General features: G+C 57.4%; 132 protein-coding genes and 1 tRNA gene (2 of these 133 cut by a window edge). 67 read left to right on the forward strand and 66 right to left on the reverse strand.

Features of this window, described 5'->3' with window-relative positions; all coding sequences use genetic code 11:
• The 3 genes from ACR0DH_RS14230 to argE form a co-directional block, all read left to right on the forward strand.
• On the forward strand, positions 1–37 hold the 3' end of the coding sequence (locus ACR0DH_RS14230) for a sensor histidine kinase (protein WP_480550092.1). 1,328 nt of this gene lie to the left of the window's left edge; only the last 37 of its 1,365 coding nucleotides appear in the window; its start codon lies off the left edge, out of view; it ends in the stop codon at positions 35–37.
• Between the two features lie 157 nt (positions 38–194).
• Positions 195–950, forward strand: a complete 756-nt coding sequence (locus tag ACR0DH_RS14235; protein ID WP_480550090.1) for a LysR substrate-binding domain-containing protein — start codon at positions 195–197, stop codon at positions 948–950.
• Positions 947–2,092, forward strand: a complete 1,146-nt coding sequence (gene argE, locus ACR0DH_RS14240) for an acetylornithine deacetylase (protein WP_480550088.1) — start codon at positions 947–949, stop codon at positions 2,090–2,092. Before ACR0DH_RS14235 ends, argE begins: the two co-directional genes overlap by 4 nt.
• Before the next feature lie 353 nt (positions 2,093–2,445).
• On the opposite strand, the gene rplT is transcribed toward argE, so the two are convergent.
• The 5 genes from rplT to pyk all read right to left on the reverse strand — a co-directional run bounded on the left by rplT (position 2,446) and on the right by pyk (position 6,896).
• Positions 2,446–2,811: a 50S ribosomal protein L20 gene (gene rplT, locus ACR0DH_RS14245; protein ID WP_152457001.1), complete on the reverse strand. Its 366-nt coding sequence runs from the start codon at positions 2,809–2,811 to the stop codon at positions 2,446–2,448.
• Between the two features lie 14 nt (positions 2,812–2,825).
• Entirely contained in the window at positions 2,826–3,026 is a 201-nt protein-coding gene (rpmI, locus tag ACR0DH_RS14250) for a 50S ribosomal protein L35 (RefSeq protein ID WP_010443552.1), read from the reverse strand.
• A gap of 184 nt (positions 3,027–3,210) precedes the next feature.
• Positions 3,211–4,761, reverse strand: coding sequence for an alanine/glycine:cation symporter family protein (locus ACR0DH_RS14255; RefSeq protein WP_480544910.1), 1,551 nt, complete (start codon positions 4,759–4,761; stop codon positions 3,211–3,213).
• A gap of 12 nt (positions 4,762–4,773) precedes the next feature.
• Positions 4,774–5,211 carry a universal stress protein gene (locus ACR0DH_RS14260; protein WP_170531537.1) on the reverse strand — a complete coding sequence of 146 codons (438 nt, stop codon included), beginning with the start codon at positions 5,209–5,211 and terminating at the stop codon, positions 4,774–4,776.
• 239 nt (positions 5,212–5,450) lie between these two features.
• On the reverse strand, positions 5,451–6,896 hold the full coding sequence (pyk, locus tag ACR0DH_RS14265; RefSeq protein ID WP_480550086.1) for a pyruvate kinase: 1,446 nt from the start codon (positions 6,894–6,896) through the stop codon (positions 5,451–5,453).
• 127 nt (positions 6,897–7,023) lie between these two features.
• On the opposite strand from pyk, the gene ACR0DH_RS14270 reads away from it, so the two are divergent.
• The 3 genes from ACR0DH_RS14270 (at position 7,024) to ACR0DH_RS14280 (ending at position 8,450) form a co-directional block, all read left to right on the forward strand.
• On the forward strand, positions 7,024–7,761 hold the full coding sequence (locus tag ACR0DH_RS14270) for an N-formylglutamate amidohydrolase (protein WP_480550084.1): 738 nt from the start codon (positions 7,024–7,026) through the stop codon (positions 7,759–7,761).
• A gap of 58 nt (positions 7,762–7,819) precedes the next feature.
• Positions 7,820–8,059: a DUF6868 family protein gene (locus ACR0DH_RS14275; RefSeq protein WP_480550082.1), complete on the forward strand. Its 240-nt coding sequence runs from the start codon at positions 7,820–7,822 to the stop codon at positions 8,057–8,059.
• A 76-nt stretch (positions 8,060–8,135) separates the two neighbouring features.
• Positions 8,136–8,450, forward strand: coding sequence for a DUF1244 domain-containing protein (locus ACR0DH_RS14280; RefSeq protein ID WP_480550080.1), 315 nt, complete (start codon positions 8,136–8,138; stop codon positions 8,448–8,450).
• Positions 8,451–8,492: 42 nt separating this feature from the next.
• Here the strand turns inward: ACR0DH_RS14280 and ACR0DH_RS14285 are convergent, their stop codons facing one another.
• From ACR0DH_RS14285 to dgcN, 3 genes are all read right to left on the reverse strand, one after another.
• Complete coding sequence (locus tag ACR0DH_RS14285; RefSeq protein WP_480550078.1) at positions 8,493–9,353, reverse strand: D-amino-acid transaminase; 861 nt, start codon at positions 9,351–9,353, stop codon at positions 8,493–8,495.
• A gap of 11 nt (positions 9,354–9,364) precedes the next feature.
• Positions 9,365–10,330, reverse strand: coding sequence for an N-acetyl-D-Glu racemase DgcA (gene dgcA, locus ACR0DH_RS14290; protein ID WP_480550076.1), 966 nt, complete (start codon positions 10,328–10,330; stop codon positions 9,365–9,367).
• Between the two features lie 71 nt (positions 10,331–10,401).
• Positions 10,402–11,403 (reverse strand): N-acetyltransferase DgcN, encoded by a 1,002-nt coding sequence (gene dgcN / locus ACR0DH_RS14295; protein WP_480544915.1) that lies wholly within the window; start codon positions 11,401–11,403, stop codon positions 10,402–10,404.
• 295 nt (positions 11,404–11,698) lie between these two features.
• On the opposite strand from dgcN, the gene ACR0DH_RS14300 reads away from it, so the two are divergent.
• Positions 11,699–12,661, forward strand: a complete 963-nt coding sequence (locus ACR0DH_RS14300; RefSeq protein WP_480550074.1) for an L-malyl-CoA/beta-methylmalyl-CoA lyase — start codon at positions 11,699–11,701, stop codon at positions 12,659–12,661.
• Positions 12,662–12,715: 54 nt separating this feature from the next.
• Here ACR0DH_RS14300 and ACR0DH_RS14305 read toward each other — a convergent pair whose 3' ends face one another.
• Both ACR0DH_RS14305 and ACR0DH_RS14310 read right to left on the reverse strand, forming a co-directional pair.
• Positions 12,716–13,294, reverse strand: a complete 579-nt coding sequence (locus tag ACR0DH_RS14305; RefSeq protein WP_480550072.1) for a PA14 domain-containing protein — start codon at positions 13,292–13,294, stop codon at positions 12,716–12,718.
• 115 nt (positions 13,295–13,409) lie between these two features.
• Positions 13,410–13,862: an Lrp/AsnC family transcriptional regulator gene (locus ACR0DH_RS14310; RefSeq protein WP_480550070.1), complete on the reverse strand. Its 453-nt coding sequence runs from the start codon at positions 13,860–13,862 to the stop codon at positions 13,410–13,412.
• 73 nt (positions 13,863–13,935) lie between these two features.
• On the opposite strand from ACR0DH_RS14310, the gene ACR0DH_RS14315 reads away from it, so the two are divergent.
• Entirely contained in the window at positions 13,936–14,532 is a 597-nt protein-coding gene (locus ACR0DH_RS14315) for a LysE family translocator (RefSeq protein ID WP_480550069.1), read from the forward strand.
• On the opposite strand, the gene ACR0DH_RS14320 is transcribed toward ACR0DH_RS14315, so the two are convergent.
• Positions 14,533–15,366: an AraC family transcriptional regulator gene (locus ACR0DH_RS14320; RefSeq protein WP_480550067.1), complete on the reverse strand. Its 834-nt coding sequence runs from the start codon at positions 15,364–15,366 to the stop codon at positions 14,533–14,535. It abuts the gene before it with no gap.
• 124 nt (positions 15,367–15,490) lie between these two features.
• Here ACR0DH_RS14320 and ACR0DH_RS14325 point away from each other — a divergent pair, with 124 nt between their 5' ends.
• Complete coding sequence (locus ACR0DH_RS14325; RefSeq protein WP_480550065.1) at positions 15,491–16,453, forward strand: acetyl-CoA carboxylase carboxyltransferase subunit alpha; 963 nt, start codon at positions 15,491–15,493, stop codon at positions 16,451–16,453.
• A gap of 4 nt (positions 16,454–16,457) precedes the next feature.
• On the opposite strand, the gene ACR0DH_RS14330 is transcribed toward ACR0DH_RS14325, so the two are convergent.
• The 3 genes from ACR0DH_RS14330 to ACR0DH_RS14340 form a co-directional block, all read right to left on the reverse strand.
• The gene (locus tag ACR0DH_RS14330; RefSeq protein ID WP_480544921.1) at positions 16,458–17,588 is read right to left on the reverse strand and encodes a lytic murein transglycosylase; all 1,131 of its coding nucleotides are present in this window, start codon (positions 17,586–17,588) and stop codon (positions 16,458–16,460) included.
• Between the two features lie 112 nt (positions 17,589–17,700).
• Positions 17,701–18,348, reverse strand: a complete 648-nt coding sequence (locus ACR0DH_RS14335) for a GntR family transcriptional regulator (RefSeq protein WP_480544922.1) — start codon at positions 18,346–18,348, stop codon at positions 17,701–17,703.
• A 30-nt stretch (positions 18,349–18,378) separates the two neighbouring features.
• Positions 18,379–19,074 (reverse strand): M48 family metallopeptidase, encoded by a 696-nt coding sequence (locus tag ACR0DH_RS14340; protein WP_480550063.1) that lies wholly within the window; start codon positions 19,072–19,074, stop codon positions 18,379–18,381.
• A 100-nt stretch (positions 19,075–19,174) separates the two neighbouring features.
• Here ACR0DH_RS14340 and ACR0DH_RS14345 point away from each other — a divergent pair, with 100 nt between their 5' ends.
• Both ACR0DH_RS14345 and ACR0DH_RS14350 read left to right on the forward strand, forming a co-directional pair.
• Positions 19,175–19,501 carry a TIGR02300 family protein gene (locus ACR0DH_RS14345; RefSeq protein WP_480550061.1) on the forward strand — a complete coding sequence of 109 codons (327 nt, stop codon included), beginning with the start codon at positions 19,175–19,177 and terminating at the stop codon, positions 19,499–19,501.
• 141 nt (positions 19,502–19,642) lie between these two features.
• Positions 19,643–19,718 (forward strand) — tRNA-Ala (locus ACR0DH_RS14350).
• A 285-nt stretch (positions 19,719–20,003) separates the two neighbouring features.
• On the opposite strand, the gene ACR0DH_RS14355 is transcribed toward ACR0DH_RS14350, so the two are convergent.
• A complete protein-coding gene (locus ACR0DH_RS14355) occupies positions 20,004–21,632 on the reverse strand; it encodes an acyl-CoA synthetase (protein WP_480550059.1) in 1,629 nt (542 codons plus the stop codon).
• 222 nt (positions 21,633–21,854) lie between these two features.
• Here ACR0DH_RS14355 and ACR0DH_RS14360 point away from each other — a divergent pair, with 222 nt between their 5' ends.
• Positions 21,855–23,246, forward strand: coding sequence for an aminotransferase family protein (locus ACR0DH_RS14360; RefSeq protein ID WP_480550057.1), 1,392 nt, complete (start codon positions 21,855–21,857; stop codon positions 23,244–23,246).
• Between the two features lie 113 nt (positions 23,247–23,359).
• Here the strand turns inward: ACR0DH_RS14360 and ACR0DH_RS14365 are convergent, their stop codons facing one another.
• Positions 23,360–23,752: a GFA family protein gene (locus tag ACR0DH_RS14365; protein ID WP_480550055.1), complete on the reverse strand. Its 393-nt coding sequence runs from the start codon at positions 23,750–23,752 to the stop codon at positions 23,360–23,362.
• A gap of 185 nt (positions 23,753–23,937) precedes the next feature.
• On the opposite strand from ACR0DH_RS14365, the gene ACR0DH_RS14370 reads away from it, so the two are divergent.
• Positions 23,938–24,396, forward strand: coding sequence for a hypothetical protein (locus ACR0DH_RS14370; protein ID WP_480550053.1), 459 nt, complete (start codon positions 23,938–23,940; stop codon positions 24,394–24,396).
• Positions 24,397–24,517: 121 nt separating this feature from the next.
• Here ACR0DH_RS14370 and maiA read toward each other — a convergent pair whose 3' ends face one another.
• The 4 genes from maiA to hmgA are packed head-to-tail and all read right to left on the reverse strand — an operon-like array spanning position 24,518 to position 28,462.
• Entirely contained in the window at positions 24,518–25,153 is a 636-nt protein-coding gene (maiA, locus tag ACR0DH_RS14375; RefSeq protein ID WP_480550051.1) for a maleylacetoacetate isomerase, read from the reverse strand.
• Between the two features lie 43 nt (positions 25,154–25,196).
• Positions 25,197–26,453, reverse strand: a complete 1,257-nt coding sequence (gene fahA, locus ACR0DH_RS14380; RefSeq protein ID WP_480550049.1) for a fumarylacetoacetase — start codon at positions 26,451–26,453, stop codon at positions 25,197–25,199.
• Between the two features lie 22 nt (positions 26,454–26,475).
• Entirely contained in the window at positions 26,476–27,099 is a 624-nt protein-coding gene (locus tag ACR0DH_RS14385) for a LysE family translocator (RefSeq protein ID WP_480544930.1), read from the reverse strand.
• Positions 27,100–27,106: 7 nt separating this feature from the next.
• Positions 27,107–28,462 (reverse strand): homogentisate 1,2-dioxygenase, encoded by a 1,356-nt coding sequence (gene hmgA / locus ACR0DH_RS14390; RefSeq protein ID WP_480550046.1) that lies wholly within the window; start codon positions 28,460–28,462, stop codon positions 27,107–27,109.
• A 56-nt stretch (positions 28,463–28,518) separates the two neighbouring features.
• On the opposite strand from hmgA, the gene ACR0DH_RS14395 reads away from it, so the two are divergent.
• The 4 genes from ACR0DH_RS14395 (at position 28,519) to ACR0DH_RS14410 (ending at position 32,275) form a co-directional block, all read left to right on the forward strand.
• Positions 28,519–28,971: a MarR family winged helix-turn-helix transcriptional regulator gene (locus tag ACR0DH_RS14395; RefSeq protein ID WP_480550044.1), complete on the forward strand. Its 453-nt coding sequence runs from the start codon at positions 28,519–28,521 to the stop codon at positions 28,969–28,971.
• Between the two features lie 60 nt (positions 28,972–29,031).
• Complete coding sequence (locus ACR0DH_RS14400; protein WP_480550042.1) at positions 29,032–30,267, forward strand: adenylate/guanylate cyclase domain-containing protein; 1,236 nt, start codon at positions 29,032–29,034, stop codon at positions 30,265–30,267.
• A gap of 146 nt (positions 30,268–30,413) precedes the next feature.
• Positions 30,414–31,625 carry a GTP-binding protein gene (locus ACR0DH_RS14405; RefSeq protein ID WP_480544934.1) on the forward strand — a complete coding sequence of 404 codons (1,212 nt, stop codon included), beginning with the start codon at positions 30,414–30,416 and terminating at the stop codon, positions 31,623–31,625.
• Positions 31,622–32,275 carry a DUF1826 domain-containing protein gene (locus ACR0DH_RS14410; RefSeq protein WP_480550040.1) on the forward strand — a complete coding sequence of 218 codons (654 nt, stop codon included), beginning with the start codon at positions 31,622–31,624 and terminating at the stop codon, positions 32,273–32,275. Before ACR0DH_RS14405 ends, ACR0DH_RS14410 begins: the two co-directional genes overlap by 4 nt.
• 29 nt (positions 32,276–32,304) lie before the next feature.
• On the opposite strand, the gene ACR0DH_RS14415 is transcribed toward ACR0DH_RS14410, so the two are convergent.
• Positions 32,305–33,114, reverse strand: a complete 810-nt coding sequence (locus ACR0DH_RS14415) for a division plane positioning ATPase MipZ (RefSeq protein WP_480550038.1) — start codon at positions 33,112–33,114, stop codon at positions 32,305–32,307.
• 218 nt (positions 33,115–33,332) lie between these two features.
• On the opposite strand from ACR0DH_RS14415, the gene ACR0DH_RS14420 reads away from it, so the two are divergent.
• On the forward strand, positions 33,333–34,220 hold the full coding sequence (locus ACR0DH_RS14420) for an AEC family transporter (protein ID WP_480550037.1): 888 nt from the start codon (positions 33,333–33,335) through the stop codon (positions 34,218–34,220).
• A gap of 446 nt (positions 34,221–34,666) precedes the next feature.
• Here ACR0DH_RS14420 and rpmE read toward each other — a convergent pair whose 3' ends face one another.
• Together rpmE and rplS are read right to left on the reverse strand one after the other, a co-directional pair.
• Positions 34,667–34,888, reverse strand: a complete 222-nt coding sequence (gene rpmE / locus ACR0DH_RS14425; RefSeq protein ID WP_267366773.1) for a 50S ribosomal protein L31 — start codon at positions 34,886–34,888, stop codon at positions 34,667–34,669.
• A gap of 11 nt (positions 34,889–34,899) precedes the next feature.
• On the reverse strand, positions 34,900–35,283 hold the full coding sequence (rplS, locus tag ACR0DH_RS14430) for a 50S ribosomal protein L19 (RefSeq protein WP_170531453.1): 384 nt from the start codon (positions 35,281–35,283) through the stop codon (positions 34,900–34,902).
• 373 nt (positions 35,284–35,656) lie between these two features.
• Here rplS and ACR0DH_RS14435 point away from each other — a divergent pair, with 373 nt between their 5' ends.
• Positions 35,657–36,460 (forward strand): glycoside hydrolase family 25 protein, encoded by an 804-nt coding sequence (locus ACR0DH_RS14435; RefSeq protein ID WP_480550035.1) that lies wholly within the window; start codon positions 35,657–35,659, stop codon positions 36,458–36,460.
• A 40-nt stretch (positions 36,461–36,500) separates the two neighbouring features.
• Here ACR0DH_RS14435 and trmD read toward each other — a convergent pair whose 3' ends face one another.
• The 12 genes from trmD to ACR0DH_RS14495 all read right to left on the reverse strand — a co-directional run bounded on the left by trmD (position 36,501) and on the right by ACR0DH_RS14495 (position 43,993).
• A complete protein-coding gene (gene trmD / locus ACR0DH_RS14440) occupies positions 36,501–37,310 on the reverse strand; it encodes a tRNA (guanosine(37)-N1)-methyltransferase TrmD (protein WP_480550033.1) in 810 nt (269 codons plus the stop codon).
• A complete protein-coding gene (locus ACR0DH_RS14445) occupies positions 37,307–38,122 on the reverse strand; it encodes a hypothetical protein (RefSeq protein ID WP_480550032.1) in 816 nt (271 codons plus the stop codon). Before ACR0DH_RS14445 ends, trmD begins: the two co-directional genes overlap by 4 nt.
• Positions 38,122–38,625, reverse strand: coding sequence for a ribosome maturation factor RimM (rimM, locus tag ACR0DH_RS14450; RefSeq protein WP_480544941.1), 504 nt, complete (start codon positions 38,623–38,625; stop codon positions 38,122–38,124). Before rimM ends, ACR0DH_RS14445 begins: the two co-directional genes overlap by 1 nt.
• Positions 38,618–38,767 (reverse strand): hypothetical protein, encoded by a 150-nt coding sequence (locus ACR0DH_RS14455; RefSeq protein ID WP_170531444.1) that lies wholly within the window; start codon positions 38,765–38,767, stop codon positions 38,618–38,620. The genes rimM and ACR0DH_RS14455 overlap by 8 nt, the downstream gene beginning before the upstream one ends.
• A gap of 3 nt (positions 38,768–38,770) precedes the next feature.
• The gene (gene bluB / locus ACR0DH_RS14460) at positions 38,771–39,406 is read right to left on the reverse strand and encodes a 5,6-dimethylbenzimidazole synthase (protein WP_480550029.1); all 636 of its coding nucleotides are present in this window, start codon (positions 39,404–39,406) and stop codon (positions 38,771–38,773) included.
• A gap of 12 nt (positions 39,407–39,418) precedes the next feature.
• Positions 39,419–39,814, reverse strand: a complete 396-nt coding sequence (rpsP, locus tag ACR0DH_RS14465; RefSeq protein WP_480550027.1) for a 30S ribosomal protein S16 — start codon at positions 39,812–39,814, stop codon at positions 39,419–39,421.
• Between the two features lie 42 nt (positions 39,815–39,856).
• Positions 39,857–40,153 carry a chorismate mutase gene (locus ACR0DH_RS14470; protein WP_074737903.1) on the reverse strand — a complete coding sequence of 99 codons (297 nt, stop codon included), beginning with the start codon at positions 40,151–40,153 and terminating at the stop codon, positions 39,857–39,859.
• Positions 40,150–40,689, reverse strand: a complete 540-nt coding sequence (locus tag ACR0DH_RS14475) for a GNAT family N-acetyltransferase (RefSeq protein WP_480550025.1) — start codon at positions 40,687–40,689, stop codon at positions 40,150–40,152. The genes ACR0DH_RS14470 and ACR0DH_RS14475 overlap by 4 nt, the downstream gene beginning before the upstream one ends.
• A complete protein-coding gene (locus ACR0DH_RS14480; protein WP_480550023.1) occupies positions 40,686–41,276 on the reverse strand; it encodes a GNAT family N-acetyltransferase in 591 nt (196 codons plus the stop codon). Before ACR0DH_RS14480 ends, ACR0DH_RS14475 begins: the two co-directional genes overlap by 4 nt.
• Entirely contained in the window at positions 41,273–41,809 is a 537-nt protein-coding gene (locus ACR0DH_RS14485; RefSeq protein ID WP_480550021.1) for a GNAT family N-acetyltransferase, read from the reverse strand. The genes ACR0DH_RS14480 and ACR0DH_RS14485 overlap by 4 nt, the downstream gene beginning before the upstream one ends.
• Before the next feature lies 1 nt (position 41,810).
• Complete coding sequence (ffh, locus tag ACR0DH_RS14490) at positions 41,811–43,313, reverse strand: signal recognition particle protein (RefSeq protein WP_480550019.1); 1,503 nt, start codon at positions 43,311–43,313, stop codon at positions 41,811–41,813.
• 161 nt (positions 43,314–43,474) lie between these two features.
• Positions 43,475–43,993, reverse strand: coding sequence for a hypothetical protein (locus tag ACR0DH_RS14495; protein WP_480550017.1), 519 nt, complete (start codon positions 43,991–43,993; stop codon positions 43,475–43,477).
• Positions 43,994–44,082: 89 nt separating this feature from the next.
• Between ACR0DH_RS14495 and ACR0DH_RS14500 the strand changes: the two genes are divergently transcribed.
• Positions 44,083–44,613: a prolyl-tRNA synthetase associated domain-containing protein gene (locus ACR0DH_RS14500; RefSeq protein WP_480550015.1), complete on the forward strand. Its 531-nt coding sequence runs from the start codon at positions 44,083–44,085 to the stop codon at positions 44,611–44,613.
• On the opposite strand, the gene ACR0DH_RS14505 is transcribed toward ACR0DH_RS14500, so the two are convergent.
• Both ACR0DH_RS14505 and ACR0DH_RS14510 read right to left on the reverse strand, forming a co-directional pair.
• Positions 44,610–45,353: an aspartate/glutamate racemase family protein gene (locus ACR0DH_RS14505; protein WP_480550255.1), complete on the reverse strand. Its 744-nt coding sequence runs from the start codon at positions 45,351–45,353 to the stop codon at positions 44,610–44,612. The two genes, ACR0DH_RS14500 and ACR0DH_RS14505, sit on opposite strands and share 4 nt — an antisense overlap.
• Before the next feature lie 69 nt (positions 45,354–45,422).
• Positions 45,423–46,004, reverse strand: a complete 582-nt coding sequence (locus ACR0DH_RS14510; RefSeq protein WP_480550013.1) for an FMN-dependent NADH-azoreductase — start codon at positions 46,002–46,004, stop codon at positions 45,423–45,425.
• A 117-nt stretch (positions 46,005–46,121) separates the two neighbouring features.
• Between ACR0DH_RS14510 and ACR0DH_RS14515 the strand changes: the two genes are divergently transcribed.
• The 4 genes from ACR0DH_RS14515 to ACR0DH_RS14530 all read left to right on the forward strand — a co-directional run bounded on the left by ACR0DH_RS14515 (position 46,122) and on the right by ACR0DH_RS14530 (position 48,748).
• Entirely contained in the window at positions 46,122–47,003 is an 882-nt protein-coding gene (locus tag ACR0DH_RS14515) for a LysR family transcriptional regulator (protein WP_353013302.1), read from the forward strand.
• Positions 46,996–47,910, forward strand: coding sequence for a DMT family transporter (locus ACR0DH_RS14520; RefSeq protein WP_480550011.1), 915 nt, complete (start codon positions 46,996–46,998; stop codon positions 47,908–47,910). Before ACR0DH_RS14515 ends, ACR0DH_RS14520 begins: the two co-directional genes overlap by 8 nt.
• A 66-nt stretch (positions 47,911–47,976) precedes the next feature.
• Positions 47,977–48,249 carry a hypothetical protein gene (locus ACR0DH_RS14525; RefSeq protein WP_480550009.1) on the forward strand — a complete coding sequence of 91 codons (273 nt, stop codon included), beginning with the start codon at positions 47,977–47,979 and terminating at the stop codon, positions 48,247–48,249.
• A gap of 85 nt (positions 48,250–48,334) precedes the next feature.
• The gene (locus ACR0DH_RS14530; RefSeq protein WP_480550007.1) at positions 48,335–48,748 is read left to right on the forward strand and encodes a universal stress protein; all 414 of its coding nucleotides are present in this window, start codon (positions 48,335–48,337) and stop codon (positions 48,746–48,748) included.
• Here the strand turns inward: ACR0DH_RS14530 and ACR0DH_RS14535 are convergent.
• Positions 48,741–49,082: an ArsR/SmtB family transcription factor gene (locus ACR0DH_RS14535; protein WP_480544959.1), complete on the reverse strand. Its 342-nt coding sequence runs from the start codon at positions 49,080–49,082 to the stop codon at positions 48,741–48,743. The genes ACR0DH_RS14530 and ACR0DH_RS14535 overlap by 8 nt on opposite strands.
• A gap of 231 nt (positions 49,083–49,313) precedes the next feature.
• Here ACR0DH_RS14535 and ACR0DH_RS14540 point away from each other — a divergent pair, with 231 nt between their 5' ends.
• The 5 genes from ACR0DH_RS14540 to ACR0DH_RS14560 all read left to right on the forward strand — a co-directional run bounded on the left by ACR0DH_RS14540 (position 49,314) and on the right by ACR0DH_RS14560 (position 51,905).
• Positions 49,314–49,646 carry an AtpZ/AtpI family protein gene (locus ACR0DH_RS14540; RefSeq protein WP_480550005.1) on the forward strand — a complete coding sequence of 111 codons (333 nt, stop codon included), beginning with the start codon at positions 49,314–49,316 and terminating at the stop codon, positions 49,644–49,646.
• A gap of 2 nt (positions 49,647–49,648) precedes the next feature.
• Complete coding sequence (locus ACR0DH_RS14545) at positions 49,649–50,407, forward strand: F0F1 ATP synthase subunit A (RefSeq protein ID WP_480550003.1); 759 nt, start codon at positions 49,649–49,651, stop codon at positions 50,405–50,407.
• Positions 50,408–50,476: 69 nt separating this feature from the next.
• Positions 50,477–50,701: a F0F1 ATP synthase subunit C gene (locus tag ACR0DH_RS14550; protein WP_005981269.1), complete on the forward strand. Its 225-nt coding sequence runs from the start codon at positions 50,477–50,479 to the stop codon at positions 50,699–50,701.
• 86 nt (positions 50,702–50,787) lie between these two features.
• Positions 50,788–51,339 (forward strand): F0F1 ATP synthase subunit B', encoded by a 552-nt coding sequence (locus tag ACR0DH_RS14555; RefSeq protein ID WP_480501553.1) that lies wholly within the window; start codon positions 50,788–50,790, stop codon positions 51,337–51,339.
• 5 nt (positions 51,340–51,344) lie between these two features.
• Positions 51,345–51,905, forward strand: a complete 561-nt coding sequence (locus ACR0DH_RS14560; RefSeq protein WP_480550001.1) for a F0F1 ATP synthase subunit B — start codon at positions 51,345–51,347, stop codon at positions 51,903–51,905.
• Between the two features lie 63 nt (positions 51,906–51,968).
• Here ACR0DH_RS14560 and ACR0DH_RS14565 read toward each other — a convergent pair whose 3' ends face one another.
• Positions 51,969–52,457, reverse strand: coding sequence for a metal-dependent hydrolase (locus ACR0DH_RS14565; RefSeq protein ID WP_480549999.1), 489 nt, complete (start codon positions 52,455–52,457; stop codon positions 51,969–51,971).
• Positions 52,457–53,227 (reverse strand): FadR/GntR family transcriptional regulator, encoded by a 771-nt coding sequence (locus ACR0DH_RS14570; RefSeq protein WP_480544965.1) that lies wholly within the window; start codon positions 53,225–53,227, stop codon positions 52,457–52,459. The genes ACR0DH_RS14565 and ACR0DH_RS14570 overlap by 1 nt, the downstream gene beginning before the upstream one ends.
• 146 nt (positions 53,228–53,373) lie before the next feature.
• Between ACR0DH_RS14570 and ACR0DH_RS14575 the strand changes: the two genes are divergently transcribed.
• From ACR0DH_RS14575 to ACR0DH_RS14595, 5 genes are all read left to right on the forward strand, one after another.
• Complete coding sequence (locus ACR0DH_RS14575; protein ID WP_480549997.1) at positions 53,374–54,567, forward strand: aminotransferase-like domain-containing protein; 1,194 nt, start codon at positions 53,374–53,376, stop codon at positions 54,565–54,567.
• 44 nt (positions 54,568–54,611) lie between these two features.
• The gene (locus tag ACR0DH_RS14580; protein ID WP_480549995.1) at positions 54,612–55,007 is read left to right on the forward strand and encodes a hypothetical protein; all 396 of its coding nucleotides are present in this window, start codon (positions 54,612–54,614) and stop codon (positions 55,005–55,007) included.
• 140 nt (positions 55,008–55,147) lie between these two features.
• Positions 55,148–58,603: a chromosome segregation SMC family protein gene (locus ACR0DH_RS14585; protein WP_480549993.1), complete on the forward strand. Its 3,456-nt coding sequence runs from the start codon at positions 55,148–55,150 to the stop codon at positions 58,601–58,603.
• 53 nt (positions 58,604–58,656) lie between these two features.
• Positions 58,657–59,007, forward strand: coding sequence for a hypothetical protein (locus ACR0DH_RS14590; protein WP_480549991.1), 351 nt, complete (start codon positions 58,657–58,659; stop codon positions 59,005–59,007).
• A 131-nt stretch (positions 59,008–59,138) separates the two neighbouring features.
• Positions 59,139–59,936: a class II glutamine amidotransferase gene (locus ACR0DH_RS14595; RefSeq protein ID WP_480549989.1), complete on the forward strand. Its 798-nt coding sequence runs from the start codon at positions 59,139–59,141 to the stop codon at positions 59,934–59,936.
• Between the two features lie 10 nt (positions 59,937–59,946).
• On the opposite strand, the gene ACR0DH_RS14600 is transcribed toward ACR0DH_RS14595, so the two are convergent.
• Genes ACR0DH_RS14600 through cobD form a run of 3 tightly spaced genes read right to left on the reverse strand, consistent with a single transcriptional unit; the run spans position 59,947 to position 62,997 of the window.
• Positions 59,947–61,110: a lytic murein transglycosylase gene (locus tag ACR0DH_RS14600; protein WP_480549987.1), complete on the reverse strand. Its 1,164-nt coding sequence runs from the start codon at positions 61,108–61,110 to the stop codon at positions 59,947–59,949.
• A gap of 10 nt (positions 61,111–61,120) precedes the next feature.
• Positions 61,121–62,041: an adenosylcobinamide-phosphate synthase CbiB gene (cbiB, locus tag ACR0DH_RS14605; protein WP_480544974.1), complete on the reverse strand. Its 921-nt coding sequence runs from the start codon at positions 62,039–62,041 to the stop codon at positions 61,121–61,123.
• Positions 62,038–62,997, reverse strand: coding sequence for a threonine-phosphate decarboxylase CobD (gene cobD, locus ACR0DH_RS14610; RefSeq protein ID WP_480549985.1), 960 nt, complete (start codon positions 62,995–62,997; stop codon positions 62,038–62,040). The genes cbiB and cobD overlap by 4 nt, the downstream gene beginning before the upstream one ends.
• A 183-nt stretch (positions 62,998–63,180) precedes the next feature.
• Between cobD and ACR0DH_RS14615 the strand changes: the two genes are divergently transcribed.
• Positions 63,181–63,543, forward strand: coding sequence for a response regulator transcription factor (locus ACR0DH_RS14615; RefSeq protein WP_353013332.1), 363 nt, complete (start codon positions 63,181–63,183; stop codon positions 63,541–63,543).
• Here the strand turns inward: ACR0DH_RS14615 and ACR0DH_RS14620 are convergent.
• Positions 63,525–64,514: a glutathione S-transferase family protein gene (locus ACR0DH_RS14620; RefSeq protein WP_480549983.1), complete on the reverse strand. Its 990-nt coding sequence runs from the start codon at positions 64,512–64,514 to the stop codon at positions 63,525–63,527. The two genes, ACR0DH_RS14615 and ACR0DH_RS14620, sit on opposite strands and share 19 nt — an antisense overlap.
• Positions 64,515–64,729: 215 nt before the next feature.
• Here ACR0DH_RS14620 and ACR0DH_RS14625 point away from each other — a divergent pair, with 215 nt between their 5' ends.
• Positions 64,730–65,083: a hypothetical protein gene (locus ACR0DH_RS14625; protein ID WP_170531387.1), complete on the forward strand. Its 354-nt coding sequence runs from the start codon at positions 64,730–64,732 to the stop codon at positions 65,081–65,083.
• 80 nt (positions 65,084–65,163) lie between these two features.
• On the opposite strand, the gene ACR0DH_RS14630 is transcribed toward ACR0DH_RS14625, so the two are convergent.
• The gene (locus ACR0DH_RS14630) at positions 65,164–66,336 is read right to left on the reverse strand and encodes a MalY/PatB family protein (protein ID WP_480549981.1); all 1,173 of its coding nucleotides are present in this window, start codon (positions 66,334–66,336) and stop codon (positions 65,164–65,166) included.
• Between the two features lie 97 nt (positions 66,337–66,433).
• Between ACR0DH_RS14630 and def (ACR0DH_RS14635) the strand changes: the two genes are divergently transcribed.
• Genes def (ACR0DH_RS14635) through ACR0DH_RS14655 form a run of 5 tightly spaced genes read left to right on the forward strand, consistent with a single transcriptional unit; the run spans position 66,434 to position 68,842 of the window.
• Complete coding sequence (gene def, locus ACR0DH_RS14635; protein WP_480549979.1) at positions 66,434–66,952, forward strand: peptide deformylase; 519 nt, start codon at positions 66,434–66,436, stop codon at positions 66,950–66,952.
• Positions 66,949–67,443 carry a peptide deformylase gene (gene def / locus ACR0DH_RS14640; protein ID WP_480549978.1) on the forward strand — a complete coding sequence of 165 codons (495 nt, stop codon included), beginning with the start codon at positions 66,949–66,951 and terminating at the stop codon, positions 67,441–67,443. Before def (ACR0DH_RS14635) ends, def (ACR0DH_RS14640) begins: the two co-directional genes overlap by 4 nt.
• A 2-nt stretch (positions 67,444–67,445) precedes the next feature.
• Positions 67,446–68,360: a methionyl-tRNA formyltransferase gene (gene fmt / locus ACR0DH_RS14645; RefSeq protein WP_480549977.1), complete on the forward strand. Its 915-nt coding sequence runs from the start codon at positions 67,446–67,448 to the stop codon at positions 68,358–68,360.
• 7 nt (positions 68,361–68,367) lie between these two features.
• Complete coding sequence (locus ACR0DH_RS14650; protein ID WP_170531378.1) at positions 68,368–68,604, forward strand: hypothetical protein; 237 nt, start codon at positions 68,368–68,370, stop codon at positions 68,602–68,604.
• A 1-nt stretch (position 68,605) separates the two neighbouring features.
• On the forward strand, positions 68,606–68,842 hold the full coding sequence (locus tag ACR0DH_RS14655; RefSeq protein ID WP_170531376.1) for a GlsB/YeaQ/YmgE family stress response membrane protein: 237 nt from the start codon (positions 68,606–68,608) through the stop codon (positions 68,840–68,842).
• A 46-nt stretch (positions 68,843–68,888) separates the two neighbouring features.
• On the opposite strand, the gene ACR0DH_RS14660 is transcribed toward ACR0DH_RS14655, so the two are convergent.
• The 7 genes from ACR0DH_RS14660 to ACR0DH_RS14690 all read right to left on the reverse strand — a co-directional run bounded on the left by ACR0DH_RS14660 (position 68,889) and on the right by ACR0DH_RS14690 (position 73,386).
• Positions 68,889–69,485, reverse strand: coding sequence for a COG3904 family protein (locus tag ACR0DH_RS14660; protein ID WP_480549975.1), 597 nt, complete (start codon positions 69,483–69,485; stop codon positions 68,889–68,891).
• Positions 69,486–69,550: 65 nt separating this feature from the next.
• Entirely contained in the window at positions 69,551–70,174 is a 624-nt protein-coding gene (locus ACR0DH_RS14665) for a trimeric intracellular cation channel family protein (protein WP_480549973.1), read from the reverse strand.
• Positions 70,171–70,638, reverse strand: coding sequence for a ribonuclease HI (gene rnhA, locus ACR0DH_RS14670; protein ID WP_480544985.1), 468 nt, complete (start codon positions 70,636–70,638; stop codon positions 70,171–70,173). The genes ACR0DH_RS14665 and rnhA overlap by 4 nt, the downstream gene beginning before the upstream one ends.
• Positions 70,631–71,224, reverse strand: a complete 594-nt coding sequence (locus ACR0DH_RS14675) for a class I SAM-dependent DNA methyltransferase (RefSeq protein ID WP_480549971.1) — start codon at positions 71,222–71,224, stop codon at positions 70,631–70,633. Before ACR0DH_RS14675 ends, rnhA begins: the two co-directional genes overlap by 8 nt.
• Entirely contained in the window at positions 71,221–71,673 is a 453-nt protein-coding gene (locus ACR0DH_RS14680) for a DUF3429 domain-containing protein (RefSeq protein WP_480549969.1), read from the reverse strand. Before ACR0DH_RS14680 ends, ACR0DH_RS14675 begins: the two co-directional genes overlap by 4 nt.
• On the reverse strand, positions 71,670–72,620 hold the full coding sequence (gene ispH / locus ACR0DH_RS14685) for a 4-hydroxy-3-methylbut-2-enyl diphosphate reductase (protein WP_480544988.1): 951 nt from the start codon (positions 72,618–72,620) through the stop codon (positions 71,670–71,672). The genes ACR0DH_RS14680 and ispH overlap by 4 nt, the downstream gene beginning before the upstream one ends.
• Before the next feature lie 190 nt (positions 72,621–72,810).
• Complete coding sequence (locus ACR0DH_RS14690) at positions 72,811–73,386, reverse strand: LabA-like NYN domain-containing protein (protein WP_480549967.1); 576 nt, start codon at positions 73,384–73,386, stop codon at positions 72,811–72,813.
• A 137-nt stretch (positions 73,387–73,523) separates the two neighbouring features.
• Here ACR0DH_RS14690 and folK point away from each other — a divergent pair, with 137 nt between their 5' ends.
• From folK to ACR0DH_RS14750, 12 genes are all read left to right on the forward strand, one after another.
• Positions 73,524–74,093 carry a 2-amino-4-hydroxy-6-hydroxymethyldihydropteridine diphosphokinase gene (gene folK / locus ACR0DH_RS14695; protein ID WP_480549965.1) on the forward strand — a complete coding sequence of 190 codons (570 nt, stop codon included), beginning with the start codon at positions 73,524–73,526 and terminating at the stop codon, positions 74,091–74,093.
• Between the two features lie 94 nt (positions 74,094–74,187).
• A complete protein-coding gene (gene rpoZ, locus ACR0DH_RS14700) occupies positions 74,188–74,541 on the forward strand; it encodes a DNA-directed RNA polymerase subunit omega (protein WP_142639234.1) in 354 nt (117 codons plus the stop codon).
• Positions 74,542–74,566: 25 nt separating this feature from the next.
• The gene (locus ACR0DH_RS14705) at positions 74,567–76,699 is read left to right on the forward strand and encodes a RelA/SpoT family protein (RefSeq protein WP_480549963.1); all 2,133 of its coding nucleotides are present in this window, start codon (positions 74,567–74,569) and stop codon (positions 76,697–76,699) included.
• A gap of 16 nt (positions 76,700–76,715) precedes the next feature.
• Complete coding sequence (locus ACR0DH_RS14710; RefSeq protein ID WP_480549961.1) at positions 76,716–77,357, forward strand: DUF2062 domain-containing protein; 642 nt, start codon at positions 76,716–76,718, stop codon at positions 77,355–77,357.
• Positions 77,358–77,406: 49 nt separating this feature from the next.
• Positions 77,407–78,153, forward strand: coding sequence for a pyridoxine 5'-phosphate synthase (locus ACR0DH_RS14715; protein ID WP_480549959.1), 747 nt, complete (start codon positions 77,407–77,409; stop codon positions 78,151–78,153).
• Positions 78,150–78,773 carry a LysE family translocator gene (locus ACR0DH_RS14720; protein ID WP_480549957.1) on the forward strand — a complete coding sequence of 208 codons (624 nt, stop codon included), beginning with the start codon at positions 78,150–78,152 and terminating at the stop codon, positions 78,771–78,773. Before ACR0DH_RS14715 ends, ACR0DH_RS14720 begins: the two co-directional genes overlap by 4 nt.
• Complete coding sequence (gene acpS, locus ACR0DH_RS14725) at positions 78,770–79,213, forward strand: holo-ACP synthase (protein WP_480549955.1); 444 nt, start codon at positions 78,770–78,772, stop codon at positions 79,211–79,213. The genes ACR0DH_RS14720 and acpS overlap by 4 nt, the downstream gene beginning before the upstream one ends.
• A gap of 31 nt (positions 79,214–79,244) precedes the next feature.
• Positions 79,245–80,072 (forward strand): signal peptidase I, encoded by an 828-nt coding sequence (gene lepB, locus ACR0DH_RS14730; RefSeq protein ID WP_480549953.1) that lies wholly within the window; start codon positions 79,245–79,247, stop codon positions 80,070–80,072.
• Positions 80,069–80,746, forward strand: coding sequence for a ribonuclease III (gene rnc / locus ACR0DH_RS14735; RefSeq protein WP_353013375.1), 678 nt, complete (start codon positions 80,069–80,071; stop codon positions 80,744–80,746). Before lepB ends, rnc begins: the two co-directional genes overlap by 4 nt.
• Positions 80,747–80,768: 22 nt before the next feature.
• On the forward strand, positions 80,769–81,287 hold the full coding sequence (locus ACR0DH_RS14740) for an N-acetyltransferase family protein (RefSeq protein ID WP_480544998.1): 519 nt from the start codon (positions 80,769–80,771) through the stop codon (positions 81,285–81,287).
• 183 nt (positions 81,288–81,470) lie between these two features.
• Positions 81,471–82,379 (forward strand): GTPase Era, encoded by a 909-nt coding sequence (era, locus tag ACR0DH_RS14745; RefSeq protein WP_480549951.1) that lies wholly within the window; start codon positions 81,471–81,473, stop codon positions 82,377–82,379.
• On the forward strand, positions 82,376–82,705 hold the full coding sequence (locus ACR0DH_RS14750; RefSeq protein WP_480549949.1) for a DUF1491 family protein: 330 nt from the start codon (positions 82,376–82,378) through the stop codon (positions 82,703–82,705). Before era ends, ACR0DH_RS14750 begins: the two co-directional genes overlap by 4 nt.
• Before the next feature lie 49 nt (positions 82,706–82,754).
• Here ACR0DH_RS14750 and ACR0DH_RS14755 read toward each other — a convergent pair whose 3' ends face one another.
• Positions 82,755–83,144, reverse strand: a complete 390-nt coding sequence (locus ACR0DH_RS14755) for a VOC family protein (RefSeq protein WP_480549947.1) — start codon at positions 83,142–83,144, stop codon at positions 82,755–82,757.
• Between the two features lie 166 nt (positions 83,145–83,310).
• Here ACR0DH_RS14755 and recO point away from each other — a divergent pair, with 166 nt between their 5' ends.
• Positions 83,311–84,036 carry a DNA repair protein RecO gene (recO, locus tag ACR0DH_RS14760; protein WP_480549945.1) on the forward strand — a complete coding sequence of 242 codons (726 nt, stop codon included), beginning with the start codon at positions 83,311–83,313 and terminating at the stop codon, positions 84,034–84,036.
• Here recO and ACR0DH_RS14765 read toward each other — a convergent pair.
• A complete protein-coding gene (locus ACR0DH_RS14765) occupies positions 84,020–84,412 on the reverse strand; it encodes an META domain-containing protein (protein WP_480549943.1) in 393 nt (130 codons plus the stop codon). The two genes, recO and ACR0DH_RS14765, sit on opposite strands and share 17 nt — an antisense overlap.
• Before the next feature lie 218 nt (positions 84,413–84,630).
• On the opposite strand from ACR0DH_RS14765, the gene ACR0DH_RS14770 reads away from it, so the two are divergent.
• Complete coding sequence (locus ACR0DH_RS14770) at positions 84,631–85,863, forward strand: hypothetical protein (protein ID WP_480549941.1); 1,233 nt, start codon at positions 84,631–84,633, stop codon at positions 85,861–85,863.
• 2 nt (positions 85,864–85,865) lie between these two features.
• On the opposite strand, the gene ACR0DH_RS14775 is transcribed toward ACR0DH_RS14770, so the two are convergent.
• Complete coding sequence (locus ACR0DH_RS14775) at positions 85,866–86,432, reverse strand: hypothetical protein (RefSeq protein ID WP_480549939.1); 567 nt, start codon at positions 86,430–86,432, stop codon at positions 85,866–85,868.
• A gap of 181 nt (positions 86,433–86,613) precedes the next feature.
• On the reverse strand, positions 86,614–88,305 hold the full coding sequence (locus ACR0DH_RS14780) for an acyl-CoA dehydrogenase family protein (protein ID WP_480549937.1): 1,692 nt from the start codon (positions 88,303–88,305) through the stop codon (positions 86,614–86,616).
• A gap of 144 nt (positions 88,306–88,449) precedes the next feature.
• Between ACR0DH_RS14780 and ACR0DH_RS14785 the strand changes: the two genes are divergently transcribed.
• The gene (locus tag ACR0DH_RS14785; RefSeq protein ID WP_480549935.1) at positions 88,450–89,214 is read left to right on the forward strand and encodes a sulfite exporter TauE/SafE family protein; all 765 of its coding nucleotides are present in this window, start codon (positions 88,450–88,452) and stop codon (positions 89,212–89,214) included.
• Positions 89,215–89,218: 4 nt separating this feature from the next.
• Here ACR0DH_RS14785 and ACR0DH_RS14790 read toward each other — a convergent pair whose 3' ends face one another.
• The 3 genes from ACR0DH_RS14790 to ACR0DH_RS14800 all read right to left on the reverse strand — a co-directional run bounded on the left by ACR0DH_RS14790 (position 89,219) and on the right by ACR0DH_RS14800 (position 92,041).
• Entirely contained in the window at positions 89,219–89,683 is a 465-nt protein-coding gene (locus ACR0DH_RS14790; RefSeq protein ID WP_480549933.1) for a hypothetical protein, read from the reverse strand.
• 111 nt (positions 89,684–89,794) lie between these two features.
• Positions 89,795–90,085 carry a hypothetical protein gene (locus ACR0DH_RS14795; protein WP_170531325.1) on the reverse strand — a complete coding sequence of 97 codons (291 nt, stop codon included), beginning with the start codon at positions 90,083–90,085 and terminating at the stop codon, positions 89,795–89,797.
• 357 nt (positions 90,086–90,442) lie between these two features.
• Positions 90,443–92,041, reverse strand: coding sequence for a phosphoenolpyruvate carboxykinase (locus ACR0DH_RS14800; protein WP_480549931.1), 1,599 nt, complete (start codon positions 92,039–92,041; stop codon positions 90,443–90,445).
• A gap of 50 nt (positions 92,042–92,091) precedes the next feature.
• On the opposite strand from ACR0DH_RS14800, the gene ACR0DH_RS14805 reads away from it, so the two are divergent.
• From ACR0DH_RS14805 to ACR0DH_RS14840, 8 genes are read left to right on the forward strand one after another with little or no spacing between them, the layout of a single operon-like run.
• Positions 92,092–92,367, forward strand: coding sequence for a hypothetical protein (locus tag ACR0DH_RS14805; protein WP_480852463.1), 276 nt, complete (start codon positions 92,092–92,094; stop codon positions 92,365–92,367).
• Positions 92,368–92,388: 21 nt separating this feature from the next.
• The gene (locus ACR0DH_RS14810) at positions 92,389–93,093 is read left to right on the forward strand and encodes a response regulator transcription factor (RefSeq protein ID WP_480549927.1); all 705 of its coding nucleotides are present in this window, start codon (positions 92,389–92,391) and stop codon (positions 93,091–93,093) included.
• A gap of 32 nt (positions 93,094–93,125) precedes the next feature.
• Positions 93,126–94,844 carry an ATP-binding protein gene (locus ACR0DH_RS14815; protein WP_480549925.1) on the forward strand — a complete coding sequence of 573 codons (1,719 nt, stop codon included), beginning with the start codon at positions 93,126–93,128 and terminating at the stop codon, positions 94,842–94,844.
• Positions 94,845–94,848: 4 nt separating this feature from the next.
• The gene (locus ACR0DH_RS14820) at positions 94,849–95,319 is read left to right on the forward strand and encodes an HPr kinase/phosphorylase (protein ID WP_480549923.1); all 471 of its coding nucleotides are present in this window, start codon (positions 94,849–94,851) and stop codon (positions 95,317–95,319) included.
• Complete coding sequence (gene rapZ / locus ACR0DH_RS14825; RefSeq protein WP_480549921.1) at positions 95,316–96,197, forward strand: RNase adapter RapZ; 882 nt, start codon at positions 95,316–95,318, stop codon at positions 96,195–96,197. The genes ACR0DH_RS14820 and rapZ overlap by 4 nt, the downstream gene beginning before the upstream one ends.
• Positions 96,194–96,586: a PTS sugar transporter subunit IIA gene (locus ACR0DH_RS14830; RefSeq protein ID WP_170531314.1), complete on the forward strand. Its 393-nt coding sequence runs from the start codon at positions 96,194–96,196 to the stop codon at positions 96,584–96,586. Before rapZ ends, ACR0DH_RS14830 begins: the two co-directional genes overlap by 4 nt.
• Positions 96,587–96,602: 16 nt before the next feature.
• On the forward strand, positions 96,603–96,872 hold the full coding sequence (locus ACR0DH_RS14835; RefSeq protein ID WP_170531313.1) for an HPr family phosphocarrier protein: 270 nt from the start codon (positions 96,603–96,605) through the stop codon (positions 96,870–96,872).
• A 39-nt stretch (positions 96,873–96,911) separates the two neighbouring features.
• The gene (locus ACR0DH_RS14840) at positions 96,912–97,811 is read left to right on the forward strand and encodes a lysophospholipid acyltransferase family protein (RefSeq protein ID WP_480549919.1); all 900 of its coding nucleotides are present in this window, start codon (positions 96,912–96,914) and stop codon (positions 97,809–97,811) included.
• Positions 97,812–97,883: 72 nt separating this feature from the next.
• On the opposite strand, the gene ACR0DH_RS14845 is transcribed toward ACR0DH_RS14840, so the two are convergent.
• Positions 97,884–98,759: a 3-hydroxybutyryl-CoA dehydrogenase gene (locus ACR0DH_RS14845; RefSeq protein WP_480545017.1), complete on the reverse strand. Its 876-nt coding sequence runs from the start codon at positions 98,757–98,759 to the stop codon at positions 97,884–97,886.
• Between the two features lie 163 nt (positions 98,760–98,922).
• Here ACR0DH_RS14845 and ACR0DH_RS14850 point away from each other — a divergent pair, with 163 nt between their 5' ends.
• A complete protein-coding gene (locus ACR0DH_RS14850; protein WP_480545018.1) occupies positions 98,923–99,735 on the forward strand; it encodes a DUF6473 family protein in 813 nt (270 codons plus the stop codon).
• 56 nt (positions 99,736–99,791) lie between these two features.
• Here ACR0DH_RS14850 and ACR0DH_RS14855 read toward each other — a convergent pair whose 3' ends face one another.
• The 6 genes from ACR0DH_RS14855 to ACR0DH_RS14880 form a co-directional block, all read right to left on the reverse strand.
• On the reverse strand, positions 99,792–100,721 hold the full coding sequence (locus ACR0DH_RS14855) for an electron transfer flavoprotein subunit alpha/FixB family protein (protein WP_480549917.1): 930 nt from the start codon (positions 100,719–100,721) through the stop codon (positions 99,792–99,794).
• The gene (locus ACR0DH_RS14860; RefSeq protein ID WP_480549915.1) at positions 100,721–101,479 is read right to left on the reverse strand and encodes an electron transfer flavoprotein subunit beta/FixA family protein; all 759 of its coding nucleotides are present in this window, start codon (positions 101,477–101,479) and stop codon (positions 100,721–100,723) included. The genes ACR0DH_RS14855 and ACR0DH_RS14860 overlap by 1 nt, the downstream gene beginning before the upstream one ends.
• Before the next feature lie 201 nt (positions 101,480–101,680).
• Positions 101,681–102,253 (reverse strand): cob(I)yrinic acid a,c-diamide adenosyltransferase, encoded by a 573-nt coding sequence (locus ACR0DH_RS14865; protein WP_480549913.1) that lies wholly within the window; start codon positions 102,251–102,253, stop codon positions 101,681–101,683.
• Entirely contained in the window at positions 102,254–102,457 is a 204-nt protein-coding gene (locus tag ACR0DH_RS14870) for a twin transmembrane helix small protein (protein WP_170531301.1), read from the reverse strand. It abuts the gene before it with no gap.
• 81 nt (positions 102,458–102,538) lie between these two features.
• Positions 102,539–103,366 carry an SDR family NAD(P)-dependent oxidoreductase gene (locus ACR0DH_RS14875; RefSeq protein ID WP_480549911.1) on the reverse strand — a complete coding sequence of 276 codons (828 nt, stop codon included), beginning with the start codon at positions 103,364–103,366 and terminating at the stop codon, positions 102,539–102,541.
• A 69-nt stretch (positions 103,367–103,435) separates the two neighbouring features.
• Entirely contained in the window at positions 103,436–104,083 is a 648-nt protein-coding gene (locus ACR0DH_RS14880) for an SH3 domain-containing protein (protein ID WP_480549909.1), read from the reverse strand.
• 205 nt (positions 104,084–104,288) lie between these two features.
• On the opposite strand from ACR0DH_RS14880, the gene parC reads away from it, so the two are divergent.
• Positions 104,289–106,637, forward strand: a complete 2,349-nt coding sequence (parC, locus tag ACR0DH_RS14885) for a DNA topoisomerase IV subunit A (protein WP_480549907.1) — start codon at positions 104,289–104,291, stop codon at positions 106,635–106,637.
• Between the two features lie 98 nt (positions 106,638–106,735).
• A protein-coding gene (locus ACR0DH_RS14890) for a hypothetical protein (RefSeq protein WP_480502129.1) crosses the window boundary here: on the forward strand, positions 106,736–106,763 show its 5' portion. The gene runs 563 nt beyond the window's last position; only the first 28 of its 591 coding nucleotides appear in the window; the start codon lies at positions 106,736–106,738; the stop codon falls past the right edge of the window.

A 106,763-nucleotide genomic window follows, 5' to 3' on the forward strand; every position in this document is an offset into this window, starting at 1 on the left:
TGGGTTGACTGTTTCAATTCAATTCGAAGTTGCGTAAGGGCACCTAATAGGTGAGCGAACCTATCTTGGTGTTTACGAAACTTGGAACCGAAGAAGGTAGTCGAACAACCAAAGCCGGGAGAGACTGTCTCGAAACAGCGACCATTCAAGGTGCCGACAGGGCGGGGAGGATCAAGCACGCTCAGGGCCTTTCTTTGACCCAAGGCGGACAAAGAGTCTTCGAACAAGCGCGCCAGGTCCTAAATGGCGCACGGGAAATCACGAGCATTGCCGCCGAAATCTCTGGCACTGCGCGCGGCCCTCTGGCGGTGGGCTGCTTGCTCACCTTCGCGCAACTGGTCCTGCCACGGATGCGGCGCGGGTTTGAAACCGTTTATCCGGATGTCAGGGTTATCCAACGAGAACTGAACCAGGCAGAGAACTTGAATGCGTTGCAACGTTCTGAGATCGACATTGCGCTCACCTATGACATGGACATCCCGACGGACCTCAACTTCATCGGGCTTGTGCGTCTTTATCCCTTTGCATTGCTGCATTCTGGGCACGAGCTGGCTCAGCGAACATCTGTGTCGATGGCTGATCTGGCAGACTTGCCGATGGTTCTGCTCGACTTGCCGATCAGCACCGACTATTTTTTGTCTTTGTTCACAGCCTCTTCCTTGCAGCCCCGGATCGTAGAACGGACGCGCGACATGGCCGTGATGCGGTCAATGGTGGGCAACGCCTTTGGCTATTCAATTGCCAATGTGCGGCCGCAAAGCGATGTTTCGCCGGATGGCAGCCCTCTGGTCTGCGTTCCGATTTCAGGGCCCGTCCGGTCATTGCGCATGGGCCTTTTGACCACACATGGCGCGGACAAATCCCGCACCGTGCGGGCGTTTATCGACTACGCTCAGAATCAGGCCAGTTCTGGCGCCTTCGAAGGCATAGGAGGGGAGGCGCTAACGTGACGCTTTCACTGGAGGTGCTGGAGCGATTGATTGCGTTTGAAACGGTGAGTGATCGCTCAAATCTCGCCATGATTGCCTTTGTTGAGGACTTTCTGCGTTCTCGCGGGTTCCGCGTGCAGCGCATTGCAGACGCGAACGAGCCGAAGGCGGGTATTTTTTCCGAAATTGGTCCGTCAGTTGAAGGGGGGCTACTACTTTCTGCGCATTCTGACGTTGTGCCGGTCGATGGTCAGGTTTGGAGCGCTCCCCCTTTCAAACTGACACGGCAGGGTGGTCGGCTGTTCGGGCGTGGAACGACTGATATGAAAGGCTTTTTGGCGGAAATGTTGGCTTTTGCTGATACCGTGCAAAACCACGACCTTCGAGCGCCTTTGAAGCTCTTGATTTCCTATGACGAAGAAATCGGATGTGTCGGGATTTCGCGTATGAAAGGCCAATTGCTTCCGCTACTGGGACGTCCGAAATTGGCCATCGTGGGCGAGCCGACCGAGATGCAGGTGGCGATTGGCCACAAGGGGAAGCGCGCATACCGAACCGACATTCGTGGTGAGGCCGGCCACTCTGCGCTGGCACCCCATTTTGTCAACGCACTTTATGTGGCTGTTGGTTTTGTCGAAAAGATACGCCAGATGCAGCAAACGGTTCGACAAACCGGAAGCCGTGACGACGCTTATGATGTGCCCTACACCACCTTTCATGTGGGGCAGCTCTTAGGCGGTGCAGCTCTAAATTTGGTGCCCGACAAAGCAACACTTTTGTTTGAGTTCAGACATTTGGCAGAGGATGACCCGGATAGCTTCGAGGCACAGCTACAGCAAGCAGCCAACGCGGTTATAGCGAGCTTTCCACCAGCCGCTCAAATCACACTTGAGAGGTTGGCAGGATATCCCGGGCTGTCGATCGCAGGCTCTGTGCCGGTGGTCTCACTGGTACAATCCTATTGTGCTGGCGGCACAACCCATGTTGCCTTTGGAACCGAGGCGGGGATTTTATCCGAACTTGGGGTGGAGACGGTTGTTTGCGGGCCAGGGTCCATGGCTGAACAGGGTCACAAGCCCGATGAGTTCATTTCCATGCAACAGTTGGTTGCCTGTTCACTCATGCTGAAAAAAGGAGCAAATGAGATTTTATACAACCGCTAGATCAGTTCAGCGTCCGGTCACATGCAATTGTTTTGGCACCCCAAACCTCGGGCGCAACGCTCGTCGCGTATCAGCACATTTGATGCATCAACGTTTTGGCAGAGACTAACCATAGCTGCGAGAGCGATGGCTGAGAGGCATAGCTTCGGGCACTGACCGTGTTGTGTCTCTACCCTCCGGTGATCTGTCTGCTTGCCGAACCAGATCACGCATCGCCGCCAGGCAGTGCGTTGCACAGCGCGGACTCAGTGCATCATGAGCTTAAGACCTGTGTCTTGCGACCTTTCTCTGAGGACAGAAAAAAGGCCGCCCCAAATGGGACGGCCATTCTTTCACTGTCTCTGTTCAGAGGGTCAGGCGGTCAGAGCAGCCTGAGCTTTGGCGACGATCGCGCCGAACGCTTCCGGTTCGTGCACGGCCAGGTCGGCCAGAACTTTGCGGTCCACTTCGATACCGGCCAGGTTCAGGCCGTTGATGAAGCGGGAATATGTCAGAGCCTCGTCATGCGAACGGACGGCAGCGTTGATACGCTGGATCCACAGCGCGCGGAAGTTGCGCTTGCGGTTCTTACGGTCACGGGTTGCATACTGGTTGGCCTTGTCGACGGCCTGACGGGCAACTTTGAAGGTGCTCTTGCGGCGGCCATAGTAACCTTTGGCGGCCTTGATGACCTTCTTGTGACGGGCGTGAGTTACGGTTCCACCTTTAACGCGGGACATCTCTTAATCTCCTCTTAGCGGTCGTAGGGCATGTAGCCCTTGACGATCTTTGCGTCGGGGGCGGACAGGGTGGTGTTACCACGGGCGTCGCGGATGAACTTTTTGGTCCGCTTGATCATGCCGTGCCGTTTGCCGGCCTGGCCAGCAAGGACCTTACCGGTCGCAGTCACCTTAAAGCGCTTTTTGGCGCTCGACTTGGTCTTCATCTTAGGCATTTCCGTCTCCTTCACTCGGGTTCGGTTTCAAACGCGACTCGGCATGCCATCTCGGCCGGTCACGCAACAGATGCGCCGTTTACGCAAGTTCTGTCATGCTGGCAAGGGGGTTTTGACCAGAATCCGCGGATTCCGACGGCGGTCAGAGGCACCGGGGCGACGTAGGCCGCCCCGGTGAGATTGCTTAGTGCTCGAACTTGCGGATCTCACCGCTTTGCAGCCGTGAAGCGTAGGAGGCCAGCTCCTGCCGCACCACTTTCATCAGGAAGTAGAGCGCAAAGACGTTCACAACCGCCATCGCAAAGATCGCCGCATCCGAGAAGTCGATGACCGGGCCAAGGTTGGCCGCCGCACCGATGACAACGAAGATGCAGAAGATGATCTTGAACACCAGTTCCTTGGTGTGGCCTTCGCCGAACAGATAGGTCCAGGCCTTGAGGCCGTAGTAGGACCAACTGATCATGGTCGAGAACGCAAACAGCACCACCGCAATCGCCAGGATGAACGGGAACCAGCTGAAGGCGCTGCCAAAGGCAGCTGATGTCAGGCTGACGCCGGTATTGCCATCAACGGTTGCAATCGCGCTGCCTGCTTCGTTCAGCAAGTAGTTTCCGGTTTCTGGATCAATGAGCAGCTGCTGGGTGATGATGATCACCAAAGCGGTCATGGTGCAGATGACAACCGTATCGATGAATGGCTCCAGTAGAGACACAAAGCCCTCGGTGATCGGCTCCTTGGTCCGAACAGCCGAGTGGGCAATCGCAGCAGAGCCAACGCCGGCTTCGTTCGAGAACGCCGCACGTTTGAAGCCCTGAATCAGCGCACCAACCATGCCGCCTGCAACACCAAGCCCGGTGAAGGCACCTGTAAAGATCTGACCAAAGGCCCAGCCAATCATGTCGGCGTTCATGATGATGATCACCAAAGCAGCGGCGACATACATGACCCCCATGAAGGGCACGACTTTCTCGGTCACGCGCGCGATCGACTTCAGACCGCCCACGATAACGAGGAACACCACCACAGCGAACACAATGCCTGTGATCCAGCCGGGATAGTCGCCGACGATGCCTGCGATCTGCTGGTGAGCCTGATTGGCCTGGAACATGTTCCCGCCACCAAGCGCGCCCAGAATACAGAAGATCGAGAACAGAATCGCCAGAATTTTGCCACCTGGCAGGCCAAGTTCGTCGAACCCTTTGGACATATAGTACATCGGGCCACCGGAAACCGTACCGTCTTCGTACTCATTTCTGTATTTCACGCCCAGCGTACATTCGGTGAATTTTGAGGCCATACCCAAAAGACCGGCGAGAATCATCCAAAAGGTTGCGCCCGGTCCACCGATGCCAATGGCAACTGCCACACCGGCGATGTTCCCAAGGCCGACTGTACCGGACAGAGCTGTTGCCAAGGCCTGAAAGTGGCTGACCTCACCCGCGTCATTGGGATCCGAATAATCACCCTTCACCAGCCGGATCGCATGACCGAAGAAGCGAAATTGCACGAAGGCAAAATACAGCGAGAAAACCGATGCCGCGACGACCAGCCAACCTACGATCCAGGGAAAGCTGGTTCCCGGGAATGGCGCGAAGATTGTATTTACGAATGGACCTGTTAATTCGGCAAAGGCCTGATTGATCCGATCATCTAATCCTGGTGCCTCTTGCGCCAGAGCAGCGCTTGCCGTGAACAAGGATGCGACAAGCAGAGTAAGTAGTTTCAAAGTTTTCATTGTTCTGCCCCCTCAATTCACAACTGTGACAGGCACGTCGGCATGCATCACCAGATTCTGCGTCGAGCTGCCAAAGATGCGCTTTTTGATACCGTCGGCCGAGGATCGGCCAACGACAATCTGCGAGCCGTTGTTTTCAACCGTGATCGCATTCAGCGTTTCTGCCACGTCTCCGTGACGCACCACGCCTTGAGCTGTGAAGCCCGCTGCCTTGAGGCCGTCCACCGCAGGGGTGACGATGCGCGTTGTCGCCAGTTCAAGCTCCTCTTCGCGCCGTTTGTGACGTTGGGCGTTTTCTTCTGGGGTCTGGAATGTGTAAGGCGACCATTCGATGACATAGGCCACCAGAAGCTCGCAGCTACCCATCCCTTTGGCCAATTCCTTGGCGAAGGTGAGCGCGCGTTCTCCGGTCTCTGTCCCATCCAGTCCGATGACAATTTTGTTTGTCATTTCGTTCCTCCATTTATGGTTGTTATCCGGGGCCCGTGCCCCCGGTGGGCGACCGGAACCTGGAACATGTTGAGTGATCGCCCTAGGGCCTTTATCGGGAATTTCCACCGGAAAATGAAATACAATCTGCAAGATTCGCCCTAAACGGACAAAATTCGCTTAGAAATCAGGAGATTCTTGGTAAAATGGCCCGCTCTGCAACGCAAAGCGGGCCGTTTTGAAGCAACTGAAGTGCCCCGTTATTCTGGATCAGTGCTGTAGATAAGGCGTTCGTCGCAGGGTGCCACGCGCAAGATATTGGTGGTGCCAGGCACGTTGAAAGGCACGCCTGCGGTAACCACGATCTGATCGGTCTCTGAGGCAAATCCACCGGCGCGGGCCGCGCGGGCTGCATTGACCACTGCGCTTTTGAAACGCTCAAGCTCGGGTGTCATGACGCAATTGCAGCCCCAACTGAGGCACAACCGGCGCGCAGTCCCCATCAGAGAGGTCATGGCAATGATCGGCACACCGGGCCGTTCCCGCGCTGTCAGTGACGCGGTGGTGCCGCTTTGTGTAAAGCAACAGATTGCCTTGATCTCAGTCTTCTCGGCAATTTCACGGGCAGCAGCCACGATCCCATCGGCCACAGTAGTGCCCTTTGCTGTGCGAGAGGCTGCAATGATCTGTGTATAGGTTGGATCAGCCTCAACCTCGATAGCGACCTTGTTCATGGTCTGCACCGCTTCGATTGGGTAGGACCCAGCCGCAGATTCCGCGCTGAGCATGATGGCATCCGTGCCTTCATAGATGGCGGTGGCCACGTCGGACACTTCGGCGCGAGTCGGCATCGGGCTTTCAATCATGCTTTCCAGCATTTGGGTTGCCACGATCACAGGCTTGGCTGCCCCACGGCATTTGCGCACCAGGCGCTTCTGGATCGGCGGCACCGCAGAAACGGGCAGTTCTACACCCAGATCACCGCGAGCGACCATAATGCCGTCCGAGGCATCCATAATGTCATCAAAGGCCTCAACCGCAGCAGGTTTTTCAATCTTCGACAGGATGGCGGCACGGCCATCGGCCAGCGCGCGCGCCTCGAACACATCCTTGGCCCGTTGTACAAAGCTGAGCGCCAACCAATCGACGCCCAGCTGGCAGACAAATTCCAGATCCTCACGATCCTTGGCCGACAAAGCCGCCAAGGGCAGCACGACGTCCGGAACGTTCACCCCCTTGCGGTTCGAGATCGTGCCACCGATTTCAACCGTGCAGTTCGCAAAATCCTGTCCACATTCATCGACGATCAGGCGAATTTTACCGTCATTGACCAGAAGATGCGCGCCCGGTTCGAGCGCCGCAAAAATCTCGGGATGCGGCAAGCAGACACGCGCGCCATCCCCGGCAGCCGGGTCAAGATCCAGACGAAATGCTGCCCCTTCAGCAAGGTCTTCGGCATCATTGGCAAAGACACCTACCCGCAGCTTGGGGCCTTGAAGATCAGCAAGAATGGCAATCGGGCTGTCCAGATCCTTTTCCACCTGCCGTATGATCCGGTGCCGTTCACGAATCTCATCGTGGCTGCCATGGCTCATGTTCAGGCGGAACACATCTGCCCCGGCCTCGTGCAAAGCGCGAATAGTGTCATAGTCATTGGACGCCGGTCCCAGCGTCGCCACGATTTTTACATTTCTAAGGCGTCGCATTGTTTGTGCTCTCCTTGTCCCTCGGCAGTCACAAAATGTTACCGCAAACAGTCGTCGGGATGCTTATTGCGCAATTCCCTTTTTGACGCAACTGCCCTACACCTGCGGCAAACTTGATGACAGGCTTATGACGTATTCTCCTTACTTTGTGCACGGCGAGGATCGCTCCTCCCGTTGGCTGATCACCTGCGACCACGCAACCAACACTGTTCCGCCACAGATCAATGGCGGAGACCTGGGCCTTCCAAGAGAAGATATGGAGCGTCACATCGCCTATGATGTTGGCGCCTATGAGGTGTCAAAACATCTGGGGGAGCATCTGAATGCCCCGGTGATCGCGGCCAATTTTTCTCGGCTGGTGATCGACCCCAACCGAGGTGAGGACGATCCGACCCTTTTGATGAAACTCTATGACGGCTCAATCATCCCCGGCAATCGTCATGCAGACATAGCCGAACGGGAGCGGCGTTTGAACCAATGCTATCGCCCGTATCACGATGCGCTTGAAAAGCTGGTCAATAAACCGGATGCCATCATCATTTCGATGCATTCGTTCACCCGACAACTCAGGGGTCGCGAGCCGCGTCCTTGGCATGTCGGCGTTTTGCACACACCGGATGAGAGGTTTTCGCGCCCACTGATCGATAGGCTCGGGGTCGAAGATGATCTGTGCGTTGGTGTAAACGAACCTTACACCGGCGTCCTCCCCGGTGATGCAATTGACAAACATGGGACAGCCCACAATCGGCCAAACGCCCTGATCGAGCTGCGCAATGATCTGATCGCAGACCACACCGGGCAACGGGCCTGGGCCGAACGCTTGGCGGTGATCCTGAAGGACGCATTGGTGGCCAGCGACCTTTGATCCACGTCATTGTGAGACCTCCATTTAGCCCCCAAATTCAGGGCAGATGGAGGTGACCATGACACAGGAGTTTCTGACAACTGTCTTTGGCTGGATGGCGGTGCTCAACATCGCGGTTTTGCTGTTCTCGACCCTTATGATTGTTCTGATGCAGGGCTGGATAGCCGGTATTCATGGCCGGATGTTCCAAATGGAACGGCCAGACGTGCGACGTGCCTATTTTCGGTATCTGGCCAACTACAAGATACTGACATTGATCTTCTGCATTATCCCGTGGCTGGCCCTGAAGCAGGCATGACGCAGAGCTTGTTGAAACAAAGACGCCAGAACGCTAGGTCAGAAAGAAATCGCATCCTGTATTCCGGAGCCAGACCATGGACAAGCAAACCGAAATCGAACTTCAGGCCGCCGCTTTCCGTCGATTGCAAAAGCACCTGATGGAAGACCGCACCGACGTTCAGAATATCGACATGATGAACCTGGCCGGGTTCTGTCGCAACTGCCTATCACGCTGGTATCAGGAAGCTGCGAACGAAAAAGGCATTGAGATGGGCAAAGAGGAGGCCCGTCAAGTTTTCTACGGCATGACCATGGATGAGTGGAAGGCCAACTACCAGACCGATGCGAGCCCCGAGAAACAGGCCGCATTCAATACCGCCTTCGAAGAGAATGTGGGCAAAAAAGACTGAGGCTCATAGGGTAAGACCCGCCGGATTGGCGGGTCTTTTTGATTAGATTGCCGCTTTTCGGCTTTCATCCAGATAAATCTCGCGCAAGCGCTTGGCGATCCGCCCCGGCGTGCCGTCGCCCAGAGTGACGCCGTCGATCTCAACCACTGGCATGACGAAGGCGCTGGCCGAAGTGGTAAAGGCCTCATCCGCCTCTTTGGCTTCATCAATGGTGAACAGGCGTTCTTCAACTTCCATCTGCGCCTCAACCGCCAATCGCAGAACAGCCTTGCGGGTGATGCCGTGCAGGATGTCATTGGACAAGGGGCGCGTGACGATCTTGCCGTTTTTTACGAAATAGGCGTTGTTGCTGGTGCCCTCGGTCACATAGCCGTCTTCGATCATCCAAGCATCATCACACCCAGCCGCCTTAGCCATCATTTTGCCCATCGAGGGGTACAGCAATTGCGTGGTCTTGATATCACGGCGACCCCAGCGGATGTCATCGATCGAGATGATCTTTGCACCTTTGCGCGAGGCAGGGCTGTCTGCCAGACCCGGCTTGTTTTGCGTGAACAGAACCAGCGTCGGTTTTGTATCCTCGGACGGGAACACAAAATCCCGGTCCCCATCGCTGCCGCGCGAGACTTGCAGGTAAACCAAACCTTCTTCGATACCGTTCAGTTCCACCAGTTTACGATGAATCTCCAGCAGTTCGTCCTTGCTACAGGGCTCGGCCATCTGCAATTCGTCCAGTGACCGTTTCAGGCGCACCGCATGACCTTCGAAGTCGATCAGCTTGCCGTCCAGAACGCTGGTCACCTCGTACACCGCATCAGCCATTAGAAACCCACGATCGAATATCGATACCTTGGCCTCGGTCTCAGGCAAGTAGTCGCCATTCACGTAAACAGTGCGGGTCATGTGTTGTCTCCTCAGCCCCAGAGGCTCACTTCTGGCGGATGCACCCCGGTGTCATCAAAAGTAAGCGGTGTGTCGCGGTCTTCGGCCAACAGAAGCGGGCCGTCAAGGTCTGTAACCATTGCATTCTGCGCCAACAGTGTCGCAGGGGCCATGGCCAGAGAGCTGCCGACCATGCAGCCGACCATGACTTTGTAGCCCTCAGCCAACGCCGCCTCGCGCAGCAGCAAAGCCTCGGTCAGACCACCGGTCTTGTCGAGTTTGATATTGACCACATCATACTTACCCTTCAGTCCGGGCAGACTGGCCCGATCATGGCAGGATTCGTCTGCACAAACGGGCACAGGCCTGTCCATCCCGATCAGCGCGTCATCTTCACCTGCGGGCAAAGGCTGCTCAACAAGCGCCACACCCAACCGCACCAGATGCGGTGCGAGGTCGGCGTAGACCTCGGCGGACCAGCCTTCATTGGCATCAATGATGATGGTCGAGTTCGGCGCGCCAGCCCGTACGGCCTCTAGTCGGGGCATATCATCGGGCGTGCCCAGCTTGATCTTCAGCAAAGGACGATGCGCATTCTCAGCCGCCTGAACCTGCATCGCTTCGGGCGTTGCCAGCGACAGCGTATAGGCCGTGATCTCAGGACCCGGAACCGGCAGACCAGCCAATTCCCAAGCCCGCTTGCCTGCGCGTTTGCACTCCAGATCCCACAGCGCGCAATCCACAGCATTCCGCGCGGCGCCTGCCGGTAACAATTCTATCAACGTCTCACGCGTGAATTCTGTCGGCAGGCCCGCGATCTCGGCTTCAACCGAGTCCAGCGTCTCATCGTATCGCGCGTAAGGAACACATTCGCCCCAGCCCTGATGGGTTCCATCCGAAATTCGAACCGTCAGCACCTTCGCCTCGGTCCGCGACCCGCGCGAGATGGTGAACACCTGCGCCAGTCGGAACACATCACGAGAGACCTCTACCTGCACGCGCAAGCTCCTTCATCGTTTTGAAAAACGCCCGCCAGAGACGTTGGGGAGCCACTGACGGGATGTTCAGATCACAAAGCGGCCAGCGCGTCCACCAGCTTGCCCGCGCCAAAGCGATAAGGGTCAGTGGTCGGAAGCCCTAATTCTGCCTCAACCTTTGCGATATACGCCTTAGCGTCATCCTCGCTTAGATGCTGTGTGTTGATCGACACACCTGCCACCTGACAATCGGGGTTTGCCACCTGCGCCAAGGGCAAAGCTGTGTCGCGCAGCTGCTGTAATGTCGGCAGAGAATACTCGGGCAGACCACGCATATGGGTCCGGGTGGGTTCATGGCACAAGATCAATGCGTCCGGCTGCCCGCCATGGATCAGCGCCATGGTGACACCGGAATAGGAGACATGGAACAAAGATCCTTGCCCCTCGATATGATCCCAGTGATCAGGGTCGTTCTCAGGCGTCAGGTATTCCACCGATCCCGCCATGAAATCTGCAACGACCGCGTCCAGAGGCACGCCTTGACCGGTGATCAAAATCCCGGTTTGACCAGTGGCCCGGAATGTGGACTTCATGCCGCGCTCGCGCATCTCGGCATCCATCGACATCGCCGTGTACATCTTGCCTGCAGAACAATCGGTTCCAACAGCAAGGCAGCGCTTGCCAGTACGCTTTCTCCCGTTAGCAATCGGATAACCCACAGTCGGCACCCGTACATCATGCAAAGTGCAGCCATGAGTCTGGGCGGCGGCCACCAGATCACCCTCATCCCGCAGCAGGTTGTGCAGGCCCGATGCCAGATCATAACCCATCTCCAGCGCTGCTATCAGAACCTCTTTCCAGGTTTCGCTGATAATGCCACCGCGGTTTGCAACCCCGATTACAAGCGTCTTGGCACCAGCGGCCTTACCTTCGGCCAGCGTCATTTCTGTCAACCCAAGGTCAGCTTTACACCCCTCCAGCCGGATTTGGCCTACCGCGTTTTCCGGCCGCCAATCACGGATACCAATCGCAACCTTTGCGGCCAACAGGTCGGGCGCATCGCCCAAAAACAATAGATACGGTGTCTCGATCATTGCGGTGCACTCCTCTGATTCCGGCTTAAGCTAGAGAAGCCCACGAACGAGCGTTTCGCGTATTCACCAGCCCGGCCACACTACCGTGCGTTTTTTTTGCGCAAGATGCACATCACATGCAATAATCTTCGAAATTCTCAAAGTGATTAAACTTTAATCGCCGGCTTCATATCCCACAATCGCAGTTTCTGCACATGCAATGCCGCATGCGCAAAATCACGGTTGCACCAGCCTGCGTAATTTAATACCCCAATTCACAGAAAAATCGTAATTTCCTTACTCACACGAGGTCCCGATGAGTTTTCGCATCCAACCCGCCGCACCGGCCCGGCCAAATCGCTGCCAATTGTTTGGCCCGGGCTCGAACACCAAATTGTTTCCCAAAATGGCCGCGTCTGCTGCGGATGTGATCAATCTGGACCTCGAAGATTCCGTAGCACCCTCTGACAAAGAAGTCGCGCGGGCTAATGTGATCGAGGCGCTGAACACCATCGATTGGGGCGGGAAATACATGTCTGTGCGGATCAACGGACTGGATACACCTTATTGGTACCGCGATGTGGTGGATGTTCTGGAACAGGCTGGTGACCGCTTGGATCAAATCATGATCCCCAAGGTTGGCTGCGCGGCCGATGTCTATGCAGTTGATGCACTGGTCACGGCCATCGAGCGTGCACAGGGCCGAACCAAACCGATCTCGTTCGAGGTCATTATCGAATCCGCCGCAGGCATTGCCCACGTCGAAGAGATCGCGGCGTCATCTCCACGCATGCAGGCCATGAGCCTGGGTGCTGCGGATTTCGCGGCATCGATGGGAATGCAGACCACCGGGATCGGCGGCACGCAAGAGAACTACTATATGCTGCGCGAAGGCGAGAAGCACTGGTCTGACCCTTGGCACTGGGCGCAAGCCGCTATCGTCGCCGCCTGCCGCACACATGGTGTTCTGCCAGTCGATGGGCCATTCGGCGATTTCAGTGATGACGACGGCTACATCGCTCAGGCCAAACGCTCGGCAACATTGGGTATGGTCGGCAAATGGGCGATCCACCCCAAGCAGATCGCGCTGGCCAATGAGGTATTTACACCATCGGACGAAGCCGTCTCGGAAGCGCGTGAGATTCTGGCCGCGATGGAGCAGGCCAAAGCCAATGGAGAAGGAGCCACCGTTTACAAAGGCCGTCTTGTCGACATCGCATCGATCAAGCAGGCCGAAGTCATCGTGGCTCAGGCCGAACTGATCGCCGCAAACGGCTAAGCAAATACAAAAAAAGGCACCCATTGCGGCGCCTTTTTCCAACAGATCATTAGACTATCGGCCAAATACTTCATCTGGCGTCCAGGTGAACCTTTCACCCTGCTTGCCCCATTTCATCATCAGGCAGGACGACCCGTATTTCTGGAAATACTTTATCTTCAATGGGTACCAACCCGCTTGCGGAACTTCAACCTCGGTCCGTTGATTGGCTTCGCATGGCTGGCGGTCGTTCACATACCCAATCTGCTGCCCACCGATCCACGCATCAAGCCCATCGTTCGACCATGTTTCCAGTTCATAGACGCCAGCTGAATCAAAACGGATGTATCCAGTAATGTCGGCAGCAACGTTGTATGCCTTATCAAACGTGAGAACTGGGTCGCCGTCTTCAGTATCGCGATAGTCCAACCCCTTTAAGGGTGGCCCTGCTTTGGCCTTTTTCAAAAGGTAGTCCACTTTGGACAGGTTCTGAATTTTTCGTGGGGGGTTCCCCTCCCACGCGTATTTCACATCCAGCCCTGCCTTGGGGCTGGGCTGCGGATCAGCGGGTTGCAATTTCAAAGGGGCTGCGACAGCAACTCCAGCGAGAAGCGCGATGGCAGGTGCCATTGCCCCTATTGGAATGTAGTTCATATTTATCTCCCTGTGCGCGCCTTGCTTCGGGCTGGACCCATCGGCGTCGTCATTGAGTTAACACTATGACGAGATTTTTTACCTCGCAAGAGAGTGATAGATCACAATATCAAGCTCAAGCGCGCTGATCCTTGGGAGACCCCATAACCACATAAGAGGTGATCGACGTCACGTGCGGCAGCGTGCCCAGCACTTCGGTATGAAAGGTTTTGTAGGATGGCAGGTCGGCGCATTCTATGCGCAGCAGATACTCGATCGTTCCGGTGATGTTGTGACACTCGACAACTTCCGGTGCACGCTGCAACGCGCGTTCGAACCCTTCCTGGGCCGCTTTGGTATGTTCACCCAAACCGACGCCGATATAAGCGACAAAACCTTTGCCCAGCGCAACCGGGTTCAAGACCGCGCGATAGCCCAAGATCACCCCGGCCTTCTCAAGCTCCTGCACACGCCGCAAACAGGCCGAAGGGGACAGACCAACACTATCCGCCAGTTCCAGGTTGCTAATGCGCCCATCCGCTGTCAGCTCTCGCAATATATCACGGTTTATTTGATCAATTTTCGCCATTAATTGTGAAGTTATTGCAATAGCGCACAAGAACGCAATTTCATTTGCGTAAGTTGCCGCAAATATTCGTCCGATGACCTACGATATCCTGCTCGCCCTGATTGCCTTTGCTTTCGTCTCCTCGATCACACCGGGGCCGAACAACCTGATGCTGATGGCGTCGGGCGCGAATTTCGGATTTCGCCGGACGATCCCGCATATGCTTGGGATTGGTCTGGGCTTTACCTTTATGGTTCTGCTGGTGGGCGCTGGCCTGGTGCAACTGTTCAATCAGTATCCCATCAGTTACACGATACTGAAAATCGCCTCGGTCGTATATCTTCTGTACCTGGCCTGGAAGATCGCGCATGCAGCCCCAACTGAGAACAGTGCCGAGGTCGGTACGCCGATGACCTTTATGCAAGCGGCCGCGTTCCAATGGGTCAACCCAAAGGCTTGGGCAATGGCCCTGACCGCCACAACCGCCTATGCGCCGGGCCAGACGCTGAATGTCATCCTCATCGTCGCGCTTGTTTTTGGGGCGGTCAACTTGCCCTCGGTCAGCACGTGGACGGTACTGGGTCAACAAATGGCGCGGTTCCTGACGAATCCGCGCCGGTTGGTGGTGTTCAACTGGACGATGGCCGCGCTGTTGATCGCATCGCTCTATCCAGTTCTTTGGCCCAATTGATCACTTCAACGGCAGGCAGATTTCCGTCAGCAGATCCTCGGGCGCGGTCTCGCGTGGATCGTTGAGGTAGACCTCATAACATGGTTGATCCGCCGGTTCCTCGCCCGAGGTCGGAAGCCAGTTTCCGAACAGGCTGTCATAGGCCGCATGTATGCCGGAATACGGGCCTTTGAACGTCAGTACCGCCGTTTTCCCACCCGGAATGTTCATACCTTCCATACCATCGGGCGTCTCATCACCCCGGTATTCAGCGCCGGCATAGCTGCGTAGCTGATCCGCGGGCACTGCTTCAGGGTTATCCAGGTAAATTCCGATCACCGGGCCCATCTGGGGCCACAATTGTCGGGATTCACACAGGGCGCCGAAGGCTTCGAAACTTCTGCCGATTTCGGAGTAAGCGCCTTTATGGGGCAGGGCAATAATGCGGCGGGTGGGTTCTGTTCGCGTCGTCACAGGATACATGGGATATTCTCCGGTTTTGAAATGTGGATGCGACGGAAGAACTTGGCCTGTTTTGCGAAAGGTGGCAGGGCTTCTGCCATAGGCCTGAGAAAATGCCCGCGTAAAGGACTTGAGATTGGGATACCCAATCTCGGCTGCAATCTGCGGCACCGGCCTGTCGGATTGTAACAGCCAGGTCGCGGCGCGATGCAGTCGCAACCTTCGCACCGCTTGCGCGCAGGTCTCGCCCGTCAGCGCCCGAAACACGCGGTGCCAGTGGAAGCGCGACATTGCGGCGACATCGGCCAACGCATCCAGTGACAGGTCCCCGGCGGGGTTGTCATGAATATATGTCAGAACGCGCAGCACTCGGTCTTCGTAGCGGGTCACCATTGGTGTCTTCCCTTTCTTCCTCGCCCGACTGAATTTGCATATTCTTGAACCACAAATCTTGCTGAGTTGCATCCGGGGCAACCACGCGGCATATAGCTAGGAAATTTCACGCAGGTGAGGCGGCATGACCCAGTATCTGGATTTCGAAAAACCCTTGGCCGAGATCGAAGGCAAAGCGGAAGAGTTGCGCGCGCTGGCTCGCGCCAATGAAGAGATGGATGTGGCCGAAGAAGCCGCAGCACTGGACGCCAAGGCCGCCAAGCTGCTGGATGAGTTGTATGCGGATCTGACCCCCTGGCGGAAATGTCAGGTGGCGCGTCACCCAGAACGCCCGCATTGCAAAGACTATGTCGATGCCTTGTTCACGGAATTCACACCGTTAGCTGGGGATCGGAACTTTGCCGACGATCTGGCCGTAATTGGCGGACTGGCCCGGTTCAATGATCAGCCAGTGATGGTGATCGGTCACGAAAAGGGCTCGGATACCAAATCGCGGATCGAGCGAAATTTCGGCATGGCCCGCCCCGAGGGGTATCGCAAAGCTGTGCGCCTGATGGAAATGGCCGGTCGCTTTGGTCTGCCTGTTATCACCCTGATCGACACTGCCGGCGCCTATCCTGGCAAAGGGGCAGAAGAACGCGGCCAGTCTGAGGCGATTGCCCGGTCGACCGAGATGTGCCTGAAGATAGGAGTGCCTCTGGTCTCGGTTATTATCGGCGAAGGTGGGTCCGGTGGGGCCGTCGCCTTTGCCACTGCAAACCGCGTTGCGATGTTGGAACACTCGGTCTATTCGGTCATCTCGCCCGAAGGCTGCGCCTCGATCCTCTGGAAAGATTCCGAGAAGATGCGTGAGGCCGCCGAAGCGCTGCGCCTAACCGCCCAAGACCTCTACAAGTTGGGCGTCTGCGACCGCATTATCACCGAACCCAAGGGCGGTGCCCATCGCGGTCGCCCCGAGACGGTCGAGTCGGTTCGCGCGGCAATCGCTGCCATGCTGAAAGAGCTGGACGGCAAAGACGCGGCGGCCCTGATCAAAGACCGCCGTCAGAAGTTCCTGGATATTGGCTCAAAGGGACTGGCGGCGTAACTCGTCAGCCGCCCAAACGGCGCAACAACTCAACCGAAGGCATGCCGGTTACGGCCAAGCCATTCGCGCGCTGATAGCCGCTGATCGCGGCCTCGGTATTCTTGCCGATCACCCCATCCGCGCCTTGCGTGTCGTACCCGGCTACCGTCAGGCGGCGTTGCAGGTCCTTCCGGTCCTCAAGAGTCAGACCCGTTGCATCCGGCCCGAACGAGACGTTGAACGGCGCCCCCCCGGCGATCCGGTCGGACAAGTGCCCGACGCCAATCGCGTAGCTGTCCGAGTTGTTGTACCGCTTGATCACATTGAAATTGCGGAACACGGCGATTTGGGGTCCCGGAACCTGCGGCTGTAAAACCGCGACGGGCGTGCCCGATACGGTGCCGACCTCTCCGCCCCAGGGTTGACCACGCACCCAACCCGCTCGCGACAAATAGGCGGCAGTTGAGGCTAGCGAATCCGTCGGGTCCTCGGACCAGATATCGCGCCGTCCGTCACCGGTGAAATCAACCGCATAAGCCAGATACGAGGTCGGGATGAACTGTGTATGACCCATCGCCCCGGCCCAGCTGCCGGTCATGTTTGAGGGCGAGGTATCACCCTCCTGAATGATCCGCAGCGCTGCCACCAGCTGTTTTTCGAAGAACGCACCGCGCCGCCCGTCATAGGCCAGCGTTGACGTAGCCGAGATCACCGGCACATCCCCGCGCCGCGCGCCATAACGGCTTTCCAGTCCCCAAACGGCCACGACCACCTCTTTGTCGACGCCATATTGTGCTTCGATCTGAGAAAGCGTGCCGTTGTAACGCTGCAGCATCTGCTGGCCGGTGCTGATCCGTTCATCCGAGGCGGCGATGGCCAGATAATCCTCCAGCGAGCGTTTGAATTCGACCTGATTGCGATCACGCTCAATCACGCCGGGCAGATAACCTGCCCCCTGAAAGGCGCGGTTCAGGGTGGATTGCGAGATGCCCTGAGAAGACGCTCGGGTTTTGAAACCAGCAACCCAGGTATCATATCCTGCATTCGGGACAGATTGCATGCGTGATGCGGGCGCCCGTGCCGGAGCAACCCCGCTGCTACACCCCGCCAAGACCGCCGCGCCAAGGCCGATTGAAAAGGTCCGTCGATTGATCATGTCTGACATCTGCTCTTGTTTGTGATTTGCCTCAGCCTAGCGCAGAGCACGCGCGCAAACCAGAACGACAGACAGGGACCGGGACGAATTCGACAGGTAGGCGGTTCGTCGCTTAACTGACCAGCAATCGCAAGCCCTGTGTCACGTCCGAACGCACGGCAAGGCGAAGACCAGGCTCATCCCCGGCCTTGAGCGCGGCTATGATCAGCTTGTGATAATGTGGCGGCTCGGTACGGCGCAGTCTGCCATAAAGCGCACGCATCGTAGGGCCAAGCTGCAGCCAGACAGTTTCGGCCATAGCCAACATCGCGGGGGCTTGGGCCCGCAAATAAAGCGTGCGGTGAAATTCCAGATTGGACCGGATATATCCCACCGCATCTCGTTTCGTCACCATCTCGGCGACGGTCATATTAATGCTCTGCAAACGGTCGATCAGTGCGATATGCGCACGCGGCAAGGCGCGGCTAGCCAGTTCAACCTCTAGCAACGCCCGCAGTGCCGCCAATTCTTCGATCCGGTCATTCGTCAGCTCCGGTGTCGACACGCGGCCAGACGAGGACAGGATCAAGGCACCCTCGGCAGCCAAACGCCGCACCGCTTCGCGCGCGGGGGTGATCGAGACGTCGAACTCTTTACCAATCCCCCGCAGGGTCAGTGCCTCACCCGGTGAAATCTCTCCGTGCAAGATTCGGGACCGCAGGGCACGGTACACCCGATCATGCGTTGCGATTTGAGAATCTGAGGGACGTGTCGCTAACATGGCTTCATGTGATCACAAAAAACCGCAGCGTCAACTCGCATCGGAATCAAAACGGTATAGATGCAGGGTTGCTCCATACTCGCGCAGCCAGCGGCGTGGTGTGTCATAGGGTCCAAAAATGCGGTCGACCTGCGCCCAGAACGCGGGCGAATGGTTCATCTCAACCAGATGCGCCACCTCATGCGCCGCGACATAGTGCAGAACCTCAGGCGGCGAGAGGATTAGCCGCCACGAGAACATCAAACTCCCATCGGAACTGCAGGACCCCCAGCGCGAGCGTGTATCCCGCAGAGTCAGGCTGTTGTAGGAGCGTCCCAGCATGGCGGCATAGTCATCGCAAGCCTCGGTCAACCGATCCCGCGCCAGTTCCTTCAAGAACCGGGCCAAGCGGCGCTCTTCTGACCCGGCTGGAACAGCGACTTCGTTTTCGCTCAACAAAACCCGTCGGCCGGTTGCGTTTACGATTCGACGTTCGCGCCCCTCAACCGGGATGACGCTGCCAACGCGCACTTGTTCGGGATCAGGTTGGCCTTCCAGATGCTGTCGAATCCAGCCCTCTTTGCTGCGCGCGAAACTCAGCGCCTCAGTCTCGGGCACGCCATGCGGATAAGTTAGCGTAACCCGCCCATCCAATTGGGAAATCCGCAGGCTGATCCGCCGCGCCCGCGCCGATTTGCGCAGCGTCAATGGCACAGGCGGCGTACCCGGCAACGCATGTTCCCCCATATCCCATCCTCTTCCGCGCAAAGGCTTTGACAGTGCCCGCCGCCTGTGGCAGGTGAACTGAATCTTTAAGACGACTCACCTGATATCAAGGGGATTTGACATGCCCAAGGAAGAATGGGGCGTAAAGCGCGTTTGCCCGACCACCGGTAAGCGGTTTTATGACCTGAATAAAGACCCGATCGTCAGCCCCTATACGGGCGAGGTCGTGGAGCTTGAAACCGGCAAAAGCCGGATGATCGCCGCCGATGCCGAAGATGCGGCAACGGCCAAAGCGCGCGAGAAAGCCTCCGAAGAAGATCTGGTTCTGGACGATGACGAAGACGTCGATGTGGATCTTGACGACGATCTGCTGGATGATGACGATGACAACAACGACGATGTGTCGTTGGATGACATCAAGGATATGTCTTCCGAAGACGAAAATTGATCTGTGCCCCGAGGCGGCTTGAGGCGGCCTCGGGACATCCCTTGGATCCAGACGGAAAGTTTGGCGCGTATCCATTTTTGGACTTGCACTCGCCGCCCCCGTCTCATAAACGTCCGTCCACTGCCGCGGCAGTACCTAGATGGGGCCTTAGCTCAGTTGGGAGAGCGCTTGCATGGCATGCAAGAGGTCAGGGGTTCGACTCCCCTAGGCTCCACCAAAACCTAGCAATACAACTAGATAGTAAGCATAAGAGCGGTGTGACACACAGGCGTGAAGCAATATGAAGCCATATTGCCTACCTCCCGCTGCTCACCTGCGCTTGAGCCGCCAATTGGGGTTCGTCGCCGGCACGTCTGATCGAGTTATGGTGTGGGCGACTTAGATCGTTATTGGCTGAAAGTGTTGACCCAACCTGACAGCGGGGGTCGCCTTGCCGATCATTGCGATCGCGCCTTGTGAATGGCTGAGGTTTTTCCGTTCGACCTATCGCTCTTTGATTGACCTACTCCAACGCCCGTGCCTGATCACGCAAGACAAATTTTTGGATCTTTCCGGTAGACGTCTTTGGTAAGGCTCCAAACACAACCGTTTTGGGCGCTTTGAAATGGGCCATGTTGTCCCGACAGAACGCTATCAGTTCCGCTTCGGTCGTGCTGACCTCGGGCTTCAGCTCGACGAAGGCACAGGGTGTTTCACCCCACTTTTCGTCCGGGCGCGCAACGACCGCTGCCTCCATTACCGCAGGGTGTTTGTACAAAACGTCCTCCACCTCGACGGATGAGATATTCTCTCCCCCCGAGATGATGATGTCCTTGGATCGGTCTTTCAGCGCGATGTAGCCGTCTGGATGCATCACACCCAGATCGCCTGACGCGAACCACCCGCCGTTGAACGCCGCATCGGTGGCGTCCGCGTTCTTCAGATACCCTTTCATCACCACATTGCCTTGCATGAAGATCTCACCCATGGTTTCGCCATCTGCCGGTACAGGCTCCAGCGTCTCGGGATTGGCTACCATCAGCCCAGATAGCGCTGAATAGGGTACGCCCTGTCGCACCTTCAGCGCCGCGCGATCCTCGGGACTTTGCGCATTCCATTCTTCTTTCCAAGCGCAGACGACCGAAGGACCGTATGTCTCGGTCAGACCGTAAACATGAGTCACCTCGACCCCCATCGCCTCCATTGCTTCGATGACTGCGGCGGGGGGCGGCGCACCTGCTGTCATCACCTTGATCTGATGGTCGAAGTCTTTCAGGTGGTCCGGCGCATGTGCCAGCATATTCAAAACAATCGGCGCCCCGCAAAAATGAGTAACCTTCTCATCCCGGAATGCGGCATAGATCGGTTCTGCCCGAACGGCGCGCAGACAGACTGACACCCCCGCATTCGCCGCCATCGCCCATGGGAAACACCAACCGTTGCAATGAAACATCGGTAGGGTCCACAGATAAACAGAATGGCGCGGCATGTCCCAATCGAGTAGATCAGACTGCGCGTTCAACGCAGCGCCACGGTGGTGATAGACCACACCTTTAGGGTTACCCGTGGTCCCGGATGTGTAGTTCAGCGTAATCGCGTCCCATTCATCGTCAGGCAACTGCCAATCATAGTCCGGGTCACCTTCTGCCAACAGAGCCTCGTAGGTTAGACCCGCCAGTCTTTCGCCGCCGTCAAAGCTGGGGTCTTCGATATCAACAACCAGAATGTCGTGCTCGATTTGTGACAGCGCCTCTTTGACCACCGCTGAAAACTCCGGATCGACCAGCAAAACTTTCGCCTCGGAATGGGTCAGGATGAATGCAATGATCGGAGCATCCAGCCGCGTGTTAATCGCGTTCAGAACCGCCCCGGCCAACGGCACACCAAAATGCGCCTCATAAAGCTCGGGAATATTTGCGGCGATGATAGATACTGTGTCGCCTTTTCCAACACCCCGCGCCGCCAATGCCGAGGCCAACCTGCGGCAGCGGCTGTAGGTTTGCGCCCAGGTATACCGGCGATCTCCATATACGACGGACGGGTAGTCCGGATACACCGCCGCCGTCCTTTGAATGAAACTGAGCGGGGATAGCGGCGTGTAGTTCGCGCGGGTCTTGTCCAGATGACGCTCGTATATGTTGGTTGCTTGCATACGCCAATCCTCCCCATTCGCGTGTTGGCTGACTTGAGCACAAACATGCGCCGCTGACAAACCCGTAGAAATACGCCAAACCTGCGTTCTGGATGTATGCTAACATGTGATCTGGCCCTATATTCCAGCGGTCATTCGCGGTGATCTGAGCCATCTTGAACACATGCTATTGTGGGGCCTAACCCACACCCTAAACACCGCACCTGATTGAAAGGACATGTCATGGACGGAACGTTCAGTGAAAACGATCTTTCCCGCGTGGTTGAAGCTGACCGCGCCCATATCTGGCATCACCTGATCCAGCATAAACCCTTTGAAACCAATGATCCCCGCATCATTGTCGAAGGCAAGGGCATGCGTGTCTGGGACCAGAAAGGCAAAGAGCATCTGGATGCGGTCTCCGGTGGCGTCTGGACCGTGAATGTCGGCTATGGCCGCGAATCGATCTGCAAGGCCGTCTATGACCAGCTGATGAAGCTGTGTTACTTCGCCAATTCGGCGGGCTCGATTCCCGGCGCGCTGTTTGCGGAAAAACTGATTGAAAAGATGCCGGGCATGAGCCGGGTATATTACACCAACTCAGGCTCTGAGGCGAACGAGAAAGCCTTTAAGATGATCCGTCAAATTGCGCATAAGCGCTATGGCGGCAAGAAAACCAAAATTCTGTATCGTGACCGCGACTATCATGGCTCGACTTTGGCCGCGATGTCGGCTGGCGGGCAGGATGAGCGCAACGCGCAATACGGACCGTTCGCACCCGATTTCATCCGCGTGCCGCACTGCATGGAGTACCGCAAGCACGAGTTGGACGGCGCGCCCGAAGAGAATTTCGGTGAATGGGCAGCGGATCAGATTGAAGAGGTGATCCTGCGCGAAGGCCCCGACACCGTCGGTGCACTGTGCCTTGAGCCAGTCACCGCCGGGGGTGGCGTGATCGAAGCGCCTGAAGGTTACTGGCAGCGCGTACAAGAGATCTGCAAGAAATACGACGTGTTGCTGCATATTGATGAGGTCGTTTGCGGCGTTGGTCGGACTGGCACTTGGTTTGGCTACCAGCAATACGGCGTGAAGCCTGATTTTGTGACCATGGCTAAGGGTGTTGCTTCGGGCTATGCAGCCATTGCTTGCCTCGTAACCACCGAAGAAGTCTTTGATATGTTCAAGGACGATGCGGCTGACCCGATGAACTATTTCCGTGACATCTCAACCTTCGGGGGCTGCACGGCTGGTCCGGCGGCTGCAATCGAGAACATGCGGATTATCGAGGATGAGAACCTGCTGGGCAATTGTGCGGCCATGGGTGACCGGATGACAGGCAACCTTCAGGCGCTGATGGAGAAGCACAAGGTCATCGGCGACGTCCGTGGTAAAGGCCTGTTCCTGGGTGCCGAGTTGGTCGCAGACCGTGGTAGCAAAGAGCCGGTGGACGAAAAACTCGCACAGGCCGTGGTTGCCGATTGCATGGCGCAGGGCGTGATCATCGGCGTTACCAACCGTTCGGTTCCCGGTCGGAACAACACGCTGTGCTTCTCACCCGCGCTGATCGCCACAGCGGATGATATCGACCAGATCACCGATGCGGTCGATGGCGCATTGGGGCGTGTGTTCGGCTGATATCCCGCCACAGTCGCCTACAGTAAACACTTAGAAACCGGCGCTTCCAGCGCCGGTTTTTTTGTTCACATTTGTTTCAAATATAACCCTCAAACGACAGTGCGAAAGCTCCGCTAGTCGGCTTTTATGTTGACATTCCACCACTTTGGACGCGCCCCACGATAGGAGTGTGTGGTAGGGATCAAATCCTTCCGACCAGGGCTGTCGAAACATCCTGTCAATAGCGAAATTGTCGGCGCATCGTCGATCGCACCCAAACTGCTTCCGCACTTTGGGCAGAAAGCGCGACTGGAATGGTCAGAGGACCGATAGGCGGTGGGTGCGCCTCCGGGTCCAGTCCAAGCTACTGAGTCCCTGGCAAACTCGACCCATACGGCTGTTAGTGCACCGGTGTGCTGCTGACACATCCTGCAGGAACACGTGTGTGGGTTGAGTGCCGGCCCAAGGGCTTCAAACCGGATGTTCCCGCACAGGCATCCACCGGTGTAAACAACAGCTTTCGGCATCGAACAAATCCCTTAGCCAGAACCACAACGTGAAGCAGTTTCATCTGAATCTAAGACGGTTGGCAGCGGTGCGATAGCCCAATTGGCAAGATCAAGCAAAACACGCGATGCGCTTAGAAAGCTTGCCAAACGTCTGCACTACGATAGCGTGGGAGCATTCAACCCAGCAATCGGAACCGTTTTCTATGATACAATTTTTTGCTCGTGGCCTCGCCCTTTCCATCGCTTTGATGTTCGCAGCCCCTGTCTCTGCCGACGATGACAGCGGCTTCCCTCAGATCGTTGGTACTTGGCACGGCACCTATCTGGTGGCTTTTGCCAAATCGAACCCGAACCACGACAAAGGTCTGCTGCGCACAGAGATGGAGCTGGAGATCACCAAGCTGGACGGCAACCTGATCACCGCCACCAACCGCTGGCGACGTATCGGTGAGACCGAGTGGATTGTCGAAGAAGCCATGGGCACCTTCAGTCTGGATGATCCTACCCGATTTGTGTTGGCTGAGGCCGGTATATCGGGGGATGATGTGTCATCCGGAATCTTCAATGGCGTCTACGTAGATGATGTAATCATGGTCACCTATGCAGGTCCGGGGACCGGCGTTGCCTTCGCGGCGCAGTTGGTGAAGAAGGACCAAAAGTAACCCAAGAACAGCTGGCCACACAGGTCTTAAGTCCGGGCCTCTCGATCAGTAGATTGCGATAGCCGTCACAGCGACTTCTGACAGGCATACTTGTAGCTCTACACAGGTCCTGTGTGCGAGATTATGGCTGATGCCGGTCCGGGTGCGCGTCTGCAAAGGCCGGGTGGTTTGCGCAGGCGGCCTCGACGCTCAGAAGGCAGGGCATATCAGCCAGATCAACCTGATACCGGCGTGCGTTGTATAGCTGTGGGATCAGGCACAGATCAGCAAGGCCCGGCTGTTTGCCGGTGCAGTAGGGGGTTTGTTCGAAATTGCCGAGCAGGGTTTCAAACGCCAACAGCCCCGGACGGATAAAGCGCTTCATCCAATTCCCGGGCATCCCTTCGGCATTACCGCTCAGATGCGTCGCATATCGGGCCACTGACAGATTGCAAACCGGGTGTATGTCAATCGCAATCGACTGCGTCAATGCCTGCGCTTTGGCGCGTGCCGCTGGTTCGGTGGGCAGAAGGCCAAGATGTCGGGTCTGATCCAGATAGTCGATGATGGCCAATGACTGGGTCAGTTGCAGGCCGTCAATCTCAAGCACGGGCACCAGCCCCTGCGGATTTCGACCCAGATGCTGGTCAGATTTGTGCGCCGCCTTCGTCAGGTCGACCGAGACCGAGCGATACGCAATCCCGGCTAGATTAAGCGCAATCCGTACCCGATAGCTGGCCGACGAACGCCAGTAGTCATAAAGGATGGTCTCGGTCATTTTGCACCTCAGATAGGCGAGTTTAAAAAATGGGTTCAGCGCCTCATCTTTTGTAAGGATCTTCAAGCGCAGGAAGGATCGTTCCCGTACAGGTGCCAAACCCGATCACATAGCCGTCGCCCTTGGCATGTCCCTTCAAGGTTAGCGTGTCGCCATCCTGAATAAAGCTGCGGGTCTCACCACTATCCAACTTCAGAGGCTCTTTGCCGCCCCAGCTGAGTTCCAGCAACGACCCCCGGTTTTGCGTTTCAGGGCCAGAGATCGTACCAGACCCCAGCAGGTCCCCGGTGTTCATCGGGCAGCCCGACGTGGTGTGATGGGCCAGCTGTTGCGCGGCGGAATAATACATCTCGTTATAGTTGGTCCGGGCGATCACCGTCTCCGGCTGTCCCGTAGGGGCCATCGTAACTTCGAGGTCGATATCATAGAGCATTGGGCCGCAATCCTTCAGATGATCCAACAACTCGAACTCTCGGGCAGGGGTGTCGCACCGAAACGGCTCCAGCGCGGCTTTGGTGACGATCCAGGGGCTGATCGAAGTGGCGGTGGCCTTTGCCTGGAAGGGCCCCAATGGCTGGTACTCCCACGCCTGGATATCTCGGGCTGACCAATCGTTCAGCAGGACATAGCCAAAGATGTTGTCATCTGCTTCCTGTACCGAGATCGGACCCTCGGATGGGGTTCCTACAATGGCACCCATCTCAAGCTCGATATCGAACCTTTGTGAAGGCGCAAAACGGGGCAGGGCATCGTTGGGTCCCTTCAACTGGCCCCAAGGGCGGCGGATATCCGTACCAGACACCACGACGGATGAGGCGCGCCCGTTATAGCCAATCGGGATGTGCAGCCAGTTGGGCGGCAACGCATTTTCCGGCCCGCGGAACATGGTGCCCACATTCGTGGCATGGTGTCGACCTGCGTAGAAGTCAGTGTATTCACTGACTGCCAAAGGCATGTGCATCTGCACGTCGTCTTGCGACACCAGCAGAGGTTCGACCTTGTCCTGCTCCCCTGCGCCTACTGACAGCAGCTCGGTCAGTCTGTTGCGCAATGCGGCCCATACGGCAGGCCCTTGTTCCATCAGAGGGTTCCAGAAGGGCAGGTCAAACAGCGGGTCCTCGCCAAGCACGACCAGCCCAGTTTCTTCGGCTGCCGTTACATCGAGGATCATGTCACCGATGGCCACGCCGCAACGCAGATCATCTTCCGCAACCGAGAAGACACCATATGGCAGGTTGTTCAGCGGAAAGGGGTGGGCCGGGTCATTGGCCGAAGTTACCCAGGATTTCATCAAAGGCATCTGTGATCCTTGTCTCTAAAGTCTATTGCGCGTCACGTAGGGATTTCAGCCCTAGCAAAAGGGCGGCAAGTATCATGAAACCGCCGCCAGCCCGATCCAACCATAACCGGGCCGTGCCCCTTAGTCGTGCGGCCAGCCAGCTGGCGCTACCGCCATATGCGGTCAGAAAAAGCCCGTCTATGACCAGATAAGTGGCAGATAGGATGGCAAATTGGGGCCAGAATGGCAGCGCACCGTCGATAAACAAGGGAAACAAAGCCGCGAAGAATACCACAGCTTTGGGGTTGGCAGCCGACGTGACAAACCCTTGCATCCATAGCGCCTTGCGGCTGGTGCGTGGCGCGGCTTGTGTGGTTTCGCGTTTTGCCCCCAAGATCATCTTGGCCCCGAGGAATACCAAATAGGCCACACCCAGCCATTTGATGACAGCTAGAGCCGCCCCCGAGGTCGCAATGATGGCGGCCAAACCAAGCCCAGCGGCCAGCATTTGCAGCAAATTGGCCGTTAGGTCCCCCGCCGCCGTGAAAAGCCCGCGCCCCAAGCCATTTGTTGCCGAGTTAGACAGCATCAACAATTGGCTGGGCCCCGGAGTGCTCATCAGCAGCAGGACCGTGGCGGCATAAGTGATCCAAACATCAAAGCTCATCTCAGACTCACTTTTTGCCAGGGGTGCCGTCGAATTTCTTTTCCAGCGAAGTCCAGCAATCGATGTAATCGTCCTGCAAAGGCGCTTCATTGGCTGCAAACTCGGTCAGGTGCTGCGGGAAGCGTGTTTCGAACATGAATGACATCGTCCGGTCCAGCTTGTCGGGCCCAAGATTGGCGTTCGAGGCATTTTCGAACGCCTCGCGATCTGGCCCATGCGGGATCATCATGTTGTGCAGGCTCATCCCGCCGGGGACAAAGCCCTGTGGCTTCGCATCATACTGGCCGTAGATGTTGCCCATCAGCTCGGACATGATGTTCTTGTGATACCAAGGCGGGCGGAACGTATCCTCTGCCACCATCCAGCGTTCGCGGAACAGGACAAAGTCGATATTGGCCGTGCCGGGTTGGCCTGACGGTGCCGTCAGGACGGTAAAGATCGACGGGTCCGGGTGGTCGAACAGGATGGCCCCAACCGGGCAGTAGGTGCGCAGATCATATTTGTACGGCGCATAGTTGCCGTGCCATGCAACCACATCCAGCGGGCTGTGACCGATCTTGGTCACGTGGAATTGTCCGCACCATTTGATGGTTACGGTCGAGGGCACTTCGCGGTCTTCAAACGCCGCAACCGGGGCCTTGAAGTCGCGTGGGTTGGCCATGCAGTTTGCCCCGATTGGGCCACGGCCTGGCAGTTCGAATTTCTGTCCGTAGTTCTCGCACACAAACCCACGTGCCGGCCCTTCCAGCACTTCGACGCGATACAGCAGCCCGCGCGGCAGAATGGCGATTTCCTTAGGCTCCAGATCGATGATGCCAAGCTCGGTGGTGAACCGCAGCCGGCCTTCCTGGGGCACGACCAACAGCTCGGAATCGGCTGAGAAAAAGTAGTCATCAACCATCGATTCGGTAACCAGATAGATATGGCTGGCCATTCCGACCTGCGTATTCACGTCCCCGGCCGTGGTCATGGTGCGCATGCCGGTCAACCAGGTCAGACCAGCGTCGGAATGTGGAACCGGATCCCAACGGTACTGGCCTAAAGAGATCACATCCGGATCGATATAGGGGGCGGATTTCCAATAAAACAGATCGATCTTCTTATACCGGTGCGAGTGTTTGACCGAGGGGCGAATGCGATAACACCAGGTTCGTTCAGGCGGGTTTGCGGTGAAGGCGGTGCCGCTCAGCTGCTCACCATACAGGCCATAGTTGCAGCGTTGGGGGCTGTTCATGCCCTGGGGCAGGGCACCTGGCAGCGCCTCGGTTTCAAAATCATTGCCAAAGCCGGGCATATAGCCGGAATGGGTTCCAACGGGCGTGCTAGCCTGCGTCAGACTGTGCGGTTCTACCGGACGATTCATTGGGGTTCCTCCGTTTGCTGCTTGTCGGATAATAGTTGTTTTTGTAACTAACAAGCATGAGAAACGATAAATTCCCCGATACCGACGGTTTTGACCTTCAGAACTTTTTGCCATTCCTGCTTAATCAGGCGGCAGAATCCGCCTCGATCGACTTTCAGAAAGTCTACAAGGACCGCTATGGGATGCTGCGCACCGAATGGCGTGTTTTGTTTCATCTGGGGCTCTTTGGCAGCATGACGGCCAAACAGATCGGACATCGGGCAAAGACGCACAAGACCAAGATCAGCCGCGCTGTGCATCAGCTGGAAAATCGCCGTTTTTTGAAACGCACGCGGGATGATCAAGACCGGCGCGTCGAATGGTTGGCACTGACACCGATGGGTGGTTCGGCTTATCGCGAGTTGCGGGACATTGCCGTGCAATATGACGCGAAACTGGCGGGTCAGTTTGATGTAGACGAGATTGCGATCCTGCGAAAAATGCTAAGACGGCTGGCCGGTTTCGAATAGCCTCTGGTAGAACGGTGCATCCGTACCCATTTGTTGCAAAGAATTTACATGGACGCTCAAATGATCCCTTCTGACCGCCTTCCGCCTGCATTTTTCGACCTGATTGATTGGTTGGTCCGGAAAGGACTGGAAGGTGCCGGGCAGGAAGAACTGTTGGAGGGTTTCTGTTCCACTTTGGTGGATCAGGGTATCCCTTTGATGCGGTTCCATGCGGCACAGTCGACCCTGCACCCCGCCTATGGCGGCTTTGGCTACAGTTGGTACCGGGCCAGTGGCGGAACATCTGAGAAATTCGAGAACACGGACACACCAAGCGAGCAATGGTTGCGCAGCCCCCTGTATGCTTTGCTGAACGAAGATTTGGACGATATTCGTGTCAAACTGGTGGATCAAAATGAACCAAGCCGATTTCCGCTGCTGAATGAGCTGCGAGAGGAAGGTGCGACGGATTATTACGCGACCGGCATCCCTTTTGATCTGTCCGAACAGGTGCGCCACACCGGGCCCGAAAAGGTCAGCGACGGGGTGCTGATGTCTTGGACCAGCGATGCGCCAACGGGTTTTGAAGATGGTGACCTAGCGCGGATCAACGCGGTTTTGCCGCATCTTGGGTTGGCGCTGAAATCTGCAAAGAACCAGGTGATGTCAAAGGATCTGATGCGGGTTTATCTGGGGCGCGATGCCGGCGATCGGGTATTGTCCGGCGAAATACGACGCGGGTCTTTGCAGCAGATTGATGCGGTGATCTGGACCTTCGACCTGGAAGGGTTCACCAATATGTCCGAAGATCTGCCCGGAGATCAGATCATCGAAATGCTGAATGACTATTTGGCGGTCGCAGTTAGTGTGGTCCACGATTGCGGTGGAAACATCCTTAAGTTTATGGGCGACGGACTGATGGCCATGTTCGATGTCGGTGAAATTGACGCAGATGCCCGTGCTGCGCTGTCGGCAATACCCCTACTGCAAAGGCGGATGCAGGAGCTCAATAAGCGGCGTAAGGCCGAGGGGCTACCGGTATCAAACTACACGCTGGCCCTGCATTCTGGCGAGATTCTGTATGGCAATATCGGATCGGAAACCCGATTGGACTTTACAGTGATTGGCCCGGCGGTAAATCAGGCCGCACGGATTGCGGGGATGCACAAATCTCTGGGTCAGAGAATCCTTGTATCGGACGACGTCGCACGCGCGGCCGATCCGTGCGAGCCCGAACTGATCTCGGTTGGGCGATACATGCTGCGTGGCGTGAATGAGCCGAAAGAGCTGTTTACCGTCTACAGCCCGAACAGCTGATACAGGCCTTGGGGGCGAAACCGGAAAAAGACCCCTTGCCAATACAAATGTAATTACATAACAAAAATATCTATGCTCGGTGCACCCCGGATCGGTTCGGTTTGACGCACCAAATAACCCAGACGTAACAGAACAGGTAGCATGCTATGACCGATACCCGGCTTCCCGTAACAGTTCTTTCAGGTTTTCTCGGCGCCGGTAAAACCACGCTATTGAACCGTGTTCTGAACAATCGCGATGGCCGCCGGGTGGCGGTGATCGTCAATGACATGTCCGAAGTGAACATCGACGCCGATCTGGTGCGTGCCGACACCGAACTGTCGCGCACAGATGAGACATTGGTCGAAATGTCGAACGGTTGCATTTGCTGCACGCTGCGTGACGACCTGTTGGACGAGGTTCGCCGTTTGGCCGGTGAAGGCCGGTTTGACTATCTGTTGATCGAGTCGACCGGAATTTCCGAACCTTTGCCTGTCGCCGCTACATTCGATTTCCGCGATGAATTTGGGCAAAGCCTGTCCGATGTATCGCGGCTGGACACTATGGTCACAGTGGTCGACGCGGTGAACCTGCTCCAGGACTATTCCAGCCATGATTTCCTGAGCGATCGTGGCGAGACGATGGGCGAAGAGGATGAGCGTACTCTGGTACATTTGCTGACCGACCAGATCGAGTTTGCTGATGTGGTAATCCTAAACAAGGTTGACGATGCAGGGCCCGAGCGTGTGGATGCGGCGCGCAAGATCATTCGCAGCCTAAATGCAGATGCAAAAATTATCGAAACGAACCATTCCGATGTCGCGGCTGATGCCATTCTCGATACCGGGATGTTCGATTTTGAGAAGGCTCATGAGCATCCAATGTGGGCCAAAGAACTCTATGGGTTTGCGGATCACGTGCCGGAAACCGAAGAATATGGCGTAACCAGCTTTGTCTATCGTGCTCGGCAGCCCTTTGTGCCCGAGAAAGTCCTTGAGGTGCTGAACGGGGACTTGCCCGGCGTGATCCGTGCCAAAGGGCATTTCTGGATCGCCACGCGCCCGGATTGGGTGGCCGAGTTCTCGCTAGCGGGCGCATTGTCCTCGGTTCAGCCGCTGGGCACCTGGTGGGCAACGGTTCCCGAAGATCGCCGCCCGGATCACGAAAGCGCTCGGGCCTATATGCAGGCCCATTGGCAAGAGCCATGGGGTGATCGCCGGCAAGAGATTGTGTTTATCGGCAGCGGTATCGACTGGCCGACGCTCAAAGCGCGGCTGGATGCGGCTTTGCTGCCAGCCATGGCTGCGGCCCGTGTCGAAGACCTGCCGGATCTGCCCGATCCCTTCCCGCTGTGGCGACGGGCCGAGGCTGCGGCATGAGCTTTGTCCGGGAGGTTGTGAAGGATGCCGCTATAGGTGTTGGCGTCGCCTCGAACCCTGAAGATCTGAGCGCGATTCATCACCCAGGCTGTGCTGCTGCGATCTGGCGCAGAGCTCCCTTGACCCGCTTTCAGGGCTGGCTGGACGCGCTTGAACCGGAAGAACTGCCCAAGGCACGTATGATCCTTCGGCCGGACGCGGTACGCGATGCGCTGGGCAAGATTTGTCAAACCTCGGGCACCCCGGAATGTGTCGAGCGAGACCGGCTGATCGACGATGTTGCCGCGTTGTCCGCAGTGTTTTCCGATGTGATGCAGGCAACATGGGTGCGGTTGCGCCTGGACGTTGTCGCAACAAATGCCTGTCGACGGTTCCACATTGATGCTGTCACAGCCCGGCTTGTTTGCACATACCGTGGGACGGGAACGCAATATGGCATCTCCTCCAATGGAGAAGATCCAAGGCGGGTGTTCACTGTCCCGACCGGATCGCCAATCCTGCTGCGCGGAACCCGTTGGCCGGAGACCCCGAGATCAGGCCTCCTGCATCGATCACCACCCATTGAAGGCACGGGCGAAACCCGGTTGCTGCTGGTTCTTGATCCAATTGTTGATCCGGCGGAAGAAGTTGACCCGGTTCTGTATCACTGAAAGGCTGCTCGTGTTTGGGCGTCGAGCGATCAGAAATCGATTTCCACGCCCGGCAGGTTCAGCTCACGCATCATGTCGCGCAGCTCTTGCCGGGCGGCGATGTTTGAGATGTTCAGCTGTTTAACCCCGATGTCCTTAAGGTCCAGCAAGGTCAGCCCGCGAGGGAACAATTCGCGGAAAATCACACGTTCCGAGAAACCCGAGGCAACGCGGAAGCCGATGCGCTGCGACAGCATCTCAATCGCGCGTTGCATCTTTTCCTTGTTGACCATGCGCTGGGTCCCAACCCTGTTGCGTACGACCACCCAGTCGATGGGTTTCAGCCCGGCCTGCGCCCGCAGCTGACGCGCGTTCCAGACCATCTCGGAATAAACCGAAGGTCCGAGAATCTTCTCACCCTTTGAATCAATCCGTGCGAGCAAGTCAAAGTCGATAAAGCTGTCATTCAGCGGCGTGATCAGTGTATCTGCCAACGAATGCGCCACTTGACTGAGCCGTGTATGCGATCCCGGGCAGTCGATCAGAATGAAGTCACTGTCGCTTTCCAACTCCGCCACGGCGGCGGACAGGCGGTGGTCATAGATATTCTCGCCCGGTTTCAGCGTGCTGGCGTCAATTTCGGGCAGATCATGGTGCAGCGGGCTGGGCAGTGTCAGCGCGGCCCCCTTCAGAAAGTTGCTGCGGTTCTCGAAATAGCGGCCAAGGCTGCGCTGACGCAGGTCCAAATCCAAGGTGCTGACCTTGTTGCCCAGACGGGCCAGTGCCGTTGCTACATGCATCGAGACGGTCGATTTCCCGGCGCCGCCCTTTTCATTCCCGACTACAATGATATGTGCCATGCTTGTATTCCCAAGTCCCGCCGTGCTTGTCTACACGTTGTTAGAACCCACTATATGTTGTGTCTGAAGGGATGAAAAGAACCTCTGACCGTGGTTTGTGGCGATATCTGATACAATTTTGGAAAACTCAACACCCTTCGCGGGTTAACGCGGGGTGCTTGCTAAACTGGTGCGGCTGATTCACTGTCCAATCAAAGGCCGGGCACGGAGTTTTGGGTTTGGAGCATCTGTTTCTGAACGTTTTCAACGTCGTTTTGCCGGTGCTGATCTGCGCAGGCATCGGGTACGGATTGGCGCTGACCAAAGCGCCGTTCGATAACAAGGTGATTGGGGGGATCGTCTCGAAAGTCGGCTATCCAACACTGATCATATCTCACCTGGCGGCCACCAATCTGGATGTGAGTACGTTTCTGGACATGATGAGTGCTGCGGCTTTGGCCGTGGCTGGATTTGGCGTTTTGGGATTTGCCGCACTTAAGATGCTGCGTCTGCCGGTGCGCGCTTTTTTGACGCCATTGATGCATGGCAATGTAGGCAATATCGGCCTGCCGATCACACTACTGGCGTTGGGGGATGCGGGTATGGCTTATACGATGGCGTTTGTCGTTGTGGTGTTGATCAGTATCTTCACGGTGGGCATGTGGATCCCCGCCGGAGAATTCTCACCCAAAAAGTTAGCGACTTCACCGATCATCTATGCGGTGGCGGCATCGCTGATCCTGATGAGTACAGGCACAAGCTTGCCGCAGCCTATTGCCAAGTCGTTCGATATCTTGGGTGGTTTGTCTATCCCGTTGATGCTCCTGACGCTGGGCCACACGCTTGCTACATTGAAGATATCTAGCCTTGGGCGCGCTGTTTTGTTGACCGGGCTGCATCTTGTCATGGCCGTGGGGATCGCCAGCGCGCTGATCTGGTTCTTTGGCTTCACCGGTACAGAACGGGGCGCGCTGATCCTTTGCTGCCTGATGCCATCTTCGGTTGCGACTTATCTGTTCATTGACCAGCAGGTGCCGGAATATGGGCCCGATGTAGCCGGGTTCATTCTCGTGTCGACACTCACGACCATCCTTGTGCTGCCGGTAGCACTTTCCATTTGGGTATGAGCCTATGGAGCGATTGATCTTGTGCTGTGAATTCTGTCCGCAAAACTGAAAACAACTTTGTTTCTAGACCATTGTCGGTGGCGCGGGCTGCCTGCTGTCCCAGTTCTCGATCAGCAAGGACAGTGGGAAATCTGGTGTGAACGGGCCCCAAAGGGGCATACCTTCCACTAAGTTCTCCTCCCGTGGAGAAACGTCGGTGTCGTGATCCATTGGACCTGCAACAGCAGCGTGGGACAATAGAGCCGCAGTTGCTGCGACGGCGAGCAATTTGGTTGGCGATAGCATTGCAACCTCCTGGGGAACGCTTTGGTGCCCTTTAGATGTTCATGCGATCTGCCTTCCTTATGGGCAGTAGATTACGATTTCCTAATTCAAACACACAGCGGACGGACCAAAGAAAAAGGCCGCCCCAAGGGACGGCCTCTCGCATTCGAACCGGATCAGACTTAGAAGCCCAGACCTTCGTATTTCTTTTTGAATTTCGACACGCGGCCGCCAGCGTCCAACAGGCGCGACGAGCCACCGGTCCATGCCGGGTGTACGGAGGGGTCGATTTCCAGAGCCAGCTGGTCGCCTTCGCTGCCCCAGGTGGATTTCATCTGAACAACGGTGCCATCGGTCATTTTGACGTCGATGACGTGATAATCGGGATGGATGTCTTTTTTCATCTTTCCGTTCCTTACGCTTCGGCGCCAGCTTTGGGCTTGTAGTTGGTGACTTCTGCGATACGTGCGGATTTACCGCGACGGGTGCGCAGGTAGTACAGTTTGGCGCGACGGACGCGGCCGCGGCGGACAACGGTGATGCTGTCAATGTTGGTCGAATGCAGGGGGAACACACGCTCCACGCCTTCGCCAAACGAGATTTTGCGAACGGTGAACGAACCGGCGATCCCTTCGCCGCCCTTGCGCGCGATGCAGACGCCTTCGTAGTTCTGCACACGGGTGCGCGACCCTTCGGTCACCTTATAGCCGACACGGATGGTGTCACCGGCTTTGAAATCGGGGATGTCTTTCCCCAGGGCGGCAATCTGTTCCGCCTCTAGCTGTGCGATCAGGTCCATCGCATTTACTCCTATCTGCTCGTGGTTGGTCCACGAAGTTTGGGCACGGGCTGAGAGCTCTTGGTCTTCACCGGGTCCTGCGAACAGCCCGCCAGAGGTCAGATCGAATGTTCCTTTTGCCTGGTCCGTTCCTGTCGCGCCTTGGCTGAAGAAAGCCGGGCGTTACGTCAGACAACAAACCAAAACACCGGAGTCGCGTCTCGCGGCACCGGATTGCGCTGCTTTAGGGGGTTTGAGGGCAGGGATCAAGCCTAAATTGCAGGCGTCGCCGGTAAGAATTCGCCGCTTTGAAACTGCGCCGTTGCCTTGGCGGGTGGTTCAGGCATTCTGGGGCCAATTCAACGAGCAGATATTTCAGAAACAGGACAATGTCATGCGGTTTTCCGTTTTGCTGGCACTTGTGGGCCTTACCGTGATCTCATGCGGGCGACAGGGGCCGCCGCCACAGGTTGTCGAGCAGGTTCCAGGCGTGGATCGAACGGCCCCTTCGGTGATCTATCCGGACTTCGGTGACGCCGACCCGCATGATTGGGAGGGGCGGCATCCCGGGCTTTATCCTGTGCATGGGTTGGATGTGTCCCGCTGGCAGGGGCCGATTGATTGGCGCCAGGCCAAAGCCTCAGGGATCAGCTTTGCCTTCCTTAAGGCGACCGAAGGCGGTGACGTAGCAGATCCGCTGTTTCAGGATCATAGCCGGGGCGCGCAGGCAGCAGATGTGCCGTGGGGGGCCTATCACTACTATTATTTCTGCCGATCTGCGCGGGAACAGGCGCGTTGGTTTATCCAGAATGTGCCCAAAGGTGCAGACCTGCCGCACGTGCTGGATTTGGAATGGACGCCACATTCAAGAACTTGCACCTTACGCCCCGATGGCCGCACTGTCCGGGCCGAGGCGCAGCGCTTTCTGGACATCCTTGAACGCCACTATGGCCGCAGGCCCATCGTCTATACCACCGTGGATTTTTACGAAGACACTCAGATCGGACGCCTGCCCAAGACTGATTTCTGGCTAAGGTCGGTCGCAGGGCACCCGAGCAAGGTTTATCCGCGGGCGGTTTGGCGGTTCTGGCAGTATACCGGCACCGGATTGGTTCCGGGGGTCCAGGGTAAAGTGGATATCAACGTCTTTCACGGTACACCGGAGACCTGGACCTATTGGAAGAGAGGGGCACTCTGAGCAGCATCGGAGGGCCAACCCTGAGGTGAACATCGAAAGGCTAGTCGAATCCCTCATCCGAGGATCCGCTGTACTCTTCCCAGATATCCGGACGGCGTTCGCGGGTGATCTGTTCAGCCATCTTATGTCGCCATTCGGCGATGCGGCCGTGGTGGCCGGACATCAGAACCTCTGGTATTGGATGACCCTTCCATTCGGCGGGGCGGGTGTATTGCGGGTGCTCCAGAAGACCCGAGGAAAAGCTCTCTTCTTCGGTCGACGCCTGATTGCCCAGTACACCGGGGATCAATCGAACCGTAGCGTCGATCAAGGCCTGTGCCGCAATCTCTCCCCCGGTCATCACGAAATCGCCGAGCGAGACCTCTTGCACACCATAATGTTCAAGCACGCGTTCATCGACACCTTCGAACCGACCGCATAGTAGGGTCATGCCATCGCAACGCGCCAGATTTTGCATCATCTTCTGATCCATCCGACGGCCACGCGGGCTAAGGTAAATCAGCGGCCAGTTGCCTTGAACACCCGCCATCGAGTGCTCGATGGCGTCGCCCAACACATCTGCACGCAGGACCATACCCGCGCCCCCACCTGCGGGTGTGTCATCCACGTTTCGATGCTTGCCGATACCGAACTGTCGCAAGTCCACAGTTTCCAGCTGCCATAAGCCGTCCTGTAGTGCTTTGCCTGTTAGGCTTTCACCCAAGAGACCGGGAAATGCGGCCGGGAACAAGGTTATGATCTTGGCCTTCCACACCCCATGCAAATCCGGTGTGGGCGTCATCAACTCACGTGGTTTCAAGGTGGGGCGGATGGCTTTGCGTCCGTGGGATTTGCTTGGTTTATCGGTCATGTCTGATCCGCCAACGCGCGCCGGGCGCTTTTGATAAGAGCTTTCTTACGCGCAACCAGCGCTGTGTCCTCCAACGAGGAGCGATTGAGTGCCAGCAATTCGGTCAGTGCATCCTGCGGCAGACTGGTGTTGGACTTTGACGGCGGTACAAGCTTGGATGCTTTGTCTTGCGGCAGCCCCAAAAACTCTGCGAAGGGGGTGCCGGGGCCAAAGCGGGTTTCTTGCAAATGCTCCAGCCATCTTGTCTGCACATGCACTTCGGGAAGTCTTTCCTGGATTCTGTCGGCGACAGTCGGCAAATCTGGAAGGTGATCCAGCGCCGCGCAAAATGCATCGAAATCCTCAACCAGGCGTCGGCGCTGCAGATCATGAGCCCAAAGGCTGCGCAGCCATTCAGAGCGTTCGCGCAGCGACAGATAGATGGTGATGTCGACCCCGTCCCTGATCAGTTGGCGGCGAATGGTGCCCACCAATGTCGATGCAAGCTCGGGCATGGCGGCGTAGCCTTCGGCGCGATTTCTGCTTGGCCGCAGGCCGCCAAAGTTCTCCTCGCTGAGGATCAGACCCCGGCGCGTTCCGAAATCGATCTGCCCCAAAAACATGTTCATCTTGCTGCCGAATGTGGCCAGCGTGTCGTCCAGCCGATAGACCGAATGGCGCGTCGCTGCGTTTGCCAGACCCGATTTCCGCGTTTTGTAGGGCAAGACCAGTGAATAATGCGGCCAAATCAGCTCGCGATTTTCATAGAGAAAGGATTGCGCCGCAGTGGTGCCGGTTTTGTGCAGCCCAAGATGCAGCAAAACGCGCCGCATCAGATCAGCCCTTCGGGCGGGTCTGCAACGATGCGGCCCTTGTCCAAATCGACTGTCGGCACCGCCTCAAGCGTGAAGGGCAGCAGGACAGTTGATTTCAGCCCTGGCCCATGCAGTTCCAATAGGTCGGCTGCACCATGGTTCTGAACGGATTTCACCTGTCCCAGCAGGGTGCCGCCGGTGTCAAAAACCTCAAGCCCGATCAGGTCGGCGTGGTAAAACTCGTCATCGGGCAAAGATGGCAATTGATCGCGGCGCGCAAACAGGCGCAGGCCCTTCAAATCGTCTGCCTCTTCCTTAGTTTCCACTCCGCCCAATCGTGCGGCGAACCCGTTCTTGATTGTGCGGGTCAGAACCAAAGGATAGCGTTCTTTGCCAGCTTCGTCGGTCAGTGGAGAATAGCTCTCGATATCCGATGGTTCAGCGCAATAGCTTTTTAGCCGCACTTCGCCGCGCACCCCGTAAGAGCCCGCTATGGTGCCGACACAGATCAGATCACTCATTTGCACCACCCGAAGTTACGCATATGCCGCTTTTCCACTCTCCCAGACCCTCGCAGGCCTCGCGTTGATTGCTGCGTTCAAAGAACACACCGACAATAAAGGCGATCACCAGCAGGATGGGAAGGCGTAACAATCCAAACATCAGCTATCGTACCTCAATGGCAAGAGTATCATCCCGGCATTCCCAACCCGCTCGTTCCAGTTCTGGCGTGTCGGACGTCTCTTCCGGCCAGCCGATGCAGAAATACCCAATCAGACGCCATGAGTCTGGCGCGTTAAGGTCCCGGCTCAGCCGGTCGGGATCCAAAATGGAAACCCAGCCTAACCCAAGCCCATAGCTGCGCAGGGTCAGCCAAAACAGGGTAACCGCTGAGACGACAGAATAGCGTCGCATTTCGGGCATGGACTCAGCCCCCAGCCCGAGGCCCTTATCGGTGTTGTCATCGCAGAATACCGCCAGTTGTACCGGGGCCTCTTGCATGCCTGACAGTTTCAATTGGCTGTAAAGCTGCGCTTTTTCGCCCGAATAGCCCTCAAGTGCCTTGGCGTTTGCGGCTTGGAAATTCTTCAACGCGGCATCGCGTGCGGCTTGGCTTTCGACGCGGATGACGCGCCAGGGCTCGCTTAGCCCCACCGAAGGGGCCAGCCGAAACGCGTCGAGGCAGCGCGTCAGCACTGCCTCGTCTATCGCGTCGGTGCGGAACCGGCGCACATCGCGCCGGAGCCGCATCAACAGATCGAACTGCGTGCGAAAATCGTCGGTGAAGGCCTGATCCCGCACGCGCCCGCCTGCTTATTCTTCAGCCGCTGCAGCTTCTTCTTCAACCGGAGCTTCAGCCGCTTCAGTCGCCTCGGCAGCTTTGGCTGCTTTTTCTTCAGCACGTTCCTGGGCTTTCTTGCCCGGGGTCCCCTTGTTGGGGTTGTTGCGCTCGGCCTTGTCGCGTGCGCCAGCTGCTTCCAACATACGCGCGATACGGTCGGTCGGCTGTGCGCCCTGATCCAGCCAGTACTGAATGCGCTCCATGTTCATTTTCACGCGCTCTTCGCTGTCTTTCGGCAGCAGCGGGTTGTAGGTGCCCAGTTTCTCGATGAAACGGCCGTCACGGGGCATGCGGCTGTCAGCAGCCACGATGCGGTAGAAGGGACGTTTTTTCGAGCCGCCGCGGGCGAGACGAATTTTCATTGCCATGATGGTATCTCCTTTGAATGGCGTATCCGGGATTTGCCCGGTTTAGTTCTGATGTTTCTTGTGGTGTCGGATGACTTCCTGAATGATGAAATTCAGGAAAGCCTTGGCGAAATCGGGGTCTAGATCGGCCTCTTTCGCCAGGTCTTCGAGCCGTGCGATCTGCGCTGCTTCGCGCGAGGGATCGGACGGGGGAAGGTCGTGTGCGGCCTTGAGCTTGCCAACGGCCTGCGTGTGCTTGAACCGCTCGCCCAGCGTATAGACAAGGATCGCGTCCAGCCGGTCGATGCTTTCGCGATGCTCTTTCAACAGCGTGGCAGCCTGTGTCACGGGGTTGGTCATTGGCCGGTCCTTTCGGTGGTCAAGTCAATCTGCGGGTGCCGCCAGATCTGGGCGCGCTTGCCCAGAAGTTCGGCGTCTTCAATCTCTAGCGTGGCGCCAAGCCGTTCAGCCAAAGCGCGCGAGCGGTCGTTTGCGTGGGCGATGTAAGAGATCACACCATTCAGGCCCTGATGCCGCGCCGCATAGTCGCGCGCTGCTTCCGCAGCCTCGAAGCCCAGCCCTTTGCCTTCGGCTTCAGCCATCAGCGTCCAACCCAGCTCGGGCTCGGCCCAGCCGGGGGCGTCGATCATACCGGTCCAGCCCACGAATGCGCCGCTGGCCTTTTCGGTCAGGTGCCACAGGCCAAAGCCTTTCAGCGCCCAGTGCCCCAGACGGTTGGCCAGAGAGCCCCAGCTTTCAAGCGCATCCTTGGGGCCGCCGACCATATGGCTGCGCTGGGTCGCGAAGAACGCGGTCATCGCGGGAAGATCATCCAGATGCGGCGCGCGCAGGATCAAGCGCTCGGTTTCAACGGTGGGAATGGTGAGCGAGGTCATGCGTAGGCCTCCATGCCACCATCGCCATCGGCGGAGAGGTGGCGATACACCAAAGTCACACCGTCCTCTTCAACGATTTCGCGTTCAACAAAGGCGCCGAGCCGCTCTGCCAGACGTTGAGAGCGTTCATTCCCTTTGACGATAAAACTCGCCAAAGTGTCCCAACCAAGTTGCTCAAACGCAAAGCCGCGCGCAGCGCTCGCAGCCTCAAACGCATAGCCGTGGCCTTCACCTTCCTCGGTGAAGATGAAACCAAGTTCTGGCTCTGGGTCTTCCGGTTCGAACCCCAGAACCACAAACCCCAGCAGTTGACCGTCTGCCTTCGCAACAACCGACCAAAGGCCATGGCCGCGCAGCGACCAGATGGCGACCATCTGAGCGAAATCATACCACGCGTCTTCACGCGACATGACAGTTAGGTACCGCGCGCGCGGACTGGCCACGATCTGGGCGTAGGTGTCGAAATCCGACAACTGCGGCGCGCGCAGAACCAGACGCTCGGTTTCGAGCGTTGGAATGGCACCCGCCACCCGAGCCGCCAGCTCAGCCCCCTGAGCATTTGGCGCAGCTTCGAACCGGAAGGTCACGCGTAGGCCTCCGATCCGCTTTGCCGCTCATCCGGGTGAGGGTGACGATAGACGACATCCTCGGGGTCCGGGCGCGCTGCGTTTGAGTCTTCACTTGCCCCAAGCCGCTTGGCCAACGCGATTGAACGGGTGTTAGGCGCATCGATATAGCTGACCAAAGACGTCAGTTCGGTATTCCCAAACGCCCAGTCACGCGCGGCGCAGGCCGCTTCGAATGCATAGCCCTTGCCTTCAAATCCGGGGAAAATGCACCAGCCGATTTCAGTTTCCGGGAATTTCGGAGGTTTGTTGATCCCGACCTGCCCAATGAACTCACCGGTTTCTGTCAGATCGACCGCCCACGCGCCAAACCCAAGAAACTGCCAACTGGCCACGTCCGAGCCCAGCATCGACCACAGGTCCTGCGCCGAGTACGGCCCATCCATGTATTTCGCCCAATCGGTCGCAAACAGCTTCGCCATCGGCTCGAAATCCTCAAGCCGGTGGTGGCGCAGTGTCAGGCGCGTGGTAGATATGGTGGGCGCAAGGGTCACGTTACTTTTTCTTCCCAAAACCGCTGAGACCCGGTGGCAGGGCCATACCGCCGCCCAGTCCAGGCAGGCCGCCGCGGCCACCCATCGCCTTGGCCGCCTGTTCCAGTGCTTTTGGGTCCATGCCTGCGGCCATGTCTTCGGGTGAGGGGCCGCCTTTGCCAAACATGCCTTTCATGGCCTGTTTCAGCATCTTGCCTTTGCCCATCTTGCCCATTTTCTTCATCATGTCCGACATCTGCCGGTGCATCTTGAGCAGTTTGTTGAGGTCGCTAACCTCCATCCCCGACCCGGCGGCGATCCGTTTCTTGCGGCTGGCTTGCAGCAGTTGGGGATTGGCGCGTTCGCGTTTGGTCATCGACTGGATCATGGCGATCTGGCGCTTGAGCACCTTGTCATCCATGCCCGCCTCTTCGACCTGTTTGGCCATCTTGCCCATGCCCGGCATCATGCCTATCATGCCCTGCATGCCGCCCATCTGGATCATCTGTTCCAGCTGCATTTTCAGGTCATTCATGTTGAACTGACCTTTGACCATGCGCTTCATCATGCGCTCGGTCTGTTCCATCTCCATCGTTTCCTGGGCTTTTTCGACCAGGGCAACGATGTCGCCCATGCCCAGAATACGACCGGCGATCCGGTCCGGCTCGAAGGTTTCGAGCGCGTCCATCTTCTCGCCCAGACCGACGAAGCGAATGGGCTTGCCGGTGACAGCGCGCATCGACAGCGCCGCGCCGCCGCGCCCGTCACCGTCCATCCGGGTCAGAACCACGCCCGAGATGCCGACCTTGGCGTCGAATTCCTCGGCTACTTCGACAGCGACCTGACCGGTCAGGCCGTCGACGACCAACAGGGTCTCGCGCGGGTCAACCGCGTTTCGGACCTGCTCGACCTCTTCCATCAGGACTTCGTCGATATGCAGACGGCCCGCGGTGTCGAGCATGTAGACGTCATAGCCGCCCAGCGTCGCCTGCTGTTTGGCGCGCTTGGCGATATCGACGGGCGACTGGCCCGGAACGATCGGCAGCGTATCGACGCCGACCTGAGTCCCCAGAACGGCCAGCTGATCCATTGCCGCCGGGCGATAAACGTCCAGCGAGGCCATCAGGACCTTCTTGCCCTCTTTCTCTTTCAGGCGTTTGGCGAGCTTACCGGTGGTGGTTGTCTTACCCGAGCCCTGCAGACCGACCATCAGGATCGGGGCAGGCGGGTTGTCGATCTTCAGCGCGCCGGGGTCTTCTTCGCCACGCAGGGTATCAACCAGCGCGTCGTGCACGATCTTGACGACCTGTTGGCCGGGGGTGATCGATTTCGTAACCGCCTGACCGGTCGCCTGTTCCTGCACCTTCTTGACGAATTCACGCGCCACCGGCAGCGAGACGTCGGCTTCAAGCAGGGCAACGCGAACCTCGCGCAGGGCGGTCTTGACGTCCTCTTCGGACAGCGCACCTTGCTTGGTCAGCCGATCAAAGACGCCGGAAAGGCGTTCGGATAGATTTTCAAACATGCCTTCGGCCTCCTATGCCGGTTATCTGGTGGCGCGTCCTAGATAGGATGCGTCGGTTAAATGCACAAACGCCCCCACGGGCGAAACTCGCTGGTGGGGGGCGATCCCTGAACGACTCAAGGGACCGGAAGGTCATACGCTTCCGGATGTTTGGGGGCGATTTAGGTCGGTTGGCTGTCAGAGTCAACCGTATCTACTGATAGCCAGTCGTTGATGACATCGACGATGCGTTTCGCTTCTGACCCCGGTGAGTAGGCCAGAATTATCGGATGACGTCCCGCGCTCATGCCCTTGTCCAGAACCAGAGTGGGTCTGTAACGCGGTTTTGCCACCCAAGAAGGTGTTTGCGCTGCGCTTTCCACTTCGGCATGAGATAGCTCGGACAGCGTGTGTTCGATGGCTTCATATCCAAAGATCGATTTCTGGCGAATAACGATGGTGCTTTGGGCGCGATCAAATATGACCTGAACGCGCCGAACCAAAAGATAAAAACTCCAGATGCCAAAAGCGGCCCCTGCCAAGATTAGTGTCAGACCGTACCATAAAGCGGTGCCTCCAGCCCAGGTCAGCAAAAGACCAGATGCGGTAAAAATCAGCGTGTTCAAAGAAAACAGGATGCCGAAAAACCAGGGTTTGTGGCTTAGGATCAACTGGTCCGGCGTGTTGAGCGTGACTTTCATGGCGGCACGCTAGCATCGATTATAAGGGCTGTCGTGGCTTGTATTTGCCCGCACGCTGCGCGATGAGCGTGCCAGACAGGAGGTTTTCCATGGACGCATCTTCCGCTTTTCAAGATACCTTGCCGCTCAGCTCGGATGCGCTGTTGGCGCAGCTGGATGCTTGGGAGTTGACCTACCGCCTACACACTCATGTCCCGTTGCGCACCGTTGAGGAGTCTAAGGCGGTTGAAGATCAGTTCATGATCCCTGGCGAAAACGCGCTGCGCCTCAAGAACCTTTATCTGCGCGACAAGAAAAAGCGGAACTATCTGGTGACGCTGGAGCAAAGCCGCGAGATCGATTTGAAAGCGCTGGGCGCCGAGTTGGGGGTTGGCAGCCTGTCCTTTGGATCTGCGGATCGGCTGTTGCAAAACCTCGGTATCCGCCCCGGTGCCGTAAGCCCCCTGGCGATGATCAACGGCGTTCAGAATGATGTACGGTTTTTCATGGACAGCGCCGCGCAGCAGGCGGATGTCATTTACATGCATCCACTGGTCAATGACCGGACCATTGCGATCTCTCTTAGTGACCTGATGGCGTTTTTTGAAAAGACAGGATGTGACGTGAACTGGTTGCCCTAGGCCCCCTCCAGGGCCAGCGCAAGCGCGGCTGCTACATGGGCAGCAGAGGGGTTCACGAACAAATGTCCGTCTGCCTCAAACACGGGATCGTCCAGATGATCGGGAAAGGCCAAGGGCAGTTCGGTGCAGGCCAACAGCACTGCGGTGCCAGGTTCTGCATGCTGATTGCAGAAGGCCACCAACCGCGCGCGTGCCGTACTTGACGCGCCGCCGTAGAAATCACGGTCGATCATGGCTTGCATCTCGGCGATGTCTGCCTCCGGCAGAGTGTCATTTGCCGAAATACTTTCTTGGGCCAGACGATCTGCGTAGTTTCGAGCCTGCATTGTGACGCTTGTCCCCAGCACCAGTGCTGTCTTGCAACCGGTGGCTTTCGTCGCCTCTGCGGTCGCGTCGAAAATGCTCAGGATCGGCATCGTCACACCCTGGCGGATTGCATGAAGTCGTGCATGGGGGGTGTTCGATGCAATGATGCCAAAGTCACACCCAGCGCGCTGGAGCGTCATCAAAGCGTCACGGAATACCGCATCAAAATCTTGCCAACTGCTTTCATCGCCAGCGGCACCGCGCAGGGCGCGGGTTTTGGCTTGCGTCACCGACTCGATTGTCATCGGTGGCACAGGCAGCGGCGACCCGTGGCCACGTGCCGCGAAGTGTCGGCCAGAGCCTTCCGCAATGGCCCGATAATAGTCGACGGTCGAAGCCCAGCCAACGCCGCCAAGTATTCCTATCTTCTTCATGGTCGATGTCCAACCCGCAGCCACTATCAGCAGCAGATTGGACATATCCGATCAGATTGGCCAGACTGATTAAGCCGCCAGCTCCAAAACTGCCTTATGTGCATTCTCAACTGAACTGTCCGGGTCGATTGCCAGCTGGTCGGCGGCAACCACATCGACATCATGAATGCCAATAAAGCCCAAAACATGTTTCGCATAGCCAGTTGCGAAATCGACCTCGGAACCAATGGCAGTGCCACCAGAAGCAATGGCCAGAACAGCCCGCTTGCCCTCTAGCAGGCCTTTGGGACCGTTTTCACTGTAGGAAAAGGTCAGGCCAGCCCGCGCCACCAGGTCGATCCAAGCCTTGAATGCTGCGGGAACAGAGAAGTTGTAGATTGGCAAACCAATGACAATTGTATCAGCTTGCTGAAGCTCTTCGACCAGTTGATCTGATAAGGCCAGTTGATCCCGTTGCACCGCATCGCGCTGATCGGCGGGGGTGAAGTTGGCCGCGATCCAGTCTTCAGTTAACAGCGGCAGTGGCGATGCCAGATCACGCCGGATAATCCGGCTTGCCCCCAAGTGCTTGACGATGCGGTCAGACAGGTCTCGGGTCGCAGACCCGCTGCGGCGGGCCGACGCGTCAATGTGCAGGATGGTCTTGGTCATTTTCATGTCCTTTGGTCGAGAGTTATCTTATGACCGATGATATGAATATTGTTTTTTCGAACAAAACTCGAATATACCAACATCTAATGTTGGAAATTGCACAATAGTGAAAACGCTATGGATAACTGGGACGAAGTGAGAACGGCCTATCAGGTGGCTCGCATGGGTACTGTCAGCGGTGCGGCCGATGTATTGGGTGTACATCATGCGACCGTCATTCGGCATATCGATGCGATCGAGGCTCGGTTGGGGGTGAAGCTGTTCCAGCGTCATGCCCGCGGGTACACACCGACCGAAGCGGGCGAGGATCTGCTGAGGGTGGCGCAGGCGACCGAGGATCAGTTCAATCAGCTGGTGGGGCGGATGAAAGGCCGTGGTGACGATGTCTCGGGCGAGTTGGTGGTGACGTCGTTGTCATCGCTGGTACCTTTATTGGCTCCTGCGCTGAGCGAGTTCCAGCAAGCCCACCCGGACCTGATTGTGCGCTATCTGACCGGCGATCGCCTGTTTCGGTTGGAATATGGCGAGGCGCATGTTGCCATCCGTGCCGGGTCAGCGCCGGATCAGCCGGACAACGTGGTCCAGCCTTTTGTGACGCAGGATGTGGGGCTATATGCAAGCAAGGATTACATCGCCCGCCGGGGCAAACCGGAGAGTATTGAAGAATTTCCGCAGCACGCTTTTGTCGGCAATGATGACGAAAACAGCCGCGCGCCTTTTTCGCAGTGGTTGCGAGCAAATGCCCCGGCCGAGGCGCTGACATTCCGATGCTCGAACAACTTCACCGTGGCCGAGGCGGTCCGGGCCGGGGCCGGGATCGGGTTCATGGCGCGCTGGGAAGCGGCCAGATACCCGGATCTGGAAGAAGTGATGCAGAGCCTGCCGGAATGGTCTGGAAAGCTGTGGCTGGTGACCCATGTCGATCTGCACCGCACCACCAAGGTCCAGGCTTTTCTGAAATTCCTGAAGGCGAAGTCCAAGGATTGGATCTGTGACTGAGCAAACCCGTGGCCATCTGGCCATGCTGGTCTTTTCGGCGCTGGTGGCGGGCAGCTTTTCGCTGGGATCGATGATCGCGAATGAGATTGCGCCAGCTGCGCTGAATGCTGTGCGCTTTGGAATTGCGGCGGTTGTGATCGGGATCGCCGCCTTCGTTACAACCGGTGTGTCGCGTGCGGCGCTGCAAGCGCCCTGGCGCTACTTGGTTCTTGGTGGTTTGTTTGCCACCTATTTCGTGCTGATGTTCTACGGCCTGCAGACGGCCCCGCCGGTCAGCGCAGCGGCTGTGTTTACCCTCACCCCTGTCTTATCGGCCATTGCCGGATGGGTCTTGTTGCGTCAGGTCACAACCCCAAGGATGGCGCTTGCGCTTTCTGTGGGGGCCACCGGGGCGCTATGGGTGATCTTTCGCGCCGATTGGCAGCTTTTTCGCGCCTTTCAGATTGGCCAAGGTGAAGTCATCTATTTTGTTGGCTGTGTCGCCCATGCGATTTACACGCCGATGGTCCGCAAGCTGAACCGTGGTGAACCTGCGGTCGTGTTTGCCTTTGGCACTTTGGTCGCGGGGTGCGTCTTATTGGTGGCATTTGGTTGGTCAGATTTGGTTAGAACCGATTGGTCGCGCTTGCCGACCATTTTCTGGATCGGTCTATTTTATGTCTCCTTCTTCGCCACAGCGGTCAGCTTTGTGCTGGTACAGTTCGCGGCGCTCAGGCTGCCTTCGGCAAAGGTTATGGCCTATACCTATCTGGTGCCCAGCTGGGTCATTCTGTGGGAGATCGCCCTGGGCAACGGCGTCCCAACCGGATTGATCATCATCGGTATCGCGCTGGCCGTCTTGGCCTTACTCTTGCTGTTGAAGGAAGAAAATCCCAGCGCAAGCGCTGATTTATACACTGCGGATTGAGGCTTGTGTTCGCGTCTGCGTCTGGCACCATGCAATCGGTGAAGATAAAAAATGTCGGGTAGGTCAATGAAACTCACTCTATCGAGCTCAGTCGTGTTGCTATTGGCCGCTTGCGGCCAAAGCGGTTTGCAAGGCTCCGGCGACGAGACAACCATGCAAGCCAGTTGCGAGGCATTGGTTTCAGCCGAAAGTGGTGTGCGTATCGACGCCGTCAAAGCGCAGGAAACACAAACGAACCCGACGGGGTCTGTCACAACTGTTCTAGCCGAAGGTCAAAGCGACCCGTGGTTATGTTCCGCTGATCAAACGGGTGTCATTACCAGCGTGATACAGGGCTAAATTTGCGCCAAAACCTCTGTTGAGGCAGATCAAGGTACCGAAAGGACCCGGTGTCTATGCTTTTCCGTAAGGAGAGGAGGACACCATGTTTCAACATATCATGATCCCAGTAGACCTTCATTTGCCGCCCGAGGTCCATAAGGCGATTGCCGTGGCCGGTGACATCGCCAAATGGCAGAACGCAAGGGTGACCCTTGTCAGCGTCACGGGCACGCAGCCTGGAGACGCGCCTGTTTCCCAAGATGCAGTTGCTGAGGGGCTGGCTGCGCTTTCCAAGGATCTGACGGCGAATGCTGGCGTGCAGGTCGAAACCCGAAACATCCATTCCGTCGATGTCGCAGCAGAGGTGGATGGCGATCTGGCCCGTGCGGCAGAGGAACTGGGTGCGGATCTGATCGTCGTTGGAACCCATGCGCCGCGCATCACGGACTATATCTTCTCAAGTCATGCGGGGTATCTGGCGAAACACGCCAAGGTGTCGGTCTTTGTGGTCAGGTAGGACCATCCTGCGACGTGGGCAGTTCCGCTTCTAAAAACCGTTCGAACGCATCTAGGTTGACCGGCTCGAACTGCCCGAATCCCTGCATCCAGACCGAGGCAGCGCGTAACGCGTCTGGCTCCAGCTTGCACCATTTGACGCGTCCGCGTTTTTCCTGAGAGATCAACCCGGCTTTGGTCAGAATGACCAGGTGTTTCGAGATGGCCGCCAGTGACATCTCGAACGGCTCGGCCACATCCGTCACGGCCATATCGTCCTCAAGCAGCATCGCCAGGATGGCGCGCCGGGTCGGATCAGCAAGCGCCGCGAACACGGTATCCAGATCATTAGACATAGCCCGCTGAACCATACTGCCTGGGTTTGGTCAACCGATTGGTTGAATATCGGATTTTGCTTTGATTTCCGGTGGCAGTGGGCATCCGCGTCGATTTGCTTACGAAGTAAGGTGTGAAAATCATATATAAAACAATAGGTTAATATGCGGCAATTCGGGCTTTCAACACCGTTGACTCTGTGCCCCGTGCCCCTTAGCACCTAGCCTCAAGACTGTGCGAGGAAAACGCCCTTGACCGATGATGACCAAAAGCAGCGTATGGCGCAGCTGGAGGCCAAGATCGACGCGGCTAAAAAGGCCAAAGCGCCCAAGCCCCGTGCAGATACTGACGTGTCCGGGGGCGAGCTTGCCTGGAGGATGGTCATCGAAATGGTATCCGGTCTGGGGATCGGATTTGGCATCGGATACGGGCTGGACAGCCTGCTCGGGACAATCCCGATCTTTCTGGTGCTGTTCACATTGTTGGGCCTTGTCGCGGGCGTGAAGGTTATGCTCCGCAGCGCGAAAGAGGTTCAAGAGAAACAAGCGGCGGCTGAGGCGGCCGAGAAGGACGAGAGGGACTGAACGTGGCAACTGAGACCACCGCAGCAGAAGGCAGCAGCCTGGTTTTCCACCCGATGGACCAGTTCATCGTTAAGCCGTTGTTCGGCGACGGTGCGGTTGGCATGTTCACGATCACTAACGTGACGCTGTGGCTGTTCCTTGCGATCGTCGCGATTGTCCTGTTGCTGATCGTTCCGACTTCGAAGCGCGCGATTGTTCCGACACGGATGCAGTCGGTCGCCGAACTGGCCTATGGCTTCATCTACAAGATGCTGGAAGACATCTGCGGCAAGGAAGGCGTCAAATACTTCCCCTATGTCATGACCCTGTTCATGTTCATTGTATGCGCAAACTTCCTGGGCATGATCCCAATGTCATTTACCACGACTTCGCATTTTGCGGTGACCATCCCGCTGGCGTTGGCCGTGTTCCTGACCGTGACCGTTTTGGGTTTCGTCAAGAACGGAGCGGGCTTCTTGAGCCTGTTCTGGGTCTCAAGCGCTCCTCTGGCGCTGCGCCCGATCCTGGCGATCATCGAGCTGATCTCGTACTTCGTGCGCCCGGTTAGCCACTCTATTCGTCTTGCCGGTAACGTCATGGCAGGCCACGCGGTGATCAAAGTATTTGCAGGCTTTGCCGCGATTGCCGTGATCTCGCCCGTGTCCGTTCTGGCGATCACCGCAATGTATGGCCTTGAGGTCCTAGTGTCCTTCATCCAGGCCTACGTCTTCACCATTCTGACCTGTGTTTACCTGAAGGACGCTTTGCATCCGCATCACTGATCAGGGGTAACCCTGAGCACAGGAACGATAACCCAACATCGAAACTTCCAATTCGTAAGGAGATACATCATGGAAGGCGATCTCGCACACATCGGCGCAGGCCTGGCAGCAATCGGTTCCGGCGCAGCCGCAATCGGGGTGGGCAACGTAGCAGGCAACTTCCTGGCCGGCGCCCTGCGCAACCCTTCGGCGGCTGCTTCGCAGACCGCAACCCTCTTCATCGGTATCGCGTTCGCAGAAGCCCTGGGGATCTTCGCATTCCTGGTCTCGCTGCTGCTGATGTTCGCCGTATAATCTGCGGAACCTGATCCTTACGCGCAGGTGGGTCCAAGCCATAGCGGCCCACCTGTTGTAAAGACAAGTTTCCGACGGAGGATATCATGGCGACTGAACCCATTACAAAAGAGGTAGCCGGCTCGTGCGTCGACTCCTATGGCTCTGCCATCGGGATGCCACAGCTCTGCTTCGATTGGTTCCCCAACCAGATTTTCTGGCTGGTCATCACGCTGGTCGTCATCTTTCTGGTCCTGTCTCGCGTGGCCCTGCCGCGTATCGCGGCAATCCTGGCCGAACGTCAGGGGACCATTACAAATGACCTGGCTGCGGCCGAAGATCTGAAGGCCAAGGCGGTCGAGGCCGAAGAGGCCTATAACAAGGCGCTGGCCGATGCCCGTGCCGAGGCGCAGCGGATCGCTGCCGAAGCACGTGCGGAAATTCAGGCTGATCTGGATGACGCAATTGCCACGGCGGATGCGGAAATCGCTGCCAAAGCGGCTGAATCGGAAAAGGCAATTGCTGAAATCCGTGCTGGTGCGCTGGAAAGCATTCAAGTGGTTGCCAAAGATACGGCGGCTGAATTGGTGACAGCACTAGGCGGCGAGGCGGATGCCAAAGCTATCGACGGTGCGATCGACGCGCAGATGAAAGGATAAGCGACATGCGGAACACTCTTGCCCTTATCCTGACCTTCAGCGCTGCCAGCCCAGCCTTGGCGGCCAAGGGTCCGTTCTTCTCGTTGGGCAACACGGACTTTGTTGTACTGCTGGGCTTCATCGTCTTCATCGCGGTTCTGTTCTATTTCAAGGTCCCCGGCATGATCGGCGGCGCCCTGGACAATCGTGCCGAGGGCATCAAGTCGGAACTGGACGAAGCCCGCGCATTGCACGAAGAAGCCCGCAGCCTGCTGGCCTCGTACGAGCGTAAGCAGCGCGAAGTGCAAACGCAGGCAGACGCTATCGTGGCCGCCGCCAAGGAAGACTCAGTCCGTGCTGCTGAACAGGCAAAGGTTGATCTGGAAAACTCGATCGAGCGGCGTCTGGCGGCTGCTCAGGACCAGATTGCATCGGCGGAAGCCTCGGCTGTGAAAGAAGTCCGCGATCAGGCGATTTCTGTGGCGGTCTCGGCAGCCAGTGCGGTTCTGGCCAAGCAAATGAGCGCGGCACAAGCCAACAAGCTGATTGACGCGTCCATTGCGGATGTGGATGCCAAGCTGCACTGAGCTCTACGAGCATATGTCTCTGAAAGACCCGAGGGCCTCAGGCCTTCGGGTTTTTTCTTCTTATCAGCGCGCTTGTTTTGATCTGCGCCAAGTGACAAACCAGACCATCAGAGCAAGCAGTGTGATTGCGATCTCGACTTTGAACGTCCAGTGGTTGAGGAACGACAAAATCCAGTGCGAATGGGTCGCCTGCACCACGACCAGCGGGTAGGTGGCGTCTGAAAAGGGCCAAAGCCAGGCAACGGCCCCGGTGATCGTATCCAGCATCATATGCACCAACCCGCCTGCACCAAAGAAGGTCAGAAAGGTGCCCGCCTTGACGGCCCACAGGCGCAGTGCCAACCCGGCAAATAGAAAGCCTGCCCAGATGATCGGGCGGTGGGTCAGGTAGGAATGGTGATGATGCCCGCGATCATCGACAAGATAGAACCAAAGCATGTCGATATCGGGCGCGACGGCCCCGATCATCGTGGCTGTAAGGGCAAGTTTGCCAAGGTTTGGCGCAGTAGCCCGGAAGATCAGATAAGCCCCCGGCAGGTGCCCGATGAACATCAAGCCTCGCCAGTCTCGTGCTTCAACCTCTGCTGGGCGACCTCTTCGTTACGCAGGGCCTTCTGCTGATCCTGCATGCAACGTTCGACAAAATCCAGATGCAGTTCGACCGCAACACGCGCTGCATCCGGGTCACGGCTTTGAAGGGCTGCATTGATCGCCCTGTGCTGATCCAGCAATGCATCGCGAGTGGCGCGTTGCTGGAACATCATCTGGCGATTGTAGAATACGCCTTGGCGCAGCAGATCATACATCGACCGCATCATATGTAGCATGACCACGTTGTGACTGGCCTCGATGATCGCCATGTGAAATTCGGCATCCAGTTGTGCCTCGTCCTCGGGTGCATTGCGATCATGGGCAGATTGCATCCGGTCGAATATGGTCTGAACCACTTTCAGATCACTGTCGGATCCCAAGCGCGCCGCACGTTCCGCAGCCAATCCCTCCATGTCACGGCGAAAGGACAAGTAGTCGAACACAGCTTCATCATGGCTGCTGAACAGACGGATCAAGGCCGGTGAAAATGCCGACCCCAGCACTTCGGCCACATAGATCCCTGATCCGGCTTTGGGTGTCAGTAACCCCTGTTCCTGCAAGTTGGAAATGGCGTCTCGCAACGACGGGCGTGACACTCCCATTCGCTCGGCCAGCTCGCGCTCGGACGGAAGGCGCTCACCCGGGCGCAGGATGCCGCGCAGGATCAGCAACTCGATCTGGCGAACGACGGCCAGAGACAGTTTTTCGGTTTGAACTTTTTGAAAGGGCATAGACGTTCCAAAATTGGTCAAGTCAATTGACCACGATTGATGGCGGCGTTCAAGCCGATCACGGTGCTTGAAACAATAGGTCAGTATTGTTGACTTAGAGGGTGAAGTGCCTAATCTTTGCGCTGGGGCAGAGGAGGCCCAGATAGATGGATCAGCTATACGCCACCCGCACATCGAGGATGAAGGCATCCGAAATCCGTGAGTTGCTGAAGCTGCTGGGCCAACCGGGCATTATTTCTTTTGCGGGGGGCATTCCCGATCCGGACTTGTTTCCGGCGGACGCATTCGCAGAGGCGTTTCAGAACGCACTCGGGCCTGAGAAGCAGGCGCAGGCGCTGCAATATTCGGTCAGCGAAGGGTATGCCCCGTTGCGTGAATGGCTGGCGGATCATATGCGCGGGATCGGTGTGGAGTGTGATGTTGACAACATCCTGATCACCTCTGGTTCGCAGCAAGCGTTGGACTATCTGGGCAAGCTATTCCTGTCTCCTGGTGATACGGCGTTGGTCGGCTGGCCGACCTATCTGGGAGCGATTAACGCCTTTGACGCCTATGAACCACGTTTTGACCGGCTTGACCCTCAGGGCAATCGCGGTGCGGCGGAATATCGGGATGCTGCCGGCGATGGGGCCGTGAAGTTCGCCTATCTGTCGCCCGACTTTTCAAACCCGACGGGGGAAACCGTTGATCTACGCGGCCGCGAGGCGTTGCTTGATCGGGCAGAGGAGCTTGATTGTGCGATCATCGAGGACGGGGCCTATCAAGCGTTGCGCTATGACGGAGAGGCCATACCATCGATTCTGGCGCTGGAGCTTGCGCGCAAAGGAACGATCGAAGCGTGTCGCACGATTTACTGCGGCAGTTTCTCCAAAACTCTATCACCGGGGCTGCGTATGGGTTGGGTCGTCGCGGCCAAACCGATCATTTCTCAGATGGTGCTGTTGAAACAAGCCGCCGATCTGCACTCGGCAACCATCAACCAGATGGCGGTGCACCATGTGGCTGAGACCTGTTTCGACACGCATATCCCCAAAGTCCGTGCGGCCTATCAGGCGCGCCGCGACGCGATGCTGGTGGCGCTGGAACAGCATATGCCAGATGGTGTTCAGTGGACCCGGCCCGAAGGTGGTATGTTCGTTTGGCTGACTTTGCCGTCAGATATCGATGGCGCCATCTTGTTAGAGAGAGCTTTGGAGACGGAGAAGGTCGCTTTTGTTCCCGGAAGGGCCTTTTTCCCTGACGGAAGCGGTGCCAATACGATCCGGCTGAGTTTTTCGAATTCCAACGAAGACACGATCCGTGAGGGTATTCGCCGCTTGGGTGTCGTGTTGCGCACGTGAGTTCGGAAAGGTTCTGTTAACCAATACTCTGCAATCCTCCGGGCATGATCCGGTATCTTGCCCCTCTGCTGCTGGCGGCCTGTTCGGCTGGCACGCCACATTTCCGCGATCTGCCTGCGACGCGCGTATCAGTCAATGGCAGCGTGTTCGATGTGCGTGTGCGCGGAGAGCTGGCCGAGGCGGTCCGCGTCAACGCTCAATACGCGCCTCGGTTGGGGCCAATTCGCGATCGGGCGGCACTCGCCATGGCGCAGGTGTCCGGTTGTCCTATTTTGGATGTGCTAGGCGACGCTGCTATCACGGTTGGAGTGCTGGGCTGTGATCGCAAAGCCGGGGAACGTTTGCTGCTGACTGCAATCTCACGCCCCAATTACGAATGCGTAAATTATGGCGCATCCAGTGGCTATGCTTACGAAGTGTTCGAGTGCACGCCGTATTGAAACACGGGTTTCACTTCGTATTTCGGCAAGATATTGTGGATAAGTCGGCGCAATATGCCATATCCTGCGCATTCACGTTGACACCTCTGTGATCCGTTGCGCAGACTTCTTATCCATAGGAATCATCCAAAGAGCAGCCATTGCGCTTTAGCAAACTCAAACTGACCGGCTTCAAAAGCTTCGTTGACCCGACCGATCTGATCATCGCGGACGGGTTAACCGGGGTCGTGGGTCCGAATGGTTGCGGCAAATCCAATCTTCTCGAAGCTTTGCGTTGGGTAATGGGCGAAAACCGTCCCAAGTCGATGCGCGGCGGCGCTATGGAAGATGTGATCTTTGCCGGGGCGGCTACCCGGCCTGCACGCAATTTTGCCGAGGTTGTCCTGACTATGGACAATTCAGAACGCCTCGCGCCGTCGGGATTCAATGAAAGCGATCAGCTTGAGATTGTGCGCCGCATCACCCGCGATGTGGGCAGCGCCTACAAGACCAATGGCAAAGATGTACGGGCGCGCGATGTGCAGATGCTTTTTGCGGATGCCTCAACTGGTGCGCATTCGCCAGCGCTGGTGGGGCAGAACCGCATTGCCGAGCTAATTAACGCCAAACCCCGTGCGCGTCGTCGGATTCTGGAAGAGGCCGCCGGGATCTCGGGCCTTTATCAACGGCGTCACGAGGCCGAGTTGAAGCTGAAAGGCACCGAGGCCAACCTGACCCGCGTCGATGACGTACTGGAACAGTTGGGCGGCCAACTGGCGCAGTTGGCGCGTCAAGCTCGGCAGGCAGCACGCTATCGCGAGATTGGAGAGCTGCTGCGCCAGGCCGAAGGCATGCTGCTGTATCGCCGTTGGAAAGAGGCTGACATGGCGCGCCAGTCGGCAGAAGAGAAGCTGCGCGAGCGGATCACCGAAGCCTCACGCGCCGAAGCCGCCGCCCGTGAAGCCGGGGTCAAGCGGGCCCAGATCGAAGATACGCTGCCGCCCCTGCGCGAAGAAGAGGCTATTGCGGCTGCGGTACTGCAACGCCAGCAGGTTCAGCGCGATCAATTGTCCGATCAGGAAACGCGCGCGCGTCAGACGATTGAGACACTGACTAACCGGATTAAGCAGCTGGGCAACGATATCGAACGAGAATCCGGCCTGAATCGTGACGCGGACGAGATGATCGAGCGGCTGGAATGGGAGGCTCGCGAGCTTGCCAAAGCCGCCGAAGGTTACGATGACAAAGTGTCTCAAGCGGCTGAGATTGCCCGCGAAGCTGCCACCGTTTTGCAACAGCGCGAAGATCACTTGTCGCAGGAAACAGAAGATATGGCCCGGCTGGTGGCCCGTCACCAATCGGCGCAGCGTCTGGTCGAGGACAGCCGGAAAACCTTGGCTCGTTCGGAGGGTGAAGAGGACAAAGCCCGCGCCGCAGTGGACGATGCCAAACAGGCCCTGACCCGCGCCAGTGACGCTTTTGCAACGGCGCAGGTCGGTGAGGAAGAGGCCCGTGTGGCAGCGGATGCGGCCGAACAGGCGTTGACGGCAGCGGATGAGAAGCGCTCGGAAACGCAGGCGCGTGAGGCCGAAGCGCGGGCGCAACGGTCCGAGGCCGAAGGCGAGTTGGGTGCAATCCGCGCTGAAACCATGGCGCTGGCCAAGCTGGTCGAACGCGATACCGCTGAGGGTGGTCAAGTGTTGGACATGCTTCGGGTGGCACCGGGTTATGAGAAGGCTTTGGGCGCTGCACTGGCCGACGATTTGCGCGCGCCGCTGGTCGAAGGCGACGGGCCATCCGGCTGGGTTCCGATGGCGGGCTATGACAGCGACCAACCTTTGCCCGAAGGGGCCGAACCTTTGGCCTTGCATATCAACGGCCCGGATCGGTTGAGCCGACGGATCGCTCAGATCGGGCTGGTGGATGCAGATCAGGGCGCGCGTTTGCAGACCCAGTTGAAACCGGGCCAGCGGTTGGTTTCTCGGTCGGGCGATTTGTGGCGTTGGGACGGGTTCCGGGCCTGGGCTGAGGATGCCCCAAGCGCGGCGGCCTTGCGGTTGGAACAGCTGAACAAGCTGGAAGCGCTTAAGCAAGAGCTTGCGCGGATCGAAGCACAAGCCGATGGCGCGCGCGCGGCACATGAGGCCCTGTCAAAACAACTCGCAGAGGTGACTGAAGCTGACCGCCGCGCACGAGAGGCACGCCGGGCAGCCGATCAGCGTATGGCCGAAACCGCCCGACAGCTCAGCCGGGCAGAGGCAGACCGCAATCTGGCGCAGGGCAAGCTTGAGACCCTGACATTGGCTGTGGATCGCCACAAAGAGGACGCCATGGCTGCCCGCGCGCAACTGCGCGAGGCCGAAGGTGCCCTGACAGGGTTGGGTGATCTTGATAGTGCGCGGGCGCAGGTTGAAGATATCAAACAGACGGTCGAAGCGGCGCGCATTACCATGCTGACTCATCGTTCTTCCCATGATGAACTTCGCCGCGAAGGCGACGCCCGGACACGGCGCTCGCAGGAGGTCACCAAGGACCTTAGCGGATGGCGGCATCGCCTGGAAACGGCCGAGAAACGCATTTCCGAATTGGCTGAGCGCAAGGAAAGCTCTGAGCTAGAACTGACGGAGGCTACCGCCGCGCCGAGTGAAATCGCCGAGGCGCGTGCCGAGTTGAACACTCTGATCGAAACCGCCGAGGCCCGCCGGGCTGAAGCTGCCGACAAGCTGGCCACTGCCGAAACCCAGCAGCGCGAGGTTGTGATGGCCGAGCGCGAGGCGGAGCGACTAGCCTCGGAAGCGCGCGAAATCCGAGCGGCGGCCGAAGCGCGCTGTGATGCGGCCAAGGAAAGCGTCGTCGCGGCGGCAGAGCGGATCGCGGAAGATCAGCAGTTGACCCCAAACCAATTATTGAACCAGCTGGATGTGAACCCTGATCAGATGCCTGCCGCCGATGCACTGGAGGCAGAGGTTAACCGCCACAAGCGCCAGCGCGATGCGATGGGCGCTGTGAACCTGCGGGCCGAAGAGGACAGCAAAGAGGTTCAGGAAGAGTTCGACACGCTGAACACCGAAAAAGCTGACCTGGAAGAGGCGATCAAGGCCCTGCGCAGTGGTATCGCCAGCCTCAACCGCGAAGGGCGCGAGCGTCTATTGACTGCATTTGAACAGGTGAATTCTAACTTCGCGATGCTGTTCAAGCATTTGTTTGGCGGCGGAGAGGCCAATCTGGTCATGGTCGAAAGCGACGACCCGCTGGATGCGGGGCTTGAGATCATGTGCCAGCCACCAGGTAAGAAGCTGTCGACCCTCAGCTTGTTGTCAGGCGGCGAGCAAACGCTCACAGCGACCGCGCTGATCTTTGGCGTCTTCCTGGCCAACCCTGCTCCGATCTGTGTTCTGGACGAGGTTGACGCGCCGTTGGATGATGCCAACGTGACGCGGTTCTGCGATTTGTTGGACGAGATGTGCCGCCAGACTGACACGCGATTCCTGATCATCACCCACCACGCAGTGACCATGGCGCGGATGGACCGGTTGTTTGGTGTGACCATGCAGGAACAAGGCGTCAGCCAGCTGGTCTCGGTCGATCTGAAGAAGGCCGAGCAGATGGTCGCCTGACCCCTCACCGGATCGTTACGATCATGTCGGGATTATCGCGCTAACTTTGGTCTATGAAACGCATTCTGATCCCCGCCCTTATCGCTGCCAGCCCGGTCCTTGCCGCCGATTGGCCCACCAAATCCGGTGACGTCCCGCTGTCTTCCGACGAATTGGATGCTTTGGCAGGCCAAACACTGACATTTTATGATGACGGTCAGGCCAGATTTTCGGCAGGTGGGGCGTATTCCTACACCTATTCCAGCGGCGACGCGGCCTTTGGGACATACTCCATCGCTGAAGATGGCAGTGTCTGCATCGCCTACCGCAATGGGTTTGACCGGTGTGATCTGTATGTGCGCAATGGCGAGCGATTGATCCTGATTGATCAAAAAGGCGATCGATATCCGGTGAGACCGAATTAATTGACCCGCTTTTGCCTTCTTGGAAGATCATTTGATCGGAAGAAGAGGAAATTCGTAAGGCAAAACCGAAAAAAATCTGCGCACTGCTTTGATAGTCTTCCCTCAACTCGAATGGTGAAGAAAGTGATCAGATGTGTCGGTTTTTGGCTTGGGTCGGCAAGCAGCGATATCTTGATGAACTGGTGCTGGAGCAAGAGCAATCTCTTGTCATCCAAAGCCGCAATGCCCTGATTGGAAAGACGCCGATCAATGCGGATGGGTTTGGCCTTGCTTGGTATTCAGACCGAAAAGTGCCTTGCTTTTACAAAGACACGCACCCGGCCTGGTCGGACGCCAACCTGAAACAGCTGGCGCATCATTCACGGTCACGGCTTTTTCTGGCCCATGTACGCGCCTCTACTGGGACAGCCACGTCCCGGAACAACTGCCACCCTTTTGGCGTCGATCGCTGGAGCTTTATGCATAATGGTCAGGCGGGCGGGCATGACCTGATACGGCAGGAACTGGATGCTATGATTCCAGCGCATCTATACGGGCAGCGGTTTGGGGCCACAGAAAGCGAAGCCATTTTCTTGATCGCGCATGGTGAAGGGCTGGAAACGGATCCGATTGGTGCGATGGCACGCGCCGTTGCGCGGGTGGAACAGGTATCCAGTCAGCAAAGAGTATTGCCGTATATGAGGTTCGCGGCATGCTGGTCAGATGGCGAAAGCGTATACGCAGCGCGCTATGCGTCAGACAAATACGCGCCCAGTCTGCACTACCGAACCTGTACGGACGGCATCATCATCTCATCCGAGCCGTTGGACGGAAACAATGAGGGTTGGATCGAAATCCAACCCAATACGGCGATTGAGACCGAGGGGGCCTTGGTCAAGACACACTCGTTCAGGCCGTTCGAGGCCTTAGATCAGGTCGAGGTTGCCTAAGGATACCCTGTTACAGCCGGTTCAGTAGGTCCGCGGTTGGCCACGCATCCGCAGGTAGCCCCAGCCGCTTTTGCTCGGCCTGTACCGCGGCGCGCGTACCCGCGCCCAGAATGCCGTCGATCTTGCCGACGTCATAGCCTTTGGCCTGCAATTTGGTTTGCAGCTGTTTCATCTGCGGGCCCGATAATCCCGCAGGAGGGTTGCCTGCGTCATAGATTTGACCACCTTCAAGTCGGGTGCCGAAATAGGCAGCAGTCAGTACATAGACAAAGCTCTGATTCCATTCGAAATAGACGTCGAAATTTGGATAGGCGAGAAAGGCAGGCCCTTTGTGCCCCTGTGCTAGGATCAGCGAGGCGGGCAGGTTGGTCAGAGACCCGCTGCGCGCCTGAACGCCCATGGCTTGCCATTCCGCGACCGAGCGTGGTTTGCCAGGGCCAGACAAAGACCAATCCATCTGGGCAGGCACTGTCACCTCTTGCAACCAGGGCTGGCCCGGTTGCCAGCCCAGATGTGACAGCATCTTGCCACCGGACACCAACGCATCGGGGGCCGATGTTTTTAGGGAGACCTTGCCATCGCCATCGCCGTCGACGCCATTGTCCAGAATGTCTTGCGGGAGCATTTGCACCATGCCGATTTCACCTGCCCAGGCCCCGGTGGTACGGTTCGGGTCGAAGTTACCCTGGCTGAACAGCTCGATTGCCGCAAAAACCTGCGGTCGGAACAATTCAGGGCGGCGGCAATCATGGGCCAGGGTGACCAGCGCGTTGCGGGTGTTGAAATCGCCCTGAACCGCGCCGTAGTCGGTTTCGAACGCCCAGAAGGCCAGCAAAACGCCCCGTGAAACGCCGTATTCGCGCTCGATCCGGTCAAACACCGCGTCGTATTTGCGCGACATGGATTGCCCCCGGTCGATCCGGTTTTGCGAAATCAGGCGGCGTGAGAAATCGATGAAAGGTTTCTGAAACACCCCCTGAGCCCGGTCAGCGCGTAGCACCGCTGGGTCCTGTTGGACGCCTTGAAAGAAGGCATTCACCGTGGCCTGATCAAAGCCCTTTTGCGCGGCTTCGGATTTCAGCCCGTTTACGAATTGGTTGAAACCGCCACCGCATTGGGCAAAGGCAGGTGCTGCAAACAGGGCGGCGGCGAACAGAGAGGGCAACAAACGCATCGGATGTCCTTCAGAAAATAAACGTGATCCCAACCCACACTGACAGAAGGCCGAGTGCAAGCCCCCAGACCCGCCACAAGATGGTACATGCGCGGAAAATCTCCTCAGCTCCGATCTCACGCTCGGCGTTTCCGTTTACCCAGGCCAGATCGCGGAGCTGTCCATCATAGCTGCGCGGCCCAGCCAATGCGATGTTCAGGGCCCGCGCCATTGCAGCCTCAGGCCATCCCGCATTGGGCGAGATATGGCGGCGCGCATCTGCGATGATCTCGGACCAGCGGGACCATTGGCCCGACAGAGCGATGATCATCAGACAGGTCAGCCGTGCCGGGATCAGGTTCAGCAGATCGTCGAACCGGGCCGAGGCCCATCCGAATGCGTGGTGCTTTTCCGTGCGGTAGCCGATCATGCTGTCGGCGGTGTTGACGATTTTGTAGATCAACAGCCCAGGCAAGCCGCCAATCAGGAACCAGAAGGCAGGGGCGATGACCCCGTCACTCAGGTTTTCTGCCGCGCTTTCGATGGCCGAGCGGGCGATTTGAGCCTCGGTCATATCCGTCGTGTCGCGGGATACGATCATGGCGACCTTGGCTCGACCTGCCTCCACTGACTGTTGAAGCCCGTTACCTACGGCTCGCACATGCGAAACAAGTGAGTTCTGGGCCAGAAGGATGGCGCAGATGACTCCTTCGGCAACCGGGCCAAGTAAGGCCAGCGCCCAGCCCAACAGGCCAGCTAGGCCGATCAGTAGGATCAAAGCACCTACGCCCTTCAAGCGTTGATATGGCTCTTGGTTCAGGGTCTTATCAAGCGTGCCAACCGCTTTCCCCATGATCACCGCAGGGTGACGCACGCGGGACCAGAGCCAATCGGGTTCGCCCAGTGCCGCGTCCAGCAGCATGGCGCAAGCCAGCACAAAGGCCGTGCTCATAACGCGTTTTCCAGCCGGCTCCACCCGTCTGATGGGGGCAGTCCAAGGCGCAGATAGGTGTCGGAATAGGGGAAGATGCGGCTCCAGATGTGTGCGCTGGCCAGACGGTCCCGCCAACCTCGTGCGTTGTCGACCTTGTAAAGACGAAACAGCGTGGTGCCGCCGACCAGCTGCGCGCCGCTGTCCAGTAGCAAAGTGTCCAGACGATCGGCGTTGGTTGCCAGTTTCGCGCGCGTCTCTTCGGCCCAGTTCCTGTCTTGCAAAGCGGCGGTTCCCGTTCGCAACGCTGGTCCGGATACCGCCCAAGGACCGGTCAGGTCGTTCAGCCGAGAGATCATGCCAGGCTGACCAATCGCAAAGCCCAACCGCAGCCCAGCCAGGCCCCAGAACTTGCCGAAACTCTTTAGTACAACGACACCTGGGCGGGCGGATAACTGAATCAGAGACGCCTCTGGGCTCACGTCGCAGAAGCTTTCATCAATCACGGTCAAGGGCGCATTGGCATCCTCTTCACGCCAGAGGCGTCCGTCTGGGTTGTTCGGGTGCACCAGAACGCGCGCATCGGCCGACCCGTATTCTTGAACTTGCCAGCCTTGCACGGCAAAGGCAGCAGCATGTTCGTTATAGGTAGGCGTCGTGATTTGCACCCGCCCAACGGGCGCAAGCGCGGGTAGGCGTGCAATCACAGCGGATGCGCCGGGGGCAGGCAGTATATGTGCAGTTTCGGGCACATTCCAAAAACCCCGCGCTGCCTCACAGAGCCGTTCAAAAGCGCCATGATCGGGCAATTGGGCCCAATCTTCGGGTTGGAAGGCTGGCAGGTCATAGGGGTGTGGGTTGACACCGGTCGACAGGTCTATCCAATCGCTTCGGGTGCCGCCATAGTGCTTGATCGCCTGATCCAGCCCGCCGCCATGGTCGCGTTCGGTGCGCGGATTCAACATGTTTTCAGTCATCGCGCCTCAAGCCTCAACCGCCGAATTCGCGTTGCTTCAAGCGGATTTTTGCCGTTTTGACAAGCAAATCCGCGTGATCAGCGCGTGTCGCTGGTGTCGTTAACACTTTGTTAAGGAAATAACGGGATCACAGACCACGGGGGTCGGCACCACTCACCATACCAAGTGCCGAGGTTGTTGCAAATGAAAGTTCTGATTGTTGAGAGTAACCCCGACCTTGGTCGGGTCTGGAAAAGACATCTTGAAAGACAAGGTGCAGATGTTGAACTGGTCACGGGGCAAGAGGCTGCGATCCTCGCGCTCTATGGGACGGCGTTTGACATCATCGTGCTGGATTTGGTGTTGGAAAGCGGCAGTGCGTTGGCGGTAGCGGATTTCGCCAGCTATCGCCGCCCCGAGGCGCGGGTGATCTTTGTCACCAACACCACGTTCTTTTCAGACGGGTCGATCTTTGCCCACAGCCCCAATGCCTGTGCCTATGTGCAAAGTGGAACACCGCCAGAGGATCTGGCGGCGATGGTTGAACACTACGCGGCAGGTCGCTGATCGCGGTCATGCGGCTCCATGTAGTCCAGCACCGGGTTTACCGGGATGATCCGGTGCGGATTGATGCTGTCGTGGCTATAGTGATAGTGGCGCACGATGTGGGTCATGTTGATGGTCTGCGCGACGCCCGGCCACTGATATAGCTCGCGGGTGTAGGCCCAAAGGTTCGGGTAATCGACCAGCCGGCGCTTGTTGCACTTGAAATGCAAGTGATAGACCGGATCGAACCGGATCAGGGTTGTGAATAAGCGCCAGTCCGCCTCGGTCACGCGATCCCCCATCAAATAGCGATTTCGGCTTAGGCGGTCTTCGAGCCAATCCAGTGTGTCGAACAACGGACCTACGGCGGCATCGTAAGCCTCTTGCGAGGTGGCAAAGCCAGATTTGTAGACGCCATTGTTGACGTCAGAATAGATGCGAGCGTTGACCTCTTCGATCTGAGCGCGCATCTCTTCGGGCCAATAATCATCTGTGTTGCCGGTGATCCCGTCGAAAGCCGTGTTGAACATGCGGATGATTTCCGAGCTTTCGTTCGACACGATTGTCTCTTGTTGTTTGTCCCAAAGGATCGGCACGGTAACGCGACCGGAATAGGCGGGATCGGCCTTGCTATAGATCTGATGGGCGAAATCGAGGTCATAGAGGTCATCGCCCGTTGCGCCGTGATTGTCCGTTTCGAACGTCCAACCTTTGTCCAGCATGTCCGGATGCACGACTGAGACGGGGATCAGATCACGCAGCCCTTTGAGTTCGCGGAAGATCAATGTGCGATGTGCCCAAGGGCAGGCGTGAGAGACATAGAGGTGATAGCGATCCGGTTCCGCCTTGAACCCGGCCTTACCAGATGGTCCAGCGCTACCATCAGCCGTTAGCCAGTTGCGAAATTGCGCGGCGCTGCGTTTGAACGCCCCGCCGGTGGACTTAGTATCGTACCAGGTATCGTGCCATGTCCCATCGACTAGCAAACCCATTGGTCATCCTCCGCATTTTGAGTCTGCAGCAAAGATAGGAGTGCAGAGATAGCCATGCCACATCAGCATATGCGCATCTGGCCTGCGCCTTTGCACAGTCAGGCCTGCGATGGCTGCGCAACATTTTGCCACCCGGTCTGGTGTATGTGACGAAGTTCACTGGATTTTTACGCTCGCGTGCCCACAATAATGGATACAAGAGGGGGAATAGTTTGATGAGTACTTATGTTTCCAAGGAGATTCGCGCCGAATTAGATGCCGCTCGAATCGCTGCCCTGAAAAAATCCAGCCGTTTGCGGGTTGAGATGGGCGACAATACCTACAAAATTCTGAAATTGTGGAAAGATGGGTTCACGGTTGAGGCTGCCACCACGCCACGCCTGCGCGGGCTGGTCGATATCTACGACGGGGCGAACCATCTGTACCAGTGCCTGATCATCGCGGATGAGGATGAAGGCGGCGAGATGCGATACGAGTTCAAGCGCAGCACAGCGGCGCATGATAAGGCACCGCTGGATTTCTACCGCGCACCGGACGCACCAATCGCGTTGTTGGGACACGAGGACTAGGGCCTTAAGGCTAGATCGAAGCCGGGTGCTCCGTAAGGAAGTACGCCCGGCTTTGTGTTTTCTACGCAAAAGCAGATCGCTTATTGCAAATCCGAGAAGGCCTCTTTCAGCCGCGCACAGGCGTCCTCAACCCGCGCGCGCTGGGTTCCCAGATTGAAGCGCAGGAAGTTTTCACCACCTGTACCAAAAGTTGTGCCGTGGTTGACCGCGATTTTTGCGGTCTGTTCGACACGGTTGGTGAATTCGGCACGTTCCATCCCGGTTCCCGAGAAATCGATCCAGGCAAGGTATGTTGCTTCCAGCGGCATCGACCTGAGGCCGGGGATGCCCGCGATGGCCGTGTCGAACATCTGGCGGTTCGCGTCGATATACGCGACCTGATCATCCACCCATGCCGCACCTTCTGCCGAATACGCGGCTGCCGTTGCAAATTGGCCGACCGAGTTGGGTGCAAGCGACAAGGCAGCCATACGTTTGGCGAATTTGCCGCGCAATTCAGGGTCGGGGATGATCACTTGACCGGTGTGCAGCCCTGCGATGTTGAACGTCTTTGATGGCGCAGTCAGCATCAGCAAGCGGTCGGTAATCTCAGGGGCGGCGTTTTGCATCGGGATATGAGTGTGACCCGGAAAAACCAGATCGTGGTGTATCTCATCCGACAGGATCAGCAGGTCATGACGCTTGGCGAAATCGGCAACGGCTTGCAGCTCGTCCTGACTCCAGACCCGACCGCCGGGATTATGCGGCGAGCACAGGATGACCATCTTCTCGTTTCCGGTCATCTGTTCGTCATAGGCGTCGAAATCCATCTCATTCCGACCGTTGGTATTGCACATCTCGCATTCAACAACTTCGCGCCCGGCATTCCGGATGACTTTGGCAAAGGCGTGATAGACCGGGGTGAACAACACGATCCCGTCACCCGGGTTGGTAAAGGTGTCCAGGCACATGCCAACCCCGTTGACCAGACCCGTGGTTGTAAAGATAGCATCCGCTTCGACCGCCCAGTCGTGACGGGTGCGCATCCACCAGCGGATGGCGTCCTTATAGGGTTGATCGAGGTTTACGTAGCCAAAAACGCCATGGTCCAGCAACTCGCGCATCTTACTCAACACGGGTGGCGGTGCGCGGAAATCAGCATCGGCGACCCACATCGCCAGGCCGTCATCGGCTGGCACGCCGTAGACCGGCTCCATCATGTCCCATTTGGCGCAATGGGTGCCGTGGCGGTTGATGAGGTCGTCAAAGCTCATGGGTGTCTCCTGTATGATCGCTCTGCAAGCTATCCGGAATTGCAGCACGTGCAAGGGGGGCGTTGCGGCGGCGGGCGCGATGTCCTAAATCAGCCCCATGAAACGCACTATTTTGATCCATCCCGATCCACGTCTGAAAAAGGTTTGCGCGCCGGTGGCTGACCTGACAGACGATTTGCGCAAGCTGGCTGATGATATGCTGGAGACGATGTATGACGCGCCCGGTGTTGGTCTGGCCGCGCCGCAGATTGGTGTGTTGGATCGGCTGATAGTATTGGACTGTGTCAAGGAAGAGGGCGAGGCCCCACGTCCGTTGATCATGTTTAACCCCGAGGTCATTGCCTCCTCCGATGAGACCAATGTCTATGAAGAGGGCTGCCTGTCGATCCCCGAACAATATGCCGAGGTGACGCGCCCCAAGGTTGTGGACGTCGCCTGGATGGATCAGAACGGCAACCCGCAGCAAGAAACCTTCGATGGGCTTTGGGCGACTTGCGTGCAGCATGAGATTGATCATCTGGATGGCAAGCTGTTCATCGACTACCTGAAGCCACTGAAACGGCAGATGATCACGCGCAAGATGCAGAAGCTGAAGCGTGAAAAGGCGCGGGCATGAGCGTTCGGACTTGCCTGCCCTGGCCCGACAAGCGCCTGCGCACCAAGGCCGAAGACGTTGCCGAGATCACAGATGACATACGCGCCATCTGGGACGACATGATCGACACGATGGAGGCGATGCCAGGCGTTGGCCTTGCCGCAACCCAAATCGGTGTGATGCTGCGGTTGGCCGTGGTGGATGGCTCGACCGAGCGGGGCCGGGCGGTGCGTTTGGCGAACCCGGAAATCCTGCATAGTTCAATCGAGATGCGTGAGCATGATGAGGCCAGTCCCAACCTGCCAGGTGTGTCGGCCAAGGTGAAACGCCCGCGTGCTGTAACGGTCAAGTTCCTGAATGAAAACGGGATGATCGACCGCCGCGATTTCGTGGGGATCGAAGCCACCAGCGTGCAGCACCAAATCGATCATCTGAACGGCAAGATGTATTTCGACCGGCTTAGCAAGGTCAAACGCGACATGCTTCTGCGCAAAGCCAGGAAACAGGGGTAACGATGCGCGTCGTTTTCATGGGTACGCCCGATTTCTCGGTCCCGGTTCTGGATGCGCTGGTTGAGGCCGGACATGAGATTGCCGCCGTTTATTGCCAGCCGCCACGTCCGGCGGGCCGCGGCAAGAAAGATCGCCCGACGCCAGTTCATGCACGCGCCGAGGCGCTGGGCCTGGTGGTACGTCATCCGGTGTCTCTGAAATCAGCCGAAGAACAGTCCGCTTTTGCGGCACTGAATGCAGATGTGGCGGTTGTGGTCGCTTATGGGCTAATCCTGCCACAAGCCATTCTGGATGCGCCTGCGCAGGGCTGTTTGAACATCCATGCCAGCCTATTGCCGCGCTGGCGCGGGGCGGCCCCGATACATCGTGCGATCATGTCGGGGGATGCAGAAACCGGCGTCTGTATCATGCAGATGGAGGCTGGGCTGGATACAGGCCCCGTCCTGTTGCGGCAAGCAACACCGATCCAGACCGAAGAGACAACGGCCCAGTTGCACGACCGCCTGTCAGTCATGGGTGCGGCGCTGATCGTTCAGGCGCTGAACCGCCTGTCTAATCTGACGCCCGAGCCGCAACCCGATGAAGGCGTCACCTATGCCTCGAAGATCGACAAGGCCGAGGCTCGGATCGACTGGTCACGCAGCGCTGCCGAGGTTGATCGCCAGATACGCGGCCTTTCTCCATTTCCCGGTGCATGGACCGAGATCGATGGAGAGCGGATCAAGTTGCTGGCCTCACGTTTGGCAGAGGGGCAGGGCGCGCCTGGTGAGGTTCTGAACGATGATCTGCACGTGGCCTGCGGCCAATGCGCGGTCGAGCTGCTGCGCTTGCAAAGGGCAGGCAAAGGTGCGCAGGATCGGGAAACCTTCCTGCGGGGCTGGCCGATCCCGCCGGGCACGCGATTGGCATCGGAGTAGCGCATTCATGTTCATGGTCTTGATGGGTACTGTGGTGATCGCCGGGATCGTTGGATACCTGTCCGAGAAAACAGGCTTTACCCATAATGGCTATTTGCAATCCATCATAATCTGCGTGGGTGGGGCGTTTCTGTTCTACTTTGTGCGCATCATGTTCGGCATCAGCTTTGGACCTCCGGGGTTGGATGCGGTTTTGTCCTCTATCGGCGCGCTGATCATCGTCCCGACCCATTGGAGGAAGTGACATGCCCGTTATCGCCCTGATCATCATCGGTGCCGCTGCGGGCTTTCTGGCCACTCGTTTGATGCGGATCGAATCCGATATCCCTACGACGATGTTGATTGGCATTGTAGGAGCGCTGGTTGGTGGTTTCCTTCTGCGGGCCCTGGCGACGATGATGGGCTGGTTATCTGGATTTGTGGGGGCTGTACTCGGGGCGTTGCTGGTGATCTGGATTTGGCAGGCAATTCGTCGTCGATAGCGAGCTTCTTTGGCCCTATGCTGTCCGAGCAAATGCAATGCGCGTCTTAGCGTTCGTCGCAAACTGTTGCTGAGCTCAGACGAGTTGCGGTGAGACTGGTCATATCGAACCGGTTCGCTTCGGCCGCGGTCATCCAGTGCATGTCTTCAGCCGGGGCAGCTTCGAGCGTGAACCAGTAGAAGTCTTCGTCCACGCCGATATCTTCGAAGTAGTCGAGATAGCGGTCATGTTCGGGGTCATCCTCTGGCAACTCTGTCGCAACCAATCCCCCACCGCTCCAGCTGTGGACACCGACGCACGCGCCAGGTTGCAGAACACGGGAGTTCCCGGCCAGAAAAAGGTCGGTCCCGCCCGATGCGACCAGCCCGTCAGAGGGCACCACCGTAGTCATCCCGCTCTCATGAACAACGCGGCTGAAGATGACATTCGCATCGTCATCGACCGACCCTTCGATTTGCTGCAACACCAGCGTTTTGGCTTGGGGGTTCTGCGCAATCACCTCTTCAAACGCATCCAGAGTGGTGTGATCGATGGTACCGGTCGCAATGATCTGATCCCCTTGGGCGACAAAGCTGACAGGCGTGTATTGCTCGGCGCAGGCGGTCAGGACGGTTAGACCCGTCAAAATCGCATATGCTTTCATCAGTCTTTGATCTCCAAAGTTTGGCAGACTGCAAACAGCCCAAAGATGGTGCGTAGGTATCGAGCTTATTGTCGCGGTGGACGGGCCTTGTAAACCGGTAGTTGCCATCCAAACAGCAAAGAGCCAGCTCTGAGAACCCAGCAAACAAGAGCACATAACCCAAGAGCCAGCAGGCCCTCTAGCCCGAACTTGGTGGCCAAAACCGCGCTCAATGCGCCTGCTAAGGCGCAGGAGACATAGAGTTCACCCTGTTTCAGCACCAGAGGCACCTCATTGCAAACCACATCGCGCATCAGGCCGCCTAGACATCCGGTTGTAACTCCCATCAACACCACGATGATCCCGGATTGGCCCAATGAAAGCGCGGCACCTGTTCCGGCAGCAACGGCGATGGATAGGGCGAAACTGTCCAGCCAGACCAGCCAGCTATATCTGTTTTCAACCAGATGAGCGGTGAAAAACACCAGAACGGCGGCGCTGACTGCGATCAGGATGTAATCCGGCTGACCAACCCAAAAGACAGGATGTCGATCCAGCAGAAGGTCCCGAACGGTGCCACCTCCCACTGCCGTCAGGCAGGCCATAAATGCAAACCCCACAAGGTCAAGCTGCGCGCGGCTTGCAACCAGCGCGCCGGTCAATGCAAAGATCAGGACCGAGGCATAGTCGAGCAGTGCAAGCCCGTTCACGCCTGCGCCTTTTTGGGTTTGAACGGGGCCATGCCGGCGCGGGCCAGTTCATCGGCTTTTTCATTTTCGGGATGACCCGCATGGCCTTTGACCCATTCCCAGGTCACATCATGGCGTTCTTGCGCGGTATCCAGACGTTGCCACAGGTCGACATTCTTGACGGGTTTTTTGTTCGACGTTTTCCAACCGTTCCGCTTCCACCCGAAAATCCAGCCGGTGACGCCGTTTTTGACATAGGCGCTGTCAGTCACGATGGTGATACGGGATGCGCGTTCTAGCGTTTCCAAGGCGCTGATTGCGGCCAACAATTCCATGCGGTTGTTCGTGGTCTCGGCCTCGCCACCGTTTAACTCGCGCTCTTTCAGGACCTTCTCACCCTCGATCGCGCGCAGCAGCACGCCCCAACCACCGGGGCCGGGATTGCCAGAGCAGGCTCCGTCCGTGTAGGCGAACAGTTCAGGCATGGGCGGCCAGTGCGATGTATTCCGAGACCGAGCCGTCAAGTCCAGTACCGCTGCCTCGTCTTCGGTTCGTGATGGTGAAGCCGGCATCTTCCAGATAAGTCTTCAATTCGTCCTCGGAGTAGTAACTGTAATATCGACCCAAACGGTCAGGCCCGTCACCTTCGCCCAGTTTCATGGCGATAAAGAACGCACCACCGGGTTTCAGTGCGCGGTGAATAGCGCTCAGGTGTTTGGGAAATTCTGCCCGCGTGGCATGCAGCAGGCTAAAATTGGCCCAGATGCCATCATAGATGCCCACGACTGTAAGGTCGGAAAACGTGGCTTGTCTGGCCGATACACCGGGGTGTTCCGAGGCCAGTTTCACCATTTCTTCCGATGCATCCATTGCGTCGACTTGTAATCCGGCCTTGGCCATGATTGCAGAGGATGCGCCCGGTCCACACCCGAAATCCAGCACTTTGCCACCGGCGGGCACTGCTTGGATGAACCGACCTAATTGAGGATCGCCCTTATTGTCTTCATTCGTCAGCTCGGCGTAGCGCGTCGCCTGAGCGTCATAGACGGATATGGTGTTGCGGTTGCTCACAGGTAAACTCCAACTGCTAGGCAAAGCAGTACAATCAAGGTTAGCAGAATGCGCAGTCGCATCCACCAGTTGGGGGCCAAACCCCAGTACCAAAAGATGGCATCCAAGACCAAAAGCCCCGCAAAGCCAGCAATCAGATTGTTGCCAGCATTCACAGGCCCGCCACCTGTCATGAAGAAGGCCCAGAGCGCAGGCAGAACAGACAGGGTATACCCCACTGTTGCTCGGCTACCTGATGCTTTGGTTGCAAAACCCCAAAGCACCCCCGACATGAAACTCAGAATGACCGAGCCGTAAAACAGCTGGATATATGGCCCTACGAAACGCGCGCCAAACTGCCGTGAACCCCAAGCGTTCAGATCGCTGTTCAGATAGGTCAATGCGCCCCAGATAAACGGAATCAACCCCGCCAGACCCAAGTACAGCGCGGCCTTGGGCACGCCATTCATGCCGGCTGCCTAAGCACACGGGGCACTTTGAATTCCACGTTTTCCACGGCGTTTTCAGCCAGTTCAACTGTCACGTCATAGCGTTCACGGAAAGCGTCGACGACCTCGTTCACCAGTTGCTCGGGGGCCGAGGCCCCGGCTGTGATGGCCACGCTGGCAATACCCTCAAGGGCGCGCCAGTCGATATCGGGTGCGCGCTGAACCAGTTGCGCATAGCTGCATCCGGCGCGTGAGGCGACCTCGACCAGACGTTTCGAGTTTGACGAGTTCGGTGCACCGACCACCAGCAAGGCGTCTGACTTTGGGGCCACGGCTTTGACAGCTTCTTGCCGGTTCGTGGTGGCGTAGCAGATGTCTTCCTTGTGCGGCCCTACGATGGCTGGAAAGCGGTCCTGCAAGGCGGCGATGACATCTTTGGTGTCATCAATCGACAGCGTGGTCTGGGTCACAAACGCCAGCTTGTCCGGGTCTCGTACCTCGATGTCTGCGACATCTTCGACCGTTTCGACCAACAGCACTTCGCCTTCGGGCAGCTGTCCCATCGTGCCAATCGTTTCCGGGTGCCCTTTATGGCCGATCATCACGATCTGCAGACCGGCATCGAAATGGCGTTGCGCCTCGATATGCACCTTTGACACCAGCGGGCAGGTCGCATCTACAAACAGCATCTCGCGCCTGGATGCCTCAGCCGGGACAGATTTTGGAACGCCATGAGCCGAGAAGATCACAGGCCGATCATCCGGGCATTCGTCCAACTCGGCCACGAAGACAGCACCTTTGTCGCGCAAACCGTCGACGACAAACTTGTTGTGAACGATTTCGTGGCGCACGTAGACAGGCGCCCCCCACTTCTCCAGCGCCATTTCGACGATCTTGATGGCCCGGTCTACGCCTGCACAAAATCCGCGAGGCGCGGCCAGGTACAATGTCAATGGTGGCTTGATCATGTCGGTGTCTCCTTACGGCACAGGTAAGTCTTTTCCCGGCATTGGTCCAGCCGCCAGATCTGTCATCCATCTGACATGAATCGGTGTTAGCCAGCCGGTGTTTGAGCACCAAGCTATAGTTAATGAAGCGCGGCCAGATCAGTGAGCCCTGGCCGCGCAACCTTCTTGGCCCTTTGGGGCCAAATTTCGATCAAGTTCCACTAGCGACTGCGACGCTGCGGGGTTCAGCCGGCATTTCGCGCGGGGGCCGCCCGATTACATCGCGTAGGTCTTCCAGTTCGATAAAGTTGTCGGCCTGGCGGCGGAGCTCGTCCGAGATCATCGGCGGTTGGCTGCGGATGGTCGAGACCACCGAAACGCGCACGCCCTGTCGTTGCAGGCTGGCAATCAGCGGGCGGAAATCCCCATCGCCCGAGAAAAGCACGATATGATCAACCCGCGGTGCCAGTTCCATCGCATCGACGGTAAGCTCGATATCCATGTTTCCCTTGACCTTCCGACGCCCCATGCTGTCGGTGTATTCCTTGGCCGGCTTGGTCACCATGGTGAAGCCGTTATAATGCAGCCAGTCTACAAGCGGACGGATCGGAGAATACTCATCATTTTCCAGAAGCGCTGTGTAATAGAAAGCCCGAAGCAGTTTACCTCTGCGCATGAATTCCTGTCGCAGCAGCTTGTAGTCGATATCAAATCCAAGCGCTTTGGCGGCCGCATAAAGATTGGAGCCGTCGATGAACAGCGCTAGCCGTTCGTCTTTATAAAACATAAATAGTCCCTTCCGGTATAATACAGCGCGGTGAGTGATGTGTGAGTGGGTGTAAAAATGTCGCGCTTTGGTGCCCCTATAATTAGGGCTTTTGTTGGGCATCGCAAGTATGCAGTTGACCGAATATACGGCCTCATATGAGTGATTCTGTGCCAAAAACCATCGTTGCCTTGGGGGCAAATCTCAGTTTGGGACGAACTGAGCCGCACTTGACGTTACGGCAGGCGCTTTCGGCACTTTCGGAGAAGGGGTTGGTGATTCGCGACGTCAGCCGGTTTTTTTCCACACCTTGTTTTCCCGCAGGTGCGGGGCCTGACTATGTGAATGCGGCTGCGTCGATTGAAACGGCCAAGGCTCCGGTGGAGTTGCTGCAGGATTTGCATGCCGTGGAACATGAGTTCGGTCGAGAACGCGCGCAGCGATGGGGCATGCGGACCCTTGATCTGGATCTGATCTGTTACGCGGATCAGGTGTTGCCAGACCGCGCCACTTTCGATCTTTGGCGTGATCTTGATCCGGATCTGCAAGCGCAGTCGGCTCCGGACGAACTGATCCTACCGCATCCGCGCCTACAGGACAGGGCGTTTGTGCTGGTTCCCATGGCCGATATTGCACCGGAATGGCGGCATCCGGTGCTGAACAAGACGGTGACGCAGATGATGGCTGCCTTATCCACTGCAGACGTGACTGAGGTTACGCCACTGTGATTGGTGCAGGGGCAGCATTTCTTGCTTGTCAAGGCGTACAATCGGCCTTAGATAAACCTCTTCCTGACATGGACTCAGTAACGGAGAGCGCCCAATGGCCCGCGTGACGGTTGAAGACTGCGTAGACAAGGTTCCGAACCGGTTCGAACTGGTGATGCTTGCCGCCCACCGGGCGCGCGAGATTTCTGCCGGCGGTCCGATCACCGTTGACCGTGACAACGACAAGAACCCTGTCGTGTCGCTGCGCGAGATCGCCGACGAAACCCAAAGCGCGGATGAATTGCGCGAGCGTCTGATCGAGGCCAACCAGACCCAGATCGAGGTTGATGAGCCCGAAGAAGATCAGATGGCATTGCTGATGGGTGCCGAAACGGACAAGCCAGCCGATGATGACATGTCCGAAGAAAAGCTCCTGCGTGCTCTGATGGAGGCGCAAGGCCAGGGGTAACCCCAGCGATAAAGGTGCGGACCGGATGATTTCAGCAGAAGACCTGATTGCGCTGGTCCGCAATTACAATCCCAAGACAAATGCCGAGCGCATCGAGCGGGCCTATGAGTTTGGCCAGCAGATGCATGAAGGGCAGTTGCGCCATTCTGGCGAGCCCTATTTTACCCATCCCGTTGCCGTTGCCGCCATTTTGACCGAACAGCGTCTGGATGATGCGACGATCATCACGGCGCTTTTGCACGACACGATTGAAGACACCAAAGCCAGCTACGGCAAAGTGGCCGAGCTGTTCGGGGATGAGGTCGCCAAGCTGGTGGATGGCGTCACCAAGCTGACCAACCTGCAGCTTTCTAGCCGCGAAACCAAACAGGCTGAGAATTTCCGCAAGCTGTTCATGGCCATGTCCAAGGACCTGCGGGTCATTCTGGTCAAGCTGGCCGACCGTCTGCACAACATGCGCACGATCAAGGCAATGCGTCCCGAAAAGCAGGTGATCAAGGCGCGCGAGACGATGGATATCTATGCGCCACTTGCAGGCCGGATGGGGATGCAATGGATGCGTGAGGAACTGGAAGACCTCGCCTTCCGCGTTCTCAACCCCGAAGGCCGCCAGTCGATCATTCGCCGCTTTATCACCTTGCAACGCGAAACCGGCGATGTGATCCACCGCATCACCGGTGATATGCGGCATGAATTGGAAAAGGCAGAGATTGAGGCCGAGGTCTTTGGCCGCGCCAAGAAACCCTATTCAATCTGGCGCAAGATGCAGGAAAAGGATCAGGGGTTCTCGCGGCTGTCCGACATCTATGGGTTCCGCATCATCACCATGACCGAAGAGGATTGCTATCGCACGCTTGGAGCAATCCATCAGCGTTGGCGCGCGGTGCCTGGGCGGTTCAAGGATTATATCAGCCAGCCGAAATCGAACGGATACCGCTCGATCCACACCACCGTTTCGGGCCGCGATGGTAAGAGGGTTGAGGTGCAGATCCGCACCCGTCAGATGCATGACGTCGCCGAAACCGGGGTCGCAGCGCATTGGTCGTATCGGGATGGTGTGCGCACCGAAAACCCGTTTGCCGTGGACCCGGCCAAGTGGATTTCGAACCTGACTGAACAGTTCGACAACGAAGAAGACCACGAAGATTTCCTCGAAGCCGTAAAGCTGGAAATGTACTCCGACCAGGTCTTCTGCTTCACGCCCAAGGGCGATGTGGTGAAATTGCCGCGCGGGGCGACGCCGATTGATTTCGCCTATGCGATCCACACCCGGATTGGGCACGCTTGTGTCGGAGCAAAGGTGGATGGCATTCGCGTACCGCTATGGACCCGGCTCAAGAACGGACAATCGGTGGATATCATCACCGCAGATGGGCAGACGCCGCAGGTCACATGGCTTGAGATCGCGGTAACAGGCAAGGCCCGCACCGCGATCCGGCGTGCGCTGCGCGAAGTGGATCGCGAGCGTTTTATTCGGCTGGGCAAAGAACTGGCGCGCTCGGGCTTTGAACATGTGGGCCGCAAGGCGACCGACAAGGCGTTGGACACTGCGGCCAAGCATTTGCGCCTGAAGGATCGTGATGAACTGCTGGCGCGATTGGGCAGTGCGGAACTGACCGCCCATGACGTGGTCGAGGCGGTTTATCCCGAACTGACCAAGGATGAGGGCGATGCGATCCCGATGCGCCGCGCGGTGATTGGCCTGGAGCCGGGGCAGAAATTCGACCGAGCACCTTGCTGTCAGCCACTTCCCGGTGAGCGCATTGTTGGCATCACCTATCGCGGTAAAGGCGTTGAGGTGCACGCAATCGATTGCAATCGATTGTCCGAATTCGAAAGCGAGCCGGAGCGCTGGGTCGATCTGCATTGGCATTCCGGCACTCACCCCGCCGCCTATGGCGCGACGCTTGACCTTACCATCGGCAATGATGCCGGGGTGCTGGGGCGCATTTGCACATTGATTGGTGAGAAAAAGGCCAATATCTCGAACTTGGAGTTTGTTGATCGGAAACCAGATTTTTACCGGTTGCTGATCAATGTTGAGTTGCGTGACCTGGAACAGTTGCATTCGCTTATGCTGATGCTTGAGGCTGAAAGCGATGTCGCCGCCGTTGAGCGGCACAGGGAACAGGCAAAACCAGTTGTTGTGGCTGGTTGAGATGAGGTGATCAGGAGTGGTTTTCAAGCGCCGAGATCGACGCTCGCCCATCCAGATCGCATCGGAGTTCGTCTATCCGCGCGGTGGATGGACCCGCGCCTTCCACTACGTCAAACATCGGGTGCGGCGTCTGCCGGATTCCCCTGATCGGATCGCGCGAGGCATCGGCGCCGGAGTATTTGCAGCCTTTACGCCGTTTTATGGATTGCATTTTGTCGTAGCCGCCCTGTGTGCGCGTCTGATTAACGGCAATATCCTGGCGGCGCTTAGCGGGACTTTTTTTGGCAATCCAATGACTTATGTACCGATTGGGGTGATCTGTCTACAGGCGGGTCATTTCATACTGGGCACAGAGTTCGACAAGAGTGTTGAGCGCGGGTTGATGGGTAAGTTCGCCAGCGCGTTGGGCGATCTCAAAAACAACTTTCTGTCGATATTCACCGACCGTGTCGCGGACTGGCACGGGCTTGGCGTGTTTTACTACGAGGTGTTTTACCCCTACCTCATTGGGGGCATTCTGCCCGGCCTTTTGGCCGGAGCTATATGCCACTACCTCAGCCTGCCGCTGATCCGCACGTATCAGCAACGCCGCCGCGACAAGATCAAGGCGAAATTCGACGAAATCAGACGACGGGCGGAAGAATCCACTGACGCTTAGACAACAAAGCCTCTAGGTTCAGGCCAAACACTGCAAAAGGAATCGAACGATGTCTGACAACCAATTGCGCCTGGGTGTAAACATCGACCACGTCGCCACCGTACGTAATGCGCGTGGTGGGGCTTATCCTGACCCTCTGCGCGCTGCCAAGCTGGCCGAAGAGGCGGGGGCCGATGGCATCACCGCCCATTTGCGCGAAGACCGTCGCCATATCTCTGACGCTGATATCGACGGGCTGATGGAGGTTCTGTCGGTCCCGCTGAACTTCGAGATGGCGGCAACGGACGAGATGCAGAAAATCGCCCTGCGCCACAAACCGCATGCTGTGTGTATCGTTCCCGAAAAGCGCGAGGAGCGCACAACCGAGGGCGGGCTTGAGGTCGCGCGCGAGGAAAACAAGCTGGCGCATTTCATTGCGCCGTTGCGCGACGTAGGTTGCCGCGTGTCGATCTTCATCGCCGCAGATCAACGCCAGATCGAAGCCGCGCATCGCATTGGGGCCGAGGTCATCGAGTTGCACACCGGTGCCTATTGCGATGCCCATGCCGAAGGCTGCATGGAGGAGGCTGCCCGCGAGCTTGAGGCGCTGCGCACAATGTCGAGCTTTGCGCATTCTCTGGGGCTTGAGGTGCATGCCGGCCACGGGCTCACCTATGACACGGTTCAGCCGATCGCTGCCTTCCCCGAGGTGCAAGAGCTGAATATCGGTCACTTCCTGATTGGCGAGTCGATCTTTTTGGGCCTCACGCCTGCCATCCAGGAGATGCGCCGCCTGATGGACGAGGCGCGCGCGTGATCACATACGGCTTCATTGCGATCTGGTTTGCCTGGATCATGGCCGGGGGCTCTCCGGGGCCTGCAACCATGGGCATCGCAGGAACCGCGATGAATGAAGGCCGCCGCGCCGGTTTGGCCTTCGCGCTGGGCATTTGTGTAGGTTCTGCAGCCTGGGGGATCGCCGCTGCACTGGGCCTGTCGGCGATCATGCTGGCCAATGTCTGGGTTTTCGAGATCATCCGATATGTGGGCGTTGCCTATCTGGGCTGGCTCGCCCTGAAGGCCTTGCGCCGCGCGATGACCTCGGATGAAGTTGCTTTGGGTCGACCTGTCACAGGTTCTCTGCCGACAGTCTTTGCCAAAGGCGCAGCGATCCATCTAACCAATCCCAAGGCAATCCTCAGCTGGGGTTCTATCTACGCCATCGTCGCGCCGAACGATGCCAGCTTGCTGATGTTGCTTGGGTATTTCGCGCTGCTCTATGTCGGGTCTTTGCTGATCTTTATCGGCTATGCCTTTCTCTTTTCCTCAAGCCGCATGGTCCAAAGTTACCGCCGCGCCCGCCGCTGGTTTGACCTGGCATTTGCCGGGTTCTTCGGGCTGGCGAGCTACAAGATCCTGACGGTGCGATTGCAATGATCCTCGGTATCGGCACAGATCTCGCAAACATTGACCGCATTCAGGGCACGCTGGATCGCTTTGGCGACCGGTTCCGCAACCGTGTCTTCACCGAGACCGAGCAGCGTAAGGCCGAACGCCGCGCTGACACCGCCGGCACCTACGCCAAACGCTGGGCCGCGAAAGAGGCGTGTTCCAAGGCGTTGGGCACTGGTTTGCGCATGGGTATCTCGTGGAAAGATATGGCGGTCACCAACCTTAGAACCGGTCAACCCGTGATGCATGTCACCGGTTGGGCGGCCGAACGGCTAGAGGAAATGACGCCCGAGGCGCATGAAGCAATCATCCATGTCACCCTGACGGATGATCACCCTTGGGCGCAGGCTTTCGTGGTGATCGAGGCCAGACCCATTGCTGACACGGCTGCGGCCTTGACTTGGCCCCAGTCGCCCCGCATGTAGCATCCCAACAACGCAATGACCGGAGAGCAGTATGGCCGAGGACGCCAAAACAGGTAACCCCGTGTGGGAGACGATCAAAACCATCGTCTATGCCCTTTTGATCGCGGGCGTTTTCCGCACCCTGTTCTTTCAGCCGTTCTGGATTCCCTCCGGCTCGATGAAGCAAACCCTGCTGATTGGCGACTTTCTGTTCGTGAACAAGATGGCTTATGGCTACTCCTATGCGTCCTGCCCCAGCTTGACCTTTATGAACATCGACGCCGAAGACATCTGTGGTTGGCTGCCCGGTGATGACAACACGCGTATCTGGGGCGGCGAGCCCGAGCGCGGTGATGTCATTGTGTTCCGACATCCGGTTACGGGGCGGGACTACATCAAACGTTTGATCGGTTTGCCGGGTGACCGCATTCAGGTGCGCGAAGGTCAGATCATTTTGAACGGCACGCCGGTGCCGCAACAGCCTGACGGGGTGTTTACAGAAATCGCCGAACCCCAGGGGCCGCAACGCCTGCGCCCGCGCTGTGAAAACGGGCCGGTTGGAAATGGCGGCACCTGCGAAAAGTCGCGCCTAATTGAAACTTTGCCCAATGGCGTGTCCTATGATGTGCTGAACATCGGCAATCAGGGGTCAGACAATACCGGCATCTATACAGTGCCCGAAGGCCACTATTTCTTCATGGGGGACAACCGCGACAACTCCGCGGATAGCCGTCTGCCGCAATCCGCGGGCGGCGTTGGTTACGTGCCCTACGAAAACCTGATCGGTCGCGCCGACCGGATCATGTTCTCGTCCTCCGGGCGCTCCATGCTGTTCTTCTGGACTTGGCGCGGGGATCGGTTCTTTAAGGCGGTGAATTGAAGCTTTCATCCGAGATAAAAGCATTCCAGCAGCGTTTGGGATACGAATTCACCAATCCTGAACTGCTGGTGCGCGCATTGACCCATGGATCAGTGTCTTCGGCCACGCGGCCCGATAACCAGCGGTTGGAGTTTCTGGGGGACCGCGTACTGGGGCTGGTCATGGCGACTGCCCTACTAGAGGCGGACAAGAAAGCCACCGAAGGCCAGTTGGCGCCGCGCTTCAACGCGTTGGTCCGCAAAGAGGCCTGTGCCGATGTCGCTCGCCAGATTGATCTGGGGGCCGTCCTGAAACTGGGCCGGTCCGAGATGCTGTCGGGTGGTCGCCGCAAACAGGCACTGCTTGGCGATGCGATGGAGGCGGTCATCGCGGCCATCTATCGTGATGCTGGTTTTGAGGCGGCGCGGGACGTCATCATAGCCCTATGGGGCGAGCGCATTCATAAGGTTGAAGCCGACGCCCGTGATGCCAAAACCGCGCTGCAGGAATGGGCGCAAGCCCGCGGTCAGAAACCTCCGGCTTATGTCGAGGTCAAGCGCACCGGCCCTGACCACGCCCCCATCTTCACCATCGCCGCCCGTTTGCAAGATGGCACTGAGGCGCAGGCGACCGCAGGCTCAAAACGCCAGGCCGAGCAGGCTGCTGCGAAATCTCTGTTGGGTCAGTTGAGTTGAGCTGTTTTGCCGAAGTCGGAACATGAAGATCAGGCCCGCAGAGAAAACGGACGCTGCCAGCCTTGCGGCATTGTCGATTGAGGTCTGGATCAGTACCTACCTGCGGCATGGTGTAAACGCATTCTTCGCCGAGTTTGTTCTATCCGAATTCACGACCGCCCAGTTCGAGGCTCTGCTTGAAGAGGGGGGTGATATGCTGATGGTCTCGGAAAACAGCGACGGGATCGACGGCTATGTTCGCCTGTCAGAGAAACGCGTTGCACCTGTTGACGGGCTTTCCGATCTTGAGGTCCTTACGTTTTACGTCCAGCCCCGCCATCACGGCAAAGGCATAGGTTCCGCATTGCTGGATGTTGCGATCAAATATGCTCGGGAGCAAGGCCGGAATGGGATCTGGCTGACAACCAATTCCGAGAACAAACCCGCAATTGATTTCTATCTGTCCAAAGGGTTCGAGCAGGTTGGTGTCACGGATTTCCGTATTGGGGATCAAGCCTACCCGAACCATGTGCTGGCTTTGACGATACCAGGGCAAGCCTAAAGTCAATCTGCTGGGTAAAGCCGCTTGGCCCGGTCTTCCAATGCTTGATGGCATGACACTGAAGCGTCCAGCTTCCCGAACGCTCCTCAACTACGCTACCCGCTCGGAACGCGACAAATCCCTCTGGCCCGCAGCGCCATTCTGCTATACGGGTGCGCACTTGCAAACAGGATCGCAGCACACATGACCACACGCGCCGGATTTATCGCCCTGATCGGAGAGCCCAATGCAGGCAAATCCACCCTTCTGAATCGAATGGTCGGGGCCAAGGTCTCGATCGTGACGCATAAGGTGCAGACCACACGCGCGCGCATTCGCGGTGTGGCGATGGAGGGCGACGCGCAACTGGTTTTTGTCGATACGCCCGGCCTGTTCAAACCCCGCCGCCGCCTGGATCGCGCCATGGTCGCCGCCGCTTGGGGCGGCGCTGCGGATGCGGATGTGGTTGTTCTGATGGTCGAGGCCCATCGCGGCATTACCGAAGGCGTTGAACGCATCCTTGAAGGTCTGGAAGAAATCGGACAGGGCCGCAAAGTTGCGCTGGCCATCAACAAGATCGACAGGGTTCAATCCGAAGTCTTGCTGACCCTGACCAGCGACCTGAACGCGCGCTACGCCTTTTCCGAGACGTTCATGATCTCGGCCGAAAAGGGTCACGGCGTTGATGATCTGCGGAAATGGCTGGCTGGCGAGGTGCCCGAAGGCCCGTGGCTGTATCCCGAAGACCAGATCGCGGACCTTCCGATGCGTATGATTGCCGCCGAGATGACGCGCGAAAAGCTGACCCTGCGCTTGCATCAGGAACTGCCCTACCAACTGACGGTCGAGACCGAGACCTGGGAAGAACGCAAGGACGGCTCGGCCAGAATCGATCAGGTCATCTATGTCATGCGCGACGGTCACAAGGGCATCGTTCTGGGCAAGAAGGGCGAGACGATCAAGGCCGTCAGTCAGGCCGCTCGGGCCGAGCTGGAAGAGTTCCTGGACCGCAAGATCCACCTGTTCCTGCAAGTGAAGGTCCGGCCCAACTGGCTGGAGGAATCCGAGCGCTATTCGGAAATGGGGCTGGACTTCAAAGACGGTAACGCATGACCCGCTTGACGGCCGAATTTTGGGTGCATGCCTATATGGCGCGGCTGCGGCTACAGGATATCCCCGCTTTTGTTGTGGCCCATGGGGACAACACTGCAGGCGCGGTGCTGGTCAAGATGAACACGCTCGACGGGCAGGCCATCGCCTATCAACGCAGCTTTGACCTTATGAGCGGTGAGCGGAAATGGATTGAGCTATCCTCAGGGCCCGAGGGCGATGTGGACGCCACCCTCACCAAACAACGCAGCTTCGACCCCGATCTTTGGGTGATTGAGGTCGAGGATAGGCAAGGGCGGCATCTGTTAGGGGAAGAGGGGTTGGAGTAAGAACTTAAGCGAGTTCGGTATCCAGTCCTGCGCCTGAACATAAACGCATTCAGTCTGAGTCTGCAAAATAGACAAAGCTCATCTTGTTGCCGTCCAGATCGCGGGCATATGCGCCAAAAAAGTCAGGGCCATACTGCGGGCGCGGTCCCGGGTCGCCTTCGTTGGTGCCGCCATTGGCCATCGCGATTGCATGGACTTTGCACACCTCATCTTTGCTTTCGCACATCAGGCCAACCATGTTGCCGTTGCCCGGTGTTGCAGTCTTTTGATCATGTGGCAGCGAAACCCATATTCGTCCGCCGTCGCGCAGTTGGTAGCAGACAGCGTATGGCATGTATTCAGCTACGACTTTGCCACCAATTCCGGCCATTGTTGTGTCGTAAAATTTGCGGGCTTTGGCAACGTCGTTTGAGCCGATCATTACGTAGTTAAGAGACATGGATTGAATTCCTTTCTAAGAACATTGTGCGAACATTAGCCAGTGCGTTGATAGCGCGCAACTCGATTGTTCGACCTCGTAAATCCCCTAGGCCAGTTTCTGCCTTGTGTGTTCAGCGGGCATGAGATTTTCTGCGAATAGACAAGACTACCGAACGGATACAGCCTTGGACTGGCGCGATCACGGCATACTTCTGACTTCTCGCCGACACGGCGAAACATCTGCGATTGTCGAGGTTTTCACTGAAGCCCACGGTCGCCATGCCGGGGTTGTGCGCGGTGGGACCAGCCGGAAGATTGCGCCGATCCTCCAGCCGGGCGCGCAGCTGGATGTGCTGTGGCGCGCGCGGTTGGAGGAGCATATCGGCACGTTTCAGGTTGAACCCCTGCGGTCCCGTGCAGCGGCGGCGTTTTCGGGGCGGTTGGCCTTGTCAGGTTTGAACGCGGTTGTATCGCTGCTGTCCTTCTGTCTGCCAGAGCGAGAGCCGTATCCGGCGATCTACAAGCAGACCGAACAATTGATGGACCTGTTGGGACAGGATGACATTTGGCCTTTGGCCTATCTGCAGTGGGAGTTGGCGCTGCTTGAGGAGCTGGGCTTTGGTCTGGACCTGTCAGCCTGCGCCGTCACCGGCGCGACGGAGGGGTTGGCCTTTGTCTCACCCAAAACGGGGCGGGCGGTCAGCACAGAGGGCGCAGGTGATTGGGCAGATCGGTTGCTGCCATTGCCACTTTGCCTGCGCGGCGAAGGCGATGCGCCGGATGTTGAGGTTGCAACCGGCTTAAAGACCACGGGCTATTTTTTGGAAAACCGCGTCGCCCCTGCGTTGGGTCATACGCCATTGCCTCAGGCACGGGCGCGGTTTGTAGATCAACTTACTCGACGGCTTTGAACACCATCTCGTGCCCGGCATCGTTGCGCAGGATCAGCACGTTCCCCGACACCTCGGATTGAGTCATCGCCATCAACGCGGCAAAATAAGTGCCTTCAAGTTCGAGCGATGCGCAGGCCGCTCGCGTCGCGCTGAGATTTTCAATCTCGAACCAGGGATATGGCGCGCTGATCGTCGCCTGATAGCTGTTGCAGGGGGCATTTCCGGCAATCTGCCCGTCTGCGGGAAACCGTAGCAGCGCGCTGGCCTCAAACGATTGGCCATCAATCTCCTGCAACTGCCATGACTGGTCTGCCGCACCATAGGCAGACAAGGTTTCATCCCGGTCACATTGCAAGAGCCCGATGAGCGGTAACGCAAAGGCAAGGCGGATCATATCAGTCTCCCACGACCTCGGAACGCTTCGCCTTTAGGCGTGTCGATCCGGCATCGTCAAGGAAGTTGAAGGCTTCTGGTCGTATTCAGGCCATAGTTGACCCAAGGTCACAAATCGACATAGTGGAGCCAAGCCAAACCCGGGCCCTAGTCAGCATCACAGCTAATCCCGAAGGGCAATGCCCATTAAGCTGGTAGCGCAAAAGCAGAGTTTGTTTCATGTCACAGGTCAGCGACACCGAAACCAAAAAGCGAACGCGGCCCATCGTCAAAGTCGTGATCGTCCTGGTTTATCTGGTGTTTTTGTTCCTGCTGGTTGAATTGTTGTCTTACGTCGCGGTTGTCCACCTGTTTGACAATGCGCTCGGTGGCAAGGCCGAGCGTCATCTTTACTCCTCGATCCGAGGGCATGAACTTAACCCCGACTACCAACGTCAATTCGATACTGGCGGGCAGCGCATTCATTCGGATCAGGGGTTCCGGTATGACTCCGTTGTCGATCTGCCCAAGCCGAATAGCACCTACCGCATCTTTCTGATGGGCGGCTCCACCGCCTATGCCATCGGATCACAAGGGCGCGTGTATCCAGATCATCCGACGCTTACCAATAGTGAAACGGTGTCCTACTTTCTTGAACAAACTCTCCGCGAGCAGCTGAAGGATGAAATGCCCGGTGTGAAGATCGAGGTGATCAACGCCGGTGTTGCCGCCTATCACAGCTTTCAGCATGTGCTGTATATCTACGAGACGCTCTATGAGTACGAGCCTGACCTGATTGTTTTTCTGGACGGTCACAATGATTTCTACAATGTGGGGGTTAAAAATCCGATCCAGAGCTATGGCTATTCCTCGGCTCGGATGGTGGATGCGCTCAACGACCGCGAGCCTTTCTTTGCGGCCTATGCGTTCTTGCGGGCCCCGGCCGAGTATTCCTATACGTTCAAGCTGGCGTCGAAATTCACCCAAGGTTTGTATCAGCGCTATGAGGCACCCAACTACAATCTGACCGGCGACGTGACCGCGTTGGAACGCGATTTCTCAGCCGAGCTGGCCGAGACCGCACGTCGTGGGTTTTTGCGCAATTACAAGCTGATCGAGTCTTTTGGTGCCTATCACGGGTTCTGCTACCATGTCTTCCTGCAGCCTGAGGTGGTATTCGAAAACGTCAAAAACCTGAGCGCGGCAGATCAGGAAATCGCTCAGATCACGCGCGACTGGTATGTACCCGGGCGCGAGCAGGTGATGTCGCGCGCGCGCGCTGAGTTTCCGGCGCTGTTTGATCAGGCCGATATTCCCTATACCGAAATCGCTGAGATCGCAGCTCCTGAACACAAAAACAAAAGCCTGTATGTCGACTATACGCACCTGACGGCGGAAGGGTCGAAACTGGTGGCGGCCCGGATGCTGCCCGTAGTGATCGACACCATTTCAAAATGCGAGACGGGGCCCTGATCTCAGAACGCAAGTTCACCGTTTAGCAATTGCGTGCGCACCTCCATCCTTGGGCGCCAATTGTACCGGGTATCTTCCCGGACCGGTCCCCAAAACAAGGCGCCGCTATTGCGCCATGGATCAAGGATTATGCCGTCATACATCGAATCGCCTTTGGCACTGATCAAGGCGGAATGGTGAATGATCCGGAATGGTGTCGGTGGTGATGTAGCCCAGTGTAGTTCGAGTGTTCGAAACCCCTCTTGCCGCAGTCGCCGCGTCATGGCCTGCGCCCAGTCATTGCACAGCCCGTATTCCCGAAAGCCGTTGGCGACCTTGGCGTTATGTATGATCGCCGGGTCGGTTACATTCCATTCTCGGGCAAGTTGCTGAGAATAGGTGTACGAGATCGATGCGGCGGTTTGTGCCTCGACCGGATCAACCTCTGGCCCGAGGGATTGAATGGCTTTTGCCAGCGCGTCGATATCATCCTGATTTGCGGTTGGCTGCGGCACCGCGCAGCCGCTTAGGATCAGGGCTGTCAACATAGCCCAGAGAACCAGTATTCGTGTCATGTCAGGTGCCAGCATTGAACAGTTTCGTCTTGTGCCAATAAGCGGGTACCAACGGATTTCATAGGGGAAGTTTGGCCGCAGGTTTGCCAACACGACGGGATCAGGGAATTGGACTGCGTTGGTTACAACAACTGGCGCAAGAAAAGACCCGGCGCTAAGACCGGGTCAGTTGGGGAAACAAGGCTGCCTTGTTCGATCATCCGAGCAGACGTCGTGCGATGACCTGTGCCTGAATTTCGGCAGCCCCTTCGAAGATATTCAGAATGCGTGCGTCACACAGAACGCGGCTGATCTTGTATTCCAGCGCAAAGCCGTTGCCGCCATGTATTTGCAGGCCATTGTCAGCTGCAGCCCAAGCGACGCGGGCGCCCAGTAGTTTGGCCATACCGGCCTCAAGGTCGCAGCGATGGCCGTGGTCCTTTTCCCAGGCCGAGAAATAAGTCAGCTGACGCGCGATCATGATCTCGACCGCCATCATCGCCAGTTTGCCCGAGACGCGAGGGAAGTTGATCAGCGATTTACCGAATTGCTTGCGATCCCGCGCGTATTGCATGGCAATATCCAGTGCGCATTGCGCCACTCCAATGGCGCGGGCGGCAGTCTGGATGCGGGCAGATTCAAACGTCTCCATCAGCTGTTTGAAGCCTTTGCCTTCTTCCCCGCCCAGAAGGTTTTCGCCTTTCACGTGGAAACCGTCAAAGCCCAGCTCGTATTCTTTCATCCCGCGATAGCCCAGAACCTCGATCTCGCCACCGGTCATTCCGGGGGTGGGGAATGGATTTTCATCGGTGCCCGGGGTTTTTTCGGCCAGGAACATGGACAGGCCACGGTGGTCGGTGCTGTCCGGGTTGGTGCGGGCCAGCAGGGTCATAACATGGGTGCGGGCCGCGTGGGTGATCCAGGTTTTGTTGCCAGTGATCTGGTAGTCGCCGTTCTCATCTTTGACCGCTCTGGTGCGCAGGCTGCCAAGGTCCGAGCCAGTATTGGGTTCTGTAAACACGGCGGTCGGCAAGATCTCGGCGCTGGCAAGTTTGGGCAGCCAATTGGCTTTTTGTTCGTTCGTGCCGCCAGCCAGGATCAATTCAGCCGCAATTTCAGACCGGGTACCCAGAGAACCGACGCCGATATAGCCGCGTGACAATTCTTCCGAGACCACGCACATTGAGGCCTTGGACAGGCCAAATCCGCCGAACTCTTCGGGTATGGTCAGGCCGAACACGCCCATTTCGGCCAGCTCTTCGATGATCTCGATCGGGATCAGCTCGTCCTTCAGATGCCAGTCATGGGCGTTGGGTTCGACCTTTTCGACCGCATAGCGGCGGAACTGGTCGCGGATCATCTCAAGCTCTTCATCCAGCCCCGAAGCCCCGAACATGGCGGCACCGGCCTGCGCCTCCATCAATTCGACCAAACGTGTCCGCGCGGCCTGTGAGTTGGCCTGCGACATGAGGGTCTGCACCTCGGGGCATTGGAACCCGGACAACGCATCCCAACCAAGGCCAAGATCCTGAAGGCGCACAACTTCGCCCTGGTTCATGGGGATGCCACCGGCCACCTGATGCAGGTATTCACCAAAGGCGATCTGATGCAGCAGCTGTTCGATCTCACCGAACTTGCCTGCGGCTTCCAGTGCTTCGGCCCACCGCTGCATCTGTTGTAGCGATTGGTGATATGTGGCCAGCCATGCAAGCCCATGGGCGGCGGTTTGGTTGGCTTCGATCAACGCACCAGAGACGCGCCCATCAGATGTCACCTTGTCCCGTACTGAAACGCGCGCCTTTTCAAAGACAGCTTCAACAGCGGGTACAGCTTTGCTGGTCAGGTTCAGAAGGTCTGGCAAAGTTGCATTGGTGGTCATCTGGGATATGTCCTGTCCATCATGGGCCATGAATCGCGTCCTGTCTTGGGTGGTCTGGTCATATCATGCTGCACGTGCAGCGCAACAAAAATACTTATTACGCTGCGAAAAAGTTCAAAAATTGCGCTTTCGTTTTTGCAGTGCAGAGATTTTCTGCAATGATATCTAGAAGCCATGACATTGCTTTCTATGCTCTCCCCTTTTGATCTTGCCGTGGCTGCCACAATTGCGTGCCTAGCAGGTTGGATAAAAGGCATGGTCGGGTTTGCAATGCCCATGGTTCTGGTCTCGGGTCTCAGTATGATTTTGCCGCCCGAGCTTGCAGTCGCCGGGTTGATCTTGCCCACACTGGTGACCAACGGCGTGCAGGCGCTGCGCGAAGGGGTTCGGGCCGCCTATGAATCGATCCGGCGGTTCAAGGTTTTTCTGACTGTTGGTTTGGTGTTCCTGTTAATCGGCGCTCAGCTCGTGGCGCTTGTGCCCACGGCCACGTTTTTGTTGCTGATTGGTGTGCCAGTGACAGTCTTTGCGCTGATCCAGGTCTGCGGAGTTAAGGTCTCACTGACGTCAGCATCCACCCTCGTTGAGGCCGCAATAGGCGCTGTCGCAGGTTTTGTTGGAGGGATGTCGGGGGTTTGGGGTCCGCCGACCGTGGCTTACCTGACAGCCCTGAATACACCGAAACAAGAGCAATTCCGGGTTCAGGGCGTGATCTATGGCCTGGGCGCCGTTGCCTTGGTGGTTGCTCATATCGGATCGGGGATTCTAAATCGTGACACTGCACCGTTCTCGGCGGTATTGGTCGTGCCAGCCCTTGCAGGGTTGTGGTTGGGGATGCGGCAGCAAACGCGCATTGATCAGGTCAGATTTCGGAAAATCACTCTGTTGGTGCTTTTGATCGCAGGGCTGAACCTTGTGCGGCGCGGTCTGTTTGGCTAGCCGGTTATGCCCGTTTGTCTGCTAAGCGAAACACAAAATAGAGACCCAGCATCAGGAAAAACAGGCCCGAGATATCGCCGATCAAAAAGGCAACATATTCAACCGTCGCGCTGCCAAAGGCCATGTTGGTCAGGCCAGAGACCAGAATTGACGTGATTACGCCAACGCCCATGACGCAAATCCAACAGGGCTTTCTGTCGGCTCTTGGGAACAAATCCCAACCCATCCATTTCAGAAGGTAGAACACCGCCGGTACGGTTGTGACCGCGATGGCAATGGCCATCAGGCGGCTGGGCAGGAACAGATCCGCCCCGCCCAGTATTGCAAAAACCGCAATGACCCCCGGCAACAGCGCAAAGATCGCCCGCCAACCCAACAGCCAGGCGGATAGCACGCGCACACCGTGCGGTAGAAACAGCAGGCTTGCCCGGCTGGGATATTCTGGAAAGAACATGTTCTGTAGCGGCATCAAAACCTCAAAGGTGAGGAGTGATGCGACCACATAAGCCAAAGAGGCAAAGAAAGTTTCGGTGACCCACCTGCGCACCGGGATCAACCGACAACGCGTAAGAGGCGCAGCTTATCTGGGCGCATGAACGATGTATCGCCCTCGATTTGCATTGCCGCTTTGAGACAAATAGCCTTTTTCAACCAACGATTTCAGCGCACGAAAAAAAGTCGGGCGCGAAACTCTTTGGACCAGTGTGTGTTCGATCAAGCCGAATGTCCGAACCTCTTGATCTGCTTTCGACAGCTCCTCGGCCGCGTAGTAGATGTCGCGCTCGACCGGTGAGAGATTCTCCAGCCCCAATGTACGCTCCATGCTCTGCATCAACTTGCGCAGCTCGGTCAGTTTCGAAATTTCTGTCATATTTTACCTGTCTTGCTTCGTGCCTGACACTGTCCAGTCCTGGTGGCGCGAAATCGGTTGAATTTGGGTGTTCAACAAGTTGCGCGCTGGCACGTATCCCCGTGTAAGTGGTTTACTCTGCTATTTGGGTGGCCCGATCTGCAGAGGTGAGTATGCAGGCGCGAGAAACCCTGTGGTGCTTTCTGTTTTGGTTCCGGCGCAGTTGCATCGGAGGTCTTAGTAATGGGCAGAGTGCCTATCTCAATCTGAGTGTCAAAACAATAAAATTGTGGAGAATGGTGCCGTCGCGTAACTATTGAAGGTCAAAGCGCCATATTGATGACGCAAAAAAGAAGGGGCGCAAGCGCCCCTGTCTGTTTAGCCGATTGCGACCGATTTTATGTCGTCGTCGATGAAGGGGATGTATTGCTCAAAATTCTCGGCAAACATCTGCACCAATTTCTCGGCTTGCTTGTCAAAGGCTGCCTGATCGTCCCACGTACGGCGCGGGTCCAGCAGAACTTCGGGAACGCCGGGCACTGAAACGGGTACGTCAAAGCCGAAATTGGCATCCTTGCGGAATTCGGCGTCAGCCAGAGACCCTTCGAGCGCAGCTGTCAGCAGCGCGCGGGTCGCCTTGATCGGCATCCGGCTGCCCACACCGTAGGCGCCGCCAGTCCAACCGGTGTTGACCAGCCAGCAGGTTGCACCGTGCTGGGCGATCTTGTCGCGCAGCAGATTGCCATAGGCCTCGGGCCGGCGCGGCATGAAGGGTGCGCCAAAGCAGGTCGAGAAGGTCGGCTGCGGCTCGGTCACGCCACGCTCGGTCCCGGCAACCTTCGAGGTGAAGCCAGACAGGAAGTGATACATCGCCTGCGCCGGGGTCAATCGTGCGATCGGAGGCAGAACGCCAAACGCATCGCAGGTCAGCATGATGATGTTCTTCGGATGCCCACCCAAAGCGCTGCTGGAGGCGTTCGAGATATACTCGAGCGGGTAGGCACAGCGCATGTTCGCGGTCAGCGAGTCGTCGTCGAAATCCAGTTCCTTGGTTTCGGGGTCGAAGATCATGTTTTCGATGACCGTGCCGAACTTGCTGGTCGTCGCGTAGATCTCGGGCTCGGCCTCGGCGTTCAGGTTGATCGTCTTGGCATAACAGCCACCTTCGAAGTTGAAGGTACCACGATCCGACCAGCCATGTTCGTCGTCACCGATCAGAACGCGCGCAGGGTCGGCGGACAGCGTTGTCTTGCCGGTGCCGGACAGGCCGAAGAAGACGGCGGTGTCGACCGGGTTGCCCACTGCGTGGTTGGCCGAGCAGTGCATCGGCATAACGCCTTTTTCGGGCAGCATGTAATTCAACAGGGTGAAGACGGACTTTTTATTCTCACCCGCGTACTCGGTGCCGCCGATCAGGATCAGCTTGCGGTCGAAGTTCAACGCAATGACCGTCTCGCTGCGGCAGTTGTGCTTTGCCGGGTCGGCCTGAAAGCTGGGGCAGTTGATGACGGTGAAATCCGCGATGAACTCGTCCAGGTCCTCTCGATCCGGACGGCGCAGCAGGTGGCGGATGAACAGGTTATGCCAGGCCAATTCGGTGACCATGCGCACATTGATTGAATAGGTGGGATCAGCTCCGCCCACGAGGTCCTGCACGAAATAGTCGCGGCCTTTCATATGCTCGAGCATATCTTTATAAAGCGCATCGAACCCCTCTGGGCTCATCGCGGCGTTGTTTTCCCACCAGATGCTGTCGGCAACGCTGTCGGTTTTGACAACGTGCTTGTCCTTGGGGGAGCGGCCAGTGAACTTGCCGGTGGTGACCAGAAAGGCACCGCCATTGCCCAGCGTGCCTTCGCCACGCTTCAGCGCCTCTTCGATCAGCGCTGGTTCCATGAAATTGTAATAGACATTGCCCAGGCCCTCGATCCCCTGATCTTCGAGGCGGAATTGCGGGTTAACCCGTCCAGATGTCATGCGTGTCTTCTCCTGTGGCGGCGCTGCGACTTGTTGGGTCGGGTGCGCCATTGGGGCAGTTTGCCGGGGAAAACCGGCCGATGGGCGGGTCTTATCATGGTCCTTTGGGGCGTGAACAGGACGGTTTGGCGCAGTTAGCGCAACCAAGTTCAGGTTTAGCGCCACCAAAAATTTCCTGTCGGAAAACTGGGCAGCATTTTGCGGGCAGCAAGGCATTTTTGCCGCATAGCTGCCGCAACAATGGCACGATTCACGGTTACGGATTGATTCGGATCAGCAAAAACGCCAACAATACCTTACAAAAAAGCGTATTATTGCGTATGTGAGCAGGAATAGGGGTAAGCCCGATGTCAAAGATTGCACTGGTGGATGACGATAGAAACATTCTGACGTCCGTATCCATGACGCTCGAAGCCGAAGGTTTCGAGGTTGAAACCTACAATGATGGACAGGCCGCGCTGGACGCGTTCAACAAGAAACTGCCGGATATGGCTGTTCTGGATATCAAAATGCCGCGTATGGACGGGATGGACCTGTTGCAGCGGCTGCGCCAGAAGACGCAAATGCCGGTGATCTTTCTGACCTCGAAAGATGACGAGATTGATGAGGTTCTTGGCCTGCGTATGGGGGCTGATGACTATGTCAAAAAGCCATTCTCTCAGCGTCTGCTGGTTGAGCGCATTCGCGCTTTGCTGCGCCGGCAAGAAGCCACCAGCGGTGACGCAACAGTTGCCACCACCGGCGACACCAAGGTTATGGAGCGTGGAGAGCTACGGATGGATCCCTTGCGCCATGCGGTCAGTTGGAAGGGCACCGATGTTTCGTTGACCGTGACCGAATTCCTGTTGCTGCAGGCACTTGCACAGCGTCCGGGCTTTGTCAAAAGCCGGGATCAGTTGATGGATGTGGCTTACGATGATCAGGTCTATGTGGATGACCGTACCATCGACAGCCATATCAAGCGTCTGCGCAAGAAAATGCGTGCTGCAGATTCTGAGTTTTCGGCAATCGAAACGCTTTATGGTATCGGATACAGATACAACGAAGAATAGGCGCGGCCATCTACAAGGGGTAATGGGGTCCCGTGCGCGACACCGAACAAGCCAATGAAACGCGCGACGGTGATGTCGTTCTTGGGGATGACTGGGTTATCCCCCAGGACCCCGAGTCTGCGGAGTTACGAGAGAAGCGGTCCCGCAGGAACCTGTTTTCTCTTCGCGGGTCACCTCTGGCCCGCAAGATCATCACCTTCAACCTGATTGCCCTCGTGATCCTGGTGACGGGTCTGCTTTATCTGGATGACTCGCGTTCCGAGCAGGTGCAGCAGACCGCACGTAACCTGATGGGTGACGCCCAATTGGTCAGCAATGTGTTCGAAACACAGTTGCGACAGGGTGTTGTGCAATCGTCGCAGGATACAAGCCAACTTGACGTTAAGGATACGTTGGGTGGTCTCAGCCTGCCCGAAGGGGGCGAGGTCTTTGTCTACGATGCCAGCGGTACGCTGATCGGCTGGACCCGGGGCGCGCCGCAAGCATCGGAGCTTCCTGTACTTTTGCGGCCGGACACCGAGATGCGGACAGGCGGCACCGTCATCAGTGACGCCTTGAATGCGGTCTGGACGGGATTGTCACGCATATTCAACTGGTCTTCGGACACCGAGGCTCCGACATTGGCACAACAGGTGCAGGCTATTATTCCGCAAGCGTTGATGGGCCAGAGTCAGGTTCAGGCTGTGCAGGATGATGCCGGAGATACGGTGATCGTGGCCGCCGCTCCGATCCTGTATGAAGGCGTTCCAGCAGGTGCCGTGGCAATGTCCGGTCCTGCGGGTGAGATCGATGCGCTTGCAAGGCGTGAGCAGGAACGTATCCTTCAGATGTTTGTTGTTGCGCTGCTGGTCTCGATCGGCCTTAGCCTTGTTCTGGCTTCGACTATTGCCAACCCGTTGGCAGATCTCGCCTCGGCGGCCGAGATGGGGAAGGACAGGGGCACAGGTGTCAATCCGGGGCGTATTCGCATTCCGGACCTCAGCGCCCGACCGGATGAAATTGGCCGGTTAAGCCGCGCGCTGCGGGGTATGGTGACTGCGCTGTACAATCGCATTGATGCGAATGAACAATTTGCTGCCGATGTCGCGCATGAAATCAAGAATCCGCTGGCCAGCCTGCAATCCGCCGTCGGAACCCTGCGCATGGTCAAACGCGATGATCAGCGCGAGAAGCTGCTGGGCGTGATTGAACATGACGTAAAGCGTCTGGATCGTTTGGTCAGCGACATCTCGAACGCTTCGCGTCTGGACGCGGAACTGGTTAAAGAGGAAGAACAGCCTTTCGATCTGCTTAAACTGCTCGGCAATATCGGGCAGTTTCTGGGCGAGGACGCCCGTGCGCAGGGTATCGACTATATCACTGACCTGCCTGCCGATCCGATTGTCGTGAACGGGCTAGAGGCGCGCTTGGCACAGGTGTTCGTTAACCTCATCACCAACGCGATTTCGTTCTGCGAGGAAAGCGACGCCATCCGCGTCTGGGTGCGCCAGCGGGACAATCGAGTGTTGGTTGTAGTCGAAGATACTGGCCCCGGGATCCCGGAACAGGCCCTGACAAAGATCTTCAAACGGTTCTACTCGCAGCGCCCGGTCGAGCATTTTGGCAACAATTCCGGCCTTGGTCTTGCGATCTCAAAGCAGATTGTCGAGGCACATGGCGGTGTGATCTGGGCTGAAAACATTCGCCCGACCGAGGCCGATGTAACCTCGGATCCTCTGGGCGCGCGCTTTGTCGTGGGGCTACCTGTCTAATCCGATGGCCATCCCATCCCTTAAAGATGCGACAGACCGGGACAGCACCCGCGTTCATGCCAGCTGTGTCGCGGTTGCCGATAGGGGGCTCTTGATCGTAGGGGCCTCTGGCGCGGGCAAATCTTCTTTGGCGCTGCAGATGATAACGCAGGGCGCAGTATTGGTTGCCGATGATCGCGTTGATCTTGGGATGGCACGGGATTGTATCATGGCGTCACCCGTACCAGAGATTGCCGGTTTGATCGAAGCCCGCGGGATCGGCTTGCTGCGGGTACAGAATAAGCCGTCTGTTGAGCTGCATTTCGTAGTAGATCTGGATCAGAAAGAGACAGCGCGCCTGCCTGATCCGATCACGATCCCGCTGCTTTGGGGCACCGTGCCCTTGCTTCGGGGCGCTGCTGTGCCCAATTTGGCACCAGCCCTGCTGCAACTTCTTAGATTCGGACGCGTAGACCCGGAATGGCCGACGAAATGACATCGCAAAAGCGAACCGTTCTGGTGACAGGGCCGTCGGGCGCAGGCCGCTCGACAGCGATCCATGTGCTGGAAGACTTGGGCTTTGAGGCCATCGATAACCTGCCCATGGGGCTTCTGGCGCGTCTAATGGACGGAGCAGAGGCTGACCGACCCATGGCCCTTGGTATCGACGCGCGCAACCGGGATTTTTCGACCATCGGTTTTATCGAACTTGCCGAGAAGCTGGGCCGCATGCCCCAAGTGGATTTGACAGTTCTCTATCTGGATTGCAGCGATGATGTGTTGCTGAGGCGCTTTTCCGAAACCCGCAGGCGCCATCCGGTTGCTCAGGATGCAGGCCCAGAAACCGGCGTTCGCCGTGAAAAAGAGCTGTTGGCGCCCATTCGAGAGATCGCGGATACTCTGATCGATACCAGCGGGTTAAACGTGCACCAGCTGCGCGAGGAGGTTGAGCGTTGGTTCGCGCCCAAAGACGGTCGGCATCTGGCGGTCTCGATTGAATCGTTCTCCTACAAGCGCGGTCTGCCGCGTGGATTGGATATGGTCTTCGACTGCCGGTTTCTGGCAAACCCCTATTGGCGACCCGAATTGCGGTCGGCAGATGGTCGAAACCCGGATGTCGCGCACTACGTCCAGTCGGATATGAACTATTCGCCGTTTTTTGACCGGATCACCGATCTGCTAAATCTGCTTCTGCCGGCGTTTCGCGCCGAGGGCAAGGCGCACCTGTCGGTGGCGTTTGGCTGCACCGGGGGGCAACACAGATCGGTGGCAATGGCTGAAGCGGTTGCAAAGGCCCTTGCAGAACAGGGCCAGCAGGTGGCAATTAGACACCGCGAAATGGAACGACGCGCGTTGAATGTGAGGCCGGATTGATCGGGATTGTAATCGTAGCGCATGGTGGTTTGGCTCAGGAGTATCTGGCCGCCATGCAGCATGTGGTGGGGGCGCAACCTGGTTTGGCGGCGATCGCGATCGAAGCCGATCATGACCGCGAAGAGAAACAAGCCGAAATCTGCCGTGCAGCGAACGAGGTCGATCTGGGTGACGGCGTTGTCATCGTGACAGACTTGTTCGGAGGCAGCCCCTCAAACCTCAGCCTCAAGGCCTGTGCGCCACAGGATCGCCGAATCCTCTATGGCGCGAACCTACCCATGCTGATCAAATTGGCCAAAAGCCGCCACCTGCCGGTCGCTGACGCAGTACGTCAGGCGATGGAGGCTGGACGCAAATACATCAATGCGCAAAATGTGACATTGGACTAAGACCGGACAGATTGAAATGACCAACCGAAGCTTGAAAATCATTAACGAAAAAGGGCTTCACGCCCGTGCCTCCGCCAAACTGGTCGAGGTTGTCGAGGGGTTTGATGCCAATGCTGAAGTCTCCAAGGATGGCCTTTCTGCATCCGGCGACAGCATCATGGGCCTTTTGATGTTGGCAGCCTCACGCGGAACGACTATTGACGTTCAGACCTCGGGGCCAGATGCTGAGGCATTGGCAGAAGCCTTGGAAGCGCTTGTGAATGACAAGTTCGGAGAAGGGTTCTAAACCGCCCCACCGGGACAGGAACTACGGGAAGACCAGGAATTGGCGGAAACAACGCACGAGACCAAGACAGGCCCGATCGTAAACGGGACCGAGGATCAGGGCGAGATCTACGATCGTAGAACGCTCACCTATGCGAACTCGTTCGACGATGCCTGGACCGCAACCGCTATTCGCGCCATCGAATGGTGCACCGGCAAGCTGACCATTCTGAGGATGGTCAACAAGTTCGAAAAGAAAAACGAGCTGTATCGTGGCCAACGGTTCTGGAGCGGCGCGCTCAAGACCATGGGGATTACCCTTACAACGCCCGAAGAACAGATCGCGCGTATTCCGAAAACCGGCCCTGTTGTCGTTGTTGCCAATCACCCGCATGGCATGGTGGATGGTATGATCTTTGCAGAATTGATCGGGCGCGTCCGCAGTGACTACCGCATCCTGACACGTTCGGTTCTGACCGGTCTAGATGAGGCCGCCACGTCGTTCATGATCCCGGTACCCTTTCCGCACGACCCCGAAGCGCAAGCAAAAATGCTGGAAATGCGCAGTAAGGCGATGGACCACCTCAAGGATGGTGGCGTTGTTGCGCTGTTCCCCTCTGGGGTGGTGATGTCGTCGGACGATTGGTTCGGCCCTGCGATTGAACGCGAGTGGAACGTTTTTACCGCCAAGATGATCCGCCGCTCGGGCGCAACGGTTGTTCCGATCTATTTCCCGGGTCGTAACTCACGTGCCTATCAGATTGCCAATAAACTGTCGCCGATCCTACGCCAGGGCTTGTTGCTGCATGAGATCGTCCGCTCTTGCAACAAACCGCAATCTCCGGTCATCGGAGAGCCGATCTCTGACGAGGATATGCAGCTTCTGGAACGTGATCCGCGCGGGTTCATGGCGTGGCTCAGAGATCGCACCATGTCCTTGGGCACATCAGACAGGTCCTGATCTACTCTTCATCTGGCCAGAAATATCCCGGGGGTGAGCCCGGATACCATCCGGGCGAGGGGGCTGGCCCCCTCAGCGCGTGGGCACGGGAACCTCACCGCGATAGTCATAAAAGCCACGATCCGTTTTGCGACCCAACCATCCGGCTTCAACATATTTGGTTAGCAACGGGCAGGGGCGGTATTTTGTATCCGCCAATCCGTCATGCAGCACATTCATGATCGCTAAGCAGGTATCCAGCCCAATGAAATCCGCCAGTTCCAATGGCCCCATCGGATGGTTTGCGCCAAGCTTCATGGATTGATCGATGGACTGAACGTTCCCTACGCCTTCATAAAGCGTGTACACGGCTTCATTGATCATCGGCATCAGGATGCGGTTCACGATGAAGGCTGGGAAATCTTCGGCACTCGCGGCGGTTTTGCCCAGACGGTCCACCACTGCTTTACACGCAGCATAGGTTGGCTCATCGGTCGCGATGCCTCTGATCAATTCGACCAGTTGCATCACGGGAACCGGATTCATGAAGTGAAATCCCATGAACCGCTCTGGCCGATCTGTCCGGCTGGCCAGTCGTGTGATTGAGATCGACGAGGTGTTCGACGTGAGAATCGTATGTGGCAGAAGATGCGGTTGCAGGTCTTCGAAAATCGCCTGTTTGATCGTCTCGCGCTCGGTTGCGGCCTCAATGACCAGATCAGTCTGGCCCAGTCGTGGCAGTTCCAGCGTTGTTGTGATCCGCTGCAACGCAGCCTGCATTACCTCGTCGCTGATCTTCCCGCGCGAGGCTTGACGCGCGAGATTGCCTTGGATCGTATTGATCGCCCGGTCAAGCGCCTCCTGGCTGACGTCGTTCAGCAGAACATCATAATCCGCCAAGGCCAGCACATGAGCGATACCGTTGCCCATCTGACCTGCGCCAATAACTCCGACCGATTTTACATCCATGTTCTGCTGCCTTTGCCCTGCGCGTTATGGGCGACAGTATCGGCAGTTCGGGGCGGGCGGCAAGGGGCAGGTATGGCCGCAATTCGCTTCAAATGCGCATATTAGGAAAATCTCAACATCTGGGGCGTCAAGATGGCAGTTGGGTGAAAAATGGGTGAGTGAGATGAGCTATCATCAGGCAGGCTCCGGCGTGGCCGGGGGCGAACTATGTCAGTATTCTGGGTCGAAACTGTGGTTTCGCGGGCCTGCCAATGCGCTGGATGGTCCCTATGTGGCTTGTGTCGGCATGGATGAAACCTTTGGGCGATTTGTCGAGCACCCGTATCCTGCTGTTCTTCAAGACAAGTTGCGACAGACATGCGTCAACCTGGGCAGCCTGTTTTCAGGTGTTGATGCCATTCTTGGCGACGACGGTTTGCTGGAGCTGATCAATGGCAGCCAGATGTGTATTCTGCAACTGCCAGAGGTTCATGGTCAATCGAATCGATTCTATCGCGTGCACCCTCGCCGCAACGACCGCTTCCTTGCTCCTACGCCCGACCTTCTGGCATTGTATCCCGAGATTGACTTTGCCGAGATCAATTTTGTGCGCCATTTGCTGACCCGGCTTCAGGCCAATCAGGATGCCCGTTTTGAGATGGTCGCCCAGGAGCTGCAAGAAGGCTGGGTGAAGGCGATGAAAACCTTGCTGCTAAACATCGAAAATCCGGTTCTTCTGCTGCACCTCACGGTGAGTCGGGTGCAGCTTGTCGAGGATACCCTGATACAGATCAGCGATGCGATGCTGGGTCAACTCAGACAGTTTGCTGCGAAAGTGGCCAAAGCCGAGGTTGCCGTATCAGGTGCGTCTGAGATGCTTGAGGATGTGCTGTTTGGCACGTTGCAGCAGCCAATGGCCGAACACATGATCGGCCCCGCCGCGCATCGTGCCATTGCGGATGCTATCTTGCCTAACCTCAGAGATCTGAACGACTAAGGCCCGCCTGTTGGCGGGCCTTTCGACAGGCTTCAGCAAAAACCTGGTCTGTCAGATCAGCCGAGTTTCTCGGTCAGTTCCGGCACGGCCTGGAACAGGTCGGCGACCAGTCCGAAGTCGGCGACCTGGAAGATCGGCGCTTCTTCGTCCTTGTTGATCGCAACGATGACCTTCGAGTCTTTCATACCAGCAAGGTGCTGGATCGCGCCCGAGATGCCGACAGCTACATACAGATCGGGGGCAACAACCTTACCGGTCTGACCCACCTGCCAGTCGTTCGGCGCATAGCCCGAGTCCACCGCCGCGCGCGAGGCACCAACCGCCGCGCCCAGCTTGTCGGCCAGCGTTTCGATCAGTTTGAAGTCCTCTTCCGAGCCGACACCACGGCCGCCCGAAACAACAACACCAGCCGAGGTCAGTTCCGGACGGTCGCTCTCGGCCACCTTGTCCTCAACCCAGGACGACAGTCCTGCGGAGCCGGGAACCGCAACGGTTTCAACCGATGCCGAACCACCTTCGCCTGCCGCGTCAAAGGACGCGGTGCGGATGGTGACAACTTTCTTGGCGTCGTTCGATTTCACGGTCTGGATCGCGTTGCCCGCATAGATCGGACGCTCGAAGGTCGAGCCGTCAACCACGCCGGACGCATCCGAGATCACCATCACGTCCAGCAGCGCAGCAACGCGCGGCATCACGTTCTTGGCGTCGGTGGTCGCAGGGGCCACGATGTGCTCATACCCATCGGCCAGCGACACGATCAGGGCTGCGGTCGATTCCGCCAGGCGGTGGCCCAGCGATGCGTCTTCGGCAACCAGAACCTTCCCGACACCGTCGATCTTGGCAGCAGCCTCGCCAGCTGCGGCAGCGGAACCGCCAGCGGCCAGAACGGTGATGTCGCCCAGCGACTTGACGGCGGCTACGGCCTTGGCGGTAGCGTCCAGCGACAGCTCGCCATTGTTGACTTCAGCCAGAAGAAGAACAGCCATTACACAGCCCCCGCTTCTTTGAGTTTCCCGACCAGCTCGTCAACCGAGCCTACGATGATGCCTGCGGCACGTGCCGGCGGCTCGTCGGTCTTGACGATTTCCAGACGCGGCGTGACGTCGACGCCGTAATCGGCGGCGGTTTTCTCGTCCAGCGGCTTTTTCTTCGCCTTCATGATGTTGGGCAGCGACGCATAGCGCGGCTCGTTCAGGCGCAGGTCAACGGTCACGATGGTCGGCATCTTGACGCTGATGGTCTGCAGACCGCCGTCAACCTCGCGGGTGATCTTGGCGCTATCGCCTTCGATGTCCAGTTCGGACGCGAAGGTGCCTTGCGACCAACCCAGCAGGGCCGACAGCATCTGCCCGGTGGCGTTCATGTCGTTGTCGATCGCCTGCTTCCCTGCGAGAACGATGCCGGGCTGCTCTTCCTCGACCACTTTGGCTAGGATCTTTGCGACGGCCAGCGGCTCGATGTCCTGATGGACATCATCAGCGGCAACAACCAGAATGGCGCGGTCTGCACCCATGGCCAGCGCGGTGCGCAGGGTTTCCTGCGCCTGCTTGACGCCGATCGAAACGGCAACCACTTCGTCAGCCTTGCCCGCTTCTTTCAGGCGGATCGCTTCTTCCACCGCGATCTCGTCGAACGGGTTCATCGACATTTTGACATTGGCGAGATCAACACCGCTACCGTCCGCTTTCACGCGGACCTTCACATTATAGTCAATCACGCGCTTGACAGGCACGAGTACCTTCATTTTGCGCTTTCTCCTCACAAAAACGGTAAGTCGCAACGCGACTCCACCAATGCTCTCGGACGACTGAATAGCGTCTCAATTCACGGTGCAACAGGGCAAAATCGTCACGTCAGGGGCTCGGGACGTCGCGTTTCGTAATTTTTGACGCCACGGCGCGAAACTTTGTTGCGGATAGAAGCAGTTGATTTGCAGGCGTGCCAGTCAGCGGTTCGCGCCCGGAATCCACAAGACGTCGTCTTTGCCGTTGTTGTTGGCGCAGCGTGCCGCCACAAAAAACCAGTCGCTGAGACGGTTGAGGTATTTTACGGCGACCTCGTTCACCGGCTCCATATTTGTCAGCTCAACGGCAAGGCGTTCGGCCCGACGGGACACGGTGCGGCAGACGTGTAGATGGGCCGCCAGACGGGATCCACCCGGCAGGATGAAACTGCGCAACGGTTCAAGGTCGGCGTTCATAGCATCAATCTCGGCCTCAAGACGGTCAATCTGGGCAGGGGCGATGCGCAGTGGCGGATAGTCTGCCTCGGCATCTTTTTCCATGTCGGGGCGGCAGAAATCGGCCCCCAGATCGAACAGATCATTCTGAATGCGGGCGAGGGCCGCGTCGGTTTCACCACCGGCCTCTGTGCGTGCCACGCCCACGAAGGAGTTCAATTCATCCACGGTGCCATAAGCGGCCACCCGGCCAGAGTATTTGGCAACCCGCTCACCATTGCCGAGGGCGGTTTTCCCGTCATCTCCGGTTCGTGTGTAGATTTTGTTTAGTACAACCATTTAAGATGCCCCCTGTCCTTTGAGGTAGACGTAGAGCAGGATCAGCAATACGGCAATGAACTGAAACAGGATGCGCAGCCGCATCATCTTGTTGCTTTTCTTCGCGGCCGCCATGCCGCCTTTGCCGAAGTTGGAAATGCCGATCGCCAATACGACCACCACTGACGCCATGGCCAGAAGCAAAACGACCATCAAAAGGTCCATAAGGGTTCACCGTCTGCGTTTTTTGTTTCGTTTGGACTGATCTAGCCCCGATACCCGAAAAAGCGAACCGGTAATTTCGTCTCAGATGTCGGACAGAATGCGGTCAATCGCCCTTGTGGGCAATATCCGGCGCAGATAACCGGCGATATAGGTCGGCGTGGTGACATAGTAGCGGGCTTTGGGTCTGCGCGCTTCGACCGCATGGACCAGCTTGGCCGTGACCGCCGAGGCGGGTAGTTCAAACTTGTCGGGCCCCGAGCTCTCATACAGCCGCCTCAGCAGTGAGTTTTCGTATTTCGCTCGTAGGGCCGAGTTTTCCCAATCAATGAACCGTTCGAATAACGGGATGGCCTTTTCACGCAGCTTTGACGTGATCGGGCCTGGTTCGATGAGGATCACGCGGATGTTTGTGTCCTTCAATTCAAGACGCATCGTGTCGCTGAGCCCTTCGATGGCGTATTTCGTCGCCACATATGCACCCCGCCATGGGAATGCCACCAGCCCAAGTACAGAAGAACATTGAACAATTCGCCCATGGCCTTGATCACGCATGACGGGAATGACCTGCCGCGTCAGTTCGTGCCAACCAAAGAAATTGGCTTCGAAGATGTGACGCAACCCGTCTGTGGGTACATCTTCGACCGCGCCGGGCAGGCCATGGGCGCCGTTGTTGAACAGGGCGTCCAGCGTGCCGCCGGTGGCCTGTAAAACCTCGGTCAACCCGGCCTTGATACTGTCTGCATCCGCATAGTCGATTCGCGGGCTTTCAAAGCCTTGGGCGCGCAACCGATCACAATCACGCTGCTGTCGGCACGAGGCAAACACCCGCCATCCTTGTGCTCGCATACCGTGTGCCGCATCAAGCCCGATACCCGAAGAACAACCTGTGATGAGAATCGATTTTTGCATGAGTGTCCCGCACCAGAATGTGCTCAATAGCTACGATCAGCATTGGGGCAGGACAATGACGCTAAACAATCAGTTTGATGTTTTTCGGACAAGCGATGTTGAAATCCATCCGACCTGTTGCCCGGGCAACACGCGCAGGCGCAACCAGCCGGTGCCCGAGTCGCTCAGAACTTCGACCTGCTGGCCGATCTGCGCTTTGCCGATGATCGGATAGATCGTACCGGGCCCATCGCGCATGTTCACGCGTGTGCCTGAAATCTCGCGGATGTCCTTTTCTGGCTCAGGCAAAGCGGGCACGCCTACTATCTCGGGATCGGCATCTGTGACCACCTGTTGAAGCGAGGCAACACCGTCTTCAAGCGATGCGAGCGCAAGCGAAACTGTCTGATCTTCGAACAAAGAGGGGTTCGCCTGCAGGCCAGCGGCCACTTGTGCCAGCATGGCCTTGGTTTCTTCTTCGGTCAGGGCTGGCTCAGGCTCTGCAAGCGGCTCAAGTGTTGGTGCAGGACGATTCGACGGGGTCGGTTCAAAGCTGACCTGTGTCACAAGCTCTTCCACCGGGGCTGAGGCCACGGGCTTAGATGCGGGACTGAAAGCTTCAGCCATACGTTGCGGATTGTCGGCGCGCAGGCCGCGTGGTTCAAAATCCGGACCTCCGCTCATCACGTAAAAGGTCCAGCCGAGTGCGGCAAATGTAATAAGAATAAGGCGCGTCATGGCGCATCCCCCAAAATCAATCGTTACAACAACAAAAAGGCAGCATTCATTTATTGTCGGAATGGTACCATATTTTGATGGCTGAGTCGAAAATCGGGGGAAAACACAGGCTTGCCTCCCCCTGTTGCAAAAAGCACGACTTGTCCCCAGCAAAATGGGCCATGCTTGCTTTACCCAGCCGCGCTTGCGTCGTATCACATCATCTATGAATGACACGATCGACGACCCCAATATGGAGGCCCCTGAAGGTGGGGGCGAGGTAGCCGAACCGCTGCGCCGCGCAATTGGTGAGCGCTATCTGACCTATGCGCTGTCCACCATCATGCACCGCGCCCTGCCGGATGCGCGGGACGGGTTGAAGCCGGTGCATCGGCGAATCCTTTATGCGATGCGCGAGTTGCGACTCAGTGCAACCGGAGGGTTCCGAAAGTCGGCCAAGATTTCCGGCGACGTGATGGGTAACTATCACCCCCATGGGGACGCTGCGATTTATGACGCGATGGCGCGTCTGGCGCAGGACTTCAACGTCCGCTACCCGCTGGTCGATGGACAGGGGAACTTCGGCAATATCGACGGCGACAACCCGGCGGCCTCGCGATACACCGAAGCGCGGATGACCATCGTGGCCGAGGCGCTACTTGAGGGTCTGAACGAAGACGCCGTCGATTTCCGCGACAACTATGATGGGACGCTGACCGAGCCGGTCGTGCTGCCCGCGCAGTTTCCGAACCTGCTGGCCAATGGTGCCAGCGGAATCGCGGTCGGCATGGCGACGAATATCCCTCCGCATAATATCTCGGAGCTGTGCGATGCCTGTCTGCATCTGATCAAGACGCCGGATGCCCGCGACGACACGTTGTTGAACTACGTGCCCGGCCCGGATTTTCCGACGGGTGGCGTCATTGTCGAGCCGCCCGAGAATATCGCGCAGGCCTATCGCACCGGGCGCGGATCTTTCCGGCTGCGCTGTAGATTTGAGGTCGAGGATCTGGGCCGCGGCCAATGGCAGATCGTGGTCACCGAGATTCCCTATCAGGTTCAGAAGTCCAAACTGATCGAAAAGATCGCTGAGCTGATTCAGACCAAGAAAATCCCAATCCTCGCCGATGTACGCGACGAATCCGCTGACGACATCCGTCTGATCCTCGAGCCGCGTTCCAAAAACGTGGACCCCGAGGTGCTGATGGGGATGCTCTATCGCAACTCGGACCTCGAGGTGCGGTTCAGCCTGAACATGAACGTGCTGATCGACGGGGTGACGCCCAAGGTCTGTTCGATGAAGGAAGTGCTGCGCGCTTTCCTTGATCACCGGCAAGAGGTGCTGCTGCGCCGCTCGCGTCATCGAATGGCGAAGATCGACCATCGGTTGGAGGTGTTGGAGGGCTTTATCGTCGCCTTCCTCAACCTCGACCGTGTGATCGACATCATTCGATATGACGACGACCCCAAAGCCGCCCTGATGCGCGAGGATTGGGGCATCGACCACGTCCGCGCCACGGATGAATCCGACTACCTCCCACCCAAACCGGGCGAAGGCGAGCTGTCTGAAGTTCAGGTCGACGCGATCCTCAACATGCGTCTGCGCAGCCTGCGTCGTCTGGAAGAGATGGAGCTGGTCCGTGAACGCGACGAGTTGATGCTGGAGCGCGCCAATCTGGAAGATCTACTGGCCGATCCCGCTCTGCAATGGGCCAAGATAGCAGAGCAGTTAAAAGAGACCAAAAAGACCTTCGGCAAAGACTATGAAGGTGGCGCGCGCCGGACGCAGTTTGCCGAGGCAGGGCAGGTCGAGGAAGTGCCGCTTGAGGCGATGATCGACAAGGAACCGATCACGGTTGTTTGCTCTCAGATGGGCTGGATTCGCGCAATGACCGGACATATCGATCTGGCACGCGAATTGAAGTTCAAAGACGGCGACGGCCCCCGGTTCATCTTCCACGCAGAGACCACCGATCGGCTGCTGGTGTTTGCGTCAAACGGGCGGTTTTACACGGTCAGCGCCGCCAACCTGCCGGGCGGGCGTGGCATGGGCGAACCGCTGCGTTTGATGGTCGACCTGCCGAACGAGGCTCAGATCATCGACATCCTGATCCACAAACCGGGTCGAAAGCTGCTGGTGGCCTCCGACGCAGGCAACGGTTTCATGGTGCCCGAGGATGATGTGCTGGCCCAGACCCGCAACGGTAAACAGGTGCTCAACGTCAAGGATGACGAAACGGCGATGATCTGTAAGCCGGTCGCAGGCGACCATGTGGCGGTCGTATCTCAGAACGGTAAGTTCCTTGTCTTCCCGACCGAAGACCTGCCCGAGATGACACGCGGCAAAGGTGTGCGTCTGCAGAAATACAATATGGCGCGGGGCCGTCAGGGGACGCTGGAACTGGATGGCGGCCTGTCTGACATCACCACCTTCAATTGGGAGGAAGGCCTCAAATGGTCGATGGGGGGCGACAAGACTCGGCACGAGGCGGATATGTCTCAGTGGCTGGCCAAACGCGCCAGTGTTGGGAAAAAGCCCCCCTATGGTTTCCCACGCGACTATAAATTCTCGTGATCAAGGGGCTTGCGCGGGTGAATTTCTGCCGATGCGGCTTGGCACAGCCTGTGTTGGTGGGCTAAATCAAAAGAAAAACAGGCCTATCGAGACGAGACATGTTGCGCATTCTGACACTGATCACCG

It is taken from the genome of Ruegeria sp. I1 (genome assembly GCF_056532675.1).

What these genes read in the sequence shown, in the direction of transcription:
- ACR0DH_RS14875 (WP_480549911.1), bottom strand. Translation starts at nt 103,366, where the DNA reads ATGCAAAAATCGATTCTCATCACAGGTTGTTCTTCGGGTATCGGGCTT.
- ACR0DH_RS14340 (WP_480550063.1), bottom strand. Translation starts at nt 19,074, where the DNA reads ATGGGGGAACATGCGTTGCCGGGTACGCCGCCTGTGCCATTGACGCTG.
- ACR0DH_RS14855 (WP_480549917.1), bottom strand. Translation starts at nt 100,721, where the DNA reads ATGGCTGTTCTTCTTCTGGCTGAAGTCAACAATGGCGAGCTGTCGCTG.
- rpmI (WP_010443552.1), bottom strand. Translation starts at nt 3,026, where the DNA reads ATGCCTAAGATGAAGACCAAGTCGAGCGCCAAAAAGCGCTTTAAGGTG.
- ACR0DH_RS14880 (WP_480549909.1), bottom strand. Translation starts at nt 104,083, where the DNA reads ATGACGCGCCTTATTCTTATTACATTTGCCGCACTCGGCTGGACCTTT.
- ACR0DH_RS14690 (WP_480549967.1), bottom strand. Translation starts at nt 73,386, where the DNA reads ATGTTTTATAAAGACGAACGGCTAGCGCTGTTCATCGACGGCTCCAAT.
- ACR0DH_RS14765 (WP_480549943.1), bottom strand. Translation starts at nt 84,412, where the DNA reads ATGATCCGCCTTGCCTTTGCGTTACCGCTCATCGGGCTCTTGCAATGT.
- ACR0DH_RS14495 (WP_480550017.1), bottom strand. Translation starts at nt 43,993, where the DNA reads ATGAAAGTCACGCTCAACACGCCGGACCAGTTGATCCTAAGCCACAAA.
- folK (WP_480549965.1), top strand. Translation starts at nt 73,524, where the DNA reads ATGAGTGATTCTGTGCCAAAAACCATCGTTGCCTTGGGGGCAAATCTC.
- rimM (WP_480544941.1), bottom strand. Translation starts at nt 38,625, where the DNA reads ATGAGTGATCTGATCTGTGTCGGCACCATAGCGGGCTCTTACGGGGTG.
- ACR0DH_RS14315 (WP_480550069.1), top strand. Translation starts at nt 13,936, where the DNA reads ATGACCTACGATATCCTGCTCGCCCTGATTGCCTTTGCTTTCGTCTCC.
- rapZ (WP_480549921.1), top strand. Translation starts at nt 95,316, where the DNA reads ATGACATCGCAAAAGCGAACCGTTCTGGTGACAGGGCCGTCGGGCGCA.
- ACR0DH_RS14395 (WP_480550044.1), top strand. Translation starts at nt 28,519, where the DNA reads ATGAGAAACGATAAATTCCCCGATACCGACGGTTTTGACCTTCAGAAC.
- ACR0DH_RS14835 (WP_170531313.1), top strand. Translation starts at nt 96,603, where the DNA reads ATGACCAACCGAAGCTTGAAAATCATTAACGAAAAAGGGCTTCACGCC.
- ACR0DH_RS14570 (WP_480544965.1), bottom strand. Translation starts at nt 53,227, where the DNA reads ATGCCCTTTCAAAAAGTTCAAACCGAAAAACTGTCTCTGGCCGTCGTT.
- ACR0DH_RS14865 (WP_480549913.1), bottom strand. Translation starts at nt 102,253, where the DNA reads ATGGTTGTACTAAACAAAATCTACACACGAACCGGAGATGACGGGAAA.
- ACR0DH_RS14615 (WP_353013332.1), top strand. Translation starts at nt 63,181, where the DNA reads ATGAAAGTTCTGATTGTTGAGAGTAACCCCGACCTTGGTCGGGTCTGG.
- ACR0DH_RS14660 (WP_480549975.1), bottom strand. Translation starts at nt 69,485, where the DNA reads ATGAAAGCATATGCGATTTTGACGGGTCTAACCGTCCTGACCGCCTGC.
- ACR0DH_RS14280 (WP_480550080.1), top strand. Translation starts at nt 8,136, where the DNA reads ATGGACAAGCAAACCGAAATCGAACTTCAGGCCGCCGCTTTCCGTCGA.
- ACR0DH_RS14590 (WP_480549991.1), top strand. Translation starts at nt 58,657, where the DNA reads ATGAAACGCATTCTGATCCCCGCCCTTATCGCTGCCAGCCCGGTCCTT.
- ACR0DH_RS14310 (WP_480550070.1), bottom strand. Translation starts at nt 13,862, where the DNA reads ATGGCGAAAATTGATCAAATAAACCGTGATATATTGCGAGAGCTGACA.
- ACR0DH_RS14455 (WP_170531444.1), bottom strand. Translation starts at nt 38,767, where the DNA reads ATGTTTGGATTGTTACGCCTTCCCATCCTGCTGGTGATCGCCTTTATT.
- hmgA (WP_480550046.1), bottom strand. Translation starts at nt 28,462, where the DNA reads ATGAATCGTCCGGTAGAACCGCACAGTCTGACGCAGGCTAGCACGCCC.
- ACR0DH_RS14650 (WP_170531378.1), top strand. Translation starts at nt 68,368, where the DNA reads ATGTTCATGGTCTTGATGGGTACTGTGGTGATCGCCGGGATCGTTGGA.
- ACR0DH_RS14345 (WP_480550061.1), top strand. Translation starts at nt 19,175, where the DNA reads ATGCCCAAGGAAGAATGGGGCGTAAAGCGCGTTTGCCCGACCACCGGT.
- ACR0DH_RS14560 (WP_480550001.1), top strand. Translation starts at nt 51,345, where the DNA reads ATGCGGAACACTCTTGCCCTTATCCTGACCTTCAGCGCTGCCAGCCCA.
- pyk (WP_480550086.1), bottom strand. Translation starts at nt 6,896, where the DNA reads ATGCGACGCCTTAGAAATGTAAAAATCGTGGCGACGCTGGGACCGGCG.
- ACR0DH_RS14800 (WP_480549931.1), bottom strand. Translation starts at nt 92,041, where the DNA reads ATGACATCTGGACGGGTTAACCCGCAATTCCGCCTCGAAGATCAGGGG.
- ACR0DH_RS14525 (WP_480550009.1), top strand. Translation starts at nt 47,977, where the DNA reads ATGAAACTCACTCTATCGAGCTCAGTCGTGTTGCTATTGGCCGCTTGC.
- ACR0DH_RS14510 (WP_480550013.1), bottom strand. Translation starts at nt 46,004, where the DNA reads ATGACCAAGACCATCCTGCACATTGACGCGTCGGCCCGCCGCAGCGGG.
- ACR0DH_RS14580 (WP_480549995.1), top strand. Translation starts at nt 54,612, where the DNA reads ATGATCCGGTATCTTGCCCCTCTGCTGCTGGCGGCCTGTTCGGCTGGC.
- ACR0DH_RS14845 (WP_480545017.1), bottom strand. Translation starts at nt 98,759, where the DNA reads ATGGATGTAAAATCGGTCGGAGTTATTGGCGCAGGTCAGATGGGCAAC.
- ACR0DH_RS14530 (WP_480550007.1), top strand. Translation starts at nt 48,335, where the DNA reads ATGTTTCAACATATCATGATCCCAGTAGACCTTCATTTGCCGCCCGAG.
- ACR0DH_RS14410 (WP_480550040.1), top strand. Translation starts at nt 31,622, where the DNA reads ATGAGCTTTGTCCGGGAGGTTGTGAAGGATGCCGCTATAGGTGTTGGC.
- ACR0DH_RS14360 (WP_480550057.1), top strand. Translation starts at nt 21,855, where the DNA reads ATGGACGGAACGTTCAGTGAAAACGATCTTTCCCGCGTGGTTGAAGCT.
- ACR0DH_RS14330 (WP_480544921.1), bottom strand. Translation starts at nt 17,588, where the DNA reads ATGATCAATCGACGGACCTTTTCAATCGGCCTTGGCGCGGCGGTCTTG.
- ACR0DH_RS14550 (WP_005981269.1), top strand. Translation starts at nt 50,477, where the DNA reads ATGGAAGGCGATCTCGCACACATCGGCGCAGGCCTGGCAGCAATCGGT.
- rplT (WP_152457001.1), bottom strand. Translation starts at nt 2,811, where the DNA reads ATGTCCCGCGTTAAAGGTGGAACCGTAACTCACGCCCGTCACAAGAAG.
- ACR0DH_RS14795 (WP_170531325.1), bottom strand. Translation starts at nt 90,085, where the DNA reads ATGACAGAAATTTCGAAACTGACCGAGCTGCGCAAGTTGATGCAGAGC.
- ACR0DH_RS14535 (WP_480544959.1), bottom strand. Translation starts at nt 49,082, where the DNA reads ATGTCTAATGATCTGGATACCGTGTTCGCGGCGCTTGCTGATCCGACC.
- ACR0DH_RS14575 (WP_480549997.1), top strand. Translation starts at nt 53,374, where the DNA reads ATGGATCAGCTATACGCCACCCGCACATCGAGGATGAAGGCATCCGAA.
- ACR0DH_RS14400 (WP_480550042.1), top strand. Translation starts at nt 29,032, where the DNA reads ATGATCCCTTCTGACCGCCTTCCGCCTGCATTTTTCGACCTGATTGAT.
- parC (WP_480549907.1), top strand. Translation starts at nt 104,289, where the DNA reads ATGAATGACACGATCGACGACCCCAATATGGAGGCCCCTGAAGGTGGG.
- ACR0DH_RS14305 (WP_480550072.1), bottom strand. Translation starts at nt 13,294, where the DNA reads ATGAACTACATTCCAATAGGGGCAATGGCACCTGCCATCGCGCTTCTC.
- ACR0DH_RS14505 (WP_480550255.1), bottom strand. Translation starts at nt 45,353, where the DNA reads ATGAAGAAGATAGGAATACTTGGCGGCGTTGGCTGGGCTTCGACCGTC.
- ispH (WP_480544988.1), bottom strand. Translation starts at nt 72,620, where the DNA reads ATGATCAAGCCACCATTGACATTGTACCTGGCCGCGCCTCGCGGATTT.
- ACR0DH_RS14415 (WP_480550038.1), bottom strand. Translation starts at nt 33,114, where the DNA reads ATGGCACATATCATTGTAGTCGGGAATGAAAAGGGCGGCGCCGGGAAA.
- ACR0DH_RS14335 (WP_480544922.1), bottom strand. Translation starts at nt 18,348, where the DNA reads ATGTTAGCGACACGTCCCTCAGATTCTCAAATCGCAACGCATGATCGG.
- ACR0DH_RS14475 (WP_480550025.1), bottom strand. Translation starts at nt 40,689, where the DNA reads ATGACCTCGCTCACCATTCCCACCGTTGAAACCGAGCGCTTGATCCTG.
- ACR0DH_RS14275 (WP_480550082.1), top strand. Translation starts at nt 7,820, where the DNA reads ATGACACAGGAGTTTCTGACAACTGTCTTTGGCTGGATGGCGGTGCTC.
- maiA (WP_480550051.1), bottom strand. Translation starts at nt 25,153, where the DNA reads ATGACCGAGACCATCCTTTATGACTACTGGCGTTCGTCGGCCAGCTAT.
- rpmE (WP_267366773.1), bottom strand. Translation starts at nt 34,888, where the DNA reads ATGAAAAAAGACATCCATCCCGATTATCACGTCATCGACGTCAAAATG.
- ACR0DH_RS14785 (WP_480549935.1), top strand. Translation starts at nt 88,450, where the DNA reads ATGACATTGCTTTCTATGCTCTCCCCTTTTGATCTTGCCGTGGCTGCC.
- ACR0DH_RS14260 (WP_170531537.1), bottom strand. Translation starts at nt 5,211, where the DNA reads ATGACAAACAAAATTGTCATCGGACTGGATGGGACAGAGACCGGAGAA.
- ACR0DH_RS14770 (WP_480549941.1), top strand. Translation starts at nt 84,631, where the DNA reads ATGTCACAGGTCAGCGACACCGAAACCAAAAAGCGAACGCGGCCCATC.
- ACR0DH_RS14755 (WP_480549947.1), bottom strand. Translation starts at nt 83,144, where the DNA reads ATGTCTCTTAACTACGTAATGATCGGCTCAAACGACGTTGCCAAAGCC.
- ACR0DH_RS14435 (WP_480550035.1), top strand. Translation starts at nt 35,657, where the DNA reads ATGCGGTTTTCCGTTTTGCTGGCACTTGTGGGCCTTACCGTGATCTCA.
- lepB (WP_480549953.1), top strand. Translation starts at nt 79,245, where the DNA reads ATGGCCGAGGACGCCAAAACAGGTAACCCCGTGTGGGAGACGATCAAA.
- fmt (WP_480549977.1), top strand. Translation starts at nt 67,446, where the DNA reads ATGCGCGTCGTTTTCATGGGTACGCCCGATTTCTCGGTCCCGGTTCTG.
- ACR0DH_RS14630 (WP_480549981.1), bottom strand. Translation starts at nt 66,336, where the DNA reads ATGAGCTTTGACGACCTCATCAACCGCCACGGCACCCATTGCGCCAAA.
- cbiB (WP_480544974.1), bottom strand. Translation starts at nt 62,041, where the DNA reads ATGAGCACGGCCTTTGTGCTGGCTTGCGCCATGCTGCTGGACGCGGCA.
- ACR0DH_RS14705 (WP_480549963.1), top strand. Translation starts at nt 74,567, where the DNA reads ATGATTTCAGCAGAAGACCTGATTGCGCTGGTCCGCAATTACAATCCC.
- ACR0DH_RS14300 (WP_480550074.1), top strand. Translation starts at nt 11,699, where the DNA reads ATGAGTTTTCGCATCCAACCCGCCGCACCGGCCCGGCCAAATCGCTGC.
- def (WP_480549978.1), top strand. Translation starts at nt 66,949, where the DNA reads ATGAGCGTTCGGACTTGCCTGCCCTGGCCCGACAAGCGCCTGCGCACC.
- ACR0DH_RS14500 (WP_480550015.1), top strand. Translation starts at nt 44,083, where the DNA reads ATGGACGCATCTTCCGCTTTTCAAGATACCTTGCCGCTCAGCTCGGAT.
- cobD (WP_480549985.1), bottom strand. Translation starts at nt 62,997, where the DNA reads ATGACTGAAAACATGTTGAATCCGCGCACCGAACGCGACCATGGCGGC.
- def (WP_480549979.1), top strand. Translation starts at nt 66,434, where the DNA reads ATGAAACGCACTATTTTGATCCATCCCGATCCACGTCTGAAAAAGGTT.
- ACR0DH_RS14470 (WP_074737903.1), bottom strand. Translation starts at nt 40,153, where the DNA reads ATGACCAACCCCGTGACACAGGCTGCCACGCTGTTGAAAGAGCATCGC.
- ACR0DH_RS14565 (WP_480549999.1), bottom strand. Translation starts at nt 52,457, where the DNA reads ATGTTCATCGGGCACCTGCCGGGGGCTTATCTGATCTTCCGGGCTACT.
- rplS (WP_170531453.1), bottom strand. Translation starts at nt 35,283, where the DNA reads ATGGACCTGATCGCACAGCTAGAGGCGGAACAGATTGCCGCCCTGGGG.
- ACR0DH_RS14680 (WP_480549969.1), bottom strand. Translation starts at nt 71,673, where the DNA reads ATGAATGGCGTGCCCAAGGCCGCGCTGTACTTGGGTCTGGCGGGGTTG.
- rnhA (WP_480544985.1), bottom strand. Translation starts at nt 70,638, where the DNA reads ATGCCTGAACTGTTCGCCTACACGGACGGAGCCTGCTCTGGCAATCCC.
- ACR0DH_RS14870 (WP_170531301.1), bottom strand. Translation starts at nt 102,457, where the DNA reads ATGGACCTTTTGATGGTCGTTTTGCTTCTGGCCATGGCGTCAGTGGTG.
- ACR0DH_RS14850 (WP_480545018.1), top strand. Translation starts at nt 98,923, where the DNA reads ATGAGCTATCATCAGGCAGGCTCCGGCGTGGCCGGGGGCGAACTATGT.
- ACR0DH_RS14715 (WP_480549959.1), top strand. Translation starts at nt 77,407, where the DNA reads ATGTCTGACAACCAATTGCGCCTGGGTGTAAACATCGACCACGTCGCC.
- ACR0DH_RS14255 (WP_480544910.1), bottom strand. Translation starts at nt 4,761, where the DNA reads ATGAAAACTTTGAAACTACTTACTCTGCTTGTCGCATCCTTGTTCACG.
- ACR0DH_RS14740 (WP_480544998.1), top strand. Translation starts at nt 80,769, where the DNA reads ATGAAGATCAGGCCCGCAGAGAAAACGGACGCTGCCAGCCTTGCGGCA.
- ACR0DH_RS14625 (WP_170531387.1), top strand. Translation starts at nt 64,730, where the DNA reads ATGAGTACTTATGTTTCCAAGGAGATTCGCGCCGAATTAGATGCCGCT.
- era (WP_480549951.1), top strand. Translation starts at nt 81,471, where the DNA reads ATGACCACACGCGCCGGATTTATCGCCCTGATCGGAGAGCCCAATGCA.
- ACR0DH_RS14365 (WP_480550055.1), bottom strand. Translation starts at nt 23,752, where the DNA reads ATGCCGAAAGCTGTTGTTTACACCGGTGGATGCCTGTGCGGGAACATC.
- ACR0DH_RS14820 (WP_480549923.1), top strand. Translation starts at nt 94,849, where the DNA reads ATGGCCATCCCATCCCTTAAAGATGCGACAGACCGGGACAGCACCCGC.
- ACR0DH_RS14860 (WP_480549915.1), bottom strand. Translation starts at nt 101,479, where the DNA reads ATGAAGGTACTCGTGCCTGTCAAGCGCGTGATTGACTATAATGTGAAG.
- ACR0DH_RS14790 (WP_480549933.1), bottom strand. Translation starts at nt 89,683, where the DNA reads ATGCCGCTACAGAACATGTTCTTTCCAGAATATCCCAGCCGGGCAAGC.
- ACR0DH_RS14620 (WP_480549983.1), bottom strand. Translation starts at nt 64,514, where the DNA reads ATGGGTTTGCTAGTCGATGGGACATGGCACGATACCTGGTACGATACT.
- ACR0DH_RS14555 (WP_480501553.1), top strand. Translation starts at nt 50,788, where the DNA reads ATGGCGACTGAACCCATTACAAAAGAGGTAGCCGGCTCGTGCGTCGAC.
- ACR0DH_RS14775 (WP_480549939.1), bottom strand. Translation starts at nt 86,432, where the DNA reads ATGCTGGCACCTGACATGACACGAATACTGGTTCTCTGGGCTATGTTG.
- rpoZ (WP_142639234.1), top strand. Translation starts at nt 74,188, where the DNA reads ATGGCCCGCGTGACGGTTGAAGACTGCGTAGACAAGGTTCCGAACCGG.
- ACR0DH_RS14515 (WP_353013302.1), top strand. Translation starts at nt 46,122, where the DNA reads ATGGATAACTGGGACGAAGTGAGAACGGCCTATCAGGTGGCTCGCATG.
- ACR0DH_RS14270 (WP_480550084.1), top strand. Translation starts at nt 7,024, where the DNA reads ATGACGTATTCTCCTTACTTTGTGCACGGCGAGGATCGCTCCTCCCGT.
- trmD (WP_480550033.1), bottom strand. Translation starts at nt 37,310, where the DNA reads ATGACCGATAAACCAAGCAAATCCCACGGACGCAAAGCCATCCGCCCC.
- ACR0DH_RS14655 (WP_170531376.1), top strand. Translation starts at nt 68,606, where the DNA reads ATGCCCGTTATCGCCCTGATCATCATCGGTGCCGCTGCGGGCTTTCTG.
- ACR0DH_RS14595 (WP_480549989.1), top strand. Translation starts at nt 59,139, where the DNA reads ATGTGTCGGTTTTTGGCTTGGGTCGGCAAGCAGCGATATCTTGATGAA.
- fahA (WP_480550049.1), bottom strand. Translation starts at nt 26,453, where the DNA reads ATGCCTTTGATGAAATCCTGGGTAACTTCGGCCAATGACCCGGCCCAC.
- rpsP (WP_480550027.1), bottom strand. Translation starts at nt 39,814, where the DNA reads ATGGCAATGAAAATTCGTCTCGCCCGCGGCGGCTCGAAAAAACGTCCC.
- ACR0DH_RS14750 (WP_480549949.1), top strand. Translation starts at nt 82,376, where the DNA reads ATGACCCGCTTGACGGCCGAATTTTGGGTGCATGCCTATATGGCGCGG.
- acpS (WP_480549955.1), top strand. Translation starts at nt 78,770, where the DNA reads ATGATCCTCGGTATCGGCACAGATCTCGCAAACATTGACCGCATTCAG.
- ACR0DH_RS14445 (WP_480550032.1), bottom strand. Translation starts at nt 38,122, where the DNA reads ATGCGGCGCGTTTTGCTGCATCTTGGGCTGCACAAAACCGGCACCACT.
- ACR0DH_RS14370 (WP_480550053.1), top strand. Translation starts at nt 23,938, where the DNA reads ATGATACAATTTTTTGCTCGTGGCCTCGCCCTTTCCATCGCTTTGATG.
- dgcN (WP_480544915.1), bottom strand. Translation starts at nt 11,403, where the DNA reads ATGATCGAGACACCGTATCTATTGTTTTTGGGCGATGCGCCCGACCTG.
- ACR0DH_RS14600 (WP_480549987.1), bottom strand. Translation starts at nt 61,110, where the DNA reads ATGCGTTTGTTGCCCTCTCTGTTCGCCGCCGCCCTGTTTGCAGCACCT.
- ACR0DH_RS14405 (WP_480544934.1), top strand. Translation starts at nt 30,414, where the DNA reads ATGACCGATACCCGGCTTCCCGTAACAGTTCTTTCAGGTTTTCTCGGC.
- ACR0DH_RS14780 (WP_480549937.1), bottom strand. Translation starts at nt 88,305, where the DNA reads ATGGCCCATGATGGACAGGACATATCCCAGATGACCACCAATGCAACT.
- ACR0DH_RS14325 (WP_480550065.1), top strand. Translation starts at nt 15,491, where the DNA reads ATGACCCAGTATCTGGATTTCGAAAAACCCTTGGCCGAGATCGAAGGC.
- ffh (WP_480550019.1), bottom strand. Translation starts at nt 43,313, where the DNA reads ATGTTTGAAAATCTATCCGAACGCCTTTCCGGCGTCTTTGATCGGCTG.
- ACR0DH_RS14320 (WP_480550067.1), bottom strand. Translation starts at nt 15,366, where the DNA reads ATGGTGACCCGCTACGAAGACCGAGTGCTGCGCGTTCTGACATATATT.
- ACR0DH_RS14285 (WP_480550078.1), bottom strand. Translation starts at nt 9,353, where the DNA reads ATGACCCGCACTGTTTACGTGAATGGCGACTACTTGCCTGAGACCGAG.
- ACR0DH_RS14810 (WP_480549927.1), top strand. Translation starts at nt 92,389, where the DNA reads ATGTCAAAGATTGCACTGGTGGATGACGATAGAAACATTCTGACGTCC.
- ACR0DH_RS14355 (WP_480550059.1), bottom strand. Translation starts at nt 21,632, where the DNA reads ATGCAAGCAACCAACATATACGAGCGTCATCTGGACAAGACCCGCGCG.
- ACR0DH_RS14385 (WP_480544930.1), bottom strand. Translation starts at nt 27,099, where the DNA reads ATGAGCTTTGATGTTTGGATCACTTATGCCGCCACGGTCCTGCTGCTG.